Annotated in this window: 119 protein-coding genes, 2 tRNA genes and 3 pseudogenes (1 of these 124 only partly in view); 68 read left to right on the top strand and 56 right to left on the bottom strand. The window is 68.8% G+C overall.

What is annotated here, in order from left to right:
• The 7 genes from NS334_RS06260 to NS334_RS06230 form a co-directional block, all read left to right on the top strand.
• A protein-coding gene (locus NS334_RS06260; RefSeq protein WP_058755106.1) for a glutamate--tRNA ligase crosses the window boundary here: on the top strand, window positions 1–1,200 show its 3' portion. Its footprint begins 138 nt before the window's first position; the window shows 1,200 of its 1,338 coding nt (coding positions 139–1,338); its start codon lies off the left edge, out of view; it ends in the stop codon at window positions 1,198–1,200.
• Window positions 1,197–1,568, top strand: a complete 372-nt coding sequence (locus tag NS334_RS06255; RefSeq protein ID WP_241491828.1) for a hypothetical protein — start codon at window positions 1,197–1,199, stop codon at window positions 1,566–1,568. The genes NS334_RS06260 and NS334_RS06255 overlap by 4 nt, the downstream gene beginning before the upstream one ends.
• A gap of 25 nt (window positions 1,569–1,593) precedes the next feature.
• Window positions 1,594–2,652, top strand: coding sequence for a bifunctional diaminohydroxyphosphoribosylaminopyrimidine deaminase/5-amino-6-(5-phosphoribosylamino)uracil reductase RibD (gene ribD / locus NS334_RS06250; protein WP_058755127.1), 1,059 nt, complete (start codon window positions 1,594–1,596; stop codon window positions 2,650–2,652).
• 6 nt (window positions 2,653–2,658) lie between these two features.
• Window positions 2,659–3,264, top strand: a complete 606-nt coding sequence (locus tag NS334_RS06245; RefSeq protein WP_058755104.1) for a riboflavin synthase — start codon at window positions 2,659–2,661, stop codon at window positions 3,262–3,264.
• Window positions 3,265–3,310: 46 nt separating this feature from the next.
• Window positions 3,311–4,423 (top strand): 3,4-dihydroxy-2-butanone-4-phosphate synthase, encoded by a 1,113-nt coding sequence (ribB, locus tag NS334_RS06240; RefSeq protein WP_058755103.1) that lies wholly within the window; start codon window positions 3,311–3,313, stop codon window positions 4,421–4,423.
• Window positions 4,423–4,842, top strand: coding sequence for a 6,7-dimethyl-8-ribityllumazine synthase (gene ribH, locus NS334_RS06235; RefSeq protein ID WP_058755102.1), 420 nt, complete (start codon window positions 4,423–4,425; stop codon window positions 4,840–4,842). Before ribB ends, ribH begins: the two co-directional genes overlap by 1 nt.
• A 115-nt stretch (window positions 4,843–4,957) precedes the next feature.
• A complete protein-coding gene (locus tag NS334_RS06230) occupies window positions 4,958–5,326 on the top strand; it encodes a hypothetical protein (protein ID WP_058755101.1) in 369 nt (122 codons plus the stop codon).
• A 120-nt stretch (window positions 5,327–5,446) separates the two neighbouring features.
• Here NS334_RS06230 and NS334_RS06225 read toward each other — a convergent pair whose 3' ends face one another.
• Genes NS334_RS06225 through NS334_RS18580 form a run of 3 tightly spaced genes read right to left on the bottom strand, consistent with a single transcriptional unit; the run spans window position 5,447 to window position 7,338 of the window.
• Window positions 5,447–6,241, bottom strand: a complete 795-nt coding sequence (locus NS334_RS06225) for a DUF72 domain-containing protein (RefSeq protein WP_058755100.1) — start codon at window positions 6,239–6,241, stop codon at window positions 5,447–5,449.
• Window positions 6,238–6,942 carry an HPP family protein gene (locus NS334_RS06220; protein WP_058755099.1) on the bottom strand — a complete coding sequence of 235 codons (705 nt, stop codon included), beginning with the start codon at window positions 6,940–6,942 and terminating at the stop codon, window positions 6,238–6,240. Before NS334_RS06220 ends, NS334_RS06225 begins: the two co-directional genes overlap by 4 nt.
• A gap of 48 nt (window positions 6,943–6,990) precedes the next feature.
• Window positions 6,991–7,338 (bottom strand): I78 family peptidase inhibitor, encoded by a 348-nt coding sequence (locus tag NS334_RS18580; RefSeq protein WP_193753018.1) that lies wholly within the window; start codon window positions 7,336–7,338, stop codon window positions 6,991–6,993.
• A 403-nt stretch (window positions 7,339–7,741) separates the two neighbouring features.
• Between NS334_RS18580 and NS334_RS18805 the strand changes: the two are divergent.
• Window positions 7,742–7,987 (top strand): annotated as a pseudogene (locus tag NS334_RS18805) (cupin domain-containing protein); the annotation flags it as partial.
• 178 nt (window positions 7,988–8,165) lie between these two features.
• On the opposite strand, the gene NS334_RS06205 reads toward NS334_RS18805, so the two are convergent.
• From NS334_RS06205 to NS334_RS06200, 3 genes are all read right to left on the bottom strand, one after another.
• A complete protein-coding gene (locus NS334_RS06205) occupies window positions 8,166–8,555 on the bottom strand; it encodes a VOC family protein (RefSeq protein WP_058755097.1) in 390 nt (129 codons plus the stop codon).
• 14 nt (window positions 8,556–8,569) lie between these two features.
• The gene (locus tag NS334_RS18120; RefSeq protein WP_153002610.1) at window positions 8,570–9,064 is read right to left on the bottom strand and encodes a hypothetical protein; all 495 of its coding nucleotides are present in this window, start codon (window positions 9,062–9,064) and stop codon (window positions 8,570–8,572) included.
• A gap of 99 nt (window positions 9,065–9,163) precedes the next feature.
• A tRNA-Gly gene (locus NS334_RS06200) sits at window positions 9,164–9,238 on the bottom strand.
• A 162-nt stretch (window positions 9,239–9,400) separates the two neighbouring features.
• On the opposite strand from NS334_RS06200, the gene NS334_RS06195 reads away from it, so the two are divergent.
• From NS334_RS06195 to NS334_RS17620, 7 genes are all read left to right on the top strand, one after another.
• Window positions 9,401–10,111 (top strand): response regulator, encoded by a 711-nt coding sequence (locus tag NS334_RS06195; RefSeq protein ID WP_058755096.1) that lies wholly within the window; start codon window positions 9,401–9,403, stop codon window positions 10,109–10,111.
• A gap of 10 nt (window positions 10,112–10,121) precedes the next feature.
• The gene (locus NS334_RS06190; protein WP_058755095.1) at window positions 10,122–11,441 is read left to right on the top strand and encodes an ATP-binding protein; all 1,320 of its coding nucleotides are present in this window, start codon (window positions 10,122–10,124) and stop codon (window positions 11,439–11,441) included.
• Window positions 11,442–11,542: 101 nt separating this feature from the next.
• Window positions 11,543–13,114 (top strand): SulP family inorganic anion transporter, encoded by a 1,572-nt coding sequence (locus NS334_RS06185; RefSeq protein WP_083500282.1) that lies wholly within the window; start codon window positions 11,543–11,545, stop codon window positions 13,112–13,114.
• Window positions 13,115–13,275: 161 nt separating this feature from the next.
• Window positions 13,276–14,142: a TorF family putative porin gene (locus tag NS334_RS06180; protein WP_058755094.1), complete on the top strand. Its 867-nt coding sequence runs from the start codon at window positions 13,276–13,278 to the stop codon at window positions 14,140–14,142.
• A 90-nt stretch (window positions 14,143–14,232) separates the two neighbouring features.
• Window positions 14,233–15,129 (top strand): tetratricopeptide repeat protein, encoded by an 897-nt coding sequence (locus NS334_RS06175; protein WP_058755093.1) that lies wholly within the window; start codon window positions 14,233–14,235, stop codon window positions 15,127–15,129.
• Entirely contained in the window at window positions 15,126–15,749 is a 624-nt protein-coding gene (locus NS334_RS06170; RefSeq protein ID WP_058755092.1) for an LON peptidase substrate-binding domain-containing protein, read from the top strand. The genes NS334_RS06175 and NS334_RS06170 overlap by 4 nt, the downstream gene beginning before the upstream one ends.
• The gene (locus NS334_RS17620; protein ID WP_083500281.1) at window positions 15,746–15,916 is read left to right on the top strand and encodes a Trm112 family protein; all 171 of its coding nucleotides are present in this window, start codon (window positions 15,746–15,748) and stop codon (window positions 15,914–15,916) included. Before NS334_RS06170 ends, NS334_RS17620 begins: the two co-directional genes overlap by 4 nt.
• Window positions 15,917–15,983: 67 nt before the next feature.
• Here NS334_RS17620 and msrA read toward each other — a convergent pair whose 3' ends face one another.
• The 4 genes from msrA to pabB all read right to left on the bottom strand — a co-directional run bounded on the left by msrA (window position 15,984) and on the right by pabB (window position 20,012).
• Complete coding sequence (msrA, locus tag NS334_RS06165) at window positions 15,984–16,634, bottom strand: peptide-methionine (S)-S-oxide reductase MsrA (protein ID WP_058755091.1); 651 nt, start codon at window positions 16,632–16,634, stop codon at window positions 15,984–15,986.
• A gap of 36 nt (window positions 16,635–16,670) precedes the next feature.
• Entirely contained in the window at window positions 16,671–16,862 is a 192-nt protein-coding gene (locus tag NS334_RS18575) for a hypothetical protein (protein WP_193753017.1), read from the bottom strand.
• A 156-nt stretch (window positions 16,863–17,018) separates the two neighbouring features.
• On the bottom strand, window positions 17,019–18,218 hold the full coding sequence (locus NS334_RS06160; protein WP_058755090.1) for a pyridoxal phosphate-dependent aminotransferase: 1,200 nt from the start codon (window positions 18,216–18,218) through the stop codon (window positions 17,019–17,021).
• A gap of 48 nt (window positions 18,219–18,266) precedes the next feature.
• A complete protein-coding gene (gene pabB, locus NS334_RS06155) occupies window positions 18,267–20,012 on the bottom strand; it encodes an aminodeoxychorismate synthase component I (protein ID WP_153002613.1) in 1,746 nt (581 codons plus the stop codon).
• Window positions 20,013–20,089: 77 nt separating this feature from the next.
• Here pabB and NS334_RS06150 point away from each other — a divergent pair, with 77 nt between their 5' ends.
• The 7 genes from NS334_RS06150 to NS334_RS06120 all read left to right on the top strand — a co-directional run bounded on the left by NS334_RS06150 (window position 20,090) and on the right by NS334_RS06120 (window position 24,705).
• A complete protein-coding gene (locus NS334_RS06150; RefSeq protein ID WP_058755088.1) occupies window positions 20,090–20,749 on the top strand; it encodes an MBL fold metallo-hydrolase in 660 nt (219 codons plus the stop codon).
• Window positions 20,750–20,965: 216 nt separating this feature from the next.
• Window positions 20,966–21,145, top strand: a complete 180-nt coding sequence (gene rpmF / locus NS334_RS06145) for a 50S ribosomal protein L32 (protein WP_028967316.1) — start codon at window positions 20,966–20,968, stop codon at window positions 21,143–21,145.
• Between the two features lie 43 nt (window positions 21,146–21,188).
• The gene (gene plsX / locus NS334_RS06140; RefSeq protein ID WP_058755087.1) at window positions 21,189–22,223 is read left to right on the top strand and encodes a phosphate acyltransferase PlsX; all 1,035 of its coding nucleotides are present in this window, start codon (window positions 21,189–21,191) and stop codon (window positions 22,221–22,223) included.
• The gene (locus NS334_RS06135; protein ID WP_058755086.1) at window positions 22,220–23,200 is read left to right on the top strand and encodes a beta-ketoacyl-ACP synthase III; all 981 of its coding nucleotides are present in this window, start codon (window positions 22,220–22,222) and stop codon (window positions 23,198–23,200) included. Before plsX ends, NS334_RS06135 begins: the two co-directional genes overlap by 4 nt.
• Window positions 23,201–23,285: 85 nt before the next feature.
• The gene (locus tag NS334_RS06130) at window positions 23,286–23,585 is read left to right on the top strand and encodes an integration host factor subunit alpha (protein ID WP_058755085.1); all 300 of its coding nucleotides are present in this window, start codon (window positions 23,286–23,288) and stop codon (window positions 23,583–23,585) included.
• Window positions 23,586–23,590: 5 nt separating this feature from the next.
• Entirely contained in the window at window positions 23,591–23,929 is a 339-nt protein-coding gene (locus tag NS334_RS06125) for a MerR family transcriptional regulator (protein ID WP_058755084.1), read from the top strand.
• A gap of 32 nt (window positions 23,930–23,961) precedes the next feature.
• The gene (locus NS334_RS06120) at window positions 23,962–24,705 is read left to right on the top strand and encodes a polysaccharide deacetylase family protein (RefSeq protein ID WP_058755083.1); all 744 of its coding nucleotides are present in this window, start codon (window positions 23,962–23,964) and stop codon (window positions 24,703–24,705) included.
• On the opposite strand, the gene NS334_RS06115 is transcribed toward NS334_RS06120, so the two are convergent.
• The 8 genes from NS334_RS06115 to pyrE form a co-directional block, all read right to left on the bottom strand.
• Window positions 24,660–25,844 (bottom strand): glycosyltransferase, encoded by a 1,185-nt coding sequence (locus tag NS334_RS06115; RefSeq protein ID WP_058755082.1) that lies wholly within the window; start codon window positions 25,842–25,844, stop codon window positions 24,660–24,662. The genes NS334_RS06120 and NS334_RS06115 overlap by 46 nt on opposite strands.
• A 16-nt stretch (window positions 25,845–25,860) precedes the next feature.
• Window positions 25,861–26,385 carry a DUF2141 domain-containing protein gene (locus NS334_RS06110; RefSeq protein ID WP_058755081.1) on the bottom strand — a complete coding sequence of 175 codons (525 nt, stop codon included), beginning with the start codon at window positions 26,383–26,385 and terminating at the stop codon, window positions 25,861–25,863.
• Entirely contained in the window at window positions 26,367–27,287 is a 921-nt protein-coding gene (locus NS334_RS06105) for a hypothetical protein (protein ID WP_193753016.1), read from the bottom strand. Before NS334_RS06105 ends, NS334_RS06110 begins: the two co-directional genes overlap by 19 nt.
• A 118-nt stretch (window positions 27,288–27,405) precedes the next feature.
• Window positions 27,406–28,476 (bottom strand): AI-2E family transporter, encoded by a 1,071-nt coding sequence (locus tag NS334_RS06100; RefSeq protein WP_058755125.1) that lies wholly within the window; start codon window positions 28,474–28,476, stop codon window positions 27,406–27,408.
• Window positions 28,477–28,496: 20 nt separating this feature from the next.
• On the bottom strand, window positions 28,497–29,411 hold the full coding sequence (lepB, locus tag NS334_RS06095) for a signal peptidase I (protein ID WP_241491830.1): 915 nt from the start codon (window positions 29,409–29,411) through the stop codon (window positions 28,497–28,499).
• Window positions 29,412–29,451: 40 nt separating this feature from the next.
• Window positions 29,452–29,871: a holo-ACP synthase gene (acpS, locus tag NS334_RS06090; protein WP_058755078.1), complete on the bottom strand. Its 420-nt coding sequence runs from the start codon at window positions 29,869–29,871 to the stop codon at window positions 29,452–29,454.
• On the bottom strand, window positions 29,868–30,596 hold the full coding sequence (locus NS334_RS06085; RefSeq protein ID WP_058755077.1) for a pyridoxine 5'-phosphate synthase: 729 nt from the start codon (window positions 30,594–30,596) through the stop codon (window positions 29,868–29,870). Before NS334_RS06085 ends, acpS begins: the two co-directional genes overlap by 4 nt.
• A gap of 2 nt (window positions 30,597–30,598) precedes the next feature.
• Window positions 30,599–31,183, bottom strand: coding sequence for an orotate phosphoribosyltransferase (gene pyrE / locus NS334_RS06080; RefSeq protein ID WP_058755124.1), 585 nt, complete (start codon window positions 31,181–31,183; stop codon window positions 30,599–30,601).
• Window positions 31,184–31,373: 190 nt separating this feature from the next.
• Between pyrE and coxB the strand changes: the two genes are divergently transcribed.
• The 10 genes from coxB (at window position 31,374) to NS334_RS06035 (ending at window position 39,550) form a co-directional block, all read left to right on the top strand.
• On the top strand, window positions 31,374–32,567 hold the full coding sequence (coxB, locus tag NS334_RS06075) for a cytochrome c oxidase subunit II (protein ID WP_058755076.1): 1,194 nt from the start codon (window positions 31,374–31,376) through the stop codon (window positions 32,565–32,567).
• Window positions 32,568–32,571: 4 nt separating this feature from the next.
• Entirely contained in the window at window positions 32,572–34,239 is a 1,668-nt protein-coding gene (gene ctaD, locus NS334_RS06070; RefSeq protein WP_058755075.1) for a cytochrome c oxidase subunit I, read from the top strand.
• A 63-nt stretch (window positions 34,240–34,302) separates the two neighbouring features.
• Window positions 34,303–35,058: a GNAT family N-acetyltransferase gene (locus NS334_RS06065; RefSeq protein WP_058755074.1), complete on the top strand. Its 756-nt coding sequence runs from the start codon at window positions 34,303–34,305 to the stop codon at window positions 35,056–35,058.
• On the top strand, window positions 35,040–36,023 hold the full coding sequence (locus NS334_RS06060) for an alpha/beta fold hydrolase (protein WP_058755073.1): 984 nt from the start codon (window positions 35,040–35,042) through the stop codon (window positions 36,021–36,023). Before NS334_RS06065 ends, NS334_RS06060 begins: the two co-directional genes overlap by 19 nt.
• Window positions 36,024–36,036: 13 nt before the next feature.
• Complete coding sequence (locus NS334_RS06055) at window positions 36,037–36,936, top strand: heme o synthase (RefSeq protein WP_058755072.1); 900 nt, start codon at window positions 36,037–36,039, stop codon at window positions 36,934–36,936.
• Entirely contained in the window at window positions 36,933–37,070 is a 138-nt protein-coding gene (locus tag NS334_RS18570) for a hypothetical protein (protein ID WP_184036396.1), read from the top strand. Before NS334_RS06055 ends, NS334_RS18570 begins: the two co-directional genes overlap by 4 nt.
• A complete protein-coding gene (locus NS334_RS06050; RefSeq protein WP_058755071.1) occupies window positions 37,067–37,612 on the top strand; it encodes a cytochrome c oxidase assembly protein in 546 nt (181 codons plus the stop codon). Before NS334_RS18570 ends, NS334_RS06050 begins: the two co-directional genes overlap by 4 nt.
• A 32-nt stretch (window positions 37,613–37,644) precedes the next feature.
• The gene (locus NS334_RS06045) at window positions 37,645–38,556 is read left to right on the top strand and encodes a cytochrome c oxidase subunit 3 (protein WP_058755070.1); all 912 of its coding nucleotides are present in this window, start codon (window positions 37,645–37,647) and stop codon (window positions 38,554–38,556) included.
• Window positions 38,553–38,936: a DUF983 domain-containing protein gene (locus NS334_RS06040; RefSeq protein ID WP_058755069.1), complete on the top strand. Its 384-nt coding sequence runs from the start codon at window positions 38,553–38,555 to the stop codon at window positions 38,934–38,936. The genes NS334_RS06045 and NS334_RS06040 overlap by 4 nt, the downstream gene beginning before the upstream one ends.
• Window positions 38,933–39,550, top strand: a complete 618-nt coding sequence (locus NS334_RS06035; RefSeq protein WP_058755068.1) for an SURF1 family cytochrome oxidase biogenesis protein — start codon at window positions 38,933–38,935, stop codon at window positions 39,548–39,550. The genes NS334_RS06040 and NS334_RS06035 overlap by 4 nt, the downstream gene beginning before the upstream one ends.
• A gap of 141 nt (window positions 39,551–39,691) precedes the next feature.
• Here NS334_RS06035 and NS334_RS06030 read toward each other — a convergent pair whose 3' ends face one another.
• Together NS334_RS06030 and NS334_RS06025 are read right to left on the bottom strand one after the other, a co-directional pair.
• On the bottom strand, window positions 39,692–40,447 hold the full coding sequence (locus NS334_RS06030; RefSeq protein WP_058755067.1) for a molybdopterin-dependent oxidoreductase: 756 nt from the start codon (window positions 40,445–40,447) through the stop codon (window positions 39,692–39,694).
• Window positions 40,444–41,136, bottom strand: coding sequence for a cytochrome b/b6 domain-containing protein (locus NS334_RS06025; protein WP_058755066.1), 693 nt, complete (start codon window positions 41,134–41,136; stop codon window positions 40,444–40,446). The genes NS334_RS06030 and NS334_RS06025 overlap by 4 nt, the downstream gene beginning before the upstream one ends.
• A 26-nt stretch (window positions 41,137–41,162) precedes the next feature.
• On the opposite strand from NS334_RS06025, the gene NS334_RS06020 reads away from it, so the two are divergent.
• Window positions 41,163–41,768, top strand: a complete 606-nt coding sequence (locus NS334_RS06020; protein WP_058755065.1) for a flavin reductase family protein — start codon at window positions 41,163–41,165, stop codon at window positions 41,766–41,768.
• Between the two features lie 46 nt (window positions 41,769–41,814).
• Here the strand turns inward: NS334_RS06020 and NS334_RS06015 are convergent, their stop codons facing one another.
• The 4 genes from NS334_RS06015 to NS334_RS06000 form a co-directional block, all read right to left on the bottom strand.
• A complete protein-coding gene (locus NS334_RS06015) occupies window positions 41,815–42,042 on the bottom strand; it encodes a hypothetical protein (protein ID WP_058755064.1) in 228 nt (75 codons plus the stop codon).
• 146 nt (window positions 42,043–42,188) lie between these two features.
• Window positions 42,189–42,947 carry a sulfite exporter TauE/SafE family protein gene (locus NS334_RS06010; protein WP_058755063.1) on the bottom strand — a complete coding sequence of 253 codons (759 nt, stop codon included), beginning with the start codon at window positions 42,945–42,947 and terminating at the stop codon, window positions 42,189–42,191.
• Entirely contained in the window at window positions 42,940–44,124 is a 1,185-nt protein-coding gene (gene rlmN, locus NS334_RS06005) for a 23S rRNA (adenine(2503)-C(2))-methyltransferase RlmN (RefSeq protein ID WP_241491826.1), read from the bottom strand. Before rlmN ends, NS334_RS06010 begins: the two co-directional genes overlap by 8 nt.
• A gap of 62 nt (window positions 44,125–44,186) precedes the next feature.
• Window positions 44,187–44,657 carry a hypothetical protein gene (locus NS334_RS06000; protein WP_058755062.1) on the bottom strand — a complete coding sequence of 157 codons (471 nt, stop codon included), beginning with the start codon at window positions 44,655–44,657 and terminating at the stop codon, window positions 44,187–44,189.
• A gap of 134 nt (window positions 44,658–44,791) precedes the next feature.
• On the opposite strand from NS334_RS06000, the gene NS334_RS05995 reads away from it, so the two are divergent.
• Window positions 44,792–45,418 carry an outer membrane protein gene (locus tag NS334_RS05995; RefSeq protein WP_058755061.1) on the top strand — a complete coding sequence of 209 codons (627 nt, stop codon included), beginning with the start codon at window positions 44,792–44,794 and terminating at the stop codon, window positions 45,416–45,418.
• 131 nt (window positions 45,419–45,549) lie between these two features.
• Window positions 45,550–46,653: a DNA polymerase III subunit beta gene (gene dnaN / locus NS334_RS05990; RefSeq protein WP_058755122.1), complete on the top strand. Its 1,104-nt coding sequence runs from the start codon at window positions 45,550–45,552 to the stop codon at window positions 46,651–46,653.
• 75 nt (window positions 46,654–46,728) lie between these two features.
• Here the strand turns inward: dnaN and NS334_RS05985 are convergent, their stop codons facing one another.
• From NS334_RS05985 to NS334_RS05970, 4 genes are all read right to left on the bottom strand, one after another.
• Window positions 46,729–47,211, bottom strand: coding sequence for a hypothetical protein (locus NS334_RS05985; RefSeq protein WP_058755060.1), 483 nt, complete (start codon window positions 47,209–47,211; stop codon window positions 46,729–46,731).
• Window positions 47,212–47,329: 118 nt separating this feature from the next.
• Complete coding sequence (aroC, locus tag NS334_RS05980) at window positions 47,330–48,409, bottom strand: chorismate synthase (protein WP_058755059.1); 1,080 nt, start codon at window positions 48,407–48,409, stop codon at window positions 47,330–47,332.
• 164 nt (window positions 48,410–48,573) lie between these two features.
• Complete coding sequence (locus tag NS334_RS05975; protein WP_058755058.1) at window positions 48,574–50,163, bottom strand: cisplatin damage response ATP-dependent DNA ligase; 1,590 nt, start codon at window positions 50,161–50,163, stop codon at window positions 48,574–48,576.
• 1 nt (window position 50,164) lies between these two features.
• Window positions 50,165–52,243 (bottom strand): AsmA family protein, encoded by a 2,079-nt coding sequence (locus NS334_RS05970; RefSeq protein ID WP_058755057.1) that lies wholly within the window; start codon window positions 52,241–52,243, stop codon window positions 50,165–50,167.
• 165 nt (window positions 52,244–52,408) lie between these two features.
• Between NS334_RS05970 and rpmI the strand changes: the two genes are divergently transcribed.
• From rpmI to NS334_RS05940, 6 genes are all read left to right on the top strand, one after another.
• On the top strand, window positions 52,409–52,612 hold the full coding sequence (rpmI, locus tag NS334_RS05965; RefSeq protein ID WP_058755056.1) for a 50S ribosomal protein L35: 204 nt from the start codon (window positions 52,409–52,411) through the stop codon (window positions 52,610–52,612).
• A 20-nt stretch (window positions 52,613–52,632) separates the two neighbouring features.
• Window positions 52,633–52,998: a 50S ribosomal protein L20 gene (gene rplT / locus NS334_RS05960; RefSeq protein ID WP_022687966.1), complete on the top strand. Its 366-nt coding sequence runs from the start codon at window positions 52,633–52,635 to the stop codon at window positions 52,996–52,998.
• Between the two features lie 208 nt (window positions 52,999–53,206).
• Window positions 53,207–53,518: a GIY-YIG nuclease family protein gene (locus NS334_RS05955; RefSeq protein ID WP_058755055.1), complete on the top strand. Its 312-nt coding sequence runs from the start codon at window positions 53,207–53,209 to the stop codon at window positions 53,516–53,518.
• 4 nt (window positions 53,519–53,522) lie between these two features.
• Entirely contained in the window at window positions 53,523–54,623 is a 1,101-nt protein-coding gene (pheS, locus tag NS334_RS05950; RefSeq protein ID WP_058755121.1) for a phenylalanine--tRNA ligase subunit alpha, read from the top strand.
• A gap of 79 nt (window positions 54,624–54,702) precedes the next feature.
• Entirely contained in the window at window positions 54,703–57,066 is a 2,364-nt protein-coding gene (pheT, locus tag NS334_RS05945) for a phenylalanine--tRNA ligase subunit beta (protein ID WP_058755054.1), read from the top strand.
• The gene (locus tag NS334_RS05940; RefSeq protein WP_058755053.1) at window positions 57,059–57,937 is read left to right on the top strand and encodes an aldose 1-epimerase family protein; all 879 of its coding nucleotides are present in this window, start codon (window positions 57,059–57,061) and stop codon (window positions 57,935–57,937) included. The genes pheT and NS334_RS05940 overlap by 8 nt, the downstream gene beginning before the upstream one ends.
• Window positions 57,938–58,019: 82 nt before the next feature.
• On the opposite strand, the gene NS334_RS05935 is transcribed toward NS334_RS05940, so the two are convergent.
• On the bottom strand, window positions 58,020–58,280 hold the full coding sequence (locus NS334_RS05935) for a hypothetical protein (protein ID WP_058755052.1): 261 nt from the start codon (window positions 58,278–58,280) through the stop codon (window positions 58,020–58,022).
• Window positions 58,281–58,373: 93 nt separating this feature from the next.
• Here NS334_RS05935 and NS334_RS05930 point away from each other — a divergent pair, with 93 nt between their 5' ends.
• Complete coding sequence (locus tag NS334_RS05930; protein WP_241491825.1) at window positions 58,374–59,171, top strand: ThuA domain-containing protein; 798 nt, start codon at window positions 58,374–58,376, stop codon at window positions 59,169–59,171.
• A gap of 256 nt (window positions 59,172–59,427) precedes the next feature.
• Here NS334_RS05930 and rpoZ read toward each other — a convergent pair whose 3' ends face one another.
• Window positions 59,428–59,772, bottom strand: a complete 345-nt coding sequence (gene rpoZ, locus NS334_RS05925; protein ID WP_058755050.1) for a DNA-directed RNA polymerase subunit omega — start codon at window positions 59,770–59,772, stop codon at window positions 59,428–59,430.
• Window positions 59,773–59,889: 117 nt separating this feature from the next.
• Between rpoZ and NS334_RS05920 the strand changes: the two genes are divergently transcribed.
• Window positions 59,890–61,053, top strand: a complete 1,164-nt coding sequence (locus NS334_RS05920) for a phospholipase D-like domain-containing protein (protein WP_058755120.1) — start codon at window positions 59,890–59,892, stop codon at window positions 61,051–61,053.
• A gap of 43 nt (window positions 61,054–61,096) precedes the next feature.
• Here the strand turns inward: NS334_RS05920 and NS334_RS05915 are convergent, their stop codons facing one another.
• Window positions 61,097–62,911 carry an ABCB family ABC transporter ATP-binding protein/permease gene (locus tag NS334_RS05915; protein ID WP_058755119.1) on the bottom strand — a complete coding sequence of 605 codons (1,815 nt, stop codon included), beginning with the start codon at window positions 62,909–62,911 and terminating at the stop codon, window positions 61,097–61,099.
• Between the two features lie 96 nt (window positions 62,912–63,007).
• Between NS334_RS05915 and NS334_RS05910 the strand changes: the two genes are divergently transcribed.
• Complete coding sequence (locus tag NS334_RS05910) at window positions 63,008–63,238, top strand: hypothetical protein (RefSeq protein ID WP_058755049.1); 231 nt, start codon at window positions 63,008–63,010, stop codon at window positions 63,236–63,238.
• A gap of 104 nt (window positions 63,239–63,342) precedes the next feature.
• On the opposite strand, the gene ubiG is transcribed toward NS334_RS05910, so the two are convergent.
• Window positions 63,343–64,104, bottom strand: coding sequence for a bifunctional 2-polyprenyl-6-hydroxyphenol methylase/3-demethylubiquinol 3-O-methyltransferase UbiG (gene ubiG / locus NS334_RS05905; RefSeq protein ID WP_058755048.1), 762 nt, complete (start codon window positions 64,102–64,104; stop codon window positions 63,343–63,345).
• A gap of 52 nt (window positions 64,105–64,156) precedes the next feature.
• Between ubiG and NS334_RS05900 the strand changes: the two genes are divergently transcribed.
• Complete coding sequence (locus NS334_RS05900; RefSeq protein ID WP_058755047.1) at window positions 64,157–65,428, top strand: aspartate kinase; 1,272 nt, start codon at window positions 64,157–64,159, stop codon at window positions 65,426–65,428.
• 210 nt (window positions 65,429–65,638) lie between these two features.
• On the opposite strand, the gene NS334_RS05895 is transcribed toward NS334_RS05900, so the two are convergent.
• The gene (locus tag NS334_RS05895) at window positions 65,639–66,658 is read right to left on the bottom strand and encodes a glycosyltransferase family 2 protein (protein WP_058755046.1); all 1,020 of its coding nucleotides are present in this window, start codon (window positions 66,656–66,658) and stop codon (window positions 65,639–65,641) included.
• A 206-nt stretch (window positions 66,659–66,864) separates the two neighbouring features.
• Entirely contained in the window at window positions 66,865–67,854 is a 990-nt protein-coding gene (locus tag NS334_RS05890) for a M48 family metalloprotease (protein ID WP_058755045.1), read from the bottom strand.
• Window positions 67,855–68,038: 184 nt separating this feature from the next.
• Between NS334_RS05890 and NS334_RS05885 the strand changes: the two genes are divergently transcribed.
• Window positions 68,039–69,850, top strand: coding sequence for a methyl-accepting chemotaxis protein (locus tag NS334_RS05885; RefSeq protein ID WP_193753015.1), 1,812 nt, complete (start codon window positions 68,039–68,041; stop codon window positions 69,848–69,850).
• A 327-nt stretch (window positions 69,851–70,177) separates the two neighbouring features.
• On the opposite strand, the gene NS334_RS05880 is transcribed toward NS334_RS05885, so the two are convergent.
• From NS334_RS05880 to hisB, 7 genes are all read right to left on the bottom strand, one after another.
• Window positions 70,178–72,298 carry a RelA/SpoT family protein gene (locus NS334_RS05880; RefSeq protein ID WP_058755043.1) on the bottom strand — a complete coding sequence of 707 codons (2,121 nt, stop codon included), beginning with the start codon at window positions 72,296–72,298 and terminating at the stop codon, window positions 70,178–70,180.
• 98 nt (window positions 72,299–72,396) lie between these two features.
• A complete protein-coding gene (gene hisF, locus NS334_RS05875) occupies window positions 72,397–73,164 on the bottom strand; it encodes an imidazole glycerol phosphate synthase subunit HisF (protein ID WP_058755042.1) in 768 nt (255 codons plus the stop codon).
• 79 nt (window positions 73,165–73,243) lie between these two features.
• The gene (locus tag NS334_RS05870; protein WP_058755041.1) at window positions 73,244–74,218 is read right to left on the bottom strand and encodes a bile acid:sodium symporter family protein; all 975 of its coding nucleotides are present in this window, start codon (window positions 74,216–74,218) and stop codon (window positions 73,244–73,246) included.
• A gap of 4 nt (window positions 74,219–74,222) precedes the next feature.
• A complete protein-coding gene (gene hisA / locus NS334_RS05865) occupies window positions 74,223–74,957 on the bottom strand; it encodes a 1-(5-phosphoribosyl)-5-[(5-phosphoribosylamino)methylideneamino]imidazole-4-carboxamide isomerase (protein WP_083500280.1) in 735 nt (244 codons plus the stop codon).
• Window positions 74,945–75,550 carry an imidazole glycerol phosphate synthase subunit HisH gene (hisH, locus tag NS334_RS05860; protein ID WP_058755040.1) on the bottom strand — a complete coding sequence of 202 codons (606 nt, stop codon included), beginning with the start codon at window positions 75,548–75,550 and terminating at the stop codon, window positions 74,945–74,947. Before hisH ends, hisA begins: the two co-directional genes overlap by 13 nt.
• A complete protein-coding gene (locus tag NS334_RS05855) occupies window positions 75,547–75,831 on the bottom strand; it encodes a YciI family protein (RefSeq protein ID WP_058755039.1) in 285 nt (94 codons plus the stop codon). Before NS334_RS05855 ends, hisH begins: the two co-directional genes overlap by 4 nt.
• A complete protein-coding gene (gene hisB, locus NS334_RS05850) occupies window positions 75,828–76,430 on the bottom strand; it encodes an imidazoleglycerol-phosphate dehydratase HisB (RefSeq protein ID WP_058755038.1) in 603 nt (200 codons plus the stop codon). The genes NS334_RS05855 and hisB overlap by 4 nt, the downstream gene beginning before the upstream one ends.
• A gap of 74 nt (window positions 76,431–76,504) precedes the next feature.
• Here hisB and NS334_RS05845 point away from each other — a divergent pair, with 74 nt between their 5' ends.
• Together NS334_RS05845 and NS334_RS05840 are read left to right on the top strand one after the other, a co-directional pair.
• The gene (locus tag NS334_RS05845) at window positions 76,505–76,990 is read left to right on the top strand and encodes an SspB family protein (protein WP_058755037.1); all 486 of its coding nucleotides are present in this window, start codon (window positions 76,505–76,507) and stop codon (window positions 76,988–76,990) included.
• Between the two features lie 179 nt (window positions 76,991–77,169).
• On the top strand, window positions 77,170–77,601 hold the full coding sequence (locus NS334_RS05840; protein ID WP_058755036.1) for a GNAT family N-acetyltransferase: 432 nt from the start codon (window positions 77,170–77,172) through the stop codon (window positions 77,599–77,601).
• 116 nt (window positions 77,602–77,717) lie between these two features.
• Here NS334_RS05840 and NS334_RS05835 read toward each other — a convergent pair whose 3' ends face one another.
• Window positions 77,718–78,926 carry an LL-diaminopimelate aminotransferase gene (locus NS334_RS05835; RefSeq protein WP_058755035.1) on the bottom strand — a complete coding sequence of 403 codons (1,209 nt, stop codon included), beginning with the start codon at window positions 78,924–78,926 and terminating at the stop codon, window positions 77,718–77,720.
• A gap of 133 nt (window positions 78,927–79,059) precedes the next feature.
• Between NS334_RS05835 and NS334_RS05830 the strand changes: the two genes are divergently transcribed.
• The 5 genes from NS334_RS05830 (at window position 79,060) to NS334_RS05810 (ending at window position 83,874) form a co-directional block, all read left to right on the top strand.
• The gene (locus tag NS334_RS05830; protein WP_058755034.1) at window positions 79,060–80,742 is read left to right on the top strand and encodes a PHA/PHB synthase family protein; all 1,683 of its coding nucleotides are present in this window, start codon (window positions 79,060–79,062) and stop codon (window positions 80,740–80,742) included.
• Window positions 80,743–80,825: 83 nt separating this feature from the next.
• On the top strand, window positions 80,826–81,623 hold the full coding sequence (gene phaP, locus NS334_RS05825; RefSeq protein ID WP_058755033.1) for a phasin family protein: 798 nt from the start codon (window positions 80,826–80,828) through the stop codon (window positions 81,621–81,623).
• A 111-nt stretch (window positions 81,624–81,734) separates the two neighbouring features.
• Window positions 81,735–82,088, top strand: coding sequence for an ATP-dependent Clp protease adapter ClpS (clpS, locus tag NS334_RS05820; RefSeq protein ID WP_083500279.1), 354 nt, complete (start codon window positions 81,735–81,737; stop codon window positions 82,086–82,088).
• A 278-nt stretch (window positions 82,089–82,366) separates the two neighbouring features.
• Window positions 82,367–83,254, top strand: coding sequence for a dienelactone hydrolase family protein (locus NS334_RS05815; protein ID WP_058755032.1), 888 nt, complete (start codon window positions 82,367–82,369; stop codon window positions 83,252–83,254).
• Window positions 83,251–83,874 carry a glutathione S-transferase family protein gene (locus tag NS334_RS05810; protein WP_058755031.1) on the top strand — a complete coding sequence of 208 codons (624 nt, stop codon included), beginning with the start codon at window positions 83,251–83,253 and terminating at the stop codon, window positions 83,872–83,874. The genes NS334_RS05815 and NS334_RS05810 overlap by 4 nt, the downstream gene beginning before the upstream one ends.
• Here NS334_RS05810 and NS334_RS05805 read toward each other — a convergent pair.
• Together NS334_RS05805 and NS334_RS05800 are read right to left on the bottom strand one after the other, a co-directional pair.
• On the bottom strand, window positions 83,865–84,191 hold the full coding sequence (locus NS334_RS05805; protein ID WP_058755030.1) for a hypothetical protein: 327 nt from the start codon (window positions 84,189–84,191) through the stop codon (window positions 83,865–83,867). The genes NS334_RS05810 and NS334_RS05805 overlap by 10 nt on opposite strands.
• 129 nt (window positions 84,192–84,320) lie before the next feature.
• Window positions 84,321–84,764 (bottom strand): MarR family winged helix-turn-helix transcriptional regulator, encoded by a 444-nt coding sequence (locus NS334_RS05800; protein WP_058755029.1) that lies wholly within the window; start codon window positions 84,762–84,764, stop codon window positions 84,321–84,323.
• Between the two features lie 117 nt (window positions 84,765–84,881).
• On the opposite strand from NS334_RS05800, the gene NS334_RS05795 reads away from it, so the two are divergent.
• On the top strand, window positions 84,882–85,307 hold the full coding sequence (locus NS334_RS05795; protein ID WP_058755028.1) for an organic hydroperoxide resistance protein: 426 nt from the start codon (window positions 84,882–84,884) through the stop codon (window positions 85,305–85,307).
• A gap of 13 nt (window positions 85,308–85,320) precedes the next feature.
• Window positions 85,321–85,836, top strand: coding sequence for a lactoylglutathione lyase (gloA, locus tag NS334_RS05790; protein ID WP_058755027.1), 516 nt, complete (start codon window positions 85,321–85,323; stop codon window positions 85,834–85,836).
• 40 nt (window positions 85,837–85,876) lie between these two features.
• On the opposite strand, the gene NS334_RS05785 is transcribed toward gloA, so the two are convergent.
• Window positions 85,877–85,951: transfer RNA gene (locus tag NS334_RS05785), tRNA-Thr, on the bottom strand.
• Between the two features lie 88 nt (window positions 85,952–86,039).
• Between NS334_RS05785 and NS334_RS18565 the strand changes: the two genes are divergently transcribed.
• Window positions 86,040–86,192 carry a hypothetical protein gene (locus NS334_RS18565; protein WP_193753014.1) on the top strand — a complete coding sequence of 51 codons (153 nt, stop codon included), beginning with the start codon at window positions 86,040–86,042 and terminating at the stop codon, window positions 86,190–86,192.
• 68 nt (window positions 86,193–86,260) lie between these two features.
• On the opposite strand, the gene NS334_RS05780 is transcribed toward NS334_RS18565, so the two are convergent.
• Window positions 86,261–88,057, bottom strand: a complete 1,797-nt coding sequence (locus NS334_RS05780) for an aminopeptidase P family protein (protein WP_058755117.1) — start codon at window positions 88,055–88,057, stop codon at window positions 86,261–86,263.
• A gap of 199 nt (window positions 88,058–88,256) precedes the next feature.
• Between NS334_RS05780 and NS334_RS05775 the strand changes: the two genes are divergently transcribed.
• The 8 genes from NS334_RS05775 to NS334_RS17615 all read left to right on the top strand — a co-directional run bounded on the left by NS334_RS05775 (window position 88,257) and on the right by NS334_RS17615 (window position 93,993).
• Window positions 88,257–88,826 (top strand): HNH endonuclease, encoded by a 570-nt coding sequence (locus NS334_RS05775; RefSeq protein WP_058755026.1) that lies wholly within the window; start codon window positions 88,257–88,259, stop codon window positions 88,824–88,826.
• 16 nt (window positions 88,827–88,842) lie between these two features.
• On the top strand, window positions 88,843–89,274 hold the full coding sequence (locus NS334_RS05770; RefSeq protein ID WP_083500278.1) for a hypothetical protein: 432 nt from the start codon (window positions 88,843–88,845) through the stop codon (window positions 89,272–89,274).
• A gap of 73 nt (window positions 89,275–89,347) precedes the next feature.
• On the top strand, window positions 89,348–92,020 hold the full coding sequence (ppc, locus tag NS334_RS05765; protein ID WP_058755024.1) for a phosphoenolpyruvate carboxylase: 2,673 nt from the start codon (window positions 89,348–89,350) through the stop codon (window positions 92,018–92,020).
• Between the two features lie 11 nt (window positions 92,021–92,031).
• Complete coding sequence (locus NS334_RS05760) at window positions 92,032–92,652, top strand: LysE family translocator (RefSeq protein WP_058755023.1); 621 nt, start codon at window positions 92,032–92,034, stop codon at window positions 92,650–92,652.
• A 107-nt stretch (window positions 92,653–92,759) separates the two neighbouring features.
• Window positions 92,760–92,930 carry a hypothetical protein gene (locus NS334_RS18560; RefSeq protein ID WP_193753013.1) on the top strand — a complete coding sequence of 57 codons (171 nt, stop codon included), beginning with the start codon at window positions 92,760–92,762 and terminating at the stop codon, window positions 92,928–92,930.
• Window positions 92,927–93,211 (top strand): hypothetical protein, encoded by a 285-nt coding sequence (locus NS334_RS05755; protein WP_058755022.1) that lies wholly within the window; start codon window positions 92,927–92,929, stop codon window positions 93,209–93,211. The genes NS334_RS18560 and NS334_RS05755 overlap by 4 nt, the downstream gene beginning before the upstream one ends.
• The gene (locus NS334_RS05750; protein ID WP_058755021.1) at window positions 93,204–93,815 is read left to right on the top strand and encodes a hypothetical protein; all 612 of its coding nucleotides are present in this window, start codon (window positions 93,204–93,206) and stop codon (window positions 93,813–93,815) included. The genes NS334_RS05755 and NS334_RS05750 overlap by 8 nt, the downstream gene beginning before the upstream one ends.
• Entirely contained in the window at window positions 93,766–93,993 is a 228-nt protein-coding gene (locus tag NS334_RS17615) for a hypothetical protein (protein WP_241491824.1), read from the top strand. Before NS334_RS05750 ends, NS334_RS17615 begins: the two co-directional genes overlap by 50 nt.
• A gap of 9 nt (window positions 93,994–94,002) precedes the next feature.
• Here the strand turns inward: NS334_RS17615 and pepN are convergent, their stop codons facing one another.
• Entirely contained in the window at window positions 94,003–96,600 is a 2,598-nt protein-coding gene (gene pepN / locus NS334_RS05745) for an aminopeptidase N (protein ID WP_058755020.1), read from the bottom strand.
• A gap of 132 nt (window positions 96,601–96,732) precedes the next feature.
• On the opposite strand from pepN, the gene NS334_RS05740 reads away from it, so the two are divergent.
• Both NS334_RS05740 and NS334_RS05735 read left to right on the top strand, forming a co-directional pair.
• A complete protein-coding gene (locus NS334_RS05740; protein ID WP_058755019.1) occupies window positions 96,733–98,370 on the top strand; it encodes a M28 family peptidase in 1,638 nt (545 codons plus the stop codon).
• Window positions 98,371–98,405: 35 nt separating this feature from the next.
• Window positions 98,406–99,014, top strand: coding sequence for a hypothetical protein (locus NS334_RS05735; RefSeq protein WP_058755018.1), 609 nt, complete (start codon window positions 98,406–98,408; stop codon window positions 99,012–99,014).
• 207 nt (window positions 99,015–99,221) lie between these two features.
• Here NS334_RS05735 and NS334_RS05730 read toward each other — a convergent pair whose 3' ends face one another.
• The gene (locus tag NS334_RS05730; protein ID WP_058755017.1) at window positions 99,222–100,523 is read right to left on the bottom strand and encodes a UDP-glucose dehydrogenase family protein; all 1,302 of its coding nucleotides are present in this window, start codon (window positions 100,521–100,523) and stop codon (window positions 99,222–99,224) included.
• An 84-nt stretch (window positions 100,524–100,607) separates the two neighbouring features.
• Window positions 100,608–100,991 carry a hypothetical protein gene (locus tag NS334_RS05725; RefSeq protein WP_058755016.1) on the bottom strand — a complete coding sequence of 128 codons (384 nt, stop codon included), beginning with the start codon at window positions 100,989–100,991 and terminating at the stop codon, window positions 100,608–100,610.
• Between the two features lie 95 nt (window positions 100,992–101,086).
• Between NS334_RS05725 and NS334_RS05720 the strand changes: the two genes are divergently transcribed.
• Window positions 101,087–102,154 (top strand): polysaccharide pyruvyl transferase family protein, encoded by a 1,068-nt coding sequence (locus NS334_RS05720; RefSeq protein WP_058755116.1) that lies wholly within the window; start codon window positions 101,087–101,089, stop codon window positions 102,152–102,154.
• Window positions 102,147–103,517 (top strand): Coenzyme F420 hydrogenase/dehydrogenase, beta subunit C-terminal domain, encoded by a 1,371-nt coding sequence (locus tag NS334_RS05715; RefSeq protein WP_058755015.1) that lies wholly within the window; start codon window positions 102,147–102,149, stop codon window positions 103,515–103,517. The genes NS334_RS05720 and NS334_RS05715 overlap by 8 nt, the downstream gene beginning before the upstream one ends.
• Window positions 103,518–103,634: 117 nt before the next feature.
• Here NS334_RS05715 and NS334_RS19040 read toward each other — a convergent pair.
• From NS334_RS19040 to NS334_RS05685, 7 genes and pseudogenes are all read right to left on the bottom strand, one after another.
• A pseudogene (locus NS334_RS19040) lies at window positions 103,635–103,745 on the bottom strand (PEPxxWA-CTERM sorting domain-containing protein); the annotation flags it as partial.
• Window positions 103,746–103,925: 180 nt separating this feature from the next.
• Window positions 103,926–105,140: pseudogene (locus NS334_RS05710) on the bottom strand (esterase-like activity of phytase family protein); the annotation flags it as partial.
• 131 nt (window positions 105,141–105,271) lie between these two features.
• Window positions 105,272–106,957, bottom strand: a complete 1,686-nt coding sequence (locus tag NS334_RS05705; RefSeq protein WP_058755013.1) for an FAD-dependent oxidoreductase — start codon at window positions 106,955–106,957, stop codon at window positions 105,272–105,274.
• Entirely contained in the window at window positions 106,954–107,796 is an 843-nt protein-coding gene (locus NS334_RS05700; RefSeq protein ID WP_058755012.1) for an aldo/keto reductase, read from the bottom strand. Before NS334_RS05700 ends, NS334_RS05705 begins: the two co-directional genes overlap by 4 nt.
• Window positions 107,763–108,635, bottom strand: coding sequence for a glycoside hydrolase family 16 protein (locus NS334_RS05695; protein ID WP_153002609.1), 873 nt, complete (start codon window positions 108,633–108,635; stop codon window positions 107,763–107,765). The genes NS334_RS05700 and NS334_RS05695 overlap by 34 nt, the downstream gene beginning before the upstream one ends.
• A complete protein-coding gene (locus NS334_RS05690; protein WP_058755010.1) occupies window positions 108,632–109,525 on the bottom strand; it encodes a glycosyltransferase family 2 protein in 894 nt (297 codons plus the stop codon). Before NS334_RS05690 ends, NS334_RS05695 begins: the two co-directional genes overlap by 4 nt.
• Window positions 109,522–110,838: a lipopolysaccharide biosynthesis protein gene (locus NS334_RS05685; RefSeq protein WP_058755009.1), complete on the bottom strand. Its 1,317-nt coding sequence runs from the start codon at window positions 110,836–110,838 to the stop codon at window positions 109,522–109,524. Before NS334_RS05685 ends, NS334_RS05690 begins: the two co-directional genes overlap by 4 nt.
• Between the last annotated feature and the right edge of the window lie 198 nt (window positions 110,839–111,036).

The following is a 111,036-nucleotide window of genomic DNA, read 5'->3' as shown; positions in this document are numbered from 1 at the left end:
GAGCGCAGCGAGGAGCGGTTCGTCGACGCGATCCGCGCCGACCTCGCCTGGCTGGGGCTCCACCCCGATGCCGAGGAACGCCAGTCGGCGCGCTTCGATCGTTATCAGGCGGTGTTCGAGCAATTGCGCGACGCCGGCCATATCTATCCCGCGTACGAAACCGCACAGGAACTGGACCTGAAGCGCAAGATCCTGCGCGGGCGCGGCCTGCCGCCGGTGTACGATCGCGCCGCGCTGGCGCTGACCGAGGCCGATCACGCCAGATTTGCCGCCGACGGCGTCCGCCCGCACTGGCGCTTCAAGCTCGATCGCGCGACGCCGATCGTGTGGGACGATCTGATCCGGGGGCCGCAACAGTTCGACGCGGCGACGATGAGCGACCCGGTCATCCGCCGCGCCGATGGATCGTGGCTCTACATGCTCCCCTCTGCGATCGACGACCGCGAGATGGGCGTCACGCATGTTGTGCGCGGCGAGGATCACGTCACCAACACCGCGCTGCAGCTGCAGATGTTCGCCGCGATGGGCGCGCCCCCGCCCGCCTTCGCGCACGAGGCGTTGCTGACCGGCGCGGAGGGCAAATTGTCGAAGCGGCTCGGCAGCCTCGGCGTCGATGCGCTGCGCGAGGAAGGGATCGAACCCGCCGCGATCGTCTCGCTGCTCGCCCGCCTCGGCACCAGCCAGCCGGTCGAGCCGCACGCCGACCCCGCCCCGCTGATCGCGGCATTCGACTTCGCGCATTTCGGCCGCGCGCCCGCGCGCTTCGACGAGCGGGAACTGGCGCAGGTCAATGCGCGCATCGTCCACCAGCTGTCGTTCGATGCGGTCGCCGACCGGCTCCCGGCGGGGATGGACGAGACGACATGGCTGGCGATCCGTCCCAATCTGGAGACGGTGGCGGGCGCCGCCGAATGGTGGCGGGTGATCGAGGGGCCGGTCGACGCCCCCGCCGCGCCGGACGATGCCGGTTATCTGGCACAGGCCGCCGCCGTCGCGCGTGACCTCGACTGGTCGAGCGACCCGTGGCACGCGCTGACCGCCGCGCTGAAGGAGGCCACCGGGCGCAAGGGCAAGGCGCTGTTCCTGCCGCTGCGTCGCGCGCTGACCGGGCTCGACCACGGCCCCGACATGGCGGCGCTGCTGCCGCTGATCGGGCGCGAGCGCGCGGTGGCGCGGCTGGACTCGAAGGCGGGCGCATGACCTCCTATATTCGCCCCATGCCGTCGTTCCTCGCCCGTCTGTCGCCGACCAACGCGTTTCGCGACCTGCGCTTCTTCATCCGCACGCGCGAGCGGTACGAATGGAGCTTCTTCGCGCTGTCGGTGACGCTGACCGCGCTGATCCTCTGGGCGTTCGTCCATGATTCCTACGCAGAGAAGGAATACAAGCCGAACATCATCTATTTCCAGCAATGGACGCTCGACCGCACCGATGAGCAGATCATCGCGCAGCAGAAGATCGACCAGGCCAAGCGCGTGATCGCCGAGCGCGAGCAGAAGGCGCGCGAGGAGAAGCTGCGCGCCGGGTTCAAGCGGCTCGACGACAAGCTCAACGCGATGGGCCTCTGACGCGTTGAACGACGACGCGCGCTGGATGGCCGCCGCGCTCGCGCTGGCGTCGCGCACGCGCGGGGCGACCACGCCCAACCCCAATGTCGGCTGCGTGATCGTGCGCGAGGGCCGTGTCGTCGGCCGGGGCTGGACGCAGGCGGGTGGCCGGCCGCACGCGGAGGCGATGGCGCTGGCCGAGGCCGGAGATCGTGCGAAGGGCGCGACCGCCTATGTCACGCTCGAACCCTGCGCCCACGTCTCCCCGCGCGGTCCCGCCTGCGCCGACCTCCTGGCGGCCAGCGGCGTGGCGCGTGTGGTGGCCGCGCTCGGCGACCCCGACCCGCGCACCGACGGCACCGGCTTCGCGCGCCTGAGCGAAGCCGGGATCGCGGTTTCGACCGGCGTTCTCGCGGACGAAGCGCGCCGTTCGATGGCGGGTTTCCTGATCCGCCGCGCGCTCGGTCGCCCGCATGTCACGCTGAAGCTGGCGCTGTCGCTGGACGGCGCAGTGTCGATGGCGGACGGCCGCAGCCGCTGGATCACCGGCCCCGTGGCGCGCGCGCATACCCACCTAGAGCGCAGCCGCCACGACGCGATCCTCGTCGGGCGCGGGACATGGGAGACGGACCGCCCCCGCCTGAACGTGCGCCTGCCGGGGCTGGAGAGCCGCAGCCCCTTGCGTGTGGTGCTCTCCTCCAAACCTCCCCTGAAAGGGGAGGGGGACCGCCCGAAGGGTGGTGGAGGGGTCGCCCCACGCGGAAACCTCTCAAGCCCCAGCACCCCTCCGTCAGCCTTGCAGGCTGCCACCTCCCCTTGCAGGGGAGGGTTGATACACATCACCCACCCCACCGCCGTCGCCACCCTTCCCGCCGACCACCTCTTCGTCGAGGGCGGCGCGCGGACCGCCGCCGCGTTCCTGAACGCGGGCCTGATCGACCGCCTCCTCCTCTACCGCGCGCCCATCGTCATCGGCGGCGGGCGCACGCTGCCCGACATCGGGCTCGGCGCGCTGGCCGAAGCGCACGGACGCTGGCGGCTGGTGGACGCGCGCGCGCTTGGCAGCGACCGGCTCGAGGTCTACGAGGCCGCGCGAGAGGCGTAATCAATCATGTTCACCGGCATCGTCACCGACATCGGCACCATCGACAGCGTGGAGGAACGCGGCGACCGGCGCGTCCATATCGCGACCGGCTATGACACCGCGACCATCGACCTGGGCGCGTCGATCGCCTGTTCGGGCGTCTGCCTGACCGTCGTCGCGACCGAGCCCGGTCGCTTCACCGTCGACGTGTCCGGGGAAACGGTCGCGCGCACCGCCCGCGATCAATGGCAGCCGGGCCGCCGCCTCAACCTCGAACGCGCGATGAAGCTGGGCGACGAACTGGGCGGTCATATCGTCACCGGCCATGTCGATGGCATTGCGACCATCGTGGCGATCGACGCCGATGGCGATTCGCGCCGCATCGCCTTTCGCATCGACCCTGCGCTCGCCCCGTTCCTCGCCCCCAAGGGCTCGGTGACGATCGACGGCGTGTCGCTGACGGTCAATTCGGTCACCGACGCGGCCGATGCGACGGTCTTTACCGTCAATCTGATCCCGCATACCCAGTCCGTCACCACGCTGGGCGCGCTGGAAACCGGGCAGGCGGTCAACGTCGAGATCGACGTGCTGGCCCGCTATCTGCAACGCATGGAGCATTACCGTGGCCGCTAAGCCTGCCGAACTCGCGCCTGGCGGGTCCCATCAAAGTACCACTTTGATGGGTGGCCTGCGCCACGGCTATCTGTCGACGCCCGAAGAGATCATCGACGAGGCACGCAACGGCCGCATGTTCATCCTGGTCGATGACGAAGACCGTGAGAACGAAGGCGATCTGGTCATCCCGGCGCAGATGGCGACGCCCGAGAAGATCAACTTCATGGCCCGCCACGGTCGCGGGCTGATCTGCCTCGCCATGACCAAGGCGCGCGTCACCGACCTCGGGCTCGACCTGATGAGCCGCAACAACGGCACGCGTCACGAAACCGCCTTCACCGTGTCGATCGAGGCGCGGGAGGGCGTGACGACCGGCATCTCCGCCGCCGACCGCGCCTGCACGATCGCCGCCGCGATCGATTCGACCAAGGGGCGCGAGGATATCGTCACGCCCGGGCACGTCTTCCCGCTGGTCGCGCGCGACGGCGGCGTCCTGATCCGCGCCGGACATACCGAGGCGGCGGTCGATGTCTCGCGGCTCGCCGGCCTCAACCCCTCCGGCGTGATCTGCGAGATCATGAACGAGGACGGCACGATGGCGCGCCTCGACGATCTCGTGTCGTTCGCGCAACTCCACAATCTGAAGATCGGCACGATCCGCGACCTGATCGCCTATCGCCGCCGCCACGACCATCTGGTCGAGCTGGTCAGCGAGGCGCCCTTCACCAGCCGCTGGGGCGGCGACTGGACCGTTCGCGCGTATCGCAACACCGCGACCGGCACCGAGCAGATCGCGCTGGTGAAGGGGCGTATCGACCCCGCGCGCCCCACGCTCGTGCGGATGCACGCGCTGTCCCCCTTCGCCGATTTGTTCGGTGAGGAAGGCGAGCGCAGCCGGATGCTCGCCCGCTCGATGGAGATCATCGCCGCCGAGGGCGCGGGCGTCATCGTCGTCATCAACCGCCAGCGCGCCGACGCCTTCACCACCGCGGTCCGCCTGAAGGCGGGGGACACCGCGCCGGTCGATATGGAGGAATTGCGCGACTATGGTGTCGGCGCGATGATCCTCGCCGAACTGGGCGTGCACGACATGGTGCTGCTCACCAACACGCATCACACATTGGTCGGGCTCGACGGTTACGGCCTGTCGATCGTCGGCGAACGGAAGGTGGATTGATGGCCAACGTCCTCATCGTCGAAGCGCGCTTCTACGATCATCTCAACGACATGCTGGTCGCCGGGGCGACGGCGGCGGTCGAGGCGGCGGGGCACCGCGCCGAAGTGCTGACGGTGCCGGGCGCGCTCGAGGTCCCCGGCGCGATCGCGCTGGCGGCGGAGAGCGGCCGCTACGACGCGTTCGTCGCACTCGGCGTCGTGATCCGCGGCGAGACCTATCATTTCGAGATCGTCGCCAACGAAAGCGCGCGCGGGATCATGGCGCTGACGATGGACGGCATCCCCATCGGCAACGGCATCCTGACCACCGAGAACGAGGCGCAGGCGATCGTCCGCGCCGACCCTGCGCAGCTCGACAAGGGCGGCGGCGCGGCGAAGGCGGCGCTGGCGATGCTCGACCTGAAGCAACGGCTGGGCTGAACGACGGCACCGTCGTCATTGCTTCGCTCCGCTCGCAATGACGCAAGGGGCAAAGGTCATGGGTTAAGCCCGGGGCACGTCACCGCCGATTGTCATCCGTGCCGGACATGGCAACATGATGGCGATGCCGCTCCAGTCCGCCACCGATGTCAGCAACAGCGACCTCGCCACGCTGTCGCGCGCGCCCGGCGAGGATATCGCCGCCTTTCTCGATCGGTTCGCGGCGCGGATCGCACGCGCCTATCACGCCGGCGATTTGCCCTATGCGATCGGCGACAGCATCCTCGGCGACCTGCGAGGGTTGCTGGAGGGATTGTGGATGGACGGCATCGCCCACCGCTGGCCGGCGCTGTTCCAGCAGGTGCATGACGCATTCGAAGCCGGCGCCTATCATCGCCGGGCGGACGGGTCGGACGATCCGGTCGCGACCTATACCGATCCGGCGATCGCCGCGATTGTCGCGCGGCTCGACGGCGGGACGTGACGGGACGGCTGTCCTACAACCGCCAACATCCGGCACGATCGCCGGATGCGCCGCGCTCCGCCCGATCCGCGACTGTTGAGAAAACGCGCCAGCGTCTCAACATTCGCAACATTCGCGCGGTCAGCCCAGTCGCTCGATCAGCGCCATCGCCGCATGCGGTGCGCGCACTTTCGCGCCGTTTATCATGAAGATGAACGTATCGCGCGGGTGTCGCGCGGCGGGGTCGGCGACATAGGAGAGCCCGGCGGGGCTTTCGCCCGCCGACCAGCCGCGCGCGATATCGCGCCAGCGATCGAGCGCGTCCGGCGCATATCCGGTCGGCTCCTCCTCGCGCGCATCCTCCAGCCGGGCATAGACGAAGTCGCCCGACACATCGGCCAGCGCGGGATAGTCCGCCGAGTCGCCATGCACGATCGCCACCCCGGCGGCGCGGCACAGGGCGACGAACGCCGGGGTGGCGAAGCTTGCGTGCCGCACCTGAATCGCGTGGCGCAACGGCACCCCCGCTTCGGTGGCCGGCAACAGCGACAGGAACGCCGCCATGTCGTCATGGTCGAACGTTCGCGTGGCGGGCATCTGCCAGAGGATCGGGCCGAGCATGTCGCCCAGCTCGACGATCCCCTGGCCGACGAAGCGCGCGATCGAATCGCCCGCCTCCGCCAGCACCTTGCGCGTCACGCAATAACGCGATGCCTTCAACGCGAAGACGAACCCTTCCGGCGCGGTCGCCCGCCAGCCGGCGAAGGTCGCGGGCTTGAACGAGGAATAGAAGGTGCCGTTCACCTCGATCGCGGTGACGTGGCGGCTGGCATATTCCAGCTCGCGCTTCTGCGGCCATTTCCCGGGATAGAAGCTGCCGCGCCACGGCTCATAGGTCCAGCCGCCGATGCCGACCCGGATCGAGGAAGTGCTCATGACGCGGGAGTGCCGCGTCGCGGCGCGCCTGTCGAGAGCGGCCGGCCGCCGCGCCGCGCCTCGGCATGCGCCTCGGCCCGCGTCAGCAGCGCGTCGAGATCCCCGGGCGCGATGTCGAACGTCTCGTGCAACTCGGCCAGCGCCGCGTCGATATCGGCGGCGTGCAGGCCGGGCGCGACCGGCGGGGCGGGGCGGTGGGGATAGGAATGGCCGGTCATCCGGTGATAGAACATGCCGAGCGAGACGAGCGCGATCGAGTTGATTCCGACCGGCGCGAACGCGAATGCGAAGCCGGCGGCGTGGATGCCGTGGCTGCCGATGACCGCGGTCAGCGCCGCCGCGCCGCCGGGCGGGTGCAGGCAGCGCAGCAGCGACATGGCGAGGATCGCGCCGCCGACCGCCAGCCCGGCGGCCAGCGCGGTCTGCGGCACGATCTGGAACATCGCGACCCCGACCAGCGACGAGACGATGTTGCCGCCGACCACCGGCCATGGCTGCGCCAGCGGACTGGCCGGCACCGCGAAGACCAGCACGGCGGAAGCGCCCAGCGGCGCGACGATGATCGGCAGGTCGGCCCGGGTCAGCGGCAGTTGCGCGCAGACGACGAAGGTCAGCGCGATGCACACCGCCGCGCCCAGGCAGGCGATCAACCGCGTCGGCCAGTGCGCACCGGCGAGCAGGAGCGAGACGAACGGTTTCATGACGCCGCGTCCCTAGCCCGGGACGCGCGCGCCGTCACGCGGCGGACGTCAGCCGCAGGTGACGCGGACGACGTTGCCGTGGCGATCGAGATGGATGTTGCGGCGACCTTCGATGAAGTCCATCGTCACCTGATCGCCGGGCCGGATGATCCGCACCCGGCCCTCGCCGCGCCACGTCCCGGGCACCGGCTTGCCCGGCGTCAGTCCGGCCAGCGTGCAGCCGGGATCTGCCTCGACGGGCTGGACGCGCTCGATCGCGCGGGGCAGCGGCGGCAGGACGGAGGGACGATCGCCTTGCGCCATTCCCGTGGCCATCGCACCCAGCAACCCCATCACGATCATCGCCGCACCTCCATATCGCGCCGGCACCGATACCGGCGTCCGCGACCTCGCCATGCCGTACGCCCCCTGAACGGGAGCTGTTCCCGCCCGGCGGCGGGATCGATAGCGCTTCTGAAGGAAAACGGAAGCGGGCGAGGGAATTCGCACCTTCATCCCCGACCCGGCAACGACACCGGGGCGCTTTCCGATGGTCGCGTGAAGGCGTCCGTTGCCAGGCGCTTCCAGTCCCGCAGCCTGCCGACGTGCTCCTCCGGCTCGATTGTCGTCCATGGCACGCAATCGACCCGCCGTCGGCATGGTCGATGGACGGTCCGGAAGGGGGTGCTCAGGGGAGGGGGCGCTGGCGTCGCGGGTCGCGGCGCCGGCACCACCGTTCACGCTGCCGGCATGACCGTCGAGTATCTCGCGACCAGCGACCGGACCGGCGATGCGATAGGCATCTACCGCAACCCTTGCCCCCGAGGCGCCCGGCGCGGGCCCGCACTATCACGATCGCATGACGGAGACGTTCGAGGTCCATTCCGGCACGCTGGCGATGATGGTGGATGGTGCCCCCGTCGATGCCGGCCCCGGGGACTTCGTCCTGATCCCGCCCGGCGTCGTCCACGCCTTCGCCAATCGCGGTAACGGACCGGCGGTGTTCACGTTCGGCTTCACCCCGGCGCTGGCCCGCGAAAGTTTTTCGAAGGCATGGCGCGGTTGAGCGAGGCCGATCGTCTCGACGATGTCGACGCGATGCTGACGCTGATGGCCGACTATGACCAGGTGCCGGTGGACGGCATCGCGGGATGGACCCGCACGGCCTGAGGGCGCGGCCGGGGTCGTCAGCGTCTCATCTGAGACAGTCCCTTGCGATCAGACATGAATCGCGCGGGCTATGGTCAAACGGGAAGGATGTCGGCCGGATGCTTGGTACGATGCTCGACATACTCGACCAGCATACCGTCGGGATGCCGGACCAGCATGTTGCGGCCGGTCGGCACGTCCTTTGGCGGCTCGACGATGTCGGCCCCTACCAAGGGCAGGTGCTGCGCATAGCCATCGAGATCGTCGACCATGAAGGTCGCGTCGGTCGCGACGAAGGGTGCCAGGCTCTCGGCCGATCCGCCGATGAAGAGGATCGAGGCGACCTGCGCCAGTTTCAGCCGATACGCCGGATAATCGAAGCTCAACCGGCGCGGCTGCCCGATCAGCCGCTCGTAAAAGGCAACCGCTGCCTCGAACGCCTCGAGCGGCAGGCAGCGACGGGTGAGGATGTTGAGGATCTGCATCGGATGCCAACTCCCTATGCACCATCGGCGTAGAGCGACCTGCGCACGCTGTTCGGAGACAGTGCATCGCTGGAAGCGCGTCCACGACTATAGCGGTTACCGTGAGGCGTCGATGCCCTGTGCCGGGGCGTTCCGACGAGCGCGGCCTTCCGGAGCCCAAGACGAGTAAGCTCAGCTTGGACAAAGCGGGGGCGCGGATCGAGCCGTCGAGCATCGCTCCCACCATAGACCCACACCAGTGCCGCGCTCGCGGTCGCGAGACCGCTGCCGGTATCCGCACCAGACAAATGGCCGGCGGCGATCGTTTTGGACAGCCGGGCGACTGTGTCGGATTCAACCGCGGCGCGAATACGCCCAGGGATGGAGCCCATCAGCACGGTATCGATCGCCAGCGAGATCAATATTCGCAGCGGACAGGCGAGGAGCGCCAGTTCCGCCGTGACGCTGTGCCGTCCCGGGCCCGCCTGGAAGTAGATCGGCAGGTTGATCGGCGTCGGGTCGTGGCACACCCGGCCGACGACAATGGCGTCCCCGCTGTCAGGCCAAGCCGGAAAAGCGGAAAACGGCCCCCGGGGACCGCCATTACCGCACGACGATGTATGAAAAACTGGAGCGGGCGAAGGGATTCGAACCCTCGACCCCAACCTTGGCAAGGTTGTGCTCTACCCCTGAGCTACGCCCGCTCTGGCGCCGTGACCGGAAGCGTCGAAGCGCTCCCGCCGGGTGAGGTGCCGCCATTAGCGGCGACATTTCCGACCCGCAAGCCCCATTTCGCGGATCATGTGCTTTTTTCCATGCCCGGTGCGAATTGACCGCGATCAGTAGCGACCCTACGTCCTGCGGGCATGACCGCTCCCACGATCCTGCTTGTCGAGGACGATCCGTCGCTCCGTATGCTCACCGCGCGCGCGCTGCAGGAAAACGGCTTCGCCGTCCGGCCCGCGTCCGCCGCGCCGGAAATGTGGCTCGCGCTCGAGTCCGGGCCGGTCGATCTGGTCCTGCTCGATATCATGTTGCCCGGCACCAGCGGCATCGACCTCTGCCGGTCGCTGCGGCAGAAGAGCGACGTGCCGATCATCTTCATGTCGGCGCGCGCCAGCGAAACCGATCGCGTCGTCGGACTGGAATTGGGCGCTGACGATTATATCGCCAAGCCGTTCGGCACCCGCGAGCTGGTGGCGCGCGTCCGTGCGGTGCTCCGCCGTCCGGCGCTCGATCGTCATGCCGGGGCGGGCGAGCAGGGGATGCTCACCTTCGATGGCTGGACCGTCAACCTGCCGCGCCGCGAGCTGACCTCGCCGACCGGCGCGATCGTCGACCTGACCGGGGCGGAGTTCGATCTGCTGGTGGTGCTCGCCGATCATGCGCAGCGCGTGATCGCGCGCGAGCGGCTGATCGAGCTGAGCCGCACCCGGCTGGGCGACAGTTCGGACCGGTCGATCGACGTGCTGGTCAGTCGCCTGCGTCGCAAGCTGGGCGGGGCGGGCGCGCCCGCGCCGATCGTCACCGTGCGCGGGGTCGGCTATATGCTGAACGCTCCCGTCGAGCGACGCTGAGCGGCGGCGCGTGAGGTTCCTGCGCCGACCGGCGATCGGTCTGCTGGGGCAGGTGCTGGCGATCCTGCTGCTGACGCTGGTGATCGAATTCGGCACCAGCACATTGCTGTACGAACGCGCCAGCCGCTTCGCGGTGCGCGATGACGAGGCGAACCGGCTGGCCGAGCATCTGGTCATCAGCCGCCGGCTGGTCGCCGAACGTCCCCCGGCCGAACGCCCGGCAATGGCCGCCGAACTGACGACCGACCGCTATGCCCTGCAGTGGAGCGAGGCGCTGCCGCCCCCGGCGCCGATCGCCCCGACGCTCGACGAGATGCAGCGGCAGGTGATCGAATGGGAGCCGGCGCTGGCGGCGGCCGACCTGCGGCTGCATATCGGGTCGCCCGGCCGACGGTCGGTGGTGACGGGCGGGCTGCGGCTCGATGACGGCAGCTGGCTGTACTTCCGGACGCGCCAGCCGATCGCCAACCTGAATCTGTCGGTGGAGCGGATCGCGCTGGCGATGATCCCGGCGATCGCGCTGATGCTGCTGGGCGGGCTGTTGCTGCGACGCGTGCTGTTGCCGCTCCGCCGGCTCGCGGTGGGGGCGGATCGCGTCGGGCATGGCGTCGTCGAGCCGGTGGAGGAAGACGGACCGGGCGAGGTGCGGCGCGTGATCGCGGCCTTCAACCGCATGCAAGGTCGGATCCAGGCGCTGATCGCGGGCCGCACCCAGGCGCTGGCGGCGGTCGGCCATGACCTGCGCACGCCGCTGGCGCGCCTGCACCTGCGCACCGAATCGCTGCCGCAGGGCGAGACGCGCGACGCCATCGTCCGTGATGTGGCCGAGATGGAGGCGATGATCACCTCGCTGCTCGCCTTTCTGGGCGGAGAAGCGGATCCGGAAGCGTCGAGCGTCGTCGATGTTGCGGTGATGTGCGCGACGATCGCCGATGACGCGCAGGATCGCGGGCGGGTCGCCAGCTATCGGGGGCCCGACCATTGCGAGTGGCGAGTACGCCGCGTCGGCTTCAAGCGCGCGCTGGTCAATCTGGTCGAAAACGCGCTGCATTACGGGGATGAGGTGACGATCACCCTGTCGGCGGAGGGGGGCGGGCTGGCGATCCGCGTCGAGGACGACGGGCCCGGCATTCCCGACGACGAACTGGACCATGTGCTGGAGCCGTTCGTGCGGCTCGATCCCGCGCGATCCCGCGACACGGTGGGCTTCGGACTGGGGCTGTCGATCGTGCAACTGGCGGTTTCGGCCGAGGGCGGCGTGCTGAAGCTCGCCAATCGCGCGGCGGGCGGCCTTTGCGCCGAGATCGCGCTGCCGCCGGAAACGAAATGACACGCGACGGTCGTTCGACAGCAAGGAGAGCGACGTAAGACCTGATCGGTTACGGTTGGGAGATTCGACGTGGGACGCGAACGTGAAATGGTAGGCGCATAATGGCCAGCGTCGCTCCCGCCCCCGATGCCGCGGCGCCGAGCGCCGTCATCACGCGACCCGGCGTGTCGATTCCTTCGATCCCGCTGCTCGGGCGCGACCTGACCGCATCGATCGTCGTGTTCCTGGTCGCGATGCCGCTCTGCATGGGCATCGCGATCGCCTCGGGCGTTCCGGCGGAAAAGGGACTGATCACCGGCATCATCGGCGGGCTGGTCGTCGGCGCGCTTGCCGGTTCGCCGTTGCAGGTCAGCGGCCCCGCCGCCGGGCTGGCGGTGATCGTCTACGAACTGGTCCGCGACCAGGGCCTGTCCGCACTCGGCCCGATCCTCGTCGTCGCCGGCGCGGTGCAGGTCGCGGCGGGCGTGTTCCGGCTCGGTGGCTGGTTCAAGGCGATTTCCCCGGCGGTCGTCCACGGGATGCTGGCGGGAATCGGCGTGCTGATCGTCGTCGGCCAGTTCCACGTCCTGTTCGATCATCGACCGCTGCCCAGCGGGTTGCAGAATCTGGCCGCGATGCCGGGGCGCGTGCTCGGGCTGTCGTCGGACCTGAAGGTGACCGAGTTCGCTTTCGCGATCGGCCTGTCGACGATCGTGGCGATGATCGCGTGGGAAAAGCTTCGCCCCGCCGCGCTGCGGCTGATGCCGGGCGCGCTGGTCGGCGTGCTGGCGGGGACGGCGGTATCGCTGATCTTCGGGCTGGAGGTCGCGCGGGTGCAGGTGCCCGATTCGATCGTCGCGGCGGTGGCGCCGCCGACCGGCACGGCCTTTGCGCGGTTGCTCGATCCCTCGGTGATCGCAGCGGCGGTGGCGATCGCCTTCATCGCCTCGGCGGAGACGTTGCTGTCGGCGGCGGCGGTTGACAAGATGCACAATGGCGTCCGCACCGACTATAACAAGGAACTGCGCGCACAGGGTGTCGGTAACCTGTTGTGCGGGTTCGCCGGCGCGCTACCGATGACCGGCGTGATCGTGCGCAGTTCCGCCAACGTGCAGGCGGGCGCGGCGACGCGGCTGTCGGCGATCCTTCATGGCGTGTGGATCCTGGGTTTCGTCGCGGCGCTGCCGTTCGTGCTGACGCTGATCCCGATGGCGGCGCTGGGGGCGATCCTGGTCGTCACCGGCTTCCGGCTGGTCAGCGTCAAGCATGCGACGCACCTGTTCCGCGACTATGGCGCGCTGCCGGTGCTGATCTGGGCAGCGACGCTGATCATGGTCGTATCGACGGATCTGCTGACCGGCGTGCTGGTCGGCATCGGGCTGACGATGCTGGAGCTGATCCCGAACCTGCACCGGCTGCGGCTGCGCGTGTACGAAGGGAAGGAAGAGGATACGCATGCGATCACTTTGGACGGCACCGCGACGTTCGTGACGCTGCCGAAGCTGTCCGAGACGCTCGATCGCGTGCCGGCCGGCACCCCGGTCCGGATTGATGCGACGAAGCTGGACGCCGTCGATCATACCAGTGCCGAGATGCTGCGCGACTGGCTTTCACGCCGCCGCGCGGCCGGTCATCCGGTGACGATCACGGGCGCGCGTGGCCGGATCGCCACACTGGATGGAGATCAGCACTGAGCGTCGACACCGGAAATGTTTTGATACGTCATAGACACATTGCTGCAAAGCAGCGTGGATACCTCGGGAGGGTGACCTAGCGGTCGCCCTCCCGTTTTATGTGACGGGAGAGAGCGAAGCGGATCACGAGCAGGAGGAGCCTCTTACCATCAGGAGGTTCCATGAAGTACGCATTCCTTCTTTCCGCCGTCGCCGTGGCGATCAGCGCCGTCCCCGCCGTGGCCCAGGATACCGCCGCGCCGAAGGCTGTTACCGTCTCGGGGTCGGTGGGTCTGGTCAGCGACTATCGCTTTCGCGGCGTTTCGCAGTCGGACGAGAACACCGCCATCCAGGGCGGCTTCACGATCGCCCACGAAAGCGGTGTCTATATCGGCACCTGGGGTTCGAACCTGTCGGGCTGGGGCACGTTCGGCGGCGCGAACATGGAGCTCGATCTGATCGCGGGCTACAAGTTCCCGGTCGCGGGCGGGACGCTCGACGTCGGCGCGACCTGGTACATGTATCCGGGCGGCTACGACAACACCGACTTCATCGAACCATACGTGAAGCTGTCCGGGACGGCCGGGCCCGTCAGCCTGACCGCGGGTGTCGCCTATGCTCCGAAGCAGGAGGCGCTGGGCGCGTGGTCGGCGAACGGTACGGTCGCCGCCAACGTCGATTATGCCAATGGAACCGGCTACAGCAATCCCGGCGCGAAGGGCGACAACCTCTACATCTGGGGTGATGCCGCCGCCGCGATCCCGAACACCGGCCTGACCGCCAAGGCGCATATCGGCGCGTCGAGCGGCAACAAGGGTCTTGGGCCCTTCGCGACCAGCGTCGCGCCGACCGGCAACTACGCGGACTGGCTGCTGGGCGTCGATTATGCCGTGCCTAGCACGCCGCTGACGCTCGGCGTCGCCTATGTCGACACCAACATCACCGATCGCAAGGCGGCCTATCTGCAGCCCAGCTTCAGCCGTGGTCAGGACGGCGTCGGTTCGATCGCGGGGGCGAAGGTGGTCTTCTCGCTGACCGCCGCCTTCTGACGCGGATACGGCGGGGGGTTTGTATCCCCCGCCGCCATCCCACATAAGGGGCCGAGCAATTGCAGGAGCGCCCCTTTGGCCACGTTAGGCATGTCACCGGCAGAGAAGGAAGCCGTCCAGCGCTTCCGCGCGGACGTCGTAGAACCGTCGATGACGAAGCTTGTCATCGTCGATTTCTGGGCGGAATGGTGCGGACCGTGCAAGGCGCTGGGGCCGGTGCTGGACAAGGTGGCGGCGGAATATGCCGACAAGGGCGTGGTGCTGGCCAAGGTCGACACCGACAAGGACCAGTTCATCGCCGCGCAGTTCCAGATCCGCTCGATCCCTACCGTCTATGCGATGTTCCAGGGGCAGCTGGTCGCCGATCTGACCCCGGCGCGTACCGAGGCGCAGCTCAAGCAGATGCTCGACCAGTTGTTGCGGCAACTGCCGATCGAGGGCGAGGCGCAGTCGCAGGAAGCGGAGCTGGAGCCGCTGATCGCGATGGGCGAGCAGGTGCTGGCCGAGGGCGATGCGGCACGCGCACTGTCGATCTTCGACCAGTTGGCGGAGATGGCGCCGGATCATCACGCGGTCGTGTCGGGGCGCATCCGGGCGCTGGTCGCCGCCGGGCAGGTCGACGCGGCGGAGGCGGCGATCGCCGCGCTGCCGGAGGAGGTCGCGAAGCTTCCCGATATCGTCCGTGCGCAATCGGCGCTGGCGCTCGCCCGCTCGGCCCCGGCGGTCGATGACCTCGGCCCGCTGGAGGCGGCGGTGACCGCGAGGCCGGACGACCTTCAGGCGCGCTACGATCTGGCCAACGCCCGCATGGCGGCGGGGCAGCGCGACGCGGCGGCGGACGGCTTCCTGTCGATCGTCGCGACCGAGCGCGACTGGAACGACGGCGCGGCACGGCAGCAATTGCTGAAGCTGTTCGAGGTCGTCGGGCTGGAAGATCCGTGGGTGTCGGCGCAACGCCGGCGGCTGTCGGCCATTCTGTTCGGATGACCGACACCACCAGGCTCTCGATCTTTCCTCTGCCCGGTGCGCTGCTCTTTCCGCAGCTGCACCTGCCGCTGCACATTTTCGAACCGCGATATCGCGCGATGGTGTCGGACGCGATGGCGCGCGACCGCCGGATCGCGATGATCCAGCCGCGTCCGGACGCGCGGCGAGGCGAGGAACCGGCGCTGTTCGATATCGGCTGTGTCGGCAAGATCGCCGAGGTCGAGGCGCTGGACGACGGACGCTACAATCTGATCCTGCAAGGCGTGTCGCTGTTCCGCGTCGCGCGCGAACTGGTGGTGACGACACCGTTTCGGCAGGTCGAGGCGCAGTTGCTGCCGACGCCGCGGGACGAGACGTTGTCGCTGGGCGAGCGTGCCGGGCTGGAGCTGGAGTCGAAGCGCTTCGCCGAGGCGCACGGCTATCAGGTCGATTGGACGGCGGTCGGGCGGCTCGACGACGTGAGCCTGGTCAATGGTATCGCGCAGATCGCACCCTTCGACGTCGCGGCGAAGCAGGCGCTGCTGGAGGCGCCCGATCTCGGGGCGCGTGCCGACCTGCTGGTGCAGCTGATGCAGTTCTTCGGGCGGCATGACGGCGAGGATCGGGTGACGCTGCAATGACCATCGACCCGTGGTTGCTCGAGCGGTTGGTGTGTCCGGCGACGCGCACGCCGCTGCGTTACGATGCCGAGCGGGGGGAGCTGGTGTCGGAGACGGCGCGGGTCGCGTATCCCGTGCGGAACGGCGTGCCGGTACTGCTGGTGGAAGAGGCGCGGCCGATCGATTGAGCCCGGCCGCCTCCGTTGGAAGCGAAATCGGGCGGGTGCGACGTCGGCAATCCTGCCCGAGCGACGCCTAGGACCGGACCGCCAGTTGCGGAAAGGCGGCCTTGAACCCCGCCACCTTCGGCTTGTCCCAGCGCACGATGTACGGATGCGTCGGGTTTCGCCGGAAGAAATCCTGATGGTACGCCTCCGCAGGATAGAAGGCGCCCGTCTCGAGCCGCGTCACGATCGGCTTCGCGAAAGCATGAGACTGACCCAATTGCGCGATATATCCCGCCGCCACGGCACGCTGCGCCGGATTCTGCGGGAAGATCGCCGAGCGATAGCTGGTGCCGCTGTCCGGCCCCTGCCGGTTCAGTTGCGTCGGATCGTGCGCGATCGAGAAGTAGACGCGCAGCAATGTCGCATAGCTCACCACGCGCGGATCATAGGTGATGCGGATCGCCTCGGCATGGCGCGTCGTCTCGCTGCTGACCGCAGCGTAATTGGCATCGCGCGCGCTGCCGCCCGCATATCCGGCCACGACGTTGCGCACGCCCTTCACGTCCTGGAACACCGCCTCCATTCCCCAGAAGCAGCCGCCGGCCAGCACGGCCGTCCGCAGGCCGGGGGTTGGCGGCACGTCGCGTATGGCGATGGGGATCGGAACGGCGCGTTCGGCCTGGGCGGTGCCGCAGGCGGTCAGCAGAAGAGCGGCAGCGGGGGCGAGATAGCGGGTCATCTGCCTGATATAGGTCAGGAAACCGCCACCGCCAGATCAGCGGACCTGATGCGACGGCGCATAGGGGTTGGCGGGCATCTCGGGCTGGGCCGCGTGCAGCGCGACCATGCCGAGCGCGCCGAGCAGGAAACCACCCGCGAACTGCCGGGCGAAGCTGGACTTGATGAAGCGGAACATCGGGCTGCTCTCTCTTTTTCTGGCCGCGAGAACGGCATCGTCGTCTCGCATCGCCGCGCGGCCTTTCCGGTACGGCGATGGGCGCGATCGATGCCATGACGCGCCTGAACGGCGGCTGGGCCGCCCGTTCATCTGGCAGGCATGTAGCGACAGCATTGCTGTCGCACCATGTCGCAGTGCGAAAGCGATCGTTTCGAAAAAGCGACCTTATTTCAGCGCAGCGCACGCCGCCTGGATGCGGTGGCACGCCTCGGTCAGCAGCGCTTCCGACGTGGCGTAGCTGATCCGCATCGCGGGCGAGACGCCGAACGCGACGCCCTGCACCGCCGCGACCTTCGCATCGTCGAGCAGATAGCCGACGAAATCGCTGTCGGTCTCGATCCGCTTGCCGCCCGGCGTCGTCCTGCCGATCACGCCCGATACGTCGGGATAGACATAGAACGCGCCCTCGGGCTTCGGGCAGGTGATGCCCTGCGCGTCGTTGAGCATGTTCACCACCAGGTCGCGGCGCACCTGAAACGCCTGCGCGCGCTCCTTCAGGAACGACTGGTCGCCGGTCAGCGCGGCAGTCGCCGCCGCCTGCGCGATCGAGCAGGGGTTGCTGGTCGACTGCGACTGCAGCTTGGCCATCGCCTTGATGAGCCACGGCGCACCGGCGGCGAAGCCGATCCGCCAGCCGGTCATCGCATAGGCCTTGGAACAGCCGTTGACCGTCAGCGTCCGATCGTAGAGCGACGGACACACCTCGGCGATCGTGGCGAAGCGGAAGTCGTCATAGACGATATGCTCGTACATATCGTCGGCGAAGATCCAGACGTGCGGATGTCGCTCCAGCACCGCGCCCAGCGCCTTCAGTTCGTCGACCGAATAGGCCGCGCCGGTCGGGTTCGACGGCGAGTTCAGGATCAGCCACTTGGTCTTCGGCGTGATCGCCGCCTCGAGCATCGCCGGGGTCAGCTTGTAGCCGACGTCCGCACCGGCCGCGACGATCACCGGGGTCGCGCCCGCGAACTGCACCACGTCCGGATAACTGACCCAATAGGGCGCGGGCACGATCACCTCATCGCCGGCATCAAGCGTGGCGACCAGCGCGTTGAACAGCGTGTGCTTGCCACCGACGTTCACGGTGATCTGCGCGGGGGTATAGTCGAGGTTGTTGTCGCGCCTGAATTTCGCGACGATCGCGTCCTTCAGCTCGGCCGTGCCGTCGACGTTGGTATATTTGGTCTTGCCGGCGCGGATCGCCTCGATCGCGGCCTCCTTGACGAAGTCGGGCGTGTCGAAGTCCGGCTCGCCCGCGCCCAGCCCGATCACATCGACACCGGCCCGCTTCAGCTCCAGCACGCGGCTGGTGATCGCCAGCGTCGGCGACGGATTGATGCGGTCGAGCGCGGCGGAGGTCTGCATGATGGGCGCCTTCTATCGTAAGCGCGCGTGCCTATGCGACGGCGCGCGTCATTGTGCAACCGCGAGGACGGCCGGCATCAACCCGCGCAGCGCATTGCCGACGAACAGGCCGGTGCCGAGATCGCCCGGCGTCAGATCGCCCTCCACCGCGCGGCCATTGTCGAGCAACTCGCCGCGCAGCACGCCGGGCAGCAGCGCGCCGGCGCGGGGCGTGACCAGGATGTTGCCGCGCTGGACGAAGATGTTGGTGAAGCTTCCCTCGGTCACGCGACGGTCGGGGGTGACGAACACCACCTCGTCCGCGCCGCTGGCGGCTCGCGCCGCATCGTAGAAGCGCCGGTCACTGGTCTTGTGGCGTAACCGCCAGTCGCGCTCATCCACCGGTAGCGGCGCGATGGCGACGCGCAGCGGACGCTCGGGGCGCGATGGCGTCGCCGCGACCTCGATCGCGATCGCCCCGTTGCGCGACGCGACCAGCCGCACCCGCGACGGGTGACGCAGGCGGAAGGTCGCGGCCTGCAACTCGTTGCGCGCATCGTGGCGATCGAACGCGAAACCCAGCGCCAGCGCGCTGTCGCGCAGCCGCGCCAGGTGCCGCTCGACCCGCAACAGCCCCTCATCGGGATCGAACGCCATCGTCTCGATCAGGTCGATGGTGCGCAGGTCGTGGCTCAGGAACGCCGCCTTCGCCAGCGCTTCGTCCCATTCCGCGTCGGCTTGCGAATCGGCCACGATGCCGCCGCCGATCCCGACGACCGCCTCCGTCGCGCCATCGTCGATCCGGAGCGTGCGAATCGCGACATTGAACGCCGCCGACCCATCGGGGTCGATGCGGCCGATCGCGCCGGTATAGGCACCGCGCGGGCTGCCCCGTTCGATCGCGGCGATCGCCTGCATGGCGCGGACCTTCGGCGCGCCGGTGATCGAGCCGCAGGGAAACAGGGCACCGATCACGTCCACCGCATCGCGGCCCGGGGCGAGCGTGGCGGTGACGGTGGAGGTGAGCTGATGGACGGTCGGATAGCGCTCGACCGCGAACAGGGCATCGACCGCGACGCTGCCGGGCACCGCGACGCGTGCCAGATCGTTGCGCATCAGGTCGACGATCATCAGGTTCTCGGCGCGCTGCTTCGGATCGGCGGCCAAAGTCCGCGCCGCCTCCGCATCGGCGGCGGGATCGTCGAGCCGGCGCGCGGTGCCTTTCATCGGACGACAGGTCAGCGCCTCGCCGTCGAGCGCGAAGAACAGTTCGGGGGACAGTGACAGGAGCGTCCGCTCTCCGGTGTCGACCACCGCGCTCCACCCGCCACGCGCGGCACGCCGCAGCCGCGCGTAAAGCGCCAGCGGATCGCCCATGAACGGCATCCGGGCCCGAAGCGTCAGGTTGAGCTGGTAGAGGTCGCCGGCCCGGATCAACGCCTGGGTCGCGTCGAACATCGCCTGATAGTCGGCGCGCGACAGTTCCGGCACGGGCGCCCCGGTCCATGCGCCACCGGGATCCGGTAGCCACGCCGCCACGTCGGGGATATCCTCCCAGCCATCGAACAGCCCGAACCAGGCGAGCGGCGCCGTGTCGGTCGCGCCTCGCCCGGCCGCCGGCTCGAAGGCGGTGCCCGCGTCGTAGGACAGGTATCCCGCCGTCGCACCGCGCCAGGCGCGCACGGCGTGCAGTACCTCCGTCACCTCGGCCGGCGTGATCGCGGTCAGGATGCGGTGCGGGCGGGTGTAGAGGCGTGCCCGAGCGTCACCGTGCCGTGCATCGTGGAGCAGGACGAAGGGAGGGACAGGCCGCATCGCCATCCTGATGCCCGTGCCGCGCACGCGCTGCAAGCCGCGTTGCTTACACCCGGCACGCCGTTTAGCAGGGTGACATGACCGACACACCGCTTCGCGCCGCGATCGTACCCGTCACCGCCATCGAGCAGAATTGCACGCTCATCTGGTGCACCGCGACGATGAAGGCGGCGGTCGTCGATCCGGGCGGCGACCTGCCGCGCATCCTGTCGGCGGTCGAACAGGCGGGGGTGACGGTCGAGAAGATCCTGCTGACCCACGGGCATATCGATCACGCCGGCGAGGCGAAGCCGCTGGCCGAGCAGCTGGGCGTGCCGATCGAGGGGCCGCACGACGCCGATCGGTTCTGGCTGGCGCGGCTGGACGAGGACGGACGCAACTGGGGCATACGGGGCGTGCCGTTCGAGCCGGATCGCTGGCTGGTCGACGGCGACACCGTGACGATCGGCGACCTGGTGCTGGATGTCTATCATACGCCCGGCCACACGGCGGGGCACGTGATCTTCCACCACGCCCCGTCGCGATTCGCGCAGGTCGGGGACGTGCTGTTCCAGGGATCGGTCGGGCGAACCGACCTGCCGCAAGGGAATCATCCGCAGCTGATCGAATCGATCGTGACGAAGCTGTGGCCGTTGGGCGACGACACGGCATTCATCCCCGGACACGGCAAGCCCAGCACCTTCGCGCACGAGCGGCAGCATAACATGTTCGTCAGCGATCGCGCCTTGTCCGCCTGAGGCCGCATCCCCTGGCGTCCCGGGGCGTTGGGGCGTGACGGAGGATGTGCGTGACCGGCCCGACTTGCAACGCGAGTGGAAATCGCTATAGGCGCGGTACTTCGCGATGCGAGCCGATGCACGGCTTCCTGCCGCGGCCGGTGTCTGCATCGGCCGTGCGGGGCCATGCACCGGCTCGTCGCTCATATGAACATTTAGACAGATCAAGGTGCCGCGATGGCCGTCCCCAAGCGAAAGACTTCCCCCTCCCGCCGTGGCATGCGCCGCGCGCACGACGCTCTCTCGGTGGAGGCATTCCAGGAGTGCCCGAACTGTGGCGAGCTGAAGCGCCCGCACAACCTCTGCACCGCCTGCGGTCACTACAATGGTCGCGAGGTCATCGCGGTCGACGCCTGATCCGGCATGACGGCGGGCGTAGCATCGGGAGCGTGATCCAGTGATGTCCGACAGGTCCCGGATCGCCGTCGATGCGATGGGCGGCGACGGGGGGCTGGCGGTGATGCTGGCCGGGGTGGCGTGTGCGTGCCGCCAGTACGACGACGTCAATTATCTGCTGGTCGGCGATGAGGCGGCGATTCGCGAGGGGCTCGCGAATCACCCCAATCTCGCGCAGCATTCCGAGATCGTCCACGCGCCCGACGTGATCGGCGGCGACGACAAGCCCAGCCAGGCGATTCGTCGCGCCAAGACGACGTCGATGGGTATCGCGATCGACTGCGTGAAGCAGGGGCGGGCCACCGCCGCCGTGTCCGCCGGAAATACCGGCGCCCTGATGGCGATGGCGAAGCTGTCGCTTCGGACGATGCGCGGCATCGATCGCCCGGCGCTGGCCGCACTGTTGCCAACGCTCGGCGACAACGACTGCGTGATGCTCGACCTCGGTGCCAATACCGAGTGCGATGCGCGCAATCTCGTCCAGTTCGCGGTGATGGGAGCGGCCTATGCGCGTACCACGCTGGAGCTTGATGCGCCGCGTGTCGCGTTGCTGAACATCGGCAGCGAGGACCAGAAGGGCACCGGCGAGATTCGCGACGCCGCGCAGATGCTACGCGCCGCGCCACACCTGCCGATGAAGTTCACCGGCTTCGTCGAGGGCGACCGGCTGTCGCGCGGCGAGCATGACGTGATCGTCTGCGATGGCTTTTCGGGGAACATCGCGCTGAAGACAGCCGAAGGCACGGCGCGCTTCGTCGCCGACCTGCTGAAGCGCGCGTTCCGCAGTTCGGTCCGGTCGAAGGTGGGTTTCCTGATCTCCCGCCCCGCTACCGAGTTGCTGCGGGATCATCTCGATCCCAACAATCACAATGGCGCGGTCTTCCTTGGCCTCAACGGGCTGGTCGTGAAGAGCCACGGCAGCGCGAACGAGCGCGGCGTGGCGACCGCGATCGGCAATGCCGCCAAGATGGTGCGCGCGGACCTGACGCGCCGCATCGTCGAGGATCTGCGCCACTTCGAAGCAAAGGCGGCGGCATGATCCGTGCGGTGCTGACGGGCACGGGGTCGGCATTGCCGGTCCGTCGCGTCTCCAATGCCGAACTGGCCGAACAGGTCGACACGTCCGACGAATGGATCGTCGAGCGTACCGGCATTCGTTTCCGCCACATCGCCGGACCCGACGAAACCACGGCCACGCTGGCGCGTGATGCCGCGTCGGCGGCGATCGCGGCGGCCGGCCTGACGCCGACCGACATCGACCTGATCGTGTTGGCGACCGCGACACCGGACAACACTTTCCCGGCGACCGCCACCAAGGTGCAGGCGATGCTGGGCATCGGCGATTGCGTGGCGTTCGACGTTGCGGCGGTCTGCTCGGGATTTCTCTATGCCGTGCAGGTGGCGGACAGCATGATCCGCGCCGGCGCGCACCGCCGCGCGCTGGTGATCGGCGCGGAGACGTTCAGCCGGCTGCTCGACTGGCAGGATCGCACCACCTGCGTGCTGTTCGGCGACGGGGCGGGGGCGATCGTCCTGGAAGCGCGTGATTCGGCGGAAGACGTCGCCGACCCGGCGGCGCGCGGCATCCTCGCCACGCGGCTCCATGCCGACGGTCGCCATAATGAGTTGCTGTTTGTCGACGGTGGACCGTCCACGACCGGGACGGTCGGCAAGCTGCGGATGAAGGGGCGCGAGGTGTTTCGCCATGCGGTGGTCAATCTGGCGGCGGTCATGGAAGAGGCATTGGCGGCGGCCGGACTGCCTACCGAGGCGGTCGACTGGGTGGTTCCACACCAGGCCAACGCGCGCATTCTGGACGCCACCGCCCGCAAACTTTCCCTGCCTTCTGAGAAGGTTGTGATGACAGTCGATCAGCACGCCAACACCTCCGCCGCGTCGGTGCCACTGGCGCTGGATCAGGCGGTCCGCGATGGCCGGATCCGGCCGGGCCAGATCGTCGTGCTGGAGGCGATGGGCGGCGGTTTCACGTGGGGCGCGGCGGTCCTGCGGGTCTGATCGGGACGAGGCGACCGCATCGACAAGCGGGCGCCGGCGCGATATCGGGCGTTATTGCCAATCTTTCCGGGGGGTAGGTCTTACGATGACGCAGGCTGGTACGTTGACGCGCGCGGATCTGGCAGAATCCCTGCACCGGCAGGTGGGCCTGTCGCGCGCGGATTCCGCACGGTTCGTCGAGCAGATCCTGGACAAGATGTGCGGTGCGCTGGCCGATGGCGAGAACGTGAAGATCTCGGGCTTCGGCACCTTCGTGCTGCGCGACAAGGGCGAGCGGATCGGTCGTAATCCCAAGACCGGCGTGGAAGTGCCGATCGCGCCGCGCCGCGTGCTGACGTTCCGCGCCAGCCAGATGATGCGCGACCGCATCGTCGGCGCGGGCTGAGTGCGTTGGCGTCGGAGAACAAATCCGCCGCCGCGTTTCGCACCATCGGCGAGGTCGCGCAGGTCACCGGCCTCGCCGCGCATATTCTGAGATATTGGGAAAGCCGTTTCCCGCAGCTCCGCCCGATCACGCGCGCGGGCAACCGCCGCTATTATCGGCCCGAGGATGTCGCGCTGGTCCAGCGGATCGACCGGCTGCTGAACCACGAAGGCTATACGATCAAGGGCGTGCAGCAATTGCTGGCCCGCGAGGGTCAGGCGGGAGCGGCGGCGCCGTCGCCATCGCCGGTAGCGGCGCTGCGGGCGGTGCGCGACCTGCTTGCACAGGCGCTGGCCGAGGATTGACGACGGTACGCCGCACGCCACATGCCCGTGACATGAAACGCCTGCTTGCCTCCATCCATGACGTGTCGCCCCGTTTCGAGGGCGAGGTGGACCTCCTGCTCGATCGGCTGGCCCCGCATGTCGGGCAGCGGCTGGCGATGCTGGTGGTCCCGGACCATTGGGGCGGTGCCCCGATCACCCCGGCGTTCGGGGCACGGCTGCGCGGCTGGGCATCGGCAGGCATCGAGATGTTCGTTCACGGCTGGTTCCACCGTGACGACAGCGCGCATCGCGGGCTGGCGGCGGTCAAGGCGCGCCGGATGACGGCGGGAGAGGGCGAATTCCTCGGCCTCGACCATGAGGAGGCGCTGGCGCGGATGCGACGCGGCAAGGCGCTGGTCGAGGATGCGACGGGCCGGGCGGCGGCGGGCTTCATCGCGCCGGCGTGGCTGTATTCCGATGGAGCGCGCGCGGCGCTCGCCGACGCCGGCTTCGCGCTGGCGGAGGATCATGCGCATGTGTGGGCGCCCGGCGGCGCCACGTTGGCGAAGGGCCCGGTCATCACCTGGGCGAGTCGCAGCACGCCGCGCGCGCTCAGCTCGCTGGCGGCCGCGGCGGTGCTGCGTCACACGCTCCACCCGCTGCCGACGGTCCGGATCGCGGTCCATCCCGGCGATGTCACCCGTCCGGAGCTGTTGCGCAGTATCGACCGCACGTTCGCCGCGTTCGCGGCGCGGCGGCGCCCGGCGGCTTACGCCGATCTGCTGGCGGAGCGGCGCGCGTCGATCAGCGCCTGATAATGCGCCACCAGCGCATGGGCATGTTCGCGATCGCTCCACACCTTCCGCGCCGCAACCACGGCCGCGCGGCGCAACAGCGGCTGATCGCGCGATAGCAGTGCCACGATCGCACGGGCGCAGTCATAGCCGTCGCCGCTGCGATACAGCTCCGAAAAGGCTGGCCTGCCGACCGCGGCGGCGCCGCCGCGATCAGGCAGGATCAGCGGCAATCCCGAGGCCAGCGCCTCCGAGGCGACCAGCCCGAACGTCTCGTTGCTGCACCCGTGGATGAAGGCGTCGGCACTGGCCATGATCGATGCAAGCTGGCCGCGATGGAAGATCGGCTGGAACATGCGGACGTGCGGGCTGTCGGCGATATGGCGCTCCAGCGTGCGCGTGTCCGGTCCCAGGCCCAGCAGCATCAGCCCGATCGGCAGCCTAGTGCCCGCTCGCCGCACCGCGTCGATTACCATCGGCCAGCGCTTCTCGGCGTGATGGCGGCCGATCCCGATCAGCAGGTGCGCGTCCTCCGGCAGCCCGCATTGCGCCAGCATCGCGGCACGCAACGACGGGCTGCGCAGTTCGGGGGAGAAATGCTCGCGCTCGATCCCCAGCGTCATCGTCGCATCGACGCGCAACCCGCGCGCGGTCAGTTGCTGGGTCAGCAGCGGGCCGTTGGTGACCACGGTGTCGAAGCGTTCCAGGCATCGCGCCATGTGGCGGTCGTACCAGCCGAACGCGCGCTCGATCGTCGACTCGGAGGCGATGCGCCCGAACCAGCGCTTGGGATAGGCCTCCATATTGTCGTTGTGCATGAACCACGAGCGAAGGGCCGAACCGCGCCAGCCGGCGACGATCGCCGCCGATCGCCACGGTGCGACATTCTCGACCACGTCGGGCTGATAATGATCGAGGAGCGCATGGATCGGTGCGGCGTCCCAGAACATTCCGTAATTCGAATCGAACGGAATGCCGGGGGACTTCACATAGTGGATTCGCGCGCCGCCCGGGCGTTCGTCCACCCGGTCCTCGCGCCCCGGCGCGATCACGATCTGCTGGTGGCCCAGCTCCGACAGGATCGCCATCTTGCGATCCAGGTACGAACGAACGCCCCCACCGGTCGGCGAGTAGAATTCGTTGACGTCGACGATGCGCATGATGCGTGCCTCCTCGTCAGCGCATGAAGCCGAAGCCGCCCAGCCCGCGCAGATATTGCGCGCGGATCACGGTGCGGGTCACGCCCGGGCCGACATCGATCAGCGCGTCGGCCAGCTTCGGGCGGGCACGACCAATACGGTGATTGCTCGGGAAGCCCGCGCCATCGCTCCAGAAATTGAACTTGCGCTTTCCGTCGCGGTCATGGCCGAAGAAGAGTGCGTAGCGGCCGGGGCGGGGCGCGCGGATGCAGATCGTCGCATCGCCACCAGCGGGCGGGTTGACGGTGATCCGGCGGAAGAACTTGCCCGCCTTCGCCAGATCGTCGTCGCCGGCCAGGAAATCCTCCTCGGTGGCGGGATACAGCTCCAGCTTCAGCGTGCCGCGGCGATCCTTCAGCCCGGTGACGGTGGCCAGGATCGCCGGTCCCTGACCGGCGGTGCAGGCCGCGGCGTCGCTGCCGAGCACCTGCGCGGAGGCGGGCACCGCGCCCAGCAGCGCCACCGCGACCGCCAGCCCTAGTCTTACGCCGTTCTGCGCCATTCCCGCGCCCTTTCCATCACATAGACGGCCCCGAAGAGCAGCAGCAGCAGCCCGTGCATCAGCAAGGTTGACGCTGCGGTGAACGCCATCAGATCCGATAACGCCCGATCATGCCCGATGACCAGGAACGCGAAATTGGCGAAAAGCAGGTCTTTGTTGGGCAGGAACGGCAGCCGCGACACCAATTGCCGTCCGGCGACCAGGAACAGCCACATGCCGACCGACACGCTCGGCATCGCCCAGGCCCAGGCCAGGGCAATCGCGATACATGTCACCGCGATGCGCAGCAGGTCGATCCAGAATACCATCCAGAGCTGGCCGCGCGGCAGCGAAAAGACCCGTCGCGAAAAGATCAGCACACCCAGCGACACCGCCAGCGCGAAGGTCAGCGACCATATCATGCCGCGCACCACGTCGGGTGCGATCAGCTGGTAGCCCAGCGGCAGCGCAACCGCGCCCAGCAGGAAAGCGGTCAGATTGCCGGTGATGCCCGAGACGATGCTGACATCCTTTACCGCCCCGAACGGGGCGGCGACCATCTCAAGCCGCGCTCGCGCCCAGGCGTAGAAATAGGCGTCGCCGGTGTAGCCGACGAGGATGTCGTTCGCGATCCGCTTGCGAATGAGCGCCGGAAACGCGCTGGGCGGCACGTTCCAGAGTCGGCGAAAGATCGCGTAGTCGCACAACGGCAGGGCGAAATAGGAGATGATGAAGAACAGGTAGAAGCCGGGCGAGGTCGGCACGGCGCGGCGCAATCCCGCAAGCCCATGCCCGAGTAATTCCTGCGCGACCCCGATCAGCATCGCAACGGTGATGATCGTGGCCAGCAGCGCCGGCCAGCGCCGCCGCAATGTCTGCACCGGTTGCAGCGCGAACAGCGGCGCTGCCTCGGCGGCGGACATCGGGGAGGAGGACCGGGGTGGCTCTTCGACGCGCAATCGCTTCATCCTGCGTCCCGCTCGCGCACGGGTGGCGCGCTGTAGCAGTGCGGCGCAACGCGCGCCAGCCGTGACGGCGCGATCAGCCTTCGCCCTGTCCTTCCTCGACATTCTCCGATCGCCGTTCCATCGCGGCCTTGATGATCGCGGTCATGGGATCGGCCAGCGCCAGCCCCATGATGCCGAACAGGGCGCTCGCCAGGATCTGGGCGCCCAGCGTCAGTGCGGGCGGCAGGTCGACGGTGCGCTTGGCGACCATCGGGATCACGACATAACCATCGAAGGTCTGCACGACCACATAGACGACGATCGCCAGCACACCGGTATGTACGCCCGCCGAAAAGCCGACCGCGACCATGAGCGCGCCGGAGATGAACGCGCCGATATTCGGAATGAAGGCCAGCAGCCCCGTCAGGATGCCGAGGATCAGCGCCATCGGTACGCCGACCAGCCACAAGGCGATCGCGGTCAGCACGCCTTCCAGCGCCATGCCCAGCAGGCGCCCGGCGAGCAGCCGTCGCAGCGTCTGCGCCATCCGCGACACCGTCACCGCGAATTCGACGCGATGGCGTTCGGGCACCATCCATTGCAGTCCGCGCTCGTAGCCGCGCGGATCGATGGCGATGAACAGGCCCAGCACCACGATCATGAACCCGCTGGTGAGGGCCCCGGCCGCCGTGCCCAGCCAGCTGGTGACGCGTCCTACCGACGACATGGCCTGCTTCGCCAACCCATTCAGGTCCGATGCGCCGGGCATCAGCCCTTGCGCGCTCAACCAGCCGCTGACGCGCAGTGCCTGCGTCTCGACCGTCGAACGCAGTTGCTGGACTTGCGCGGTGATCTGCACCCCCGCAAGGTAGAAGGTGCCGAACAGGAAGGTGATCGTCAGCAGGCAGACGATCAGCAGCCGCCACGATCGCCCGATCGGCAGCACGCGTCCGAGCAGCCGGACGCCGCCGTCGAGCAGCGCGGCGAAGACCAGGCCGGCGAAGATGATGAGCAGCGGCTGGACCAGCAGCACGACCAGCGCGATCGCGCAAGCCATCCCCAGCCACACCGCGGCGCGGCGGATCTCGTGGCGGGTGGCCGCGTCGCGCACCTCGGCCGGACTGGCACCGGCGCGGACGATAACCCGATCGCCCCCGGCGTCGATCCGCACCTCGGACGGGTCGGTCACTGGGTGCGGGCCGGGTGGAGCGACGTGCCCGCGCGTCCGCCGCGCAGTGCGCGCGGCCAGCTCAACGGGTTCCACGTCGCGTCACCGTTGACCGAGAACGTGATGAACTCCGCGCGCCCGCCGATATTCTCATAGGGTACGGGTCCGCCCAGGCCACGCTCGAAACCGCCGAGCGCGAAGCGGCTGTCGGCCGAGCGGTCGCGATTGTCGCCCATCAGGAAGACGTGGTTGGCGGGGATCGTCACCGGGCCATAATTGTCGCCGGGGCTGTCCGGTTCCAGATCGACCGTGTCGTAGCGGCGGCCGTTGGGCAACGTCTCGGTGACGATCGGCAGGTGGCAGATGGTCGTGCCGTCGCCGCGCACCTGCCTGGCGCCCGGATATTGCACCGGATCGCAGGTTGCGTTCGCGTCGACCGGCAGGTCGCGATAGTGGAGCGGGCCGCGCGCGACCGGCCTGCCGTTCAGGATCACAACCCCGCCGCGCACCGCCAGCGTATCGCCCGGCAATCCGATGACGCGTTTGATATAGTCGCTCGACTGGCCCGGCGGGGTCACGATCACCACGTCGCCGCGTTCCGGCAGGCTGCCCCAGATACGGCCATGGATGTACGGCAGTTGCACGGACCAGCTGTCGACCGGCTCGCGCAGCACCAGGCTGCGCGTGATCGCGACCGGATCGGGGATGGTTGGCGAGACGAACGACCAGCCATAGGCGAATTTCGACACCACCAGTCGATCCCCGACCAGCAGGCCCGGAAGCATCGACTCGCTGGGGATATAGAATGGCTTGGCGATGAAGCTGTGGAAGCCCAGTACCGCCAGCAACAGCCAGAACAGCCCCTTTATCTCCCCCCACCAGTCGAAACCGGCGCGCGCTGTCCTGGTATCGGCGGGGGTGGCGGCGGGCACACCCGGTTCGGCGGTCAATGCGATATCCTCGGCCACGCCGTCACTCGGCTCCTGCGGGTTGATCGGGCAGCGCCTCGATGATGACGAATGCCTGCGCCCAGGGATGATCGTCGGTCAGCGTCAGATGAACACGCGCGCGATGCCCGGCGGGGATCATCGCGTCGAGCCGATCCTTCGCCCCGCCGGTCAGTGCCAGCGTCGGCGCGCCCGAGGGGGCGTTGACGACGCCGATGTCCTTCATGAACACGCCCGCCTTGAACCCGGTGCCGACCGCCTTGGAGAATGCCTCCTTGGCGGCGAAACGCTTGGCCAGCGTACCCGCCTTGGTGAACGGGCGCCTGGCGGCTTTGGCGCGTTCGAGGTCGGTGAAGACGCGCGCCTCGAACCGCTCGCCGAACCGCTCCAGCGAATGCGCGATCCGCTCGATATTGCACAGGTCGGAGCCGAGCCCGACGATCAACGGGCTTCCTCCATCAACGCCTTCATTCGCCGGACGCTGTCGTCCAGCCCGGTGAAGATCGCTTCGCCGATCAGGAAATGGCCGATGTTCAGCTCGCGCACCTGCGGGATCGCAGCGATCGGGGTCACGTTGTCGAAGGTGAGGCCATGACCCGCATGGACCTCGATGCCGTTCTTCGCCGCCAGCGCGGCGGCATCCGACAGGCGGCGGAGCTCGGTGGTGCGCGCGGCACCGTCCAGTTCGGCATAGCGCCCGGTGTGCAGCTCGACGACCGGCGCGCCCAGCGCCACCGCCGCCGCGATCTGCCGCGGGTCGGGCTCGATAAACAGCGAGACGCGGATATCTGCCGCGCTTAGTGCGCGCACCATCGGCGCGAGGCGGTCGTACTGCCCGGCGGCATCAATCCCGCCCTCGGTTGTGCGCTCCTCACGTTTCTCGGGCACGATACAGGCGGCGTGCGGGCCATGGCGCAGCGCGATGGCAAGCATCTCCTCCGTCGCGGCCATTTCCAGATTGAGCGGGATCGAGAGTTCGGCGGACAGACGCGCGATGTCCGCATCGGTGATGTGGCGGCGATCCTCGCGCAGATGCGCGGTGATCCCGTCCGCCCCCGCCCGGGCCGCCAGCAACGCGGCGCGGACCGGATCGGGCAGGCCGCCGCCACGCGCGTTGCGCACCGTCGCGACATGGTCGATATTGACCCCGAGGCGCAGGGGGCCGCTCATGGTCACGCCGCCGCCCGGCTGCCGGGCTTGATCGCCGGGATCGCCGCCAGTTCGGGGGGCAGGTCGTCGGGCTGATAGGTGGGCACCTCCAGCCGGATCAGCGGGAAGAACGGGACGCCGATATCGGCGGTGCCGTTCGAACGGTCGACCAGCGCCGCGCCCGCGATCACGCGCCCACCCGCCGTCTCGATCGCCTTGATCGCCTCGCGGCTCGACAGGCCGGTGGTGACGACGTCCTCCATCATCAGGACTTCCTGGCCGGGTTCCAGGCGGAAGCCGCGCCGCAGCTCGAAGGTGCCGGTCGGGCGCTCGACGAACATCGCATCGACGTCCAGCGCGCGCGCCATCTCCTGCCCCGCGATCACCCCGCCCATCGCCGGCGCGACGACGGCGGTGATCCGCGTGCGCAGTTCGGCCGGAATGCGGGTCGCCAGTGCCTCGGCCAGCCGCGCGGCGCGGCGCGGGTTCATCAGCACGCGCGCGCATTGCAGATAGCGCGGGCTGCGCAAGCCGGAGGACAGGATGAAATGCCCTTCAAGAAGCGCGTCCGCGGCGCGGAATTCGGCCAGCACGTCGTCGTCGGTCATCACGTGAAAGGTCTCCTGCGCGCGCCATACGAGCGCCACCGCGCGCGCGCAACGCGCCTTGATGCAGAAAAAGCGCGGATGAACGCCCTCTTGAGGCGCGGGGCGGGAATGTATAGGCAGGGCCCAGGAGGGGCGCTCACGACGCCCGGTACGCGGACGCGCGCACCACGACAGGGGTGACGATAACAAGATGCTGAGAACCGGGTTCAAGAAGTGGGTGCTGGCGGCAAGCCTCGCCATGACGGGCGTGGCCGCCGCGGGTGGCGCCCATGCGCAGGCCGCGACCTCGCCGGCCACGGCCGCGACCGCGGCGCCGACCGGGTTGCGCCCCGCCGATTCGAACCAGGGCACGTCGGGCGGTGCGCTGCAAAAGGCGGATGCGGCACCTGCCGCGCCCGCGTTGGCGATGGACGGCGCTCCCGCACTGAACGCGACCGCCTCGGCGCCCGGCGTCGGTCAGCCGCTCGACGGCGTGATGCACATCCAGCCGCAGGTGACCAAGAATGGCCTGCGCGCGCACTGGTTTCACGATCGCATCCTGTTCCCGCTCATCACCTTCATCTCAGTCCTCGTGCTGGTGCTGCTGGTCGTCGTGATGGTGCGGTTCCGCGCCGCGCGGAACCCGGTGCCGTCGCGCACCAGCCACAATACCGCGATCGAGGTGGCGTGGACGCTGATCCCGGTGCTGATCCTTGTCGCGATCGCGGTGCCGTCGATCGGCCTGCTGCAGGCGCAGTTCAAGCCGGCCCCGGCGGGTGCGGTCACGCTGAAGGCGATCGGCAACCAGTGGTTCTGGAGCTATCAATATCCGGATCATGGCGGGATCGAGATCACCGCCAACATGCTGAAGGAGGGCAATCAGGTCGCACCGGGCGAGCGAGCGCGCAGTGCCGCCGACGGTCCGCGCCTGCTGGCGACCGACAATCGCGTCGTCCTGCCGGTCGGCGTGCCGATCCGCCTCATCACCACCGCCAACGACGTCATTCACAGCTGGGCGGTCCCGGCGTTCTGGATCAAGCTGGACGCGATCCCGGGCCGGTTGAACGAGACCAGCTTCACGATCGACAAGCCGGGCCTGTATTTCGGCCAGTGCAGCGAATTGTGCGGCGCGCGTCACGCCTTCATGCCGATCGCGGTCGAGGCGGTGACGCCGGAGCAGTTCGCGGCGTGGGTCCGCGCCAAGGGTGGCACGATGCCCGCGCCGGGCAAGGCGTCGGATGCCGTCATTCCCCAGCCGGGCGCGGACAATTCCGCCGCGGTGATGGACGAGGCGGCGGTCGCCAACGCCATGACCGGCCCGACCGAGAACGGGACCGACACTCCCACCACTTCACCGCAGGGCGCCACCGGCAATCCGGGCGGCGTCGGCGAAGCCGGACGCTAAGATCATGACCGACACCGCGCTCCATCCGTCCGCTTTCGTGGCGCACGACGATCATCACCATCATGCGGACGCCGATCACAAGCCCGGCTTCTTCGCCCGCTGGTTCATGTCGACGAACCACAAGGACATCGGCACGCTCTACCTGATCTTCGCGATCGTCGCGGGGATCATCGGCGGCGGGATTTCGGGCCTGATGCGGGCCGAACTGATGCATCCCGGCATCCAGTATCTGCCGCAGTGGGCGACGATGCTGCACGGCGGGCAAGAACAGACGTTCGACCAGGCGCTGCACCTGTGGAACGTGCTGGTCACGGCGCACGGCCTCATCATGGTGTTCTTCATGGTGATGCCGGCGATGATCGGCGGCTTCGGCAACTGGTTCGTGCCGATCATGATCGGCGCGCCCGACATGGCGTTCCCGCGCATGAACAACATCAGCTTCTGGCTGCTGGTCCCCGCATTCCTGCTGCTGCTCGCCTCGCCGTTCTTCGGGGGTGCGGGTACCGGCTGGACCGTCTATGCGCCGCTCTCCACCTATGGCGAGCCGGGGCCGTCGGTCGATATGGCGATCCTGTCGCTCCACCTTTCGGGCGCGAGCTCGATCCTGGGCGCCATCAACTTCATCACCACGATCTTCAACATGCGCGCGCCGGGCATGACGTTGCACAAGATGCCGTTGTTCGCCTGGTCGGTGCTGGTCACCGCCTTCCTGCTGTTGCTGGCGCTGCCGGTGCTGGCGGCGGCGATCACGATGCTGTTGACCGATCGTAACTTCGGCACGACCTTCTACGATCCGGCGGGCGGCGGCGATCCGGTGCTGTACCAGCATCTGTTCTGGTTCTTCGGCCACCCCGAAGTGTACATCATGATCCTGCCGGGCTTCGGCATCATCAGCCACATCGTCGCCACGTTCAGCCGCAAGCCGGTCTTCGGCTATCTGGGCATGGCCTATGCGATGGTCGCGATCGGCGTGGTCGGGTTCGTCGTCTGGGCGCACCACATGTTCACGACCGGCATGAGCGTCAACGTGAAGATGTATTTCACCGCCGCGACGATGGTGATCGCGGTGCCGACCGGCATCAAGATCTTCTCGTGGATCGCGACGATGTGGGGCGGCTCGCTCCGCTTCCCGACCCCGATGGTCTGGGCGATCGGTTTCATCTTCATGTTCACGGTCGGTGGCGTGACCGGCGTGGTGCTCGCCAACGGCGGCGTCGATGATTACATGCAGGACACCTATTACGTCGTGGCGCACTTCCACTACGTACTGTCGCTGGGTGCGGTGTTCTCGCTGTTCGCGGGCTTCTATTACTGGTTCCCGAAGATGTCGGGTAAGATGTATTCGGAACTGCTCGGCCAGTTGCACTTCTGGGTGTTCTTCGTCGGCGTGAACCTGTTGTTCTTCCCGATGCACTTCCTGGGCCTGCAGGGTATGCCGCGTCGCTACCCGGACTATCCGGACGGTTTCGCGCACTGGAACAACATCGCCACGATCGGCTACATGATCATGGCGGCGGGCATGGCGATCTTCTTCGTCAACGTCATCTGGTCGCTGATCGCGGGCAAGAAGGCGCCCGACAATCCGTGGGGCGAGGGGGCGACGACGCTGGAGTGGACGCTGTCCAGCCCGCCACCGTTCCACCAGTTCGAGACGCTGCCGAAGATCGACTGACGATCGCGGCGATGACCGGCGGCGGGGAAGCGACAGCTTCCTCGCCGTCGTCGTTTTCGGGGCATGCAGATGACCGCTGATCCGCTGGCGTGGCGCATCGAAAGAGCCTGCGTCGCCGCTCTTCCGCCGGCCGAGCGAACCCGGATCGGCGATTGGTGGGCCGCACGCTCCGGAGGGGGCAGCCGCCGCATCAACGCCGCCAGCGCCGTGACCGCCGACGCCCTGCTCGACCGTTCGGTGCTGGCCCGGATCGACGCGCACTATGCGGCGGCCGGGCTGCCCACGATCGTCCGTGTCACCGACCTCACGTGCTCCGCCACCGACTGGCTCGACGCGGAGGGGTTTGCCGGCCCGGAAGGCGCGACGCGGACGCTGATGCGACAGGGGGGCGGCGGGCACCGATGGTCCGGCGCGGTCGTCGCCGATCATGCCGGGCCGTGCTGGCTAGCCGCGCGCCGCCACCTGGCGCCCGGTGCGAGCGACCCGACCGAGATGGCGGCGCGGCTGTCGGTCCCGGCCGGCTACGCCCGGCTTGAGGAAGGTGGCGCGGTTCGGGCCATCGGTTACGTCGCGCTTCACGACGGGATCGCGGTGATCGAGGCGGTCGGTACCGATCCGGCGGCGCGGCGACGTGGTCATGCGCGCGCGATCGTCGCCGCGCTGATCGGCTGGGCGGATCGCCACGGTGCCGCCCACATCGCGCTTCAGGTCGAGGAAACGAACGCGCCCGCCCGCGCGCTTTACGCGGCGATGGGGTTCGCGACCGATCTCTACGGCTATCATTACCGCAGGAGAGTGCCATGCCCGAGCCGCGCCTGATCGATACCGGCGGCGTCCGGCTGCGCGTGATGGTCGAGGGGGAGGGGCCGCTGGTCCTGATGGTCCACGGTTTTCCGGAAGGCTGGTACAGCTGGCGGCATCAGTTCGCGCCGCTGGTCGAGGCCGGCTATACGGCGGCGGCGCTCGACGTCCGCGGCTATGGCGGCTCCGACGCACCCCACGACATTGCCGCCTATGGCATGGCGTCGATGGTCGAGGATGTCGTCGCGGTCGCCGACGTGCTCCAGCCGGAGGCGCCGGCGATTCTCGTCGGGCACGACTGGGGCGCGCCGATCGTCTGGTACAGCGCACTCACCCGTCGCGATCGCGTGGCGGCGGTCGCCGGCCTGTCGGTTCCGTTCACGGGGGTGCCCGCGCGGCCCTTCACGGAGATTTTCCGCCGCGCTTTCACCGATCGCGGGCGGTTCTTCTACCAGCAATGGTTCCTGGAACCCGGCCCGGCGGAGGCCGAAGCCGAAGCCGACGTGCGCGGCTATCTGCGGCGGCTCTATTACGCGATCAGCGGGGACGCACCGCCGGGAAGCTGGCCGGAGAAGCCGGCGAGCTCCAACCTGCTCGACGGTCTCGTCGATCCCGATCCCTTCCCTGCATGGCTGAGCGCGGCCGACCTCGATCACATGGCTGGCGAGTTCGCGGCGAAGGGTTTTCGCGGCCCGCTCAACCGCTATCGCAACCATGAACGCGATTTCGCCTGGGCGCAGAAGTGGAAAGGCGCGGGTATTCAGCAGCCTGCCCTATTCATCGCCGGTACGCGCGACCCGGCGGCATTCGGTTTCGGCGCCTATGGCGATCCCCTTGCCGTGATGCGCCCGCACGTGCCGCTGGTGGAAGCGCATATGCTCGACGGATGCGGGCACTGGACGCAGGAGGAGCGACCGGCCGAGGTGAATCGCCTGCTGCTCGACTGGCTGGCGCGGCTTCCCTCGCCCGCTTCGGCGGGCTAGGGTCGCGCGCTCCATGACCCCCGCGACGCCCCTGCTTCCCCCCGCCGACTGGCGCGACTTCCTGGCGCTGACCAAGCCGCGCGTGATGACGCTCGTCGTCTTTACAGGGCTTTGCGGGATGCTGGCCGCGCCGGTGGGAATCGATCCGGTGCTGGGTTTCACCGCGATCCTGTGCATCGCGCTGGGCGCGGGCGCGGCCGGGGCGCTCAACCAATGGTATGAGGCGGATATCGACGCGGTGATGAAGCGTACGGCGCAGCGCCCGCTGCCGGCAGGCCGGATGGAGCGGCAATCCGCGCTGCATTTCGGAGTGGGACTCGGCGCGTTTTCGGTCATTTTGATGGGGCTGGCAGTGAATCTGGCCGCCGCCGCGATTCTGGCGGTGTCGATCCTGTTCTACGTGCTGATCTATACCGTCTGGCTGAAGCGCCGCACGCCGCAGAACATCGTCATCGGCGGCGCGGCCGGCGCGTTCCCGCCGTTGATCGGATGGGCGGCGGCGACGGGCGAGGTCGCGCTCCTGCCGCTGCTGCTGTTCGCGCTGGTGTTCCTGTGGACCCCGCCGCATTTCTGGGCGCTCGCGCTGTTCGTGAAGACCGATTATGCCAATGCCGGCGTCCCGATGCTGCCGGTGGTGGCGGGCGAGGCGGCGACGCGGCGGCAGATCGGGCTCTACACGATCCCGATGGCGGCGGCGGCGGTCGCGCCGTGGCCGCTGGGGCTGACGGGGCCGATCTACGGCGTGGTCGCGGTCGCGCTGACCGCCGCCTTCTGCGTGCTGGCCGCGCTGGTCGCGGCGGGGGCGAAGCGCGGCGGCACGCCGATGTTCTACGAGAAGCGGCTGTTCGCTTACTCGATCCTGTATCTTTTCGTGATCTTCGGCGCGCTGGTCGTCGATCGGTGGGTGGCATGACCGAAGACGAACAGAATCTCATCCGTCGCCGTCAGAAGGCGCGCGCGATCGTCGTCGCGCTGCTGCTGGGCGCCTTTGTCGTGCTGGTGTTCTTCATCACCATCGCGCGCATCAAGCAGGGGATGGCGCATTGAGCGCGCCGCGCCCCCGGACGCTGCGCACCGCGCTGCTGGCGGTGGCGGGGATCTGCTTCATGACCGGGCTCGCCTTCGCCAGCGTCCCGCTCTACCGGCTGTTCTGTCAGGCGACGGGGTTGAACGGCACCACCGGGCGCGGCGAAACGGCCCCCGGGGGCGTGCATCGTCAGGTCGAGATCGCGTTCGACGCCAACACCAGCCCGAAGCTGCCGTGGCGGTTCGTCCCCGAACGGGAGCATGAGACGGTCGAGATCGGCGCGCGCGACATGGCGTTCTTCACCGCGACCAATCGCGGCGCGCAGGCGACGACCGGCACCGCGACCTACAATGTCACCCCCGCCGTGGCGGGGAAATATTTCACCAAGATTCAATGCTTCTGCTTCACGCAGCAGACGCTCAAGCCGGGCGAGACGCAGCGGATGCCGGTGATCTTCTACGTCGATCCGAAGATCCTGACCGACCCGGATACGCGCGACGTGCAGACGATCACGCTCAGCTACACCTTTTACCCGGTGGATTCCGGCAAAACGAGCGGTTAAGACAGCGCGATAAGCGAACCGGGGAGAGCCGCATGGCGGGTGCCAAGAATCACGATTACCACATCCTCCCGCCCAGCCCGTGGCCGTTGCTCAGCGCGTTCGCCGCGCTCATCATGGCATCGGGCGGCATCATGTACATGCATGAGGCGACCGGCGGCGGCTGGGTGTTCCTGATCGGTTTCGCGTCCGTGCTGTTCTGCATGTACGGCTGGTGGCATCAGGTGATCCGCGAGGCCCATGCCGGCGATCACACCCCCGTCGTGCAGCTGCATTTCCGCTACGGCATGATCCTGTTCATCGCCTCCGAGGTGATGTTCTTCGTCGGCTGGTTCTGGGCGTTCTTCGACTTCTCGCTGTTCCCGACCGCGATGCAGATCGTCGACGGGCAGGTCGAGCGTGCCGCCGAGGGCGCGGCCGCGATCGCCGCGCAATGGCCGCCCAAGGGGCTGGAGGTCATCGACGCGTTCGAGCTGCCGCTGCTCAACACGCTGATCCTGCTGTGTTCGGGCACCACGATCACCTGGGCGCACCACGCGCTGATCCACAACCAGCGCGGCGGCGAGAAGCGCGGCTTCTGGGGGCTGCTGGGCGTCGGCGACCGCGACGGCGTGCTGAAGGGGCTGTGGCTGACGGTGGCGCTGGGCGTGCTGTTCAGCAGCATCCAGGCGTTCGAGTACATGCACGCGCCGTTCCCGTTCAAGGGAATCAACTATACCTCGGCGTTCTTCATGGCGACCGGGTTCCACGGTTTCCACGTCATCATCGGCACGATCTTCCTGATCGTGTGCCTGATCCGCGCCTATCAGGGCGAGTTCACGCCGAAGCAGCATTTCGGTTTCGAGGCGGCGGCGTGGTACTGGCATTTCGTCGACGTCGTGTGGCTGTTCCTGTTCGTCACCGTGTACGTCTGGGGCGGCTGGGGCGCGCCGGTCCACGTCGGATGACCGATCCGAATCGGGCGGCGGCGGTTGCGCCCCGCCCGGTCGATTGCGGCCTGAAGGGGCTGTGCCCGCAGTGCGGCGCCAAGACGCTGTTCGCGGGATGGCTGCGCTTTGCGGACCGTTGCCCCGCGTGCGGGCTGGATATCGCCGCGTTCAATGTCGGTGACGGTCCGGCGGCGCTGCTGGTGCTGGCCTGGGGCGCGATCGTCGTCGCGCTGGCGATCATCGTCGAACTGTCGCTGTCGCCGCCGTGGTGGCTTCACGTCCTGTTGTGGGTGCCGCTGAGCACCGTGGCGGTGATCGGGTCGCTGCGCGTGGCCAAGGGCTGGCTGCTGGCCGCCGAATATCGCAATGCCGCGCGCGAGGGGCGGATCGTCCCGTGAAGCGCGTGCCGCTGGTCCCGACGATCGTGGTCGCGCTGGCGATCGCCGCGATGGTGGCGCTGGGCCTGTGGCAGTTGCTGGAGCGCAAGCCGCAGAAGGAGGCGTTCCTGGCGCAGCTCGCCGCCAACCCGACGCGCCCGCCGATCGCCTTTCCGCGCTTTCCCGACCAAGCCCTGCTGTTCCGCCGCGCCAGCGCCTTCTGCCTGGAGCCGGTATCGATCAGCCGCGCCGGGGCGGGCGCGGCGGGCTATCGCGTGATCGCGCTCTGCCGGACGGGGGCGGAGGGGCCGGGGCTGCGCGTGCAGATCGGCACGACTCGCGATCCGGTGGGGACGGTAGCCTGGGGCGGCGGCGCGGTGCGCGGCTGGATCGCCCATGCGCCCGATGCGCGCCCGCTGATCGCGACCGTGGCGCAGCCGAATGCGGCGCGCGAGCTGATGCTGGTGACGGATCGTCCGGCGCCGGGGCTGGCGGCGAATGCGCCGCCGTCGATCGAGTCGATACCGAACAACCATCTGGCTTACGCCGTGCAGTGGTTCCTGTTCGCGGGGGTGGCGGGGGTGATCTATGTCGTCGCGTTGCGGCGGCGATGGGTGGGCAAGAAGGAAGATTGAGTTCGCGCAGAGGCGCGGAGGCGCAGAGAAGGATCTCGCGGCGCAGCCGCTCTCATCATCTCAACGCTCGATTGTCTCCCGATACTGACCTTTCAAGCGGACCATCTCTGCGCCTCCGCGCCTCTGCGCGAACGACCCTCCTTAAATCCCCGCCCACCAGTCGTAATCGACATTATCTTCCCAATAGCCGCCGCGCCCCTTGCCGATACCGGCCAGGCTGTCGACGGCGGTGACGCGCATCAGATATTTGGCGTGCTTGTAGCCCAATTGCCGCTCGACCCGGAGCCGGAGCGGCGCGCCGTGCCCGACGTCGAGGAAGCGGTCGTTCATCGCCCAGGCGAGGATCGTCTGCGGGTGGAAGGCGTCGATCAGGTCGATCGATTCGTAATAGGGCGCGCCGCCGTACAGGTCGGCGCAGCGGAACACGACGTAGCGCGCGCTGTCGCGCATGCCGGCCGCCTTCAGCACGTCGCCGAGGCGCGGGCCCTGCCATTTGCCGATCGCGCTCCACCCCTCCACGCAATCGTGGCGGGTGATCTGCGCGCGCTGTGGAAAGGCGCCGAGGTCCGCCAGCGACAGCCGCAACGGGCGCGCGACGAGGCCATCGACCGTCAGCCGCCAGTCGGCGAATCGCCCGGCGCGCAGGGCGGCATAGTCGGCGGTTCCCGGATCGCGCGTGCCGTTGGTGCGGAAGCGCGGCGACATCTGGTCGGGGCGAAACTCCGGCGCGAGCGCATCGCGGTTCGACAGCGCGCGCTGCAGCCCGCGATGCATGTCCTCGCCCTTGAACAGGATCGTGCGCACCGTCGGCTGCTGGATCACGCGATCGCAGCCGGTCAGCATCAATCCCGCGCCGCCGGCGATGAGGGTGCGGCGTCGAAGCAGCGGCGCGATCATTCCGGCACCCGCCAGCGGCCGGTCAGCATCGAGCGCAGTTCGTTGCGCCATCCCGCCAGGATGACCAGTACCAGATGCACCACGGTGAACGCGGCGATCGCGACCATCGCGATGAAGTGCAGCGAGCGCGCCGACTGCCGTCCGCCGAACAGGTCGAGCAACCATGGCCACGCCGCATTCATGCCGGGCGACAGCGCCAGCCCGGTAAGGATCACCAGCGGCAGCACGACGAAGATCACCGCGACATAGCTCAGCTTTTGCAGCGCGTTATATGCGCCCGGTGCCTCCGGATCGTGGAAGCGGAAGGCGAGATGCGCGCGCACGTCGGCGGCGAGATGCGCGGCGCCAATGTCGCGTCGCCGCACCCGCAGGTCGCGCTGGATATGCCGGTTGAGCAGGCTGACGATCATGAACGCCAGCAGCGAGAAGGCGAGCACCAGTGCGAAGAACAGGTGCCAGCGCCGCGAGATCGCGAGATTGTAGTTCGCCGGGATCGTCAGCCAGGCGGGAAAGCGCGGCAGTTGCGCCCAGGCGTGATCGAAATTCGCGCCAAAGCGGCCCCAGTAGAGGCGCGGGTGCGCGTTGCTGATCCCCAGTCCCGAGCCGATCAGGATGACGATCGCCACCGCATTCACCCAATGCCACAGGCGGGTGGCGAGGCGGTGACGGTGGATCACGGTTGCGGACATGCACGCTTCCTAGCAGAAGCCGCGCCATGACCGAATGGCATTTCTACGAGCCCGCGCAAGGGCATGGCCTTGCGCATGATCCGCTGAACGCGATCGTCGCGCCGCGCCCGATCGGCTGGATCTCCACCGTGTCGGCGGAGGGCCGGCGCAACCTGGCCCCGTACAGCTTCTTCAACCTGTTCTCCTATCGGCCACCGATCATCGGCTTCTGCTCGCTGGGCGAGAAGGATTCGCTGGCCAATGCGCGGGCGCGGGGCGCGTTCGTCTGGAACCTCGCGACGCGCGATCTGGCGGCGGCGATGAACGAGACGTCGGCGGCGACCGACGAGGACGAGTTCGTGCGCGCCGGACTGGAGACGCTGCCGTCGGCGCGGGTCGCGGCGCCGCGCGTGGCGCTCAGCCCGGTGCAGTTCGAGTGCGAGGTGACGCAGATCGTCCAGTTGCGCGACCGGAACGGGGCGGACCTGCCGGGCTGGCTGGTGCTGGGCGAGGCGGTCGCGGTGCATATCGACCGTGCGATGCTGGAGGACGGCGTGTACCGCACCGAACGCGCGCGCCCGATCCTGCGCGGCGGCGGGCCGGCGGAGTATTTCGAGGCCGGCGAGAAGTTCGCGATGCGGCGGCCGGAGTGAGGAAAGCCACGCGGGCGCGCCCCTGCCCGCGCGGCTCCGTGCGATATCAGCAGATCTTGCCGTGCAGGATGTCGCCGGCGGTGATGATCGCCTTGAGCGCCCAGCGGACGGGCAGCGGCAGGTAGCCGGACAGGAACTCGAGCACCTGCTTCACGATGCCCCAGTTCTGGCAGAAGACGCTCTTCACATCGGTGAGCGACGTCGCCTCGATCGGGGTTTCGTCCATCATCGCCTGCGCGATCCGCAGGCGTTCTTCGGCCGTGAATTCCACCATGATCCATCCCCTCCGTTGACCCGGACTCCGTCCGGCAGCGGCGATCATAGAAGGGCATTCACCGACGCCCGCGTGGGGACCGGCTCGGAATGGTCCGGTCAGTGCGCAACAACCGCCCGATCGGCCCCGATAGTCCTTGAGAATGCTCAGAAATAGGCGCGGGCGAAGAACACCGCCGTCGTCGCGCCCGTCACCAGGATCGTCCACCACCGCACGGCGACCGCGGGCAGGCGCTTGCCGACGATCGCGCCCAGCCAGCCGCCGACGATCCCGCCCGCCAGCATCGGCAGGCAGGCGTCCCAGCGCACCATCCGGCAAGCGATGAACACGAGCGCGGCGGCGAAATTGGCGGTGGCGAGCATCAGCGTGCGCGGCGCGAACATCGCGCGCGGGCTCGTGCCCGCCAGCAGGCCGTAGGTGGCGGTGGTCATGATCCCGACCCCGCCGCCGAAATAGCCGCCATAGGTGCCCAGCACCGCCTGTACGACCATCAGCGTGCGCGGGCCGATCGTCATCCGTGCCGCCAGCCAGTCGGCGGCGCGCGCGCCGAACGCGATCGCCACGAACGCGATCAGCAACAGCCACGGCACGATCAGGTCGAACGCGGCGCCCGGCGTGACGACCAGCAGGACGCTGCCCAGCAGCCCGGCGACGAAGGTGATCCCCGCCAGCACGCGCACCGATACGCCGCCGACCGGCCGCAACTCGTGGCGGAAGCTCCACGCGCTCGCCGCCGCGCCGGGCATCAGCCCCAGGTTGGAGGTGGCATTGGCGATATTGGCGGGCGTGCCGAGCGCCAGTAGCGCGGGCATGGTGGCGAAGGTGCCGCCGCCCGCCAGCGCGTTCATCATGCCGCCGACGATCCCCGCACCGGCGGCAAGCGCCAGCCCGGCGGCGTCAACCAAGCGCGGCCTGCTTCTCCGCCGCCAGCCGGTCGAGTTCGGCGCGGCTCTTCTTCTCCGCCGCCGTCTTCAGCTGCCCGCAGGCCGCATCGATGTCGCGCCCGCGCGGGGTGCGGACCGGGGCGGAGATGCCACCCTCGAAGATGATCTCGCTGAATCGCCGCACGCGGTCGGGCGTCGAGGTTTCATAGGGCGCGCCCGGCCACGGATTGAAGGGGATCAGATTGACCTTGGCGGGCAGCTTGTAGTGCTTGAGCAGCCGGACCAGTTCATGCGCCTCGGCGTCCGAGTCGTTCTTGTCCTTCAGCATCACGTACTCGAACGTGATGCGGCGCGCGTTGTTGGCGCCGGGATAGTCCGCGCACGCCTGCAACAATTCCTCGATGCCGTATTTGCGGTTCAGCGGCACGATCTCGTCACGGACGTCCTTGGTCACGGCATGGAGCGATACCGCGAGGTTGACGCCGATCTCCTCGCCGGCGCGCGCCATCATCGGCACCACGCCGCTGGTCGACAGCGTGATCCGCCGCTTGCTGAGCGCGAGGCCATCGCCGTCCATCACCAGCTTCAGCGCATCGCGCACCGCGTCGAAGTTATACAGCGGCTCGCCCATCCCCATCATCACGATGTTGGTCAGCATCCGCCCCTCGGGCTGGCTGGGCCATTCGCCGAGCGCGTCGCGCGCCAGCATCACCTGCCCGACGATCTCGCCCGCGGTCAGGTTGCGTACCAGCCGCATCGTGCCGGTGTGGCAGAAGCGGCAGTTGAGCGTGCAGCCGACCTGGCTGGACACGCAGAGCGTGCCGCGATCGGCGTCGGGGATGAACACCGCCTCGTAATCCTGCCCGTCCTCGCTCCGCAGCAGCCATTTGCGCGTGCCATCCGTCGAGACCTGCGCCTCCACCACCTGCGGGCGGCCGATCACGAATCGCTCGGCCAGCCACGGATGCTGCGCCTTGGCGATGTCGGTCATCGCCGCGAAGTCGGTCGCGCCACGATTGTAGATCCAGTGCCAGATCTGCTTGGCGCGCAGTTTCGCCTGACGCGCGTCGAGTCCCGCCTCCGCCAGCACCTGCCGCAATTCGTCGCGCGGGAGGCCGATCAGGTCGATACGCCCGTCGGTGCGCGGCGCGCTGGCGCGCGGCACGGTCACGGGATCGATGTGCCCGGGGATGGGCATGGGGGCGGCCGAGGCTGTGAGCATCGCGCGCACATAGCGCCGTCGGCGCGATTTTTCCAGCGTTACCGCCCGACGCATCCCAGCTGCGCCGCATCGATCGCGGTGGCCGCGCCCGCCAGCGGGTAGGTGTCGGTCAGGTCGCGCCCGGCCGCGTCCAGCGTCGCCAGCGTCATGGCCCGCGCGCCGCGCATCGCCGCGACGATCGCGCGGTCGGTGGCGGCATCGGCCGCCCGCGCGGTCTCGCGCTCGCCGGCCAGCGCGAAGCGCCGGTCGCCGATGGCTAGCGTCAGCGGCGCGCCCGCGCCGCGCGGCCGCGACAGGCGGAAGCGGATCGCCGGGGCGCCGGTCGGCCCCTGTCGCGCGACGACCGCCGCATAGCCGCCGCGCCGGTCGGTCGTGCCGTCACGGCGCAGCGGCTGCGCGATCGCGAAGCAGCGCGGCGGCGGCCCGTCGCGCAATGCCGCCCAGCGCTGCCACACGCCCAGGGGCGTCCGCGTCGAGGCGGCCAGTAGCAGGGCGAGCGCGATCGTCATCGCGCCTGCCCTTGCGGCACTGTGGCCCAAAGGCAACGGATTTCGGTGTTTATGTCAGGTTCATGCAACGCGCGCCGATCCGGTTATTTGACACCGCACGCCCTGCGTTCGGGGTGAGTGAGATGGAGTGAGACATGCGTAAGCTTGCAATGGCGATCCCGGCGGCGGTGATCGCGTTCGCGGCGGCGGCCCCGGCGATGGCCCAGAACGAGGCCCCGAACGGCTCGTTCGCGGGTGGTCGCGTCGAGGTGCTGGCTGGATACGACAATGTGCAGGACGGCGGCGACGGCGAGTCGGAAGGGCGCGAGGGTTTCGGCTATGGCGGTCGCATCGGCTACGACTTCCAGAACGGCAACATCGTCTACGGCATCGACGGCGAACTGACCGATTCGACCACCAAGGCGCGCAGCTACAATGCGGTGAACGCGGGCGACCGGCTGTCGATCGAGGCGGGGCGCGACTTCTACGTCGGCGGCCGGCTGGGCTATGTCATCACGCCGCGTGCGATGGTCTACGGCAAGGGCGGCTACACCAACGCGCGGATGGAAAGCCGTTATCAGGCGACCACCACGTCGGAGAACGAACTGATCGACAAGACGAACCTGGGCGGTTTCCGGGTCGGCGCCGGGCTGGAGTACAAGCTGACGCCGACGTCGTTCGTGAGCGCGGAATACCGCTATTCGCACTACGGCAAGCTCGACGGCTATGACATCGACCTCGACCGGCACCAGTTGATGGCGGGTCTGGGCATCCGCTTCTGACATCCATCGCCCCGGATCGACGGGCGCGACGCGGGACGGGTCGGAGCGGGTTGCTCCGGCCCGTTCTTTTTGGCTAGGAAGAATCGGCCAATTGCCCCTGGTGAGTACCTGCGGGCCGGGGGAAAGTGATCATGAAGGCGACGATCGAACGCGCGACTCTGCTGAAGGGGCTGAGCCACGTCCAGTCGGTGGTGGAGCGGCGCAACACCATCCCGATCCTGTCCAACGTCCTGCTGGAGGCGACGGGCGAGGGGCAGCTGCGGTTGATGGCGACCGACCTGGACCTGCAGATCAACGAAAGCGTCGCGGCGACGGTCGAGCAGCCGGGCGCGACCACCGTGTCGGCGCACACGTTGTTCGACATCGCGCGCAAGCTGCCCGAGGGCGCGCAGGTGTCGATCACCGCCGCCGATGGGCGGATGACGATCGTGGCGGGGCGCGCGCGCTTCTCGCTCGGCACGCTGCCGCGCGACGACTTCCCGGTCATCGCCGAGGGCGAACTGCCGACGCAGTTCGAGCTGCCGGCCGAGACGCTGAAGCAGATCATCGACAAGACGCGCTTCGCGATCTCGACCGAAGAGACGCGTTACTATCTGAACGGCATCTTCCTGCATGTCGCGGAGGGTGTGCTGAAGGCGGCGGCGACCGATGGCCACCGGCTGGCGCGCGTCACCGTCGACCAGCCCGAGGGCGCGTCGGGGATGCCGGACGTGATCGTGCCGCGCAAGTGCATCGCCGAGTTGCGCAAGCTGCTCGACGAGGTGGACGGTTCGGTCGGCGTGTCGCTGTCGGGCACCAAGATCCGCTTCGACCTGGGACAGGCGATCCTGACCTCGAAGCTGATCGACGGCACTTTCCCCGATTACAGCCGCGTGATCCCGACCGCGAACGACAAGATCCTGAAGCTCGATCCGAAGAGCTTCATGGAGGGCGTCGACCGCGTCTCCACGATCGCGACCGAGAAGACGCGCGCGGTGAAGATGGCGCTGGACCGCGACAAGATCACGCTGTCGGTGACGAGCCCGGAGAACGGCACCGCCGCCGAGGAAGTGCCGGGCGACTATACCTCCGCGCCTTTCGAGATCGGCTTCAACAGCCGCTATCTGCTCGACATTCTGGGGCAGATCGGCACCGATCAGGTGGAGGTGCACCTGGCCGACGCCGCCGCGCCGACGCTGATCCGCGAGAACGACAAGAGCCCGGCGCTCTATGTGCTGATGCCGATGCGCGTCTGACCGACCGCGCGCGCCGGACATGACGAGGGGCGGCGAAGCGATGGCTTCGCCGCCCCTTGTTCGTCGCTCCGGCGATCAGGCGCGGGGCGACTGCGGATCGGCCGGGGGCGTGGTGCCCATCGTGCCGTCCTGCGGCAATTGCGTCGGCGGGGTATTGGTCGGCTCGGTCGGCTGGCCCTGATTCGGCTGGCCGAGCGTGGTGCGTGAATTGGTCACGGCATCCGGGCCGGTGGTCGTGCTGCGGTCGCGGCGCGACGAGCGGGTGGTGGAGCGACGGTCCGGGCGGGTCGAGGGGGTGGTGGTCTGCGGTGACGTGGTCATCGGGTCCATCGTCGAGCCGGTCGTGCCGCCCTGCTGGCCCATCGTGCCACCGGGCTGGCCCATGGTGCCACCGGGCTGGCCCATCGTGCCACCGGGCTGGCCCATGGTGCCACCGGGCTGACCCATGGTGCCGCCGGGCTGAACCATGGTGCCGCCGGCGGTGCCGCCGGTCGTCTGGGCGGAGGCAAGCGCGGGAAGCGTCAGGGCCGCAGCGGCCATCAGAATGATCGAACGCATGATCGTCTCTCCTGTCATATTGCGGCCCTCAACGGGGCGCGAACAGGATGCGTTCCGTAAAACAACGTCTATCAGTGGTTTACGCCGTGCCCCGCGATAAGGCGGGGCGGGGCGTCGATCAGTCGTGCCCCACGCATTGCGCGCGATGCAGCAGCGCCTGATCGGCGAGCACCAGCGCCACCATCGCCTCCACCACCGGCACGCCGCGGATCCCGACGCAGGGGTCGTGCCGGCCCTTCGTCATCACCTCGGTCGCGGTGCCGTCGCGGGTAATGCTGGGAACGGGGGTGAGGATCGAGCTGGTCGGCTTGAAGGCGACGCGGACGCGGATCGGCTGGCCGGTGGCGATCCCGCCCGCGATCCCGCCGGCGTGATTGGCAAGGAATTCGGGCACGCCGTCCGCGCCGGGGCGCATCGGATCGGCGTTCTGCTCACCCGACAGCGCGGCGGCGGCGAAGCCGTCCCCGATCTCGACACCCTTGACGGCGTTGATCGACATGCAGGCGGCGGCCAGTTCGCTGTCGAGCTTGGCATAGAGCGGCGCGCCCCAGCCGGCGGGCACGCCGGTCGCCTCGCACGCGATCACCGCGCCCAGCGACGACCCGGCCTTGCGCGCGCTGTCCATCGCCGCCTCCCACCGTGCGGCGGCGCCGGCATCGGGGCAGAAGAACGGATTGGCGTCGATCTGCGCATCGTCGAACGCGGCATCGTCGATCGCGTCGCCGCCGATCGCTTCCACCCAGGCGCGGACGCGCACCTGCGGGATCGCGGCGCGTGCCACCGCGCCCGCCGCGACGCGCGCCGCGGTTTCGCGGGCCGAGGACCGCCCGCCGCCGCGATAGTCGCGGATGCCGTACTTGGCGTCATAGGCGTAATCGGCATGGCCGGGGCGATAGGCCTGCGCAATCGCGGAATAATCCTTCGAGCGCTGGTCGACATTCTCGATCATCAGGCTGATCGGGGTGCCGGTGGTCCGCCCCTCGAACACGCCCGACAGGATGCGGACCTGATCCGGTTCCTGCCGCTGCGTCGTGAAGCGCGACTGGCCGGGGCGGCGGCGGTCGAGCCACGGCTGGATGTCCGCCTCGGTCAGTGCGATGCCCGGCGGGCACCCGTCGACGACCGCGCCCAGCGCGGGCCCGTGGCTCTCGCCCCAGGTGGTGAAACGGAACACGCGGCCGAAGGTGTTGAAGCTCATGGCCGCGCGCTTTGCCAGAAGCGGGGGGCGGGGGACAGTCCCTCTCGGGTAACCCCGTCCGTCACTGCGAGCGCAGCAAAGCCATCCAGTGTTCCGCGCGACGCCCTGGATTGCTTCGCTGCGCTCGCAATGACGGGGTTGGCTGAGGCAATGATGAGGGGGCGTCAGGTGATCAGCTTCGTCAGTGCCGCCAGCGTGTCCGCCTCCGCCGCCGGTTTGTCGGTGCGGATGCGCGCGATCCGGGGGAAGCGCATCGCGACGCCGGATTTGTGGCGTTTCGATTCGTGGATCGAATCGAACGCGATCTCCAGCACCAGCGTCTTCTCGACCTCGCGCACCGGGCCGAATCGGTTGAGCGTGTGTTGGCGTACGAAGCGGTCGAGCTGCGCGATCTCCTGATCGGTAATGCCCTGATAGGCCTTGCCAACGGGGAGCAGTTCGCCGTCCTCACTCCAGCAGCCGAACGTATAGTCGCTATACCAGCTCGATCGCCGCCCGTTGCCGCGCTGCGCGTACATCATCACGCAATCGGCGGTCAGCGGATCGCGTTTCCATTTGTACCACAGGCCGGTGCGCCGCCCCGCCACATAGGGCGAATCGCGGCGCTTGAGCATCATCCCCTCGATCGCGGCGTCGCGCGCGCCGGCGCGGATGCCCTCCAGCGCGGTGAAATCGGAGGCGTCGACCAGCTGGCTGAGGTCGAAGCGGTCGGGGTCGAGGCGGCCGACGAACGATTCCAGCCGCGCGCGGCGTTCGATCCACGGCAGCGCGCGCAGATCCTCGTCGCCGTCGAACAAGATGTCGTACAGCCGGACGAAGGCGGGTGATTCGGCGAGCATCTTCGCCGAGACGACCTTGCGCCCCAGCCGCTGTTGCAGCGCGTTGAAGCTGGCCGCCTCTCCGCCCTGGAAGTCGCCCTTCACCATCAACTCGCCATCGACCACGCCGTGGGTGGCGAAGGCGGCGGCGACATCGGGGAAGGCGCGGGTCACGTCGTCGCCGGTACGGCTGTAGAGGCGCGTCTCGCCCCCCTCCGCGTTGGGCACGTGGACGATCTGGACGCGGATGCCGTCCCATTTCCACTCGGCCGCATAGTCGGTCAGGTCGACGCGCAGATCGTCGAGCGGGTGCGCGAGCATGAACGGGCGGAAGACGGGCACGTCGGCGGCGGTCGGTTGCGTGCCGCTACCCTCCGCCCAGGCGAACAGGGTCGGATAGGGCGGCTCCAGTCCGTGCCACACTTCCTCGACCGCCTCGACGTCGAGCCCGAAGGCATCGGCCAGCGCCTGCTTGGCGAGTCGCGCCGACACGCCGACGCGCAGGCCGCCGGTCGCCATCTTGAGCAGCGCGAACCGCTCCTCGGCATCCAGCCGGTCGAGCATCGCCGCCAGCGCGGCGGGAGCATCGGAGCGCGACAGATGCGCGAGCGCGTCGACGACGCCGCTGACGCTGAGCGGGGTGGCGTCGGCGGGCGGATGATCGGGGGTCGGCCAAAGCAGGGCGACCGTCTCGGCGGTGTCGCCGACATAATCGCGGCTCATCCGGAACAGCACCGGATCGACGCGCGATTCGATCAGCGCACGGATAACGGCGGGCTTCACCCCGGGGAGGTCGAGCCCGCCGGTCAGCGCCGCCATCGCCCAGCCACGGTCGGGATCGGGCGTGTCGCGCAGATAGTCGCCGATCAGCTTCAGCTTGGCGTTGCGCGACCGGGTGTAGATCAGCGCGTCGAGCAGGGCGGCGAAGGCGTGCACCTCAGAAGATACCCAGGAACTTCTTGCGCTTGCTTCCCTCGACCTTGCCGGCGCCGACGTCCTTGCGCGGCTTGCCGTCTTCGTCGCGCTGCGCGGCGGCGGTCTTGCCCGCCAGGATCGGGCCGCATTGCGCGGCCTTCGCGTCGCCCGGATCGACGAACGCCAGCAGCGCCGCGACCGGTGTCGCCACCAGCGCCAGACCCAGCCCCGCGCCGGCGCGGGCCACCAGTTGCGGGGAGATGACGTCCAGCGACGGCGACGCGAAATAGCCCTTCACCCCGACCGGCGACTGGCCGGAGAACAGGCTGAACTTCTTCGAATCGGCGCGAAAGGCGAGGTCGAGCGCCTCGGTCCTGAAGCTGAAGCCGCCATTGCCGAGGATGACGTTCTTCTGCGTATCGATCAGGATCGGATCGGTCGCCGCCACGCCATTGCGGACGGTGAAGGCGACCAGCCCGCAGTTCATCCGCACCGGCTCCTTCAGCTCGTCCTCGAACATTTTCTGGACGAAGGTGCCCAGGTCGATCTCGGCAAGCTGGACGTTGCGCGTCCACAAGGTGCCGCCGGGGATGACGAAGGCGATCCGTCCGCCGGAGGTGGACAGCGAATCGTGGATCGTGTCGCCGCGCCCCTGCAACTGGATGCGGCCGCGCACGGTGCCGGTCGTTCCCGATTCGGCGACGCCATAGCCGGCCAGCAACCGCCCCAGCGGGGTGGGGGCGAGCCGCACGTCATAGCTGACCGCGCTGGGACGCTGGCGCGTGTCGAACACCAGGTCGGTCGCCAGCTTGCCGCGCGCCATCGCCATCGTCAGCGGCGACAGCGCCAGCCGCCCGCGTTCCAGATCCAGCACCAGGTCGATGTCGCCGATCGGCAGCCGCTTCGACCGGACGCGATCGATATGCCATTTCAGGTCGGCGTCGAAGCGCTGCATTGTCGCGATCGGCAGCGCGGCGTCGGGCAGGATGCGCGCCGGTGCCGCGCCGGTCGCGGCGGCGGCGGCGACCGCGCCCTTTTCCGCGACGATATCGGGATTGTAGCCGATAAACGGCGCGGCATCGATGATGTCGAGCGTGCGGGTGGTCAGCGCCGAATCGAGATGCAGCCGCTCGCCATTGGTGATCGTCAGCCGCCCCGCGACGTCGCTGTCGCCGAACCGCCCGCGCAGCCGCGTGAAGGCATATTCCTGCCCGCTCTGCACCAGTTGCGCGTTTAGCGTGTAGCGGCGCGTATTGGGGATCGCGACGCCGATGATGTCGAGCAGGGTCGACAGGTTGCGGCCGCGCGCCTTGACCGCCAGCGGCACGTTCTCGATCGCGGCGATGCTGGGCAAGGTGCCGGCGACGTCGATCGTATTGCCCGCCGCCCGCGCGCGCAGCACCAGCTGATTTCTGCCGCGCGCCACGGTCGCGTCGGGCGACAGCAGGCGCGCGACCACGGTGAACGGCGTGTCGCGCAGCCGCCCGTCGCCGGTCACGCCCACCGCCTGTCCGATGCGCGCGTCGGTGGAGCGGATCGTGTCGAGCTTCACCTGCGCCAGCAGCCGCATCCGGGGATCGAGGTAGCGGACCTGCGTTCCGACGACGGTCGCACGGTCGATGCGCGGCAGGTCGAGCGGCTTCCCGCCCTTGCTCTCTCCGAACGTCCAGGTGTTGCGGTCATGCGCGCGGTTCCATTCCAGATCGACCGCGCCGTTGGTGAGGTCCAGCCAGTAGAGCCGCCGCTTGCCGAACAGCAGCGACAAGGGCGCGATGCGCGTGTCGATGCGGTCGGCGGTGAACAGGTGCGGGCGCGTCGCCCAGCCGGGGTTGGAGATCGCGAGCTTCTCCGCGACGAACTTGATTTTCAGCGGCGCGAAATAGAGCTGGAAGTCGCCGCCGACCGTCACCGTGCGATGGGTGAGCTTGCCCACGACATTCTGGAACGGACCGCGCAGGAAGCGCCCCTTGGTGACGAACAGCACCAGCCAGATCGCGGCAATCGCCGCGACCGCGCCGATCACGACGTAGCGCGCGATTCGCTTCCACCGGCGCGGCGTGGCCGGCGCGGGCTCGGTGGAGGGAGGCGAGGTCGTTGCCATCGCGGTACAATCGCGAAGCCGTGCGGCCGGTTCCCGTCGCGGTTGCTTTCCGGCGCCACTCTCGCTATGCGGCCCGCTTCCCGAGCGATCGGCGGATACGGACGGCCCGGCCATCAAGGGCTGCCGCGGCCGTCTCAGTCGATACGCGCATCAGAAAGGATGAAAATGCCCAAGCTCAAGACCAAGAGCGGCGTGAAGAAGCGCTTCAAGCTCACCGCCACCGGCAAGATCAAGCACGGCGTCGCGGGCAAGCGTCACCGCCTCATCAGCCACAACGCCAAGTACATCCGCCAGAATCGCGGCACCACGGTGCTGTCGAAGGCCGACACCGCGACGGTGAAGGCCTGGGCGCCGTACGGCCTGAACTGAGCACGAGGAGGAATTAGACCATGGCACGCGTCAAGCGGGGCGTAACCACTCGCGCCAAGCACAAGAACATCCTGGAACAGGCCAAGGGCTATCGCGGTCGTCGCAAGAACACGATCCGCGTCGCCCGTCAGGCGGTCGAAAAGGCCGGCCAGTACGCCTATCGCGACCGCAAGGTTAAGAAGCGGACCTTCCGTGGCCTGTGGATCCAGCGCATCAACGCCGGCGTCCGCGCCGAGGGCCTGACCTACAGCCAGTTCATGCACGGCCTGAAGCTGGCCGGCGTCGAGCTGGACCGGAAGGTCCTGGCCGACATCGCGATGCACGAAGGCGAGGCGTTCAGCGCCATCATCGCGCAGGCGAAGGCGGCTCTCCCGCAGGCCGCCTGAGGCGATCTGACGCGAGAATGAGATGCGGGGCGTCGGTGGCAACACCGGCGCCCTTTTTCTATTCCCGTCGGTCTGCCTTCTTGGTCATTCCCGCGTCTATCGTCATCCCCGCGGAGGCGGGGATCCAGACGCGCAGGTCTGTCGATAGAGGTGCAACGTCGGAGGTTCTGGATTCCCGCCTGCGCGGGAATGACCGAAGGGGCAAGGAATGGAGCGACAACCATGCGTCTACATCTTGGCCAGTCGTCCGCACGGAACGCTGTACATCGGCGTCACGTCCAACCTTCTCGCCCGCCTCATCCAGCATCGCGATGGTACGTTCAAAGGCTTCACCGACCGCTACGACATCACTTGGCTCGTCTGGTATGACGTCGCCGACACGATGGAAGCCGCCATCCACCGCGAAAAGCAGGTGAAGAAATGGAATCGCGACTGGAAGCTGCGACTGATCGAGGAAACGAACCCGCAATGGCTGGACTTGGCGGCACGCATCGGCTTGGACAGCGCGCATGACGGATAACACGATGACCGACACCGACGACCTGAAGACCCATCTGCTGGTCGCGATCGAGGCGTCCGCCTCGCTCGACGCGCTGGAGGCGGTGCGGGTCGACGCGCTGGGCAAGCAGGGGCGGGTGACGCAGCTGCTCAAGACGATGGGCGCGCTGAGCCCCGAGGAGCGCCAGACGCGCGGGCCGGCGATCCATGGGCTGCGCGAGGCGGTGACGAACGCGATCGCTGCGCGCAAGGCGCATCTGGAGCAGGTGGCGCTCGACGCACAGCTGGCCAGCGAAGCGCTCGACATGACGCTGCCCGCCGATGCGCCGCTCTCGGGCACGGTGCATCCGGTCAGTCAGGTGATGGACGAGCTGGCGGAGATCTTCGCCGACCTGGGCTTCGCGGTGGCGAGCGGGCCGGAAATGGAGACCGACTGGCACAATTTCGGCGCGCTCAACATTCCGGAGACGCATCCGGCGCGCGCGATGCATGATACGTTCTATCTGGCGGGGCGCGAGAACAGCGATCCTAACGACCGGGAAACCCCGCGTGTGCTGCGGACGCATACGTCGCCGGTGCAGATCCGCACGATGCTGGCCAACACGCCGCCGATCCGCATCATCGCGCCGGGGCGCACCTATCGCTCCGACAGCGACGCGACGCACACGCCGATGTTCCATCAGGTCGAAGGGCTGGTGATCGACAAGGGGATCACGCTCGGTCACCTGAAATGGACGCTGGAGACGTTCCTGAAGGCGTTCTTCGAGCGTGACGACATCGTGCTGCGGCTGCGCCCGAGCTATTTCCCGTTCACCGAGCCGTCGGCGGAGGTCGACGTCGGCTATTCTATCGTGAAGGGCAAGCGGGTGATCGGCGGGTCCGAAGGGTGGATGGAAGTGCTGGGCAGCGGCATGGTCCATCCGAAGGTGATTGCCGCCTGCGGGCTCGACCCCGACGAATGGCAGGGGTTTGCGTTCGGTTGCGGCATCGACCGGCTGGCGATGCTGAAATACGGCATGGACGACCTGCGCCCGTTCTTCGACGGCGATATCCGCTGGTTGAAGCATTACGGATTCAGCGCGCTCGACGTGCCGACGCTGTCGGGCGGCGTGGGCATGCCGGCCTGACGCTGGAACCCATGACTGGTGGGTGTGCCACCATATAGAGACATAGGCGCCTGCCTGCGCAGGAGCGACGGGACACAAGATGAAATTCACCCTTTCCTGGCTCAAGGACCATCTCGACACCGATGCGTCGCTGGACGCGATCCTCGATGCGCTGACCCGCATCGGGCTGGAGGTGGAGGGCGTCACCGACCCCGCCGCGAAGCTGGACGGCTTCACCGTCGCGCGTGTGCTGAGCGCCGAGCGGCATCCGCAGGCCGACAAGTTGCAGGTGCTGTCGGTCGATGCCGGTGACGGGCCGTTGCAGGTCGTGTGCGGCGCGCCCAACGCGCGCGCCGGGCTGGTCGGCGTGTTCGGCAAGCCCGGCGCGGCGGTGCCCGCCAACGGCATGGTGCTGAAGGTCGCGGCCATTCGCGGCGTCGAATCGAATGGCATGATGTGCTCGACCCGCGAGCTGGAACTGGGCGACGATCACGACGGGATCATCGAGCTGCCCGAGGATGCGCCGGTCGGCACGTCCTTCGCCGATTACGCCGGGCTCGGCGATCCGGTGATCGAGGTGTCGGTGACGCCCAACAAGCAGGATTGCATGGGCGTCCACGGCATCGCGCGCGATCTGGCGGCGGCGGGGCTCGGCACCCTGATCGCGCCGACCGTCCCGCAGGTGGCGGGCGAGGGCGCGGGGCCGGACGTGCGAATCGAGGATGCGGCGGGCTGCCCGGCGTTCTTCGCGCAGGAGGTGCGCGGGTTGACCAACGGCGCCGCGCCGGAATGGATGGCCAAGCGGCTGCGCGCGATCGGGCAGAAGCCGATCTCGGCCTTGGTCGATATCACCAATTACCTGACGGTCGATCTCGGCCGCCCGCTGCACGTCTATGACAAGGCGAAGCTGTCGGGCGGGCTGGTCGCACGTCAGGCGAGGGACGGCGAGACGGTCGAGGCGCTGAACGGCAAGACCTACACCTTGTCCGAGGGCATGACGCTCATCGCGGACGACGTCGCGGTCCACGATATCGGCGGGATCATGGGCGGCGCGCATTCGGGCGTGTCGGAGGCGACCACCGAAGTGGTGATCGAATGCGCCTATTTCACGCCCGAGGTGATCGCGCGGACCGGACAGAAGCTGGGGCTGACCAGCGATGCGCGCCAGCGCTTCGAGCGCGGGGTCGATCCGGCGTTCCTCGACGACGGGCTGGCGATCGCGACCTTCCTCGTGCTCGAATATTGCGGCGGGACCGCCAGCGGCGTCACCCGTGCGGGCGAGGCGCCGCTCGGAACCCGCTCTTACGCCTATGACCCGGCACGCGCGGAAACCCTTGGCGGCCTCGCGGTCGCGCCGGAGCGGCAGCGCGCGATCCTCGAAGCGCTCGGCTTCGCGGTGGATGACCAGTGGAACGTCACGCCCCCGACGTGGCGGCGCGATGTCGACGGCACCGCCGATCTGGTCGAGGAAGTGATCCGTATCGAGGGTATCGACAAGGTCGCGCCCGTGCCGCTGCCGCGCGTCCCCGGCGTCGCGCGCCCGACCGCGACCCCGGAGCAGCGCATCGAGCGCCGCACCCGGCGCGCCGCCGCCGCGCGCGGTCTGGACGAGGCGGTGACCTGGAGCTTCCTGAGCGAGAAACAGGTTGCGCCGTTCGGGGAGGCGGCGTGGCGGCTGGCGAATCCGATCAGCGAGGAGCTGAAGGTGATGCGCCCGTCGCTGCTGCCCGGCCTGTTGTCCGCTGCCGAGCGCAACCTGCGGCAGGGCGTCGAGAGCGTGCGGCTGTTCGAGATCGGGCGGCGCTATCTGCCCGAGGGCGAGCGCGCGACGCTGGGCATCGTGCTGGCGGGCGACCGCCGTGCGCGCGGCTGGCGCGAGGGCAAGCCGGCGGGCTTCGACGCTTATGATGCCAAGGCCGAGGCGCTGGCGCTGCTCGCCGCCGCCGGTGCGCCGGTCGACAATCTGCAGGTGATGGGCGAGGCGGGCGCGGCCTTCCACCCCGGTCGCTCGGGCACGCTGCGGCTGGGGCCGAAGACGGTGCTGGCGGCGTTCGGCGCGGTCCATCCGGCGGTGATGAAGGCATTCGATCTCGGCGGGCAGGTCGCGGCGGTCGAACTGTACCTCGACGCGATCCCCGCCAAGCGGGGAGCAGGATTCATGCGCCCGGCCTATGCGCCGCCCGCGCTCCAGCCGGTGCGCCGCGACTTCGCGTTCCTCGTCCCCGCCGACGTCTCCGCCGACGCGCTGGTGCGCGCGGTGAAGGGCGCGGACAAGGTAGTGATCACCCGCGCGCGCGTGTTCGACGTCTTCACCGGCACCGGCGTGGCCGAGGGGCACAAGTCGGTGGCGGTCGAGGTGGTGTTGCAACCCGCCGAGAAGAGCTTCACCGAGGCCGAACTGAAGGCGATCGCCGACAAGGTGGTGGCGGCCGCCGCCAAGCAGGGAGCGCAATTGCGTGGCTGACGACTGGATCCGCATTTCCAACGGCACCCTGAGCGCCGCGATCAACCCGCTGGGCGCGGAGCTGTCGTCGCTGACCGACGCCGAGGGGCGGGAGTTGATGACGAACGCCGATCCGCGTTTCTGGACCGGGCGCGCGCCGCTGCTGTTCCCGGTGATCGGCATGACCGCGACCGGCGCGATCCGCATCGACGGGCAGGCCTATCCGATCGCCAAGCACGGCTTCGCGCGGCACAGCGTCTTCTCGGTGATCGAGACGAGCGCGACGCGCGCGGTCTTCGCGCTGGCCGACGATCAGGCGACGCGCGCTTCCTATCCGTTCGCGTTCCGGCTGGAGGTGGCGTTCGAGCTGCGTGACGCGACGCTGGCGATCGACGTGACGGTGGTGAACCCGGCGGACGAACCGCTGCCGGCCAGCTTCGGCTTCCACCCCGCCTTCGCATGGCCGCTGCCATACGGGCAGGATCGTGCCGCGCACCGGATCACGTTCGAGCAGGACGAGCCGGGAGACCTGCGGGTGATCGCAACGGATGGCACGATCGCGGTGGAGAAGCGCCCGTCGCCGCTCGACGGTCGCGTCCTGCGCCTGGCCGACGATCTGTTCACCAACGACGCCCTGGTCTGGGATCCCGTCGAATCGCGGTCGGTCCGCTACGGCGTCGAAGGCGCGCCGCACCTCGACATCGCCTTTCCCGATACGCCGAAGCTGGGCATATGGACCAAGCCGGGTGCGGCCTATGTCTGCGTCGAGCCGTGGCATGGCATCGCCGATCCCGAGGGGTTCGACGGCGAGTTCCGCGACAAGCCCGGCGTGTTCGAGGTGCGGCCGCGTGGCGAGCAGCGTATCGCGATGAGCATCACGCTGGTCGGGTAAGACGCCGCGCGCGTGACCGCCGGCACAGCAACCCCTCGCCGCGCATGCGCCCGGATTTCCTCGTCGGGCAGGTCGATCTCGATCAGCTCGACCGGCACGCCGCCGTCGTCGATGATCGCGACGCGATAGCCGTCGATCGGCTCATGGGACCGAGCGGCACCGTCTCGTCCGCGATCGCGGCGGCGAGATCGTCCACCTTGAACGCCGGATCTGGCACGGTGCGGATCAGCGGGTGGAGCGGGGAATCGGCCGTGAAGCGATGCCATCGGATGCGGAAGCGCCCCGGATGGTCGGCCGTGAACTTGCCGATGTGGTGGAATTCATGGCGGATATCCGGTTTCATCGGATCGGCCGAGGCGATAGGGTCCGCCGCTCATGATAAGGACCGCGCGTCGCGCCGCACGCAGCCGACGGTCGCCGGGGTGGGAGAGGGATGATGCTGAAGGCCTTGTTGCTGGTCGGAACGTTGGCGTTGATGCAGGCGGGTGGCAATCCGCACCTGCCGCCGCCGACCTATGACCGGGTCGCGCCGGTGCTGCCCGCCGGGCTGAGCGGCGCGGTGTTGATCGTGTCGAAGACGAACGGCTGGCGCCATTTCGAGCATATCCCGCATTCCAACGACGTGCTGCGCGGGATCGCCACCGATCTGGGGCGCAAGAGCTATGTCACCGAGAATGCGGCGGTGTTCAACGACAAGGCGCTGCGGCATTTCTCGGTAGTGGTGCTGAACAGCGCAAGCGGCGATTTCCTGACGCCCGACCAGAAGGCGGCGTTCGCGCGCTTCGTGGCGCGCGGCGGCGGGGTGGTGGCGCTCCATGCGGCCGGCGACGACAGCCACAAGGACGCCTGGTACGCCGACACGATCATCGGCACGACCTTCATCGGCCATCCGAACGGCGAGGATCATATCCAGTCGGCGAAGGTGGTGATCGAGCAGCCCACCCATCCGGTGATGGCGGGCGTCACGCAGCCGTGGATGGCTCGCGACGAGTGGTATTCCTTTTCCGGCAATCCGGCGGCCAAGGGAATGACGGTGCTGGCGCGGGTGGACGAGGGGTCGTACCGGACCGGCGAGAAGCTGGCGATGGGTGCCGAACATCCCGTGATGTGGGTCAATCCGCGCGCCAGGGGACATGTCTTCTATTCGGCGATGGGGCACGATCCCGAGGCGTATGACGATCCCAACATGCGGCGTGTGCTGACCAATGCGGTCCGCTGGGCGGCCGGGAAATAGGCGCCACCGGCGACGGTCCGCCCTCCACACCCATACACATCGTCACCGCTGCGAAAGCCGGGGCCCAGTTGGGAAGGCGATCGTGACAAGGTGTTGCGCGTCGTCACGATCGTGCCGGAACAAGACCCCGGCCTGCGCCGGGGTGACCGACAAAAGCGGCTGACGGTGTGGAGAGGCGACGACGACAGAACATGGAAAAGGGCCGGCCGCTCACGACGAGCGACCGGCCCTTTCGTTGCCCGCAATCCGAACCGGATCAGCCGTCGTAATCGGCACCCAGATTCTGGTTGCGCGGCGGGGCAACGGCGGTGAGGCGCAGTGCCTCGGCCGAGGCGGCCAGGCTGCCGATCTCGTCGGCCTCTTCCTCGTCGTCGATCTGGACGCGCTGCAGGCTCTGGACCACCGATTCGTGCAGTTCCTTGGGACGCACGGTTTCCTCGGCGATCTCGCGCAGCGCGACGACCGGGTTCTTGTCACGATCGCGGTCGATCGTCAGTTCGGCCCCACCCGACACCTGCCGCGCGCGCTGGGCGGCGAGCAGGACCAGATCGAAGCGGTTCGGGATCTTGTCGACGCAATCCTCGACGGTGACGCGCGCCATCCGCGTATCCTCTTGACGATAGACTCAGGGAAGCTGGGGCAGGTAGCCGCTGGCCCGCGATCCGTCAAGGAAAGCCTGTCCTTGCCGCCGCGCGCGCCGCACGCCATCTCCGCGCGCATGGAGGACGCCGCCCCGCAACCCACGTTCACGGTCGACGGCAACCGCCTGACGCTGCTCGATACCGGACCGCGCCGGCTCGACGGGCTGCTGGCGCTGATCGACGGCGCGGAAGCATCGCTGCGCATCCTCTATTACATCTATGCCGACGACGCGACCGGGCGGCGGGTCAACGCCGCGCTGGCCGCCGCCGCGCGGCGCGGGGTGCGGGTGACGTTGATCGTCGATGGCTTCGGCAGCGAGGGCGACGCCTTCTTCGTCCCGTTGCGCGACGCGGGCGTATCGGTGTGCCGCTTCTCGCCGCGCGTCGGGCGACGCTATCTGCTGCGCAACCACCAGAAGCTGGCGCTGGCCGATGCCGAATCGCGCCCGCGGATCATCATCGGCGGGTTCAATATCGAGGACGATTATTTCGGCACGCCCAGAGAGCAGGCGTGGCGCGACCTGGGCCTGTTGCTCGAAGGTCCGGCGGCGGCGCGAATGGCGGGCTATTTCGATGCGCTGCACGACGGGATCGAGCGCGGCGGGCGCATCCGGCGGCTGAACAAGGCGCTGGCGCGATGGAGCGAACGCGACGGGCGGCTGCGCTGGCTGATCGGCGGGCCGACGCGGCATCTGTCGCCCTGGGCGCGTGCGATCCGCGCCGACATGCGCCACGCGCGCCGGATCGACATCATCGCGGGCTATTTCACACCCAGCCCGACCGTGTTGCGCCGGCTGGATCGCGCGGGCAAGCGCCGTGCGGAGGTGCGGGTGGTGACGGCGGCGCGCTCCGACAACAATGTCACGATCGCGGCATCGCGCTTCACCTATGCCGGGTTGCTGCGCAAGGGCGTGCGGATCTGGGAATATGCCGCGACGAAGCTGCATACCAAGCTGTACGTCGTCGATGACGCGACCTGGGTCGGCAGCGCCAATTTCGACATGCGCAGCCTGTTCATCAATCTGGAACTGATGTTGCGGATCGAGGATGCGGCCTTTGCGGCGCATGTCCGGGGGTATGTGGACGGCGAGATCGCGCAGTCGCAGGAGGTGACGGTCGATGCCTATCGCGCGGCGACCGGGTGGTGGCAGCGGACGAAGCAGTTCGTGGCGTACCTGCTGACGGCGGTGGCGGACCCGGCGATCTCGCGCGGGCTGAACTGGGGGATCGACGAGGAATAGGGTTCATGCGGAGGCGCGCTACGCTCGCAATGACGACGTCGCATCACTCCACCGCCAGCGCTTCCTCCTGCTCCTGCGCCTGCCGCGCCCACATCTCCGCATACAGACCGCCCGCCGCCAGCAGGTCGGCGTGCGATCCGCGCTCGACCACGCGGCCGGCCTCCAGCACCACGATCTGGTCGGCGTTGACGATCGTCGACAGGCGGTGCGCGATCACGATCGTGGTGCGGCCGCGTTCGATCGCCTCCAGCGTCTCCATGATCTCCGCCTCGGTACGGCTGTCGAGCGCGCTGGTAGCCTCGTCGAGGATCAGGAGCGGCGGATCCTTCAGCAAGGTGCGCGCGATCGCCACGCGCTGCTTCTCGCCGCCCGACAGCTTCAGCCCGCGCTCGCCGACCCGCGTGGCATAGCCGTCCGCCTGCCGCTCGATGAAGCCGGCGATCGCCGCGCCGCGCGCGGCCTGTTCGATCGCGGCTTGATCCGCCCCGGCGCGACCATAAGCGATGTTGTAGCCGATCGTGTCGTTGAACAGCACCGTATCCTGCGGGACGATCCCGATCGCGGCGCGCAACGACGCCTGCGTCACGCCCGCGATATCCTGCCCATCGATCGTGATCCGCCCCTCGTTCACGTCGTAGAAGCGGTACATCAGCCGCGCGAGCGTCGACTTGCCCGCCCCCGACGGACCGACCACCGCGCAGGTCGTGCCGGCGGGGACGTCGAGGTCGATCCCCTTCAGGATCGTCGCGCCCTTATCATAGCCGAACACGACATTCTCGAATCGCACCGCGCCGCGCGTCACCAGCAGGTCGGGGGCGGCGGGCGTGTCGACCACCTCGGACGGGGTATCGATCAGGTCGAACATCGCGCCCATATCGATCGCGCCTTGCCGGATCGTGCGATACACCATGCCGAGCAGGTCGAGCGGACGAAAGAGCTGCGACAGCAAGGTCGACACCAGCACCACCTCACCGGCGGTGAAGGCGCCCCGGCTCCAGCCCCAGGCGACCCACGCCATGCCGCCCGCCAGCATCACGTTGGTGATCGCGGCCTGCCCGATGTTGAGCCACGCCAGGCTGTTCTCGCTGACCACCGCGGCATCGGCATAGGCGCGCATCGCCTTGTCGTAGCGCTGCGCCTCGCGCTCCTCGGCCCCGAAATATTTCACGGTCTCGAAGTTCAGCAGCGAGTCGACCGCATGGGCGACCGCGCCGGTATCGAGGTCGTTCATCCGCTCGCGCAAGCTGGAGCGCCAGTCGGTGACGATCCGCGTGAACCAGATGTACAGCGCGACCATCGCAACCGTGCCCGCGACGAGCGGCCAGCCGAACTTCACCCAGAAGATGCCGAGAACCAGTGCCAACTCCAGCACGGTCGGCGCGATGTTGAACAGGAGGAAGTAGAGCATCGTGTCGATGCTCTTGGTCCCGCGTTCGACCACCTTCGTCACCGCGCCGGTGCGGCGTTCGAGGTGAAAGCGCAGCGACAGCTGGTGGAGGTGGCGGAAGACGCGCGCCGCCAGCCGCCGCGTCGCTTCCTGCCCGACGCGCTCGAACACCGTGTTGCGCAGGTTGTCGAACAAGGTGCTGCCGAAGCGCGCCGCCGCATAGCCGACGATCAGCAGGATGACGAGCGACACCGGGGTTGTCGGCACGCCCATGCCGTCGACCGCACCCTGCAGCGCGAACGGCGCGCCGTACACCTGCACCAGTTTCGACAGCAGGACCAGCGTCATCGCGCCGACCACGCGCAGCTTCATGCCCGGCGCATCGGCGGGCCACAGATCGGGCAGGAAGCGGCGAAGCGTCGGCAGCAAGGGGCGCTCGACGGCGGATCGGGTCGATGTATCGGGCGGCATGGGCATTCCAGATGTCGGGGTTCACGCCGCGGGCGTCAATGGCGGGGGCGGAACGCGGCGGTTCGACGTTCGTTCTTGTCATGATCGGAGGGTGAGATGGAAACGGCGTTCTTCGTGATGGCGATCATGGGCTGCGGCGACGCCTCCGCCGGATGCGCCACGGCCCGGATCGAGCCGGCGCATTACGCGACGGTGCAGCAATGCCAGGCGGCGATGCCGGCGGCCCTGGCGCGCAATACCGATATCGACTCACCGGTGGTCAGCGCGGCGTGTCAGCGCAACGGCGAACAGATGGTCGAGCGACGGACCGACAAGTCGCGCGGGTGATCGGCTAGGTCGATCCCCGCATGGGCGAGGTTTATTACCGCACGCCGTACGCCGTGACCGATAGACCGGCGGGGCCGGTGTCGCAGCGATGACCGGGGACGGAGTCAGTCCGCCCGCACCGCCGTCACGAGATAATCCAGCGCGGTCGAGCCGCCCAGCACGAACCCGCTCGCGCCCAGCGACAGGCCGGTCGTGTCGATCACGTCGAACCCCGCATCCGCGACCATCGCCGATAGTTCGTCAGGCGTCAGGAACTTGTCCCAGTCATGGGTGCCGCGCGGGATTTGCCCGAGCCGCTCCGCCGCCTCGACCAGCGCGATGCGCGACCACCACGTCCGGTTGGGCGTGCTCATCACCAGCAGCCCGCCGGGAGCGACCGCCGCCGCCAGTCCGGCGACGAAGGCGCGCGGATCGGACACATGCTCGACGACCTCCATCGAGCAGACCAGATCGAACGTCTCGCCCGCCACCGCCTCGACCCCGCCGGCGCGATAGTCGATCGACAGGCCGCGCCCCTCGGCATGGAGGCGCGCGACCGCGACATTCTCCGCCGCCGCATCGACCGCCGTCACGCGCGCACCCATCCGCGCCAGTGGCTCGGCCAGCAGCCCCGCGCCGCAGCCCATGTCGAGCGCGCTCTTGCCCGTCAGCGGGGTGAAGCTGCGATCGTCGAGGTCCCAATGCCGGTCGATGGCCGCACGCAGATAGCGCAGCCGAACCGGGTTCAGCCGGTGGAGCATCGCCGACGAGCCGTTCGGATCCCACCATTGCGCGGCCAGCTTCCCGAAATGCGCCGCCTCGCCCGCCACCACGGAGGCGTGAGCGATGTTAGTAGTGGTTGCGGTTGTTACGCTTGCGTCGGTCATGCGCGCTTCCTATCAGGGCGCCCCTCTCATCCCAAGGCGTTTGGATACGGCATTGGCGCGCATCGTCATGAAATTCGGCGGCACCTCGATGGCGGGGATCGAGCGGATACGCTCCGTCGCCGCGCGGGTGAAACGCGAGGCCGCCGCCGGCAACCAGGTCGCGGTGGTCGTCTCCGCGATGGCGGGCGAAACCGACCGACTGGTCGGCTTCTGTCGCGAAGCCTCGCCGCTGTATGATCCGCGCGAATATGACGTTGTGGTCGCGGCGGGCGAACAGATCACCAGCGGGCTGCTGGCGATCGCGTTGCAGGCGATCGGCGTACCGGCGCGCTCGTGGCTGGGCTGGCAATTGCCGATCAACACCGACGACGCCTTCGCCAAGGCGCGGATCGGCACGATCGACACCGCCGCGCTCGACGCCAGCCTGGCGGCGGGCGAGGTGGCGGTGATCCCCGGCTTCCAGGGCGTGTCGGCGGACGGCCGCATCACGACGCTGGGGCGCGGCGGATCGGATACGTCGGCGGTGGCGGTGGCGGCGGCGATGAAGGCCGACCGCTGCGATATCTACACCGATGTCGACGGGGTCTATACCACCGACCCGCGGATCGTGCCGCGCGCGCGCAAGCTGGCGAAGGTGACCTATGAGGAGATGCTGGAACTCGCCAGCGTCGGCGCCAAGGTGCTCCAGACCCGCTCGGTCGGGCTGGCCATGAAGGAAAAGGTCCGCGTCCAGGTGCTGTCGTCGTTCACGGGCGATGACGCACCGATGGCGGACACATTGCCCGGTACGATGATCGTGGGCGAAGAGGAGATCGAAGACGTGGAACGCCAGCTCATCACCGGGATCGCGCACGACAAGAACGAGGCCAAGATCACGCTGACCAGCGTCCCCGACAAGCCCGGATCGGTTGCCAGCATCTTCGAGCCGCTGGCGGCGGCGAACATCAACGTCGATATGATCATCCAGAATATCGCACATCGCAGCAGCGGAAGCACCAGCGCGACCGACGTGACCTTCACCGTACCCTCGGCCGACCTGCCGCGCTCGATCGAGGCGCTGAACCAGGCGCGCGAAGCGATCGGCTTCGGCGAGCTGATCCACGACACGCGCGTGGCGAAGATCAGCGTCGTCGGCGTCGGGATGCGCAGCCATGCGGGCGTCGCCAGCACGATGTTCACCACGCTGGGCGCGCGCGGCATCAACATTCAGGCGATCTCGACCAGCGAGATCAAGGTATCGGTCCTGATCCACGAGGACGAGACCGAACTGGCGGTGCGCGTGCTGCACACGGCGTACGGGCTGGACGCCGAAGAGGCGGCGTAACGGGCGGGGGCGGGCCTTCCGCTCCCCTCTTCCCGCCAACCATCGTCATTCCCGCGAAAGCGGGAATCCAGAACCTCTGACGTTTCGCTTCTATCGACGGACCTGTGTGTCTGGATTCCCGCCTCCGCGAGAATGACGGAAAGGACGCGGGGGCGGCGGAGGCGACGCGGAAACGTCGAAAAGGCGGACGGTATGGCGGCGGGGAGCGACTTATTCGCCCGGCTCTTCCCCCGCGACCTGCGCGTCGGGAATCCGCGTCGCCGCCGCCTGGAAGCCCAGCGTCGCGCGGCCGTGCGCGGTGCCGGCGATGTCGGCGACCAGATAGAGCGGGCGCCGCTTCGCTTCGATATACAGGCGGCCCAGATATTCGCCGATCATGCCCAGCACGAACATCTGGATCGACGACAGGACGACGACGACCAGCATCGTCGAGGTCCAGCCCTGCACCCGGTCGCTGACGAAATAGCCCCAGCCGATATAGAACAGCAGCAGCAGCGAACAGCCGGCCAGGATCACCGACAGATGGCTCGCCCAGCGCAGCGGCGCGGTCGAGAAGCCGGTCACGGCATCCAGCGCCAGCCGCACCATCTTGCCGAGCGGGTAGTTCGTCTCGCCCGCATGCCGCTCGGCCCGGTCGTAGGGGAAGGGCACCTGCCGGAACCCGACCCACGCCACCATGCCGCGAATGAAGCGCGCCTGTTCGGGCAGCGCCAGCAAGGCGTCGAGCGCGCGCCTGCTCATCAGCCGGAAATCGCCGGTGTCGAGCGGGATCGGGGTATCGGTCACGCGGTCGAGCACGCGATAGAAAGCGGCGGCGGTCGCCTTCTTGAAGAACGTCTCGCCATCGCGCTTGCGCCGCACGGCATAGACGACATCGGCCTGGTCGCGCGCCATCGCCAGCCGCATGTCGGCCAGCAGCTCCGGCGGATCCTGAAGATCGGCATCGATGATGAGGATCTGCTCGCCCGCGCACAGATCCAGCCCGGCGGTCAGTGCCAGTTGATGGCCGTGGTTGCGCGACAGGTTGATCGCGACGACCCGCGCGTCCTCGTTCGCCAGCCGCTGCATCGCCGCCCAGCTGCCGTCGCGCGATCCGTCGTTGACCAGCACGATCTCGTGATCGTCGCCCACCGCCGCGCGCGCCGCCGCCGAGACGCGGGCGTGGAGCAGCGGCAGCGTGGCTTCTTCGTTGTAACAGGGGACGACGACAGAAAGTGCGGGACGATGCATGATGCCCGCGTCTACGGCGCGGGCCCATAAACGGCAACGGTCGTGATGGCCGCGGTGAGGGGCGTGCCGGCGGCGTGGGCGTCGCGCCCGCTCGTCATTGCGAGCGTAGCGAAGCAATCTAGGGTGTCCTGGTCCGGCTCTGGATTGCTTCGCTACGCTCGCAATGACGGGTCAGTCCGGATACCGGGCCTCATCCTTGCGGGCCCTCAGCCCCGCGTGACGATCTTCACCAACCGGCCCGGCGTCAGTTGCGCATCCTCCTCGATCGCGTTGAGCGTCATGAAGCGGTCGCGCTGGAGCGTGTCATAGGCCATCTGCCGCGACAGCGAATCGATCGTGTCGCCGCGCTTGACCGTGACGATGCGGATGCGCTTGCCCGATCCCTTCTCGTCATAGGCGAGGCCATCCAGCCGCCGCAGAAAGGCGGTGTCCTGCGGCGGATCGGTCAGCGGACGGCCGGTCGCCTTGGCCAGCGCGGCGGCGCGGCGAACGCGCTCGGCGCTGTTGGGATGGGTGGAGGCCCAGGTCGGCACCTGCTGCCCCCTTCGCCCACCGGCTTCGGCCTGCAACTGGCTCTGCGCGTCTAGCTGCGCCAGCATGTCGGCGGCGGCATAGGGATCGTAGCCGGCGGCGGTGATGTACTTCACGCCGAGCCCGTCGGCGGCATATTCCTGATCGCGGCCATATTTAAGGACATAGAGCTGCGCCCCGCTGCGCGCCGCCGTGCCGACCAGCTGCCCCGCCGCGCTGTTGCCCGCCGCCGCGCCGACCACCGCCGCCAGCACGCCGCCGATCGTCGCGCGCTGGTTGCGCGAGGCCGAATGGCGCGCGGCGACATGGCCGACCTCATGCCCCATCACCGACGCCAGCTCCGCCTCGCTGTTCATCAGCGCCAGCAACTGGCGCGTGACGTAGATATAGCCGCCCGGGATCGCGAAGGCGTTCTCCACGGGCGAATCGAGCAGCGCGACGGTGAAGTCGCCCTGCGCGTTCGACAGCCCGGACTGCACCGCCACCCGCTTGCCGACCTGCGCGACATAGGCGGCCTGCGGCCCGGTATATTTGCCGCCGAACTGCGAGAGCAATTGCGGGTTCGCGCGCGCGCCCAGCGCCTTGTCATTGGCGGAGATCGATTGCGCCGCCACCGGCGTGGCGGCGATGGCGAGTGCGGTGGCGAACAGCAGCGATCGTAACATGGATGATTCCTCCCGTCGTGACGAAATGCGGGAGCGGCGGGCTGGTTTCAACCGGCGGCGTTCGTGCCATGCCCCGCCCCGCCCCGCGCCGGGGGGATGCTTGGCGCGGTGTTAACCGGATATTCCTCTCTTCGTGCGAGGGCGGGGATCATCGTCCTCGTGAGGCTTTCCGATGTTTACCGCCTTGCCGATCTCTCGAAAGATCGTCGCTGCCTTTTGCGCCGTCATCCTTGCGGTGCTGGTCATGATGACGGCGCTGTGGATCATCCTGTCGCGGATCGAGACGACCAGCGCGATCAGCGTGCGGGGACAGGAGGTGCAGGCGCAGGCGCTGCAGATCGAGATCGGGATGCTGCGCCAGAACAGCCAGATGCGCGGGTTCCTGATTACCGGCGACGAAGCCTATCTGAAGCAATATGGCGAGGGGCTGGCGCAGCAGGACGCCGGTGCGAGGCAGCTCCGCACGCTGCTGGCCGGGCAGCCGGCGGCGCTGGCGAAGGTGAACGAGTCGCTGGAGCGTGCGGCCGAGTGGCGCCGGATGGTCGGCGAACCGATGATCGCACTGGCACGGGCCGACCGGCCGCGCGCGCAGGACACGCTGCGCGCGGTCAGCAAGAAGGTGACGATGACGCCGGTGCTCGCCCCGCTGCGCGCACTGCGCGAGGAACAGGGCGTGGCGTCCGCCGCGGCGCGCGACGCGCGCGTGGCGGCGCTGCTGATCGGCAAGATCGCGCTCGCGCTCGGCGGGCTGGTGATGTGCGGCGTGGCCGTGCTGGTGTCGATGCTGCTGACCCGCGCGCTGGCGCGGCCGGTCGTGCGGCTGACCGGGGTCATGGACACGCTGGCCAAGGGTGATCATTCCGTCGACGTGCCCGATACCGAGCGCGCCGACGAACTGGGCAGCATGTCGCGCGCGGTGCTGGTGTTCCGCGACGCGGCCGCCGCCAAGGCGCGCGCCGATGCCGAGCAGCAGCAGGTGATGGCGGAGGTCGGCGACGCGCTGTCGACGCTGGCGGAGGCGGACCTGCGGGTCGAATTGCGCGGCTTCCCGCCCTCCTATGCCGCGCTCGAAGGCGATTTCAACACCGCCGTCGGGCGGCTGGCCACCGCGCTGGGCACGGTGCGCGGCAGCGCCAGGGGGATCGCGACCAGCACCGCCGAGATGCACAGCGCCACCGACGATCTGGCGCAGCGGGCCGAGCAACAGGCCGCCAGCCTGGCGGAAAGCGCCGCGGCGGTCGGCGAGATCGCGCAATCGGTGCGCGGCACCGCCGATCAGGCCAAGGCGGCGATCACGGTCGTCGACCGCGCCACCGCCGACGTGCGGAACAGCGAAGGGATCGTGCGCCGGACGATGGCGGCGATCGGCGACATCGAACGATCCTCCAACGAAATCGCCGAGATCATCGCGCTGATCGACGGCCTGTCCTTCCAGACCAACCTGCTGGCGCTCAACGCCGGGGTCGAGGCGGCGCGCGCCGGGGACGCGGGCAAGGGCTTTGCCGTGGTCGCCAGCGAGGTGCGCGCGCTCGCCGAGCGCTCCGCCGACGCGGCGCGCGACATCAACGAGCGGATTACCACCACCGTTCAGCGCGTCCGCAGCGGCGTGCAGCTGGCGCAGGAAACCGATGCGTCGCTGCGTGCGATCACGACCGGGATCGGCGAAATCGCGACCTTCGTCGCGGCGATCGCCGAAAGCGCCGGCGAACAGGCCGCGAGTATCGGTCAGGTCAATATCGCGATCGGCGAGATGGACAGCGCGACCCAGGCCAATGCCGCGATGGTCGAGGAAGTGACCGCCGCCTGCCGGCTGCTGACCACCGAGACCGTGACGCTGGAAGGTCAGGTCAACCGCTTCCAGGTCGGCGAGGAGCGCGCCGCCCCGGTCGCGCGCGTCGCCCCGGTGCGCCGCTCCGCCCGCGCCGCGTCCGCGCCCGCAAGCCGTGGCAATCTGGCGCTGAAGGTCGAGGCGCAGGAGGATTGGAGCGCGTTCTGACCGCGGCGGTCGCCGGGCGGATTGTATCCTGGAGCAGGAGCCATTGTCGCGCCCGCCGGTTCCCGGTCGCGACGAGGGGCGAGCGGTGATGGTGAAGGCAGCGGGCGCGACCGGCGCGGCTTCGGTGGCGTTGGTGCTGGCGAGATGCGGGATCCCTCGGCGCGGATCGCGTCGGCGCGCGGCGGGAGAAGAACCCCTCGCTCGGGCAGCTCCGGCAACCGGCCGTGCGGCGCGGGCGACGCCGGAGGGCGGTACGACGCCGGGGCGACCGTCGCCGGCGCCGATCGGCCTGATGCCCTGATCGTCAACTCCTGATGCCGGTGCCCGTCAGACGCGCTCCGCCGCATTGACCGCATCCGCCGCGCGCAGCGCCGCGAGTAGCCGCATCAGCTGATGCGCGTCGTGTACCTCCACATCGATGACATTGGTGTGAAATTGCGTGTCGCGATTGTCGAGCCGCAGGTTGATGATGTTGGCCTTGTGCTGCCCGATGATCGTGGCGAGCATTCCCAGCGCGCCCGGCTGGTTGCGGACCTCGACCGAGATGCGCGCTGTCGCGCCCTCCGTCGCGTGACCCCATTGCACGTCGATCCAGTCGGTCTCATCCTCGCTGCGCTCCGCCAGATCGGCGAGCACGCGGCAGTCGATGGCATGGACCTCGATCGACGCATCCGGGCGGCGCAGCCCGACGATGCGGTCGCCGGGCACCGGGTGGCAGCAATCGGCGAGTTCATAGGCGACGCCGGGCGCCAGCCCCTCGATCGAGATCGCGCTCGATTGCGGCGGCGCGTGCGCGACGTCGGCGCCGGCCGAGCCGGGCATCAGCGCCTCCATCACCTGCCCGTCGGTCAGCGTCCGGCGCGCGATCGCCTGCATCAGCGCCGCCTCGTCAGGCAGCTTCAGCCGCTTCAGCGCCTCGTCGATCGCATGATCGGCCAGCGTCGCGGGCAGCCGCTGCACGATATCGTCATACAGCTTGCGCCCCAGCGCCACGGTCTGCTCGCGCTCCTCGTTGCGCAGATGGCGGCGGATCGCGGCCAGCGCCTTGGCGGTGATCGCGACCTTCAGCCACGCCGGCTGCGGCACCTGCGCCTTCGATCGCAGCACCTGCACCTGATCGCCGTTCTCCAGCACCGTCGATAGCGGCACAACGCGCCCGTTCACCTTCGCGCCGACCGCCTGGTCGCCCAGATCGGTGTGGACGGCATAGGCGAAGTCGATCGGCGTCGCGCCCTTCGGCAGCTGGATCAGCTCACCCTTCGGCGTAAAGGCGAAGATGCGATCCTGATACATCGCGATGCGCGTGTGTTCGAGCAGTTCCTCGGGCGTCTCGGCGGTATCGAGGATCTCGACCAGATCCTTGATCCAGTCCTGCTGCTGGTCGGGGCGCACCGGCGCGGTCGCACCCTGCGATTGTTTGTAGGCCCAGTGCGCGGCCAGCCCGAACTCCGCCTCCGCATGCATGTCGGGGGTGCGAATCTGGATCTCGATGCGGCGGTTTTCGGCGTGGATCACGCTGGTGTGCAGCGAGCGATAGCCGTTGCGCTTGGGCGTCGAGATATAATCCTTGAACCGCCCCGGCACCGCCGGCCAGCGGCGATGGATCAGCCCCAGCGCGCGGTAGCAGTCCTCGATCGTCGGCACGATCGCGCGGAATGCCATGATGTCGGACAGCTGCTCGAAGCTGATGTGGCGCTCCTGCATCTTGCGCCAGATCGAATAGGGATGCTTCTCGCGTCCCGACACCTGCGCATCGACGCCGGCGCGACCGAGCAGCAGCTTCAGGCCCGAACCGATCTTGGCGATCCGGTCCCCGCCCGATCCTTCCTTCAGCAGCTCCAGCCGCTTGGTAATCGATTCATAGGCCTCGGGCTCGAGTTGCGCGAAGGCGAGCGTCTGCATCTCCTTCATGAACTCGTACATGCCGATCCGCTCCGCGAGCGGGGCGTAGATGTCCATCGTCTCCTTGGCGATGCGGCGGCGCTTCTCCGGCTTGGGGATGAAGTGCAGCGTGCGCATGTTGTGGAGCCGGTCGGCCAGCTTCACCAGCAGCACGCGGATATCGCCCGACATCGCCATCAGGAACTTGCGCAGGTTCTCCGCTGCGCGCTCGTTCTCGGTCTGCGCCTCGATCTTGCTGAGCTTGGTCACGCCGTCGACCAGCCGCGCGATGTTCGCGCCGAAGATCCGCTCGATCTCCTCCGACGTGGCGACGGTATCCTCGACCGTGTCGTGCAGGATCGCGGTCGCGATCGTCTCGTCGTCCAGATGCAGTTCGGTCAGGATGCCCGCCACCTCGATCGGGTGGCTGAAATAGGGATCGCCGTTGGCGCGCTTCTGCGTCCCGTGCGCGTTGACGGAAAAGACATAGGCGCGATTGAGCATCGCCTCGTCGGCATCGGGATCGTAATCGAGAACCCGGTCGATCAGTTCATACTGTCTCAACACGGGTCAAGGATGGGGCGGGACATGGCCGGAATGCAACATCGCGTTGCATAAAAAGTGCTGGCGCGCGGTGCGCCGTGACAAAGCGGCACCGTCCGGGGTCAGTGGAGCGGCGCGCGCACCGGCACGCCCGCCGCCGCCAGCGCCTGATGCGCCTGCGCCACCGTGGCCTGTCCGAAGTGGAAGATCGACGCGGCCAGCACCGCGGAGGCGTGCCCCTGCGTGATCCCGGCGACCAGATCGTCGAGCGACCCGACCCCGCCGCTCGCCACCACCGGCACCGCCGTCCGGTCGGCGATTGCGCGGATCAGGTCGACGTCATAGCCGCTCTTCGTCCCGTCGCGGTCCATCGAGGTGACCAGCAATTCGCCCGCGCCCAGCTCGGCGAGGTGCAGCGCATGGGCGACCGCGTCGATGCCGGTCGCGCGGCGGCCGCCGTGGGTGAAGACTTCCCAGCCGTCACCGCTGCGGCGCGCGTCGATGCTGGCGACGCAGCATTGGCTGCCGAAGCGCTCGGCGATATCGGCGACCACCTCGGGACGGGAGACGGCGGCGGAATTGACCGCGACCTTGTCCGCGCCCGCCAGCAGCAGCGCGCGGGCGTCGTCGGCGGTGCGCACGCCCCCGCCGACGGTCAGCGGCATGAAGCAGACGGCGGCGGTACGACGCACCACGTCCAGGATCGTGCCGCGCGCCTCATGGCTGGCGGTGATGTCGAGGAAGCAGAGCTCGTCCGCCCCCGCCGCGTCATAGGCGCGCGCCTGTTCGACCGGGTCGCCGGCGTCGATCAGGTCGACGAAGTTGACGCCTTTGACGACGCGCCCGCCGGCGACGTCGAGGCAGGGGATCACGCGCGCTCGAACGGTCATGCAGGGGTCCATGCCTGTTGGGGCGAGGGGAGGCAAGATTCGCCAGCCGTCGTCGGCGCAAGCGGAGCCGTGACGGGGTTTATTCCGGCGGTCGGGCCGCGTACCGCCGCGCCATCCCGGCGCAGACGAACAATTGCACTTGATGGAAGATCATCAGCGGCAGGACGATCAACCCGACGCGGTGCGACGGGAACAGGATCGCGGCCATGGGGATGCCGCTGGCCATGCTCTTCTTCGATCCGCAGAACACGGTCGCGATCTCGTCCGCGACGCCGAAGCCGATCGCACGGCTGGCGAGGGTCGTCGCGCCCATCACGATCGCGAGGATCAGCAGCGACAGCGCCAGGATCGCGAGCAGCGCCAGCGGCGACAATTGCGTCCAGAGCCCGGCTACCACCCCCGCGCTGAACGCGGCATAGACCACCACCAGTACCGATCCGCGATCTACCACCTTGGTCAGTACCGGATGCGCGTGGAGCCAGCCTTGCACCCACGGGCGGATCAGCTGGCCGATCACGAACGGCAGCAGGATCTGGAGCGCGATGTCGCGCAGCGCCTCCAGCGACAGCCCGCCGCTGGCGCTGGTCAGCAGTTGCGCGACCAGCAGCGGGGTCAGGACGACGCCGATCAGGTTCGACAGCGACGCGCTGCACAAGGCGGCGGGCACGTTGCCGCGCGCGATCGAGGTGAAGGCGATCGACGATTGCACCGTCGAGGGCAGCAGGCACAGGAACAGCAGCCCGGTCACGATCGGCTCGGGCAACCAGCCGCGCAGGGCGGCGGACAGGCCGACACCGATCAATGGGAACAGCACGAAGGTGCTGGCGAAGACCAGCAATTGCAGCCGCCAATGCGCCAGCCCCGCCCAGATCGCCTGCGGGGCCAGCCGCGCGCCATACAGCAGGAACAGCAACGCGACCGCCAGCGTCGTGCCATGTTCGACCCACGCCACCGCGCTGCCGCGCGCGGGCAGCACCGCCGCCAGCGCGACGGTGGCGATCAGCAGGAGCAGGAAGCGGTCGGCGCGCGCGATGATGCGGCGGATCGCGCTCATGGCCTCAGCGCCCCGCGACGCGCAGCGCCTCGACCAGATCGAGCCGCCCGTCGTACAGCGCGCGCCCGGTGATGACGCCCTCGACGCCGTCCGCCGCATGGGCGGCGAGCGCGTGAATGTCCTCGATCCCCGCTACGCCGCCGCTGGCGATCACGGGAATCCGCACGTCCTTGGCCAGCGCGACCGTCGCGTCGACGTTGCAGCCCTTGAGCAGGCCGTCGCGCCCGACGTCGGTGAACAGCACCGCCGCCACGCCCGCATCCTCGAAACGGCGCGCGAGATCGGCGACGCTGGTGGTGGAGACTTCCGCCCAGCCCTTGGTCGCGACCATACCGTCGCGCGCGTCGACCGCGACGACGATCTGCCCCGGATAAGCGGCGGCCATGTCGCGGACGAACTGCGGCTGCTCCAGTGCTGCGGTGCCGATCACCACGCGCGCGACGCCGAGGTCGATCCACGCCGCGACGGCATCGGGCGTGCGGATGCCGCCGCCGAGCTGGACGCGCCCCGGAAAGGCCGCGACGATGCCGCGCACGGCCTCGCCATTGACGCTTTCGCCCGCGAACGCGCCGTCGAGGTCGACGACATGAAGATGCGTCGCGCCCGCCTCGGCGAAGGCGCGCGCCTGCGCGGCGGGATCGTCGCCGTAAATGGTCGCGCGGTCCATATCGCCTTCCGCGAGACGGACGACCTGTCCCCGCTTCAGGTCGATCGCGGGGAAGACGATCAGGGACGCCATGCCAGGAACCTTTCGAGCAGCGCGAGCCCGTAGCGCTGGCTCTTTTCGGGGTGGAATTGCACGCCCAGCACCGTGTCACGCGCGATCGCGGCGGTGACGGGGCCGGCGTGGTCGGTGGTCGCCACCACGCCGTCGCCGACGAAGGCGTAGCTGTGGAGGAAATAGGCCTCGCCGGGAACGATCAGCGGGTGGTCGCCGGTCGGCACGACATCGTTCCAGCCCATGTGCGGCACCTTGGCGTCGCTCCCGGCCGGGTCGATCCGGCGGACGCTGCCCGCGATCCAGCCAAGCCCGCGATGCGTCCCCAGTTCCTCTCCGGTGGTGGCGAGCAACTGCATCCCCACGCAGATGCCGAGGAAGGGCGTCGCCTGCTTCAGCACGCGCTCTTCCATCGCGTCGATCATGCCGGGAATTGCGCGCAGCGATGCGGCGCAGGCGCCGAACGCGCCGACGCCGGGCAGGACGATGCGGTCGGCGTGCGCCACCACGTCGGGATCGGCGGTGACGGTCAGATCTGCGCAGCCCGCCGCGCGCAGGGCGTTCTCGACCGAGTGGAGATTGCCGGCCTGATAGTCGATCAGCGCCAGCGTCACTCCGCGATCGCCTCGAGTCCGGCTGCGATCACCGACGGCGCGACCTCGATGAACGTATATTCCGCCAGACCGTGGATCGCGAACGGATCGGTGGCGGCCCATGCTTCCACCTCCTCGCGCGTGCCGCGCGCGACGATCATGCCGCCGGTCAGCGGCACCTGCCGGCCCGCGAACAGCAACCGCCCGCTGTCGACCGCGGCGCGCAGCCATTCGAGGTGTGGGCCGCGATGCGCGTCGATCTGCTCGATCGGCACGACATAGTTCAGGACGATCACGATCATGCGGTGGCGTCTCCCAGCGTGCCCTTGGTCGAGGGGATCGCATCCGCCTTGCGCGCGTCGATCTCGACGGCGGCGCGCAGCGCGCGGGCCAGCCCCTTGAACATGCTCTCGGCGATATGGTGGTTGTTGTCGCCGTACAGCGTCTCCATGTGGAGCGTGATCCCGGCGGTCTGCGCGAAGCTGTGGAAGAAATGCTGGAACATCTCGGTATCCATGTCGCCCAGCCGCGCCTGCGAGAAGCGCGCGCGCCACACCAGCCACGGTCGCCCGGAAATGTCGAGCGCGACGCGGGTCAGCGTCTCGTCCATCGGGCTGAGCGCGTCGCCATACCGGCGGATGCCGCGCTTGTCGCCCAGCGCCTGCGCGACCGCCGCGCCCAGCGCCAGCGCGGTATCCTCGACCGTATGGTGCGCGTCGATATGCAGGTCGCCGTCGCAGCGGATGGTCATGTCGATCAGCCCGTGGCGGGAGAGCTGTTCGAGCATGTGGTCGAAGAAGCCGACGCCGGTCTTCACGTCGTACACGCCGCTGCCGTCCAGATTGACGGTGACGGCGATCTTCGTCTCGCTGGTGTCGCGGCGGATGGTGGCGGTGCGCATGGTGCTGTCTCCATAACGCGGGTGACGCACCAAGCAACCTTGACCGCACCGCCCGGCGCGCTACCCATGCGGGCATGAGCGATATGCTGCCCGACAGCCTGATCCCCTATGACGAAATCGTGCAGGAAGCCCTGCGCGCGGTCGTGGGGCGCGTGCTGGGAACCGTGGCCGAGTCGGGCGGTCTGCCGGGCGAGCACCACTTCTACATCACCTTCAAGACGCAGGCGCCCGGGGTCGATATCCCGCAGCGGCTGATCGAGCGTTTTCCGGATGAGATGACGATCGTGCTCCAGAACCGCTTCTGGGATCTGACGGTCGATCAGGAACGCTTCTCGGTCGGGCTCAGCTTCAACCAGGTGCCGTCGAAGCTGGTCATCCCCTATTCGGCGATCACGGGCTTCCACGATCCTACGGTGAACTTCGAGTTGCGTTTCCAGGCGCAGGAAGGGCCGGGCGATGGCCCCGGCGGGCACGACCCGGCGGAGAACGACGGCCCGACCGTCACCCCGGTCGAGGACGGCTCAAACGTCGTCGCGGTGGATTTCAAACGGAAGAAGTGACGGTGCGAGCGGCGCAGCGATGCGCCGCAGTCGCAACGCGACGCACCGGCACGGCCGGCGCGCCATGGGCACATCCGATGTCATGGGATTCACTCCCATGACGTGCCCCGCTCGCGAGTAAGGCGTTCCGGCATGACGGGGTGGCCGCTACGGAATTCCTGCGCCATACCGCTTCCGTCATGACCACCTCCTCACCCGACATCGAGATCGTCCCTGCCCCCGGCGACACCGAACTGGCGGCGATCCTCGCGCCGCTGGTGGCGCACAATGATGCCGCGGCCGGTCAGACCGACCGTAACAAGGTCGCGATCGTGATCCGCGACGATGCCGGCGCGATCATCGGCGGCCTGTGGGCGGAAGCGAGCTACCGCTGGCTGTTCGTCAAATATCTGGCGTTGCCGCCGGAAGCGCGCGGCCAGGGGCAGGGCAGTGCGCTGATGCGCGCCGCCGAGGCGGAGGCACGACGGCTGGACTGTATCGGCGTCTGGCTCGACACGTTCAGCTTCCAGGCGCGCGGCTTCTACGAAAAGCTCGGATACGGCGTGTTCGGGCGGATCGACGATTATCCGCCCGGCGAGGCGCGCTTCTTCCTGTCGAAGCGGCTGGACTGATCGCGCTGGCGGAACCCGAGCCGTCATTGCGAGCGTATCGCAGCAATCCAGAGCGTCCTGATCCACCCCTGGATCGCTTCGCTACGCTCGCAATGACGCGCTACGTGTCCCGGGCGTCAGCCCGCCGCCTTGCCCGGCGTGTTGACCCCCATGCTTTGCAGATAGCGCTTCACGTTGCGCGCCGCCTGCCGCAGCCGCTGTTCGTTCTCGACCATCGCGATCCGGACGAAGCCTTCGCCATTCTCGCCGTAACCGACGCCCGGTGCGACCGCGACCTTGGCGTGGGTCAGCAACTGCTTCGAGAATTCCAGGCTGCCGAGATGCTTCAGCGCGGGCGGCAGCGGCGCCCAGGCGAACATGCTGGCGGGCGGGGCGGGGATGTCCCAGCCGGCACGACCGAAGCTCTCGACCAGTACGTCGCGGCGCTTGTGATAGAGCTGGCGGTTCTTCTCGACGATATCCTGCGGACCGTTCAGCGCCGCGCATGCCGCCGCCTGAACGGGCGTGAACGCGCCGTAATCGAGGTACGACTTCACGCGCGTCATCGCCGCGATCAGCTTCTTGTTGCCGACCGCGAAGCCGATCCGCCAGCCGGCCATCGAATAGGTCTTCGACAGGCTGGTGAATTCGATCGCGACGTCCTTGGCGCCCGGCACCTGCAGGATCGAGACGGTCGGCTTGCCGTCGAAATACAGCTCGGAATAGGCGAGGTCGGACAGGATCCAGACCTGGTTCTCACGCGCCCACGCCACCAGCCGCTCGTAGAAGGCGAGGTCGACGGTTTCGGCGGTCGGGTTCGACGGATAGTTGACGACCAGCACGCTGGGGCGCGGGATGGTGAATTCCATCGCGCGTTGCAGGCTCTCGAAATAATGTTCGTCCGGCGTCGTCGGCACCGCGCGGATCGTCGCGCCGGCGATGATGAAGCCGAAGGTGTGGATCGGATAGCTGGGGTTGGGCGCCAGCACGACGTCGCCCGGCGCGGTGATCGCGGTGGCGAGGCTGGCCAGCCCCTCCTTCGACCCCATCGTCACCACGACCTCGGTTTCGGGATCGATATCGACGCCGAAGCGGCGGCCATAGTAATTGGCCTGCGCGCGCCGCAGCCCCGGGATACCGCGCGACTGCGAATAGCCATGCGCCGACGGCTTCTGCGCCACCTCGATCAGCTTGGCGATGACATGGTCGGGGGGCGGCAGGTCGGGGTTGCCCATGCCCAGATCGATAATGTCCTCGCCACCCGCGCGCGCCTGCGCCCGCATCGCATTGACCTCGGCGATGACATAGGGCGGCAGGCGCTTCATGCGGTAGAATTCGTCGGACACGGGATCGATACTCCTTTGCGCGACCGGCTATACGCGCAATCGGCGCGCGCGGCACCCCGAACAAGAAAAAGCCTGTCGACCGACTTCGCGCCGCAATGTCGTTGCGCTACGTGGCGGGGCGAGAGGATGTAGCGTGACCCAGCCGACACCGCCGATTCCCGATCTGGCCGATCTTCAGCACTGGACGTGGCTGACCGGCCGCGCGCAGCAGATGATGCTGGAGGCGGGGATGCCGCTCGCGCCACCCGACAGCGTGGCGGAACAGGCGCGCGACTTCTGGACCGATTATCTGAACCTCTGGCAGCGCTTCACCGCGCCCCCTTCGCCGGAGGCGGAGCGGCCGAAGGAGAAGGACCGCCGTTTCGCCAATCCGGCGTGGCGCGCCCATCCGGCGTTCGACTGGATCCGGCAGAGCTATGCGCTGATCGCCGATCACATGCTGCGCGGGGTCGATGCGCTGGAAGGCGTGGACGACAAGACGCGCGCGCAGCTGCGCTTCGCCACCGCCGGCTTCGTGGACGCGATGAGCCCGTCGAACTTCGCGCTGACCAACCCGGAGGTGATCGAGAAGACGATCGAGACGCGCGGACAGAATCTGTTGACCGGCCTCAACAACATGCTGGCCGATATCGGCAAGGGGCAGCTCACCCATACCGATGGCAGCGCCTTCGAGGTCGGGCGCAACCTGGCCGCGACGCCGGGCAAGGTAGTGAAGCGCGCGGCGCTGTACGAACTGATCCAGTATACGCCGACCACCGGACAGGTGCTGGAGACGCCGCTGGTGATCTTCCCGCCGTGGATCAACCGCTTCTACATTCTGGACCTGAGCCCGGAGAAGAGCTTCATCCGCTGGGCCGTCGACCAGGGCATCACGGTGTTCATGGTGTCGTGGAAGTCGGCGGACGCGTCGATGGCCGACGTGATGTGGGACGATTACGTCGCGGCGCAGATCGAGGCGGTGGAGACGATCCGCGACCTGCTGACGGTGCGGGCAGTCCATACGGTCGGCTATTGCGTCGCGGGCACGACGCTGGCCGCGACGCTGGCGGTGCTGCAGGCGCGCGGGGAGGCGGAGAAGGTGGCCAGCGCGACCTTCCTGACCGCGCAGGTCGATTTCAGCCGCGCGGGCGACCTGCTGCACTTCGTCGACGACGAACAGCTCAAGATGATCTCGGCGCTCAGTCCGCAGGGTTTCCTCGACGGACGTTATCTGGCCGCGACCTTCAACCTGCTGCGCGGGCGCGACCTGATCTGGAATTACGTCACCAACAACTATCTGCTCGGCAAGGAGTATGCGCCCTTCGACCTGCTTCACTGGAACGGCGACGTCACCAATCTGCCCGCGAAATGGCATCTGGCCTATCTGACCGACCTGTACCGCGACAACCTGCTGGTGCAGCCGGGCGCGATGAGCGTCGCGGGCGTGCCGCTGGACCTGACGACGGTGACGACGCCCGCCTATATCCAGGCCGGGCGCGAGGATCATATCGCGCCGGCCGACAGCGTGTGGAAGCTGACGCAGCAGTTGCGCGGGCCGTTGCGCTTCGTGCTGGCGGGGTCGGGGCATATCGCCGGGGTCGTCAATCCGCCCGCCGCCAACAAATACCAGCACTGGATCAACGACGCGCCCGCTGAGTCGCTCGAGGCGTTCGTCGCCGGCGCGCGCGAGGTGAAGGGCAGCTGGTGGAACGACTGGGCGGCGTGGTTGCGCGCGCTGGCGCCGGCCGAGGTGGCGACGGCGGGCGCGCGCCGTCCGGGCGAGGGCGCGTTGCCCGCGATCGAGGATGCGCCGGGCAGCTATGTGCGCGCCCGGTAAAGAAATGTTGCGCTGCACAACGGGCTTGAAATTGGGACGATCCGCGATTATTGTGCAGCGCAGCAATAACGGAGCGGGCTCAGATGGTGGACCAGACCGGCAAGGGCGAGTCGAAGAAGGCGGGCGGTAACGCGGTGCGTCGGCCACGCGGCGCGGCGAAGGTCGCGGCGCCGCTTGCAACCCCGCCGGCCCTGCCCGAGGTCGCGCCCGACATCGCGGTGCCGCCGATGCTGGCCAACCCTGCCCCTGACGCGCCGACTCCGGTCGCAAAGCCGGTCGCCGCGCCGGCGTCCGAGCCGGTCGTGGCACCCGAGCCGGTGGCCGCCGCGCCCGTTTCCGCTCCGGAACCTGCCCCGGCCGTTGCGCCGGTGGCGGATGTCGATCTTCGTCCTGCCGCGCCCGCGGCGTCTGTTGAAGTGAAGGAAGTGACCATGAACGAGACCGTGACGTCGTTCGCCGAAAAGGCGCAGGAGCAGACCAAGACCGCGTTCGCCAATGTCGGCGAGCAGACCCGCGTCGCGGTCGAGAAGAGCCGCAAGGTCGCCGAGGACCTCGCCGATTTCGGCAAGGGTAACGTCGAGGCGCTGGTCGAGTCGGCGCGCATCGCCGCGCAGGGCTTCGAGACGCTGGGCCAGGACGCCGCCACCTTCGCACGCGCCCGCTACGACAGCACCGCCGCGATGTTCCAGACGCTGGCGTCGGTGAAGTCGCCGACCGAGCTGGTGCAGATCCAGGCCGATTACGTCCGCGCCGCCTTCGACGCGATCGTCAAGGAAGCGTCGCGTTCGACCGAAGCGTCGCTGAAGCTGGCGGGCGATGTCGCCAAGCCGCTCCAGAACCGCGTGGCGGTCGCCGCCGACAAGTTCCGTACCGCGGCCTGATCGGCGCGCACGGCGACAGGATGGGGCGGTCGCGACCGGCGGCCGCCCTTTCTTTTTGCGCGATTGCGGGCTTGCCCTCCCGCGCCGCCGTGCCATATTCCGCGCGTGTCCATGCAGCAGCTGAATGTCCCGATGGCCGCAGGCCAGAGCGACGATGCCGACGGTGACGGCACCGGGGTCGGCATCGCCACGCGCACGCGCGCGCGTACCAAGAAGCCGACGCCCTATCGCGTCCTGATGCTCAACGACGATTACACGCCGATGGAATTCGTCGTGCTGTGTCTGCAACGCTTCTTTCGCATGAACATGGAAGAGGCGACGCGGGTGATGCTCCACGTCCACCAGAAGGGCGTCGGGGTGTGCGGGGTGTTCAGCTACGAGGTGGCCGAAACCAAGGTCAGCCAGGTGATGGACTTCGCGCGGCAGAACCAGCACCCGCTGCAATGCACGCTGGAGAAGGCGTAGGCGTCACGGCGGGGCAGATGGCGTGATACGGTGTCGCGCATCGTCTTCGCATAACCCGTCGCCCCTGCTGCGCAGGCAGGGGCCTATGTCTGTCGAGTGTCGAGGCGCCCCCGACACACGGACCCGCCACCTTGTGTCAGCCGGATCGCCAAGACGGTAGAGCGATAAGCCCCCACCTGAGCAGGCGATGGCCCCCGAGGCGCGGCGCTCGCTTCCTCCCGCTCCCGCTTCCCGCTACGCTCGCACCCTAAGTCACGCGAATCGGCAGGAGAAGTGCCGTGGACCCCAGCCTGCGCGATCGAGCGATCGGCCTGTACGACGCCTACACCCATGACCATCGCGACCGGCGTACGCTGTTGCGGCAGATGACGGCGCTGGCCGGATCGGCGGCGGCGGCCGAGGCGTTGATCCTGGGCATCGCGGCCTCCCCGGCGGCGGCGGCGCGGATCGATCCCGCCGACCCGCGACTGGTGACGCGCAAGGGTGGCTATCGGCTGGCGGACGGTACCGACATGACCGGCTATTTCGCCGCCCCGCGCGATGCGGGGCGTCCGGTCGGTGCGGTAATGGTGATCCACGAGAATCGCGGGCTGCAACCGCATATCGAGGATGTCGTGCGGCGGATCGCGCTGGCGGGTTTCTTCGCGGTCGCGCCGGACTTTCTGTCCGCGCAGGGCGGCACCCCCGCCGACGAAAACGCCGCCCGCGACCTGATCGGCAAGGCCGATATGGAGGCGGTGCTGCGCGCCGCCACCGGCACGGTCGCGCGGCTGGGCAAGCTCGCGCATGGGACGGGGCGCGTCGGGGCGGTCGGCTTCTGCTGGGGCGGGGCGCTCGCCGACCGCGTCGCGCTGGCGGGTGGTCCGGCGCTGGCGGCGGTGGTCAGCTATTACGGGCCGGCCCCCGATCCGGCGGAGGCGCCGAAACTGCCGGTGCCGCTGATGCTCCATTACGCCGGCAAGGATGCCCGCGTGGCGCAGACCGGCGAGCCGTGGGTGGCGGCGCTGAAGGCGGCGGGCAAGCCGGTCGAGGCGTTCACCTATCCCGGCGTCGACCATGCCTTCAACAACGACACGTCTGCGGAGCGTTACGACAAGGCCGCCGCCGATCTCGCCTGGGATCGCACGATCGGCTTCTTCCACCGGCATCTGGACGCGCGCGCATGACCCTGACCTTCTTCACCCATCCGATGTCGCGCGGGCGCATCGCCCGCTGGATGCTGGAGGAGATCGGCGAGCCCTATGAGACGGTGCTGGTCGACTGGAACGGCAAGCCCGCCGCGCTGGTCGAGGCCAATCCGCTCGGCAAGGTGCCGACGATCGTTCACGATGGCGCGGTGGTCAGCGAGGCGGCGGCGATCTGCGCCTATCTGGCCGAGGCGTTTCCGGCCGCCGGCCTCGCCCCGCGCGGTCGCGAGCGGGCGCCCTATCTGCGCTGGATGTTCTTCACCGCCGGCCCGCTCGAGGGGGCGATGATCGACCGGGTGCTGGGCGTCGAGGTGCCTGTGGGCCGACAGGGCATGGTCGGATACGGCAGCTTCGCGCAGGCCGTCGACGCGATCGAGCTGGGGGTGGCGGCGCACGACTATATCGCCGGCGACCGCTTCACCGCCGCCGACGTCTATGTCGGCAGTGCGATCGGCTGGTTCACGCAATTCGGCCTGCTGGAAAAGCGCGAGACGTTCATGGCCTATCTCGACCGGCTGCACGAGCGCCCCGCCTGGCAGCGCGCGGTCGCGATCGACGATGCGCTGCTGGCGGAGCAGGAGGGTGCGGCTCAGCGGTAACGACCGCCGCCCCGCTTGTCGTAGCGGATGCGCGTACTCAGCGCATCGAAGCGGCGGTTGAGATCCTGGCGCTCCCAGCCCGACAGCCCGCCGCTGCGGCGATAGCGTTCCTCCAGCCGGACCAACTGGCGTGAGTCGGCGCGCAGCCGTGCCGCCTCGCGCCGCGACAAGGCGCCGTTGCGCAGGCCGTTGTCGATCCGCTGGTCGAGCCGCGCCTGGCGCGCGTTGACCGACTGCCACGGCGCGGCGCTGGCCACTGCCGGGATCGTCATCGCCGCCATGCCGAGGCCGGCGAGCAGTGTCTGGAAACGGGTCATGATACGCTCCTTTGCTTACAGGACCGCAGCGACGGCGGCCTGATGACGAAGGTAGGAGCGGATTGTCGCGCGCCTGTCCCGGCATTGTCCTGAAAGTGTGTCGCTTTGTCGCAGGTGGGCGCGGTTCGTTCAGGAAGCGCGCGTCGTGCCCGCCACGGCATCGCGCAACGCACCGACCTGTCGGTTGAGCGCCTCGATCTGCGCCAGCGTCATTCCGCTTCGCGCCACCAGCGCTTCTCCCAGGCATCCGCAGCGCTCGCGCATCGCCTGACCGGCGTCGGTCAGCGCGACGCGCACCTGACGTTCGTCGCGCGGATCGCGCTGTCGCGTCACCAGCCCGCTCGCCTCCAGCCGCTTCACCAGGGGCGTGACGGTGCTCGATTCGAGCGCCAGCCGCTCCGCGATCGCACCGACCGTGCGCCGGTCCTCCTCCCAGAGCGCGTGGAGGACCAGATATTGCGGATAGGTGATGCCCAGCGCGTCCAGCATCGGCTTGTACGCGCGGCCGACCGCCATGCTGGCGGCGTAGAGCGTGAAGCAGAGCTGTTCGTCGAGGGGCAAGGCGGCGGTCACACTCCTGTCCTAGCACCAGTTTCATTATCGCGATAATGTTTTCGCTGGACTTGCTCGCTACGTGCGGCTAAAAGGTATCGCGATAATAATTATCGAAACATCAAAAGGAGTTGCCGCATGTCCGTCGACGTTCTGTATCGCACCACCGCCTCCGCCACCGGTGGCCGCGATGGTCACGCCCGCACCGAGGACGGCACGTTCGAGGTCGCACTTTCCACGCCGAAGGAACTCGGTGGCGCCGGCGGGCAGGGTGCCAATCCCGAGCAATTGTTCGCCGCCGGCTATTCGGCCTGTTTCATCGGCGCGCTCAAGGCGGCCGGGCAGCAGTTGAAGCTGAAGGTACCCGCCGATACGAAGGTCACCGCAACCGTCGGCATCGGCCCGCGTTCGGCGGGTGGGTTCGGCATCACCGCCGACCTGGTCGTGGAACTGCCCGGCGTGGCGCGGGACGAGGCGCAGACGCTGGTCGATACCGCGCACCAGATCTGCCCGTATTCGAACGCGACGCGCGGCAACGTCGATGTCGGCCTGACCATCGCATAAGGAAGCTTCCGCCATGCCCCGCACCCCCGGCACCGATGGCTTCGCGCTGAACCAGACGATGCTGCGCATCCGCGATCCGCAGCCGTCGCTGGCCTTCTACCGCGAGGTGCTGGGCATGGCGTTGCTTCAGAAGCTGGATTTTCCGGCGATGCGCTTTTCGCTCTATTTCCTGGCCTATCTGGCGGACGGAGAGACGGTCCCGGACGATCCCGCGGAGCGCGCGCGCTTCATCTTCGCGCGCGAGACGACGCTGGAGCTGACGCACAATTGGGGCACCGAAAGCGACCCCGACTTCGCCGGTTATCACCACGGCAACGACGACCCGCGCGGCTTCGGCCATATCGGCATCTCGGTGCCCGACGTGGCGGCGGCCTGCGCACGGTTCGAGGAACTGGGCGTGCCGTTCAGGAAGCGCCCGCAGCACGGGCAGATGAAGGACATCGCCTTCATCGCCGATCCCGACGGTTACTGGATCGAGATCCTGTCGCCGGCCGGCATGACGCCGACGCTGGCCGCGGCGAACGACTGACCCCGGCCGGGGTGATGAATCCATCGATCGTCGGGAAAAATGGTGCTGCCGGTGAGGATTGAACTCACGACCTCAGCCTTACCAAGGATGCGCTCTACCACTGAGCTACGGCAGCACTTCCCACGTCGTCGGCGGGAGCGGGCCTAAGAGCCGACATGGCCGCGATTGTCAAGCACGATCCGCGTCGCTAGCGCATATTCGCGATGAGCGATCACGACGACCGCGCCGCGCGCCTTGCCGCGCAATTGAGGGCCAACCTGCGCCGCCGCAAGGAACAGGCGCGCGGGGTGGCCGCCGAGGATGCCGCCCCCTCGGGCGACGGGGGCGTCACCGCAACGCCCGATGACCGATCGTGAAGGTGGCGTCGATCGCCTGCCACACCCCAGTGACGTGGCGCCGAACGCCGCCAGCAGCGCCGACGCGATCAGAACGCCACGGGCGAGCACCTTGATTGCAGCCATGTGCGATCCTCCTGCTCCAGCAGCGGCGCCAATGATGTCGCAACCTGCTGATGATAATCGTTGATCCACATCAGCTCTGCCGTCGTTAACAGCGTAATCTCGATCAGGTCGCGATCCAGCGGCGCCAGGGTCAGCGTCTCGAACGCCAGCATCTCCGCCTCGCCGCCGGGCGGGGTGCGGGGGACGACCAGCAGCAGGTTCTCGATCCGGATCCCGTACTCGCCCGCCTTGTAATAGCCCGGCTCGTTCGACAGGATCATGCCCGGGCGCAGCGGCTCGGACGGGCCGGCGCCCGGATAGCTCGGCTTGGCGATCCGCGCCGGGCCTTCATGCACCGACAGGAAGCTGCCGACGCCGTGCCCGGTGCCGTGCGCATAATCCAGTCCCGCCTGCCAGAGCGGCGCGCGGGCGAGCGCGTCGAGTTGGGCGCCGGTCGTGCCGTGCGGGAAGACGGCGGTGGCGAGCGCGATATGGCCCTTCAGCACGCGGGTGTAGCGGTCGCGCATTTCCGGCGTCGGAGTGCCGACCGGCACGACGCGCGTCAGGTCGGTGGTGCCGTCGTCATACTGGCCGCCCGAATCGATCAGATAGAGGTGCCCGCATTCGATCGCGCGGTTCGATTCCGGCGTGACGTGATAATGCGGCAGCGCGCCGTTCGGCCCGGTCGCGCTGATCGTGTCGAACGACAGGTCGCGCAGGATCCCGCTCTTCTCGCGGAAGCGCAGCAGCTCTGCGGCGGCCGACAATTCGGTCTGCCCGCCGCGCGGTGCCGCATCGGCGATCCAGCGCAGGAAGCGCGTCACCGCCGCACCGTCGCGCAGCGAGGCCGCGCGGTGCCCGGCGATCTCGACCGGGTTCTTGCACGCCTTGGCTACGATCGTCGGGTCGCGCAGCGGTAGCGCGCTGCCGCCGCCCGCCTCCACCGCGTCGAAGATCGCGGCGACCGCCAATGCGGGGTCGATCGCGACGCGCTGGCCCCCGAAGCGCGTCAGCGCGGTCGCGAAGGTATCGCGCGGGTGGAGATGCACGGCATTGCCGAGATGCTCGGCGACCGCCGGCGTGACCTTGTCGGGCGCGACGAACAGGTCGGCGGTTCCATCGGCATGGATCACCGCATAGGAGAGCGCGACCGGGGTACGCGCCACATCGCGGCCGCGCACGTTGAACAGCCAGGCGATCGAATCGAGCGCCGGCACCACCACCGCGTCCGCGCCCTGTTCCGCCAGCCAGTCGGCGACGGCGGCGCGCTTCGCGGCGGAGCTTTCGCCGGCCAGCGCCTCGGGTTGTACCGAGAGCGGTGCTGGCGAGGGGGCGGGGCGATCGTGCCAGACTGCGTCGATCGGGTTGCGCGCCACCGCGACCAGTTCGGCACCGCGCGCCGTCAGCACCGCGCGCGCTTCCTCCACCCAGCCGCGAGTGTGCAGCCACGGGTCGTAGCCGATCCGCGCGCCGGTGCAGGCATGGACCGCCAGCCAGCCGGCGACGCTGTGCTCGGGCACGCCGACGAATTCCCAGTCGGTGGCGGACACCTGTTCGCGGACCTGGATCGTGTAGCGCCCGTCGGTGAAGATCGCCGCGCGATCGGCCAGCACCACCGCGCTGCCCGCCGAGCCGCCGAACCCGGTCAACCACGCCAGCCGCTGCGCATAGCCGCCGACATATTCGCTCATATGTTCGTCGGTCAGCGGCACGACGAAGCCGTCCAGCCGGTCGGTGGCGAGTTGCGCACGGAGCGCGGCGAGGTTCTGCGAGGCGGTCATGGCGCGACAGGTGCCATAATCGCGCGGCATCGTCATCCCGTGCGGGACGTCGCTTGGTTCTCCGTGCCTTGCGCGCGCACCGTCATTCCCGCCCGCCGCCTGACTCTTGAAGCGTCGCGTGCGTCCTGTCATCATGGCGTCACGCCACGGCGCGAAAGCGTCTGGCACGACCAGTCAAGGTGAAGGGGGACGTTCTGACGTGTTCCATCCCGACCTGATACGGCACCCGGACTCCTGTCCGACCTTGGTGCTCAACGCCGATTACACCCCGTTGTCCTATTATCCGCTCAGCATCTGGCCGTGGCAGACAGCGGTGAAGGCGGTGTTCCTCGAACGGGTCGACATCGTCGCGCATTACGAGCGCGAGGTGCACAGCCCGAACATGACGATGCGCCTGCCATCGGTCATCGCGCTCAGGCAGTTCGTGCGGCCGTCGCAATTTCCGGCCTTCACGCGCTTCAACCTGTTCCTGCGGGATACCTTCGCCTGCCAATATTGCGGCAGCGCGGTGCGCGACCTGACGTTCGACCATGTCATCCCGCGCGCGCAGGGCGGGCGGACGACGTGGGAGAATGTCGTCACCGCCTGCGCGCCGTGCAACCTGAAGAAGGGCGGCCGCACGCCGAAACAGGCGGCGATGCCGCTGGCGATCGAGCCGATCCGGCCGACCAGCTGGCAGCTTCAGGAACATGGTCGTCGCTTTCCGCCCAATTATCTGCATGAGACGTGGCACGACTGGCTCTACTGGGACGTAGAACTGGACGCCTGAGGAGGACGAGTCGAACATGCGGGTGATGGTGGTGATCGCGGGCGCGCTGGCGCTCGCCGCATGTTCGGGGCGTGCGAAGGAGCCAAGCGCGGAGGAACAGGCCGCGCTGGCGAATTACGTCCCGCCGTTCGTGATGTCGCGGCTGGACTTCGGCGGCGTGGTGGAGCGCCGCTTCCGCCGGCTGGACGTCAACCACGACGACAAGCTGACGCGCAACGAACTGCCCAAGCGGCTGGTGGCGCGCTTCGAGCAGATCGACCGCAACAAGGACGGCGCGATTTCCAACGAGGAATGGAGCGCCTGGATGATGGGGCGGTTCGATGCGCAGGATATCAACCACGACGGTACCGTGACGAGCGACGAGCGCGAACGCGCGCGCGAACTGCACGAGACCGATCTGCCGACCCCGGCCGAGGAGCCAGCCAATACGATCGCCCCGCGCAACTAACGGATAGCAAATAGCGAGGCGGAAGCAGCAAACAATCATTGACCGCGAAGTTGCGGCAGCGCAGCAAGGCGGCATGAGCACCTTGCCCCCGATCACGAACAATCCTGATGTCCGCTACCTCGGCCGCGTGCTGGGGGATGTGATTCGCGCTTATGGCGGGGAGACGCTGTACGAGCGGACCGAAGCGATCCGCTCCGCCTCGGTGGAGCGGCATCGCGGCAACCATCAGGGGTCGCCGGATGCGGAGCTGGGCGCGCTGGACCTCGACGAGACGCTCGATTTCGTGCGGGGCTTCATGCTGTTCTCGATGCTCGCCAACCTGGCCGAGGACCGGCAGGGGATCGCGGCGGAGGAGGGTGCGGACGTCGCCTCGGCGCTGGCGCGGCTGGAACAGACGGGCGTCGGCCCCGACCGCGTCCGCGCGCTGCTCGAACAGGCGCTGGTCGCGCCGGTGCTGACCGCGCACCCGACGGAGGTGCGGCGCAAGAGCATGATCGACCACCGCAATCGCATCGCGCAGCTGATGGCGCTGCGTGACGCCGGGCGCGACACCACCCCCGATGGCGATCTGGTCGACGAGGCGATTGTGCGGCAGGTCGCGCTGCTGTGGCAGACGCGGGTGTTGCGGCGCGAGCGGCTGTATGTCGTCGATGAGGTGGAAACCGCGCTGAGCTATCTGCGTGACGTGTTCCTGCCGGTGATCCCGGCGCTCTACCAGCGCTGGGACCGCGCGCTGGGCGGGCGCGTGCCCGCGTTCCTGCGGCCGGGGAGCTGGATCGGCGGCGACCGCGACGGCAACCCGTTCGTGACCGCCGACTCCCTCCGCACCGCGCTCGCCAAGGCGGCGCAGGCGGTGCTGGGCTTCTACCTTGAACAGCTGCACGCGATGGGGGCGGAACTGTCGATCTCCGCGCATCACGCCACTGTCGATGACGCGGTGCAGGCACTGGCGGAGGCGAGCGGCGATACGTCGGAGACGCGCAGCGACGAGCCGTATCGTCGCGCGCTGGCAGGCATCTATGCGCGCACCGCCGCCACCTATGCCAAGCTGACCGGCCAGCCTGCGCCGCGCCCCGGCCATCTGAAGGGCCAGCCCTATCCCGACCCCAAGGCTTTGCGTGCCGACCTCATCGCGATCGCCCGGCCGCTGTCGGCGGGCGGCGACGGCCTGCTGGGCAGCGGCGGCGCGATCGGGCGGCTGATCCGCGCGGTCGACGTGTTCGGCTTCCATCTCGCCACGCTCGACCTGCGCCAGAACAGCGCGGTGCACGAGCGCGTGGTCGCGGAGATGCTCAAGGTCGCGGGCGTGTGCGCCGATTACGCCGCGCTGGACGAGGATGCGCGCGTCATGCTGCTGCGGCAGGAGCTGGCGACGCCGCGCCCGCTGACCTCGCGCTTCGCCGCTTATTCGGAGGAGACGGCGGGCGAACTGGCGATCGTGCAGGCGGCCGCCGACGCGCATGCCGCCTACGGCCCTGCCGCGATCCGGCAATATATCGTGTCGATGACCAAGTCGGTGTCCGACCTGCTCGAGGTGCAGCTGCTGCTGAAGGAGGTCGGCCTCTACCGCCCCGGTCCGCCGGCCACCGCCGCGATCATGGCGGTGCCGCTGTTCGAGACGATCGAGGATCTGGAGGCCGCGCCCGCGATCATGACCGAATGGTTCGCCATTCCCGAGGTGCGCGCGATCGCCACCGCGCGCGGCCATCAGGAAGTGATGATCGGCTATTCCGACAGCAACAAGGACGGTGGCTACCTGACCTCCACCTGGCAATTGTCGAAGGCGTCGACTGCGCTCAAGCCGGTCTTCGACGCGGTCGGTGTCGGGATGCAGCTGTTCCACGGGCGCGGCGGCGCGGTCGGGCGCGGCGGCGGCAGCAGCTTCGCGGCGATCCGTGCGCAGCCGCCGGGCACCGTGCAGGGCCGCATCCGCATCACCGAGCAGGGCGAGGTGATCGCGGGCAAATATGGCACGCGCGAGAGTGCGGCGACCAATCTGGAGGCGATGGCATCGGCGACCCTGCTCGCCAGCCTGGAGCCGGAAGCGCTGTCGAACGGCGACAACGAGACGTTTGGCGCGGCGATGGACCGGCTGTCGGACGATGCCTTCACCGCCTATCGCGGGCTGGTGTACGGGACCGAGGGGTTCCGCACCTTCTTCCGCCAGATGACGCCGATCGCCGAGATCGCGGGGCTGAAGATCGGCAGCCGCCCGGCCAGCCGCAAGCAATCCGACGCGATCGAGGATCTGCGCGCGATCCCCTGGGTGTTCAGCTGGGCGCAGGCGCGCGTGATGCTGCCGGGCTGGTACGGCGTTGGGCACGCGATCGCGCAGTTCGAAGATCGCGCGCTCCTGAAGGACATGGCGCAGGGCTGGCCGCTGTTCGCCGCGACGCTCGCGAACATGGAGATGGTGCTGGCGAAATCCGACATGGGGCTGGCGGAGCGCTATGCCGGGCTGGTCGAGGACAAGGCACTGCGCGACCATATCTTCGGGCAGATCCGCGACGGCTGGCAGCGCACGCATGACGGCTTGCTGGACGTGACGGGGCAGGCGCACCTGCTGGAGAGGCATCCCGCGCTCGACGCGTCGATCCGTTTGCGCCTTCCCTATATCGAGCCGCTCAATCTGCTCCAGATCGAGCTGATGAAGCGCCACCGCGCCGGCGAGGCGGACGAGCGCGTGCGGCAGGGCATCCTGCTGTCGATCAACGCCATCGCCACCGCGTTGCGCAATTCGGGTTGAGGGAGGTCGCGATGGACTGGCATCTCTGGCTGGCGTTCGTCGGCGCGTCGTTCGTGATGGGCGTCATTCCCGGTCCCGGCGTTGCCAGTATCCTGGGGTTCGCGTTCAGTTCCGGGCGGAAGACCGCGCTGGCGTCGGTCGCGGGAATGGCGGTCGGCAACACGATCGCGATGTCCGTGTCGCTGCTCGGCGCGGGAGCGATCCTCGCGTCATCGGCGCTGGCCTTCACGGTGCTGAAATGGGTGGGCGCGGCCTATCTGCTCGTGATCGGGCTGATCGCGATCCTGAACAGCCGCGCGCCGGCCGCGGACGCGCCGCCGCCGCGTGCCGTCACCCCGCGCGCCGCCTTTCTGACCAATGTCGCGGTCGGCACCTTCCATCCCAAGACGATCATGTTCTTCGTCGCCTTCGCCACACAGTTCATCCAGCCCGAGCGCTCCTACACCCTGCAGGCGGCGATCCTGGTCGCGACCTTCACCGGCGTCGCGGCGATGACCGACAGCCTGTACGCGCTCGCCGGATCGCGCGCATCCGGCTGGCTGCGCAGCCCGCGCGCACGAATGTGGTCGCAGCGGGTCGGCGGCGGCGCGGTGATGGGGGCGGGCGTGGCGATGGCGGCGATGCGTCATTAGGACATCGTGCCAAGCCGTGTTATGATACGGCATCGTCGGTAGATTGTCACAAGCGCCGACGGCTGAGAGACCGCGCGCGCTCCCGCTTGTCTGCCGGGAGTGGGGACATGGACCTCAATTATCTCTTTCATCGCCATCAGGTGTCGCTGATGATGGCTGCTGCCGCGATCGGGTCGGAGGCGCGGTGCGCGCACGGCCAGCTCGCCCGCCGCTATGCCGCACGGATCGTCCGCGAACAGGTCGAGGGCGGGGTCAGCGCCCCGTTCGTCGCGGCGTGAGCGACGCGGACAAAGGGGGCACCGGGCAAAAGGCGGAGCAGCGCGCCACCCGCACCTTCCGCGCCGCGCGCATCCGGTTCGACCCCGACCGGGCGGAGCGGCAGAGCCGCGTCACCCGGCTGGCGATCGAGCGGCTGGGGGCGGTCGCGGCGCTGCCGTTTCTCAACGCCGTGCATCCGACGCTCGGCGCGCCGCCGATCGACGTGGCGGGGCAGGGGGCGGAGCCGTGCGCGCGCGTGGAGGCGGTGATCGCCGCGCTCACGATCGCGGAGTGTGCGTGATGCCGCGCTGGCGGCGGTGGCTGCGCGACTGGATGCGCCGTCGTCGTGCGCGGCGGGCATGGCGATAGGCCAGGCGATGGATCAGGCGGCGGTGACTCTCGCGCGTGGCACCGCCTTCCTGCGCGTGCAGGCGCGGCAGCCGTGGCTCGACCAGCCGTGGTGCGATCGCCACCGGCTGGTCCGCTCGCGCGTCGTCGGTAACTGGATTGGCGAGCTGGATCGGCTGCTCCACGTCCTGATGGACGCCGCCGCGCTACGGGCCGGACATGCGCCGACCGCGTGGCAGCGCAATACCGCCGCGAAGCTGGCCGCCTTGTGCACCGATGCGGCGTGGAGCGCGCCGCAACTGGCCGGCATGGCGCGGGCGCGCGCCACCTTCCGCTACACGCAGGGCGCGGCGCGGCGCGCCGACGTGCGCGGTGGTGCGTACATGACCGTTGGCTGGTCGGAACCGGATGGCACCTTGCGGCGCTTTCGCATCGGCGAACGTGTGCAGCTGAGCGGCGCGGCGCTGATCGAGATCTGCGATCTGTACGACGAACTGGCCGCCCGGATTGTGGACACGGCGGCAGCTTTCAAGGAGCGGGCCCATCAAGGAATATGAACGGTTCGAGGCGATCGCCGCGCAGCACCGCCGCGATGCGCAGGAAGCCACGCTCGACAACGTCCGCGAACGCTGCCGGCGATCCGAGGACGCGTGGATGAAAATGGCGGCGCAATCCCGCCGCACCGAGCAGCGCCGCACCGAGCGCGAGGAAAAAGCCGCGGCGCTGGTCGCCTGACCGGCGGCGCTACCCCTTCAGGCTCTTCGACGCCTGCTCGAACAGGTCCTTGCTGATCCCCGCCGTCGCCACGATCCGCTCCAGCTCGGCGCGCATCGCCTCGGCACGGATCGGGTCGAAGCGCCGCCAGCGGCCCAGCGGCGGCAACAGCCGGGCCGAGGTCTGCGGATTGAGCCGGTCCAGCGCCAGCAACTGGTCGGTCAGCCAGCGATAGCCCGCCCCGCCCGCGGCGTGAAAGGCACGCTGGTTCACCGCGAACGCCCCCACCAGCGCGCGCGCGCGATTGGGATTGGCGAGCGTGAAGTCGGGATGCTGCGCCAGTTCCGCGACCAGCACGGGCGTGTCGTCGCGTGACGACAGCGCCTGCGTCTGGAACCATTTGTCGAGCACCAGCGGATTGTCGGCGTAGCGATTGTAGAAGACGTCCAGCGCGGCGTCGCGCTCCGGCGCATGGCCGCTTGCCAGCGTGGTGAGTGCGCCCTGCCGGTCGGTCATGTTGTCCGCCGCCTCGAATTGCGCCCAGGCCAGCGCCGCCGCGTCGGGCGTCCCCGATGCCGAGACGTAGCCGAGCGCGACGTTGCGCAGCCGGCGGATGCCCTTGTCCTCGGGCGTATAGGCATAGGGGCGGCGCAGCGCGATGTCGCACGCGGCCCGCCATTGCGGCTCCAGCGTGCGGCCCAGCGTCCGTCGCAATCCCTCCCGCGCGCGGAAGATCGCCTCGGGATCGACGACGCTCAGCTGGTCGCCGATGAAATTTTCCGACGGCAGCAGCACCGCCTCGGCCACGAACGCGCGGTCGAGCGCGGGATCGTCGAGCGTGTCGGCGACCGCCGCCACCACGGCGCGCGTATCCGCCTCGCCCTCGATCGTCGCCGCGATCAGCGTGTCCAGCATCAATTGCTGCATCGCTTCGTAGCGGGCGAAGGCGTCGTCATCGTGCCGCGCGAGGAAGGCGAGATCTTCGGCGCTGCGGTCGCTCTCGACGATCACCGGCGCGGAGAAACCGCGGTTGAGCGACACGACCGGGCGCTCCGTCACCGTCTCGAAGGTCACGCTGGCGCTGGCGTCGGACAGGATCACCAGCTGCTCCTCGCCCAGCGGCTGCCCGGTTTCGCCGCCGAACAGCCGGACGCGCAGCGGCAGCACCTGCGGCTGCTTGTCGCTTTGCCCCGGCGTCTCGGGCACCTTCTGCGCGAGGTTCAGCGTCGCGCGCCCGCTGCCCGGTTCGTGCGCCAGTGTCGCGGAGACGCGCGGCGTGCCGGCCTGGCTGTACCAGAGGCGGAATTGCGACAGGTCGATCCCGCCGGCCTCTTCCATGCACGCCACGAAATCCTCGCAGGTGGCGGCGGTGCCGTCGAACCGCTCGAAATACAAATCGGTGGCGGCGCGGAAGCGCTGCGGCCCCAGCATCGTCGCCATCATCCGGATCAGCTCCGCGCCCTTGTTGTAGATGGTCGCGGTGTAGAAATTGCTGATCTCGATATAGCTTTCCGGGCGAACCGGATGCGCCAGCGGCCCGGCATCCTCCGGGAACTGCGCGGCCCGCAGGCCGCGCACGTCCTCGATCCGCTTCACCGCCGCCGATCCCTGATCCGCGGAAAAGCCCTGGTCGCGATAGACCGTGAAGCCTTCCTTCAGGCTCAGCTGGAACCAGTCGCGGCAGGTGATGCGATTGCCCGACCAGTTGTGGAAATATTCGTGCGCGACCACCGCCGCGATCGCGTCGTAATCATAATCGGTCGCGGTGTCGGGGTCGGCGAGGATGTAGCGGCTGTTGAAGATGTTCAGCCCCTTGTTCTCCATCGCGCCGAAGTTGAAATCGTCGACCGCGACGATGTTGAACACGTCGAGGTCATATTCGCGGCCATAGACGCGCTCGTCCCACGCCATCGACAGCTTCAGCGCGGTCAGCGCATGGTCGGTCTTGGGCACATCGCCCGCGCGTACCCAGATGCCGAGCGCCACCTCGCGGCCGGATCGCGTCGTGAACGTGTCGCGATTGACCGCCAGATCCCCCGCCACCAGCGCGAACAGATAGGACGGCTTGGGCCACGGATCGTGCCATTCCGCCCAGTGCGTGCCGTCGTCATCGTCGCCCGCCGCGACCGGATCGCCATTGGCGAGCAGCACCGGGAAGCGCACCTTGTCGGCGCTCATGCGCACGCGATAGGTCGCCAGCACGTCCGGCCGGTCGGGGAACCAGGTGATCCGTCGAAACCCTTCCGCCTCGCATTGCGTGCAGAGGTTCCCGCCCGAGGCATATAGCCCCATCAATTGCGTGTTGCGGTCCGGCGCGATCTCGACCTCGGTCTCGACGACATGCGCGTTTCCGGTCAGCGGGATGACAAGCTGTTCGCCCTCGATCCGCCAGTCGTTGACGGTCGCGCCGTCCACCGACACCGCCAGCGGCACCTGTCCCGCGCCGTCGAGCCGCAGCGGCGTGTCGTGCGCGCCGTTGCGTGTGACGGCCAGCCGCGCCTTGACCCGCGTCGCGGCCGGATCGAGCGCGAAGTCCAGCGCCACCTCAGGCACCAGCCAGGACGGCGGCGCGTAATCGCTGCGATGCGTGATCGCGGGCGGGGCGGGGGTGGTGCGTGCATCGGCCATGGCGGCAACTATACAAGCCGGCGGAGATGGTTCCATCCGAAAGCTTGTCGCCGGCCATCGCATGGAAATGGTTTCGGCGCGAACCACTTGGTCTTAAGGTGCAGCGATCCTGACCCATCCCCGGACCCGTCGATGCCGCGTTTTCTCGCCCTTCCCCTGTTCCTGTCGCTCATCATGCCCGCCGCCGCGCAGACGCCGGCGGAGCGCAACGCGCGTCTCACCGCGCCGCTCCCGGCCGATCAGGCGGCGGTGAAGGCGCATGTGATGTTCCTCGCGTCGGACGCGATGAAGGGCCGCGACGTCGGCAGTCCGGAGTTCGACATCGCCGCGCAATATGTCGCCGCGCAATTCTATGCCGCCGGGCTGAAGCCGATGGGCGACGACGGCGGCTATCTCCAGCATGTGCCGCTGACCGGCTACACGCTCGACGGGCAGGGGCGGTTCGCCGTCACGGCGCGCGGCGGCGGCGCGACTCCGCTCGGCTTCGGCGTCGATTACGTGCCCGCCGCGAACCCGGCGGCGAAGGCGACCGCGATCGCCGCGCCGGTGGTCTTTGTCGGCTATGGTCTGGAGGCGCCCGCTTACGGCCTGAACGATTATGCCGGCGTCGATGTGCGCGGCAAGATCGTCGCCTATGTCGGCGGCGCGCCCGCCGGCCTGCCAAGCGAGGTGGCGGCGACCTTCGGCAGCAGTGCCGCGCGGCAGTCGGCCGCGGCGAAGCATGGCGCGGTCGGCGTGATCGTGATCGCCGACCTGCGCAAGGGCGGGCGGGGCGCGCCGAGCTTCGCGGCCGCGACGAAGGGCTATGCGGCCGAACGGATCACCTGGGCGCGGCCGGACGGGACCGGTCAGGCCAGCGACGTGCCAATGCTCGGCACGCTCTCGCCCGCCGGGGCGGCGAAGCTGTTCGGCCGGTCATGGCCGGCGCTGGCGAAGGGCGCCTCGCGCGCGACGCTGAAGGTCCGTCCCGCCACCAGCGCCGCAACGCTCTCGGTGTCGACCGCCACCACCTTCCGCCCGATCGCCAGCGCCAATGTCGTCGGCATGCTGCCCGGCAGCGACCCGACACTGGCGAAGGAGACGGTCGTGCTGTCCGCGCATCTCGATCACGTCGGCGTCGGCAAGGCGGTGGACGGCGACACGATCTACAATGGCGCGCTGGATGACGGGATCGGCATCGCCAGCCTGATCGAGGCGGCGCGCCGCTTCAAGACCGCGTCGCCTCCGAAGCGCGGCATCATCTTCCTGGCGGTCACGGCGGAGGAGAAGGGGCTGGTCGGCAGTGACTATTTCGCCAACCATCCGCGGGTGCCGATCCGCGACATCGTGGCGGACGTGAACCTCGACATGCCGATCCTCACCTATGTGTTCGAGGATATGGTCGCGTTCGGCGGCGACCGGTCGACGCTGGGGCCGATCATCGCGCGAGCGGTGGCGGGGATCGGCGTGACGCTGTCGCCCGATCCGATGCCCGAGCAGGCGATCTTCGTGCGCTCCGACCATTATCGCTTCGTGCAGAAGGGCGTGCCGTCGGTATTCCTCTGGCCGGGCTACAAGGGGCCCGGCAAGGCGGCGGTGGAGACGTTCATGAGCCGATGCTATCACAAGCCGTGCGACGACCTGACGCAGCCGATCCGCTGGGATCAGGCGGTCCGCTTCGTCGATGCCAACTATCGTATCGCGCGCGAGATCGCCGACGCGCCGACGCGGCCGGTGTGGAACAGCGGCGACTATTTCGGTACGCTGTTCGATGGCCCGATGGCGCGATGACTTGCCAGCGCGGTGTGGTGGGACGATGAGGGGCGATGGTTAAGGGGGATCGATTCGAGGCGGAGCGGCGGACGGACGTGCTGCGCCGCACGACGGTCGAACTCGGGCCGCTGCGGATCGTGCGCGAGGTGCGGCTGGCACCGCTGCCGATCGACTATCCCTTCGTCGATGCGCCGCGCGCCCGCACGGGTGGCGGCTGGCGCGCGGCGGGAATGATGGGTGTGCTGATGGCGGTCAGCGCCGGCGGATTGTCGTTCGCCGCGACCAGGGCGCCCGCGCCGCGCCAGCCGAGCTATTCGGTCAGCCTGCCCGTGCCGCAGCGGGTCATCCCGCCCGCCCGGCCGCTGCCGGTCGCGCGGGTCGCGAAGCAGACGGTGCCGGTGGCGAAGGCGACGGCGGCGCCGGTTGCCGACGACCTGCCCGCCGACAGCGGCAGCCGCGCGATCGCCATCGCGGCGGCCCTGCGCAGCGGCGAGGTGCAGGAATGGTATGAGGCGGCCGGGCAGGTACACGGCTTCGTCGTCGCCGGCGATGCGGAACAGGACGGTGCCCAGACCTGTCGCGCGCTGTCCGTGCTGACGCGTGCGCCCGGTGGCGCGGACAAGGTCGACCAGCGGCGCGAGTGTCTGCCCGACGCGGGGTAAGCGCTGCGGGTCAAGCGCTGGATCTCGACCGCGCGCTATAAAAGGGTCGGTGAGGTTCGCCCCACGCGATCGTCACCCCGGACCTGTTCCGGGGCCATCGTTCCGCGAACATGTCCGGCAGGACGGGCAGGCCGCTGGCGACTGTCCCGCACTCTCGCCGCGCGGGGGGCAGGGCGGGCGCTCCGACGACGCGCCCGCCCGGTCGGATCACCGTCCGATGCTGGTATACTGGAACCCGGCCGCCTTCACCTCGGCGGGGGTGTAGATGTTGCGCAGGTCGATCAGGATCGGCGCCTTCAGCAGCGACTTGACGCGCGGCAGGTCCAGCGCGCGGAACTCGTCCCATTCGGTCACGATCGCCAGCGCGTCCGCGCCCTCGATCGCCTGATACGGGCCGTCGCAATATTCGACATTGTCGAGCACCAGCTTGGCCTGCTCCACGCCCTCGGGATCGAACGCCTTCACCTTGGCGCCCGCGTCCTGCAGCGCCTGGATCACCGCGATTGCGGGCGAATCGCGCATGTCGTCGGTGTTCGGCTTGAAGGTCAGGCCCAGTACCGCGATCGTCTTGCCGCGCACGTCGTCGCCCATCGCGTGGATGATCTTCCGGCCCATCGCGCGCTTGCGGTTGTCGTTGACCGCGACCACCGCCTCGACGATCCGTTGCGGCGCGTCATAGTCCTGGCTGGTCTTGAGCAGCGCCAGCGTGTCCTTCGGGAAGCACGACCCGCCATAGCCCGGGCCGGCGTGCAGGAACTTCGAGCCGATGCGATTGTCCAGCCCGATGCCGCGGCTGACGTCCTTCACGTCCGCGCCGACCTTTTCGCAAAGGTCCGCGATCTCGTTGATGAAGGTGATCTTGGTCGCCAGAAACGCATTGCCCGCGTACTTGATCAGCTCGGCGGTGCGACGCGCGGTCACCAGGATCGGCGCGGCGTTCAGGTACAGCGGGCGATAGACCTGGCGCATCACCTCGGTCGCGCGATCGTCGCCCGACCCGATCACGATACGGTCCGGCCGCTTGAAATCGTCGATCGCCGCGCCCTCGCGCAGGAATTCCGGGTTCGACACGACGCCGAATTCGGCGTTCGGCGCGGCTTCGCGGATGATCCGCTCCACCTCGTCGCCGGTGCCGACCGGCACGGTCGACTTGGTGACGATCACCGCATAGCCGGTCAGCGCCTCGCCGATCTCCCGCGCGGCGCCGAAGACGTAGGACAGATCGGCATGGCCGTCGCCGCGCCGGGTCGGCGTGCCGACGCCGATGAAGATCGCGTCCGCGCCCGCGACCGCTTCCTTCAGGTCGGTCGTGAACTTCAGCCGGCCCGCCGCGACGTTGCGCGCGACCAGATCCTCGAGACCCGGCTCGTAGATCGGCATCTTGCCCGCCAGCAGCCGGTCGATCTTGCCCTTGTCCTTGTCGACGCACACGACGTCATGGCCGAAGTCGGCGAAGCAGGTGCCAGACACCAGGCCGACATAGCCCGAACCGATCATGGTAATGCGCAAGACGGACGCTCCCTCGATTAAACCGCCGGTCGGCGGCACCCCATGTCAGCGCGCTAGCGGCTTGTACGGCAGTCTGGCAAGCGTTCAGGCGGATGCAATCGGCGTATGTGCGCGTGCGGAAGGCGAAATTGTACGCAATTGATCCTGAACGACGGTTCGGCGCCAGCGGCGTCGCCGCAGCCCGTTCACGCCGGTGATCGCCACCGGCCACATCAGCGTCAGGACGATGTCGGACAGGGTGTCGCTCCACGTCCATTGCGGCGACGCGGCCAGCCAGTCCATCGCCTCGTTCGCCATCTCGGCGGCGAACACCATCTGCAGCGCGACGACGCCGCCGCGCCGGTTGCGCACCACCGCCAGCGTGCCGAGATAGATCGCCATCCCGGCATGGACGTGCAGCAGCGCCGCCGATCCCGCTGCCGCCACGATCGCGTCGATCATCGACTTGTAGAGATGCACCAGTTCCATGCCGCGCTTCTAGCATGGATTGGTTGCGATCGCGTCACCGGATTGCGGAGCCGAAGCCGCTGGAACCGCTGCGCTTTCCGGCGATTGACCCGGCAATGACCGATTCGTCCGCCAAGGTCGGGGTGCTGACCTTCCACCGCTGCATCAACTATGGCTCCTATTGGCAGGCGCGCTGCCTGGTCGAAGGGCTGCGCGCCGCCGGGCACGATGCCTGGCTGCTCGACCACCATGACGACGCGGTGGCGCGTGCCGAATGGCGCTGCGCGTTCCAGCCGACGCTGCCGGCGCGCACGCTGGCGGCGGATCTGCCCGCCTACAAGGCCAAGGGCCGGCGGTTCGCGGCGGCGTTCGAGCGTCTGCCGCTGTCGCCGCGCTTCGCCCTGCGCGATCCGGCCGCGCTGCGCGACCATCGCGCGGTCGTGGTGGGCAGCGACGAGGTCTGGAACTTCCGCCATCCCTGGTATGCGTCGGTGCCGCTGTTCTTCGGCGAAGGACTGCGCGCGGCGCGGCGCGTGTCCTATGCCGCCAGCTTCGGCAACCATGACGCGGTTGACGGCATCGGCGCGGAATGGGCGGCGCGCCTGCGCCGCTTCACCGCGATTTCGGTGCGGGACGCCAATGCGCGCGCGCTGGTCGCCGCCGCGATCGGCACCGAGCCGCCGCTGGTGCCCGATCCCGTGCTGCAATTCGCCGCGCATGTGCCGCGCGCGAACGGGCGAGAGCGCTACGCGCTGGTTTACGGCCACGGCTTCCCGGACTGGCTGGCCGCAGCGATGCGACGGTGGAGCGCGCGGCACGGCCTGACGCTCCACAGCATCGGCTATCGCAACGACTGGGCCGACGTGCAGGAGATCGACGCCGGGCCGGAGGCGTTCGCTGAGCGCGCGGCAGGCGCCAGCGCGCTCGTCACCAATTTCTTCCACGGCTGCGTCTTCGCGCTGGTCAACGACACGCCGTTCGTGACCGCGCCCTCGCCGTATCGCTTCAACAAGGTCCGCGATCTCGCCGCCGCGCTGGACGCCGGCCACCGGATCGTCGCGCCGGACACCGACGATGCCGCCTATGACGCGTTGCTGACCGAACCCCCGGCGGAGCGGGTCGCCGCACCGCTCGCCCGGTTGCGCGCCGAAGCCAGCGACTTTCTGGCGACCGCGCTTGGCTGAGCCGATCGCGCCGCGCGACGTGGTGCGCTCCGGGCTGTGCATCGGCTGCGGCGGCTGCGCGGCCGATGCGCCCGCCGCGCGGATGGCGATGGACCGCGACGGCCTCTGGAAGCCCGGCGGGCCGGACGACTGGTATGCGCGCCCCGACCCGTCCTTCACGGCGCGCTGCCCCTTCTCCCCGACCGCCGCGAACGAGGATGTGATCGCGCGGGAGCGCTTCCCCGCATCCGCGCATCGCACGCCGCTGCTCGGTCGCTTCGAGTCCACGTGGGTCGGCCATGTCGCGGACGGCGACTTTCGCGCCAACGGCAGTTCGGGCGGCATGGTCAGCTGGGTCGCGGCCGAGCTGTTGCGGACCGGGGCGGTCGATGCGGTCGCGCATGTCGCGCCGGTCGCCGATCCGCAGGCGGACGGCCGCTTCTTCGCCTACCGCCTGTCGCGCAACCGTGCCGAGCTCGCCGGCGGGGCCAAGTCGCGCTACTACCCGGTCGAGCTGTCGGGGGTGATCGCGGCGATCCGCGCCACGCCGGGCCGCTATGCGGTGGTCGGGGTTCCGTGCTTCGTCAAGGCCCTGCATCTGCTGCGCCGCACCGATCCGGTCATCGCGGAGCGCGTCACCCACCTGCTCGGGCTGTTCTGCGGCCATCAGAAGAGCGCGCGGCTGGTCGACAGTTTCGCGTGGCAGCTCGGCGCACCGATCGCGCGCGTGCGGGCGGTCGACTATCGCATCAAGGATGCCGGCCGCCCGGCCAACTGGTATCGCGCGCACCTGACGCTCGACGACGGCAGCACGCGGGCCGAGGATTGGTGGCAGCTCGCCGATGGCGACTGGGGCGCGGGCTTCTTCCAGAATCCGGCATGCGACTGGTGCGACGACGTGGTGGCCGAAACCGCCGACGTGGCGTTCGGCGATGCGTGGGTGGAGCCCTATTCCTCGGACGGACGCGGCACCAATGTCGTCATCGCGCGCGATTCGGCAGTGCACGCGCTGATCGCGACGGCGGTCGCCGATGGGCGGCTGGCGCTGACCGAGGTCGATGCCGCCTTCGTCGAACAGACGCAGGCGGCGGGGTTCCGGCACCGGCGCGAGGGGCTGGCCTATCGCCTGACGTGGCGGCGCGGCGGCATGCGCCCGGTCAAGCGCGTCGCGCCCTCCGCCGTGCTGCCGCTGCGGCGCAAGCTGGTGTACCGGATGCGCCACGCGATCATGCGCGGCAGCCATCGGCTCGTGCGCTGGCGCTGGCCGGCGCTCTACACGTCATGGGCGCGCGCGTCGCTGACGCTGTATCGCGCGCTCGCCTGGTCGCACGGCCGGCTGGGCGCGTGGATCGACCGGGTGCTGCCCGATCCGCGCGCGCGCTGAGGCGCAAACCCGGTCGGACGGGCGGGCAGCCGGTGACGGCGCGCGAGCATGGATCACGCCGCCGTGGGATCGCCTCGCTACGCTCGCATGGGCGGGCGTAGCGAGGCGCGGGCCCGATCACGCCGCCGCACGCACCTCCGGCTTGCGCCGCCGCAGCGCCGCCCCGACCATGCCGAAGCCGGCCAGCATCATCGCCCAGGTGGCCGGCTCCGGCACCGCGCCGGTCAGCGACGCATATTCCGCCGCGCTGATCTTGAAGCTGTAGACCATGTTCGGCAGCAGCTTCATCCCCGACGGGCAGGCGGCACCCAGCGATACCTCCGCGCTGCTGCCCTTGCCGGTGAGCCCGCTGGTGCAGACGTCGAACTGCTCGCCGCTGCCGGTCTGCGTCACCGAGTAATCATTGTCGGTGACGATGATCATCGTGTAGCTGCCGTCCGCCAGACGCGGGCCGAACGACATGCCCTCGATCTTTTCCGGCACCGGCAGTCCGAGCTTCTTCAGCGCGGCGGCGATGTCGATGAACGGCGTCGCGCTCTTGGCGGCCGGGTTCACGCCGGCGGGCAGCGTATTGGTGCCGGCCAGGCTGATGTCCTTGACGTCGGTCGCGTTGCTCAGGTCGATGGCATAGACGCGCTTGTTGCCGACCTGCTTGCTGCCGTTCGGATCGTCGACGCCGAAGCCGCGATTGTCGCGTTCCAGCACCAGCAGCTTGTTGTCGCCGATCGCCTGTACCGACGACACGCCGATCGAGCGGCCCTGCTTGTCGTCGGCGAAGAAGTTCTTGGTCAGCCGGCTGTTGATGTCATCCACGGTGTCGAGCTGATAGACATATTGCGCGGTCTGCTTGCCGGTCGCGACGTCGAACGCGACGATGCGGGTGTTGCGGCTGTAGACGCCGTTGTTCGACCCGTCCGGCGCGCGGCCTTCCTGCACCAGCGCGTCCTGCAGGATCGCATAGGCGGTCTTGCCGTCCGGGCTGATCGTCAGGCCCTCGAACCCGCGATTGTCCTGCCGCCCGCTGACGATCCCCGGCGCGCCCGCCTTCGGCGCCCCCGCGACATAATCCACCTTGCCGTCCGCGTCGCGCGGGATCAGGTTCGCGGGCGTCTCGAACGCGCGCACGAACTGGCCGTCGGTGCGGAATTCATAGACCAACGGGCCATATTCGTCGGAGACCAGGAAATTGCCGTTCGGCAGCCGCGCCAGCCCCTCCGGGTCCAGCGAGCGGCCGAGATCGGCGACGCTGCCGTTCAGCAACTGCGGATTCAGGCCGTTGAACGTCTGGTTGCCGTCGCGATAGAGCACGGTGTGGGTCAGCGTGAAGCCGTTGATCTTGCCGCTGTTCCGATCGATGTCGAGCGTGAACCCCTGCAAGCGGGGCGCATAGTCCAGCACGCCGCCCCCCGGTCCGCGATCGGTGGTGCTCCAGAAGGTGCCGGTACCGGCGTCATAGCTCAGGTCCGACCCGAAACCTCCGAACCGGTTGTTGCCGACGCCCGACAGCCCCGACAGGTCGGTTCCGTTGTCGATCGCGAAGGAAGAGACGAGCGTGGCGGCGCCGGCCGGGACGGACGACAGCTCGACGGTGGCGACGGCGGCAAGCAAGGCGAACGGACGCATTGGTGAATCCCCTGTTAATCTTTTCGCCTGACAGGAGGTTGGTTACGCGCCCGTGACGATGGCGCGTCGGGAGAATGACAGCGGCAATTTCGCGCGTGGCGCGTCACCCGGCGCGCGATCGTGCGGCGGCGCTACGCTCCCGTTTTCCCCGACGCGCGCAGATGCGCCGCCAGACGCAGGGTCAGCGCCAGCAGCGTCAGCGTCGGGTTCGCGAAGCTCGACGTCGGGAAGGCCGCCGCCCCCGCCACGAACACGCCGCGCGTCCCGAACAGCTCGGCATTGGCGTCGCACACGCCGCGACGCGGGTCGTCGGCCATCCGCGCGGTGCCGATATGGTGGCCGCCCACCGGCACGGGATTGTCGCGCCACGCCTCGGCCTGCGCATCGTCCAGCGTGATCGTCGCCGCGCCGCTCTGGTTCACCGCCGCCGCGATCGTCCGCACGCCATGGATCATCCGCTGCTTGTCCGCCTCGGTGCAGCGCCAGTCGATGATCGCGCGCCGCACGCCGCTCGCATCGCGCTCGATGCCCAGCCGCACGCGGCTGTCGCGATGCGGCTCCTGCTCGCCGTTCAGGTCGAGCGGATAGACGCCGCCCGGTTCCTCCAGCAGCACGCTGGGCAGCTTGCGCGTCGCCAGGATCCGCCGCCGCGTCCAGTCGATGCCGAACCCCAGCAGGCGCGGCGCGCCCAGCACGATGTTGCGCAGGTGCGCGGCATGGAACGCCGCCGCCGATCCGCCGCGCGTCCGCCGCGCCTCATGCTCCAGCGCGGTCATCTTGCGCGCATATTCCGGCACGATCATGTTCTTGGCCAGATACATCGCGGACAGCACCGGATGGCGGTGCGCGGGATCGACGATGCTGGGATGCGCGGGGCGCAGTACCATCCCCGCCAGCCGCTCGCGCCGCTGCGCCTCCGGCGACAGCCACAGGAAACGCCGACAATAGACGCCGTCATGCGACCGGAAATAGTCGAAGCGGTGGTGCCCGGCCGGCGGGTGGAAGGCGATCGTGCCCAGCTCGCCCTCCAGGTGGCATTGATAGAAACGCCCGACCAGATCATGTTCGTTGCCCAGCCCCGCGGGGCACACCGCGTCGCTGGCCAGCAGCAGCCGTGCCGTCTCGATCCCGCCTGCCGCGATCACCACGCGTGGCGCGGCGACGGTGACGCGCCGTCCGCCGTCCAGATGCAGCCGCACGCCCGCCGCGCGCGTGCCCCCGGTATCGGTCAGGATCTGCTCGACGCCCGCGTTCGTCAGCACACGCACCCGCGCCGCCTTCGCCAGTCGCGCGCGATAATAGCCGCCGAAATCCATCGGGTGGCTGAAGCGTTCGATCCGTTCGGTGATCGCGTCCGCGCCGGTGCCGGGCAGCGCGGGATCGGCCTCCCCCGGATCGGCCTCCCCGGCAGAGAACGCCGCCAGCCCGGCGTCGGCCAGCGCCATCGCCTGCGGATAATGGCGCGCGACCTCCTCATAGGCGATCGGCCAGCGCGCATCGGGCATCCAGTCGCGCGTCTCGAAATCGATCGGGTCGAACGGGATGCAACGCCCGCCCCACACCGCGCTGGTCCCGCCGAACTGGCGACGGCGGTACATTTCGCCCGGCGAATGCGACGGCGGGGACACGGCCTCGGCGCGCAGCAGCTCCTGTCCCGCCTTGTCGAAGCGGTCGCCGCCCGCCTCGACCAGCATCACGTCCAGTCCGGCATCCTCCAGCGCCAGCGCCAGCGCGATCCCGGCGGGGCCGGCACCGACGATCACCAGATCGGCCGCCAGCGTGTCGGGCAGCGCGGCGCGGCGCGCGTCGGCGATCATCGCTGGGTCCCGCGCGCGATCGCCGCCAGCGCGCGCAGATGCTCGGCCTTGCCGGTGCCGACCACGGTGCAGTCGACCGCCGGATGCGCGATCGCGCGCGCCACCGCCTGCGCGGCGCTCAGCCCCGGCTGCTGCGTCACCACCTCGCGCGCCAGCACCAGATGCCCGCGCGCACGGATCGCGTCGGCGCGCGGGCCCAGTGCCGCGACCACGTCCCACGGCAGCTCGAACATCTCATAGGCCGGCTGGTCGAGCGCGGCGTCCAGCGTCGCCAGATCGTCGCACGACACGCCGATACGCAGCGCCTTGCCCGCCGCGCGCGCCGCGACCAGCGCCAGCGCCAGCTCCGGATCGGCGGCGACATAAGGCGGCGGGCTGTGGAGCAGGAACGCCTCCACCCGGTCGCTGCGCAGCCGCTTCAGCGACGCCTCCAGCGCGGTGACGATCGCGCGCGGCCGCCAGTCGTGGCGCATCGCATCGCCGCGCTGCGCGGTCACGCCGGACCCGGCCCCGCGCCGCGCCAGCACCGCGCGGATCACCGGCTTGGCGATCCGCAGCGCGCGATACTTGGCGGAAAAGGTCTGCCCCGCCTTCGTCACGACGAACGCCGCGTCGCGCCGCCCCGCGATCGCGCGCGCGATGATCCGCTCGCTGTCGCCCTGGCCATAGATGTTGGCGGTATCCAGCACCGTCACGCCCAGATCGAGCGCGACCCGCACCAGCCGTTCGCTGTCGGCGGCCGGCGCGGGATTGCCGAACGACCCGAACTTGCTGCCTCCGAGCCCCAGCCGCGAGACGCCCGCGCTCATCGCCCCGTCAGCCGCCAGCCGCGCACCCATTCGATCCGCATCCGCGCCGGCCATGTCTGGTCGGCGGCGGGCGCGCCCGGCCATTTGCCGCCGATCGCCAGGTTCAACAGCAGGTAGAGCGGCTGGTGATAATCCTTGTTCGGCACCCGCCGCACCTCGCGATCGTCGAAATACCAGACCAACTCCTTCGGCGTCACCTTCATGCCATAGGTGTGGAAGTGCGACAGGTCCGCACCGCTGTTCCACGGCATGTTGTCGCCCTTCTTCTGGTTGTTCGGCAGGTCGGGAAAATAGGTGAAGTACAGCCGCCCCGGCTCGCCGATCGATTCGAAGACATCGATCTCGATCGGGCCGGGCTGCTGCGGCTTGCCGTCCTTCACCGCCGGCACCGGCAACAGCCAGAAGGCCGGCCAGATTCCCTTGCCGCTCGGAAAGGCGACCCGCGCCTCGACATAGCCATAGGTGAAATGGAACGATTTCTCGGTGGTGATCAGCCCCGACAGATAGGGCAGGCCGTTGGTCGCCGGATCGCGCCGGTACGGATTGGGCCGCGCCGCGATCGTCAGCACGCCCTTCGTCCACTCGAACGGCGACATCCCCGCGGCCGGATCGCCATAATATTGCAGCTCGCCATTGGGGACGAGCGTGCGCGGTTCCCAGCCCTTTTCGGCGCGCGTCCCCTGTACGCCGAACCAGTAATTGGTCTTCCATCGCCCGTTCGGATTGCGGGTGGCGTCCCAGAAGTCCGGCGGCCGATCGAACTCCTCCGCGAAAGCGGGGCGCAGCGTCTGGCGGTCCAGCCGCGCGCCCTCGCTGGCCGACCAGCCGGTCCAGACCGCCGCCGCCAGCAGCGCGAGGCGCACGATCATCGCCACACCGATCCGCCGCACGCGCGGATATAGGCGGCGGTGTCGCGCGAGATCGCCTTGCGTGGCGGCCGGTCGGGGCGCGCGCGCCACGCCAGGAACTGCCGCACCGCGCCGACGACGCTCGCCTGCCCGCGCTGGCGCATCAACAGGTACGGCGTGAAGAGCGCGGCGTTCACCAGTACCTCCGGAAACGGCATCCGAAGGTAGCTGATGATATATTTGTTGGCCAGCCGCTGCGTCTGCACACGCTTCTTGGCGTCGCGCCCGGAAGGATGCTCCAGCTCCTCGCACGACACGGCGGGGTCATAGCGGATCCGCCACCCGGCATCGATGATCCGGTACGACAGTTCGATCTCCTCCAGCCCGTAGAAGAAGTCGGGCAGGAACCCGCCGACCTCCCGCAGGCAGGCGGTGCGGAACGCCACGCATCCGCCGACGAAGCGGAAGGTGAGGAACGGCTGCGTCAAATCGACGTCCTTGCGCGTGTGCGGGATCAGGTCGACGCGCCGCCGCGTCTCGCCACGCACATGCTTGCGCACCGTGATCGCGCCCAGCCGGTCGTCCGCGTCGAAGCGCGCGGCGAACAGGTCGAGCATCGCCGGCGTCTCGACCAGTACGTCGTCGTCCAGCAGCACGACGATCTCGCCCCTCGCCGCGTCGAACCCGTCGTTGCGCGCGTGCACCCCCTTGTTGTGGCCGGAAAACAGATACTGGCGGTGCGGGAAGGGGGCCAGCAACGCCTCGCGCACCCCGCGTTCCGCATTGTTGTCGACCAGGACGACCTCGTAATCGTCGCGCTCGCCCAGACATTCCTTCAGCCGCGCCAGCGTGTCGGCCAGGATCGCGTCGCGGGCGTAGGTCAGCACCACCACGGAAAAGCGGACGGTCATGCGGGCACCTCCGACAGCGCGGCATGGCGGTTGAGCGCGTGCCGCTCCGCCACACCCAATAGCACGATATTCGCCAGCTGGCTGACCGCGATCGCGATCGCCATCCCCGCCACGCCATGCGGGATCGCCAGCACCAGCGCGGCCAGCGTCACGATCGCGGTGGCCAGCCGCGTCGCGAACATCGTCCGGCTCGCGCGCAGCACGATCAGCAGCGTCTCCGACGGCTGGTTGAGGCAGAACAGGAAGAAGGCGGCGCACAGCAGCTGCACGTCGAACTCGACGCCCGCATACTGCCCGTGAAAGACCAGCGCGATCAGCGGATGCGCGAACGCCGCCACCAGCGCCAGATAGCCGCCGGTCAGCACGATCAGCGTGCGTCGCGTGTTGCCGATCGCGCCGCGCAGCCCGGGCGCACCGTCGCGTGCCAGTGCGGCGGCGGCGCGCGGCTTGTCGGTCGAATCGATCGCGGAGACGATGCTGACCGCCGGATTGGTCAGCGTCCGCGCCGCGGTGAATACCGCCGCCGCGCCCGGACCCAGCAGCGCGCCGATCAGGATCACCACCGTCGCGGTACTATAGACAGTATAGGGGAAGATGTTGAGCGCCAGCCACCCTGCGAACCGCCCATGCGGCGCGAACCGTGCCCCGGCGCGCCGCGCGGCGGGGGCGGCGGGGCGCAGCACGACCAGCGCCAGCAGGGTCGTGACCGCCGCCGCGCCGCCCCACGCCGCCGCGCCCGCGCGGGCATCGGGCTGGACCCGCCCGGCGACGATCGCGCCCGCGACCAGCGCGACGAAGAACACCGCCGACACGACCGCCGCCCAGATCGCGCGCTCCTGCTTGTAGAACCAGCGGCGCGCGAAGTCGGCGGCCAGCAGCGGCGGGGTGATCGCCGCGCCCAGTACCAGCGGCAGCGCCAGCCATTGCTGGCGCGCGAAGGCGACCTGCACGATCCCGGCCAGCGCGAGCAGCGCCACCGACAGTGCCAGCGCGGCGGCGACGTTCAGCCACCACCAGTCGGAATGATAGCGGCGATCGTCCTGCGCATCGCCATGCTCGCGATGCTCGGTGACATAGGGGAGGGTGATCGCGGAGCGGTGGAAGCCCGCGACGAAATAATAGGCACCGATCGCCACGCCCACCGCGCCGAACTGGTCGGGCGGCAGGCTGCGTCCCAGGATCGCGCTGGCGACGATGCTGCCCAGCCCCTGGAAACCCTGGTCGGCCAGCGCGAACAGACGCGCCAGCCGCCGGTCCGCCAGCCGGGCGGACAGGCGCCCGGGGAGCGGGCGGGGGGGCGTGGCGACGGTCACGGGAGACCCGCCGGACGCGATCGGCCCGTCACCGCTCGCCTCAGCCCTTGACGTAATAGTCCTTCATGTAATCGGCATAATAGGACGGATCGCCGAAGCCCGACTGCGCCTGGACCTTCAGGTTGACCATCGTCAGCGCGACGCCGGTCACGCCGCTGCCGACCGAGGTGATCTGGTGCAGCGCCGCGCGCGCGGCGC

This window comes from Sphingomonas endophytica, assembly GCF_001476895.1.
Classification (GTDB): Bacteria; Pseudomonadota; Alphaproteobacteria; order Sphingomonadales; family Sphingomonadaceae; genus Sphingomonas; species Sphingomonas endophytica_A.
Note: the sequence above shows the minus strand (reverse complement) of the source record. Positions and strands in the feature narration are given on the sequence as shown.

Coding starts and splice junctions, on each gene's coding strand:
- NS334_RS06255 (WP_241491828.1), top strand. CDS start 1,197: ATGACCTCCTATATTCGCCCCATGCCGTCGTTCCTCGCCCGTCTGTCG.
- ribD (WP_058755127.1), top strand. CDS start 1,594: ATGGCCGCCGCGCTCGCGCTGGCGTCGCGCACGCGCGGGGCGACCACG.
- NS334_RS06245 (WP_058755104.1), top strand. CDS start 2,659: ATGTTCACCGGCATCGTCACCGACATCGGCACCATCGACAGCGTGGAG.
- ribB (WP_058755103.1), top strand. CDS start 3,311: ATGGGTGGCCTGCGCCACGGCTATCTGTCGACGCCCGAAGAGATCATC.
- ribH (WP_058755102.1), top strand. CDS start 4,423: ATGGCCAACGTCCTCATCGTCGAAGCGCGCTTCTACGATCATCTCAAC.
- NS334_RS06230 (WP_058755101.1), top strand. CDS start 4,958: ATGATGGCGATGCCGCTCCAGTCCGCCACCGATGTCAGCAACAGCGAC.
- NS334_RS06225 (WP_058755100.1), bottom strand. CDS start 6,241: ATGAGCACTTCCTCGATCCGGGTCGGCATCGGCGGCTGGACCTATGAG.
- NS334_RS06220 (WP_058755099.1), bottom strand. CDS start 6,942: ATGAAACCGTTCGTCTCGCTCCTGCTCGCCGGTGCGCACTGGCCGACG.
- NS334_RS18580 (WP_193753018.1), bottom strand. CDS start 7,338: ATGGCGAGGTCGCGGACGCCGGTATCGGTGCCGGCGCGATATGGAGGT.
- NS334_RS06205 (WP_058755097.1), bottom strand. CDS start 8,555: ATGCAGATCCTCAACATCCTCACCCGTCGCTGCCTGCCGCTCGAGGCG.
- NS334_RS06195 (WP_058755096.1), top strand. CDS start 9,401: ATGACCGCTCCCACGATCCTGCTTGTCGAGGACGATCCGTCGCTCCGT.
- NS334_RS06185 (WP_083500282.1), top strand. CDS start 11,543: ATGGCCAGCGTCGCTCCCGCCCCCGATGCCGCGGCGCCGAGCGCCGTC.
- NS334_RS06180 (WP_058755094.1), top strand. CDS start 13,276: ATGAAGTACGCATTCCTTCTTTCCGCCGTCGCCGTGGCGATCAGCGCC.
- NS334_RS06175 (WP_058755093.1), top strand. CDS start 14,233: ATGTCACCGGCAGAGAAGGAAGCCGTCCAGCGCTTCCGCGCGGACGTC.
- NS334_RS06170 (WP_058755092.1), top strand. CDS start 15,126: ATGACCGACACCACCAGGCTCTCGATCTTTCCTCTGCCCGGTGCGCTG.
- NS334_RS17620 (WP_083500281.1), top strand. CDS start 15,746: ATGACCATCGACCCGTGGTTGCTCGAGCGGTTGGTGTGTCCGGCGACG.
- msrA (WP_058755091.1), bottom strand. CDS start 16,634: ATGACCCGCTATCTCGCCCCCGCTGCCGCTCTTCTGCTGACCGCCTGC.
- NS334_RS18575 (WP_193753017.1), bottom strand. CDS start 16,862: ATGCGAGACGACGATGCCGTTCTCGCGGCCAGAAAAAGAGAGAGCAGC.
- NS334_RS06160 (WP_058755090.1), bottom strand. CDS start 18,218: ATGCAGACCTCCGCCGCGCTCGACCGCATCAATCCGTCGCCGACGCTG.
- pabB (WP_153002613.1), bottom strand. CDS start 20,012: ATGCGGCCTGTCCCTCCCTTCGTCCTGCTCCACGATGCACGGCACGGT.
- NS334_RS06150 (WP_058755088.1), top strand. CDS start 20,090: ATGACCGACACACCGCTTCGCGCCGCGATCGTACCCGTCACCGCCATC.
- rpmF (WP_028967316.1), top strand. CDS start 20,966: ATGGCCGTCCCCAAGCGAAAGACTTCCCCCTCCCGCCGTGGCATGCGC.
- plsX (WP_058755087.1), top strand. CDS start 21,189: ATGTCCGACAGGTCCCGGATCGCCGTCGATGCGATGGGCGGCGACGGG.
- NS334_RS06135 (WP_058755086.1), top strand. CDS start 22,220: ATGATCCGTGCGGTGCTGACGGGCACGGGGTCGGCATTGCCGGTCCGT.
- NS334_RS06130 (WP_058755085.1), top strand. CDS start 23,286: ATGACGCAGGCTGGTACGTTGACGCGCGCGGATCTGGCAGAATCCCTG.
- NS334_RS06120 (WP_058755083.1), top strand. CDS start 23,962: ATGAAACGCCTGCTTGCCTCCATCCATGACGTGTCGCCCCGTTTCGAG.
- NS334_RS06115 (WP_058755082.1), bottom strand. CDS start 25,844: ATGCGCATCGTCGACGTCAACGAATTCTACTCGCCGACCGGTGGGGGC.
- NS334_RS06110 (WP_058755081.1), bottom strand. CDS start 26,385: ATGGCGCAGAACGGCGTAAGACTAGGGCTGGCGGTCGCGGTGGCGCTG.
- NS334_RS06105 (WP_193753016.1), bottom strand. CDS start 27,287: ATGTCCGCCGCCGAGGCAGCGCCGCTGTTCGCGCTGCAACCGGTGCAG.
- NS334_RS06085 (WP_058755077.1), bottom strand. CDS start 30,596: ATGAGCGGCCCCCTGCGCCTCGGGGTCAATATCGACCATGTCGCGACG.
- pyrE (WP_058755124.1), bottom strand. CDS start 31,183: ATGACCGACGACGACGTGCTGGCCGAATTCCGCGCCGCGGACGCGCTT.
- coxB (WP_058755076.1), top strand. CDS start 31,374: ATGCTGAGAACCGGGTTCAAGAAGTGGGTGCTGGCGGCAAGCCTCGCC.
- ctaD (WP_058755075.1), top strand. CDS start 32,572: ATGACCGACACCGCGCTCCATCCGTCCGCTTTCGTGGCGCACGACGAT.
- NS334_RS06065 (WP_058755074.1), top strand. CDS start 34,303: ATGCAGATGACCGCTGATCCGCTGGCGTGGCGCATCGAAAGAGCCTGC.
- NS334_RS06060 (WP_058755073.1), top strand. CDS start 35,040: ATGCCCGAGCCGCGCCTGATCGATACCGGCGGCGTCCGGCTGCGCGTG.
- NS334_RS06055 (WP_058755072.1), top strand. CDS start 36,037: ATGACCCCCGCGACGCCCCTGCTTCCCCCCGCCGACTGGCGCGACTTC.
- NS334_RS18570 (WP_184036396.1), top strand. CDS start 36,933: ATGACCGAAGACGAACAGAATCTCATCCGTCGCCGTCAGAAGGCGCGC.
- NS334_RS06045 (WP_058755070.1), top strand. CDS start 37,645: ATGGCGGGTGCCAAGAATCACGATTACCACATCCTCCCGCCCAGCCCG.
- NS334_RS06040 (WP_058755069.1), top strand. CDS start 38,553: ATGACCGATCCGAATCGGGCGGCGGCGGTTGCGCCCCGCCCGGTCGAT.
- NS334_RS06030 (WP_058755067.1), bottom strand. CDS start 40,447: ATGATCGCGCCGCTGCTTCGACGCCGCACCCTCATCGCCGGCGGCGCG.
- NS334_RS06025 (WP_058755066.1), bottom strand. CDS start 41,136: ATGTCCGCAACCGTGATCCACCGTCACCGCCTCGCCACCCGCCTGTGG.
- NS334_RS06020 (WP_058755065.1), top strand. CDS start 41,163: ATGACCGAATGGCATTTCTACGAGCCCGCGCAAGGGCATGGCCTTGCG.
- NS334_RS06015 (WP_058755064.1), bottom strand. CDS start 42,042: ATGGTGGAATTCACGGCCGAAGAACGCCTGCGGATCGCGCAGGCGATG.
- rlmN (WP_241491826.1), bottom strand. CDS start 44,124: ATGCCCATCCCCGGGCACATCGATCCCGTGACCGTGCCGCGCGCCAGC.
- NS334_RS06000 (WP_058755062.1), bottom strand. CDS start 44,657: ATGACGATCGCGCTCGCCCTGCTACTGGCCGCCTCGACGCGGACGCCC.
- NS334_RS05995 (WP_058755061.1), top strand. CDS start 44,792: ATGCGTAAGCTTGCAATGGCGATCCCGGCGGCGGTGATCGCGTTCGCG.
- dnaN (WP_058755122.1), top strand. CDS start 45,550: ATGAAGGCGACGATCGAACGCGCGACTCTGCTGAAGGGGCTGAGCCAC.
- NS334_RS05985 (WP_058755060.1), bottom strand. CDS start 47,211: ATGCGTTCGATCATTCTGATGGCCGCTGCGGCCCTGACGCTTCCCGCG.
- aroC (WP_058755059.1), bottom strand. CDS start 48,409: ATGAGCTTCAACACCTTCGGCCGCGTGTTCCGTTTCACCACCTGGGGC.
- NS334_RS05970 (WP_058755057.1), bottom strand. CDS start 52,243: ATGGCAACGACCTCGCCTCCCTCCACCGAGCCCGCGCCGGCCACGCCG.
- rpmI (WP_058755056.1), top strand. CDS start 52,409: ATGCCCAAGCTCAAGACCAAGAGCGGCGTGAAGAAGCGCTTCAAGCTC.
- rplT (WP_022687966.1), top strand. CDS start 52,633: ATGGCACGCGTCAAGCGGGGCGTAACCACTCGCGCCAAGCACAAGAAC.
- NS334_RS05955 (WP_058755055.1), top strand. CDS start 53,207: ATGGAGCGACAACCATGCGTCTACATCTTGGCCAGTCGTCCGCACGGA.
- pheS (WP_058755121.1), top strand. CDS start 53,523: ATGACCGACACCGACGACCTGAAGACCCATCTGCTGGTCGCGATCGAG.
- pheT (WP_058755054.1), top strand. CDS start 54,703: ATGAAATTCACCCTTTCCTGGCTCAAGGACCATCTCGACACCGATGCG.
- NS334_RS05935 (WP_058755052.1), bottom strand. CDS start 58,280: ATGAAACCGGATATCCGCCATGAATTCCACCACATCGGCAAGTTCACG.
- NS334_RS05930 (WP_241491825.1), top strand. CDS start 58,374: ATGCTGAAGGCCTTGTTGCTGGTCGGAACGTTGGCGTTGATGCAGGCG.
- rpoZ (WP_058755050.1), bottom strand. CDS start 59,772: ATGGCGCGCGTCACCGTCGAGGATTGCGTCGACAAGATCCCGAACCGC.
- NS334_RS05920 (WP_058755120.1), top strand. CDS start 59,890: ATGGAGGACGCCGCCCCGCAACCCACGTTCACGGTCGACGGCAACCGC.
- NS334_RS05915 (WP_058755119.1), bottom strand. CDS start 62,911: ATGCCGCCCGATACATCGACCCGATCCGCCGTCGAGCGCCCCTTGCTG.
- NS334_RS05910 (WP_058755049.1), top strand. CDS start 63,008: ATGGAAACGGCGTTCTTCGTGATGGCGATCATGGGCTGCGGCGACGCC.
- ubiG (WP_058755048.1), bottom strand. CDS start 64,104: ATGACCGACGCAAGCGTAACAACCGCAACCACTACTAACATCGCTCAC.
- NS334_RS05895 (WP_058755046.1), bottom strand. CDS start 66,658: ATGCATCGTCCCGCACTTTCTGTCGTCGTCCCCTGTTACAACGAAGAA.
- NS334_RS05890 (WP_058755045.1), bottom strand. CDS start 67,854: ATGTTACGATCGCTGCTGTTCGCCACCGCACTCGCCATCGCCGCCACG.
- hisF (WP_058755042.1), bottom strand. CDS start 73,164: ATGACCGTTCGAGCGCGCGTGATCCCCTGCCTCGACGTCGCCGGCGGG.
- NS334_RS05870 (WP_058755041.1), bottom strand. CDS start 74,218: ATGAGCGCGATCCGCCGCATCATCGCGCGCGCCGACCGCTTCCTGCTC.
- hisA (WP_083500280.1), bottom strand. CDS start 74,957: ATGGCGTCCCTGATCGTCTTCCCCGCGATCGACCTGAAGCGGGGACAG.
- NS334_RS05855 (WP_058755039.1), bottom strand. CDS start 75,831: ATGATCGTGATCGTCCTGAACTATGTCGTGCCGATCGAGCAGATCGAC.
- hisB (WP_058755038.1), bottom strand. CDS start 76,430: ATGCGCACCGCCACCATCCGCCGCGACACCAGCGAGACGAAGATCGCC.
- NS334_RS05845 (WP_058755037.1), top strand. CDS start 76,505: ATGAGCGATATGCTGCCCGACAGCCTGATCCCCTATGACGAAATCGTG.
- NS334_RS05840 (WP_058755036.1), top strand. CDS start 77,170: ATGACCACCTCCTCACCCGACATCGAGATCGTCCCTGCCCCCGGCGAC.
- phaP (WP_058755033.1), top strand. CDS start 80,826: ATGGTGGACCAGACCGGCAAGGGCGAGTCGAAGAAGGCGGGCGGTAAC.
- clpS (WP_083500279.1), top strand. CDS start 81,735: ATGCAGCAGCTGAATGTCCCGATGGCCGCAGGCCAGAGCGACGATGCC.
- NS334_RS05810 (WP_058755031.1), top strand. CDS start 83,251: ATGACCCTGACCTTCTTCACCCATCCGATGTCGCGCGGGCGCATCGCC.
- NS334_RS05805 (WP_058755030.1), bottom strand. CDS start 84,191: ATGACCCGTTTCCAGACACTGCTCGCCGGCCTCGGCATGGCGGCGATG.
- NS334_RS05795 (WP_058755028.1), top strand. CDS start 84,882: ATGTCCGTCGACGTTCTGTATCGCACCACCGCCTCCGCCACCGGTGGC.
- gloA (WP_058755027.1), top strand. CDS start 85,321: ATGCCCCGCACCCCCGGCACCGATGGCTTCGCGCTGAACCAGACGATG.
- NS334_RS18565 (WP_193753014.1), top strand. CDS start 86,040: ATGAGCGATCACGACGACCGCGCCGCGCGCCTTGCCGCGCAATTGAGG.
- NS334_RS05780 (WP_058755117.1), bottom strand. CDS start 88,057: ATGACCGCCTCGCAGAACCTCGCCGCGCTCCGTGCGCAACTCGCCACC.
- NS334_RS05770 (WP_083500278.1), top strand. CDS start 88,843: ATGCGGGTGATGGTGGTGATCGCGGGCGCGCTGGCGCTCGCCGCATGT.
- ppc (WP_058755024.1), top strand. CDS start 89,348: ATGAGCACCTTGCCCCCGATCACGAACAATCCTGATGTCCGCTACCTC.
- NS334_RS05760 (WP_058755023.1), top strand. CDS start 92,032: ATGGACTGGCATCTCTGGCTGGCGTTCGTCGGCGCGTCGTTCGTGATG.
- NS334_RS18560 (WP_193753013.1), top strand. CDS start 92,760: ATGGACCTCAATTATCTCTTTCATCGCCATCAGGTGTCGCTGATGATG.
- pepN (WP_058755020.1), bottom strand. CDS start 96,600: ATGGCCGATGCACGCACCACCCCCGCCCCGCCCGCGATCACGCATCGC.
- NS334_RS05740 (WP_058755019.1), top strand. CDS start 96,733: ATGCCGCGTTTTCTCGCCCTTCCCCTGTTCCTGTCGCTCATCATGCCC.
- NS334_RS05735 (WP_058755018.1), top strand. CDS start 98,406: ATGGTTAAGGGGGATCGATTCGAGGCGGAGCGGCGGACGGACGTGCTG.
- NS334_RS05725 (WP_058755016.1), bottom strand. CDS start 100,991: ATGGAACTGGTGCATCTCTACAAGTCGATGATCGACGCGATCGTGGCG.
- NS334_RS05720 (WP_058755116.1), top strand. CDS start 101,087: ATGACCGATTCGTCCGCCAAGGTCGGGGTGCTGACCTTCCACCGCTGC.
- NS334_RS05705 (WP_058755013.1), bottom strand. CDS start 106,957: ATGATCGCCGACGCGCGCCGCGCCGCGCTGCCCGACACGCTGGCGGCC.
- NS334_RS05700 (WP_058755012.1), bottom strand. CDS start 107,796: ATGGGTGCGCGGCTGGCGGCTGACGGGGCGATGAGCGCGGGCGTCTCG.
- NS334_RS05695 (WP_153002609.1), bottom strand. CDS start 108,635: ATGATCGTGCGCCTCGCGCTGCTGGCGGCGGCGGTCTGGACCGGCTGG.
- NS334_RS05690 (WP_058755010.1), bottom strand. CDS start 109,525: ATGACCGTCCGCTTTTCCGTGGTGGTGCTGACCTACGCCCGCGACGCG.